Genomic DNA, 107,851 nt, shown 5'->3' on the forward strand with positions numbered 1-107,851 from the left:
GCGTCGACGACCAGGCGCATGTCGCCTCGTGCGTGGTGCCGGCGCTGACTTCGGTGGCGCTGCCGCACCGCGGGATCGGTGCTCGGGCCATGGAGATCCTGCTGCATCAGGTGCCGGGCGTCGCCGTCGAGGCGAAGGCCGCCGGGCCCCCGGCCCCCGGCGACGTCGGCGCCGCGGAGCTGATCAGCACGGAGCTGATGGTGCGGGACTCCACTGCCGCAGCTCCCACCAGGTGACGGTGGCCTCCTCCTCGGCCTCCAGCCGCCAGAGCTGTCCGCCGTGCGGTTCGACGCGGAGCGTGCAGGGGGCGTCGTCCGGTCGATAGATCTCCACGATGGAGTGGTCGATGACCAGCCGTTCAGCCCGTCCGGAGAAGGTGGTCTCGAGAGGCTCGCCGTGCTCGTCGAGCATGATCAGTCGGACGGATGCTCCGCCGGGCGTGTCAGCCTCGACGAGGGCATCGCATGCCGGGGGCAGCTCCATGGCCGGGGACGTGCCGGCGCCGATCCTGTGTCGGAGGGCCTCGCCGGCCCGCCAGCCCTCGCACTCCGGCGCCGGGGTGCTGATCAGCCGTCCGTCGCGGAGGAACAGTTCGCGCGGCCAGGTCAGCAGGCCGGCCCAGCCGGCGGCATCCGACGCCTCCTGCGAGCGCTCCTCCCGAGCCCAGCCGACCAGCAGGGCTCGGTCGTCGTGGACCAGAACCTGCGGTGCATAGAACGAGTCGCCGTCGTCGACGGCCGCCGTGCTGCGCACCGTCGGTCGTGGCATGGGGTCGTCGCTCGTGGGTTCAGCCACGTCGAGCAGCAGCGCCCGGGTGCTGTTGCGCACGGTGAGGCCGTCCTCGTCCGAGTGCCAGCGGCAGATGATCAGCGCCCAGCATCCGGCGTCCTCGAACGGCACCAGCTGCGGGCACTCCCAGATCTCGGCGTCGACGTCGGCGGGCGTCTCGGAGGAATCGAGCCATATCCCGCAGTAGGTCCAGTGCCAGAGGTCGGCGGCGTCGTAGAGCAGCACTGCGGCCCGGCCGTCGGCCAGGCCCGCGCCCTGCAGCGCCCAGCGGCGTCCTCCGATGGTCAGCAAGAAGGGGTCGCGGACAGCCGTGACTCGTTCGTCGTCGGGCATGTCGGCCGCGACGTGACGATCCGGCCCCCACCGGCGCAGGTCCGAGGATCCGCGGACCAGCGTCACGCGGGACGATCCGTCGAACTGCTGCACACCGCTGTAGACCGCCACGGGCTCCTCGCCGTCGAAGCCCATGACTCCCGACCAGCAGCCGGCGCGGTCCGGTCCCTCCTCGGGCGGGGCGAGGGCGACCGGTTCCTCCGTCCAGGCCACCAGGTCCGGGGAGGAGAGATGGCCCCAGTGGACATTCCGATGCTGCGCCGAGTCCGGGTTGTACTGGAAGAAGACGTGCCAGACGCCGTCGACGCGGCAGAGTCCGTTGGGATCATTCAGCCACCCCGAGGTCGGGCGGGGATGTGCGATGGGGAACGCCGGGTCCGTGGACGATCGGAGGGTCGCCGCGGGCGAGTCGTGGGCGGAGGAGGTGGTCATGGGGTCCTTTCAGGAAGTCGGAGCGGGGAATCGGGGCTGGGGACTATTTGCCGGCGCCGGCGGTGAGCCCCTCGCGGAGGTAGCGCTGGCCGAAGAGGAAGACGATCAGCGCCGGGATCATCGAGAGGATCACTCCGGCGAGCACCACGGAGATGCTGCCCGTGCCCAGGTTCCCCTGCAGCGAGACCAGCCCCAGCGGGAGGGTGAAGTTCTCCTGGGAGCTGGTCAGCACCAGCGGTCGGAAGAACTCGTTCCAGTGGTAGTTGAACGCCAGGATGCCGACGATCGCCATCCCCGGGGCGGCCAGCGGCAGGTAGACCGAGAAGAAGATCCGCCACGGCCCCGCGCCGTCCAGCGAGGCGGCCTCGGCATAGTCGCCGGGCAGGTTCAGGAAGTGCTGGCGCATCAGGAAGGTCCCGAAGGCGGTGGGCACCGCCGGGATGATCAGCGCCAGCAGAGTGTCCGCCAGGCCCATGCCGCGGATGAGCATGAACACCGGCACGATGGTGACCTGCACCGGGATCATCATCGTGGCCAGCACCAGGGCGAAGAGCAGCCCGGAGCCGCGGAAGGGCAGGCGGGCGAAGACGTAGCCGGCCATCGCGGCAGTGATCATCTGGCCGCCGGCGATCAGCGCGGTGACCAGCGCGGAGTTGGTCACCAGGCGGATGACGTCGATCTGTGCGAACACCTCCGTGTATGCCGTGAGGTCCGGGCTCAGCGGCAGGAAATGCGGCGGTAGGTCGAAGGACTCGGCCGGGGCCCGCAGCGAGGTGGAGAGCGTCCACATCACCGGCCCGAGCACCATCAGCGCCGCCAGGCCCATGAAGAGCAGCGCCGCGGCGCGCGACGGCGAGGGCAGGCGGAGCCGACGACGTCGGCGCGTCGGCGGGCGGCGGGCGGGGGAGGCCGGGGCGGACTCGGAGGCGGCGCGCGGGGCCGCCTGCTCGGAAGTGGACGGGAGAGTGGTCATGACAGGCTCCTCTCGATGGAGAGTCGGCGGGCGGGACGCCTCACTGGTAGAAGACGAAGCGGCGGGAGAGCCGGAACTGGATCCAGGTGATGAGCATGATCAGGGCCATCAGGACCAGACCTGCGGCCGAGGCGAGGCCGAACTCGAGACGCTGGAACGCGGCTTCGAAGACGACCATCACTGCCGAGCGGGTGGAGTCGCCCGGGCCTCCGCGAGTCAGCACGTAGGGCTGATCGAAGACCTGCAGGGCGGTGATCATCGCGGTGACCGAGGCGACCAGCAGCGAGGGCGAGATCAGCGGCAGGGTGACGTTCTTGAAGGCCTTCCAGCCGCGGGCGCCGTCGATCTCTGCGGCCTCGTAGAGTTCTTGGGGCACGGCGGCGATGCCGCCGAGCAGGATGAGGAAGGAGAATCCGAAGTTCTGCCAGACGAAGACGAAGATGACCACCGCGGCGGCTCCGGTCGAGGTGGTCAGCCAGGGCACCTGGGCGATGCCCACAGTGCCGAGCAGCCAGTTCACGACGCCGAACTGTTCGTTGAACATGTAGCGCATGAAGATCGAGACGCTGGCCGCGGAGAGCACCAGGGGGAAGAAGAACGTCGAACGGAAGAACAGTCGCAGCCAGACCGGCATGCGTGACTGCACCATCACCGCGAGGAACACCGCCAGGGCGAGCTGCAGCACCACGGCGACGACGACGAAGACGATGGTGTTCAGGAAAGCCGTGCGCACGGTGGCGTCGGCGCCCAGTGCGATGAAGTTGTCCAGCCCGGCGAACTCCGGGGCGGTGATCAGGTCCCACTCGAAGAACGCCAGCGCCAGTGATCCCACGATCGGCAGCAGGGTGAAGATGCCCATGCCCAGCACGGTCGGGGCCAGCAGCAGGATGATGACCCAGCGCTCGGAGCGGCGGCTCCTCCGCGCTCGGGTGTGTGACGGGGAGTCTTCGGCGGAGGGACGCGAGGCGGGGCGGGATGTGCTGCGGGTCGGTGCGGTGTCGATGCTCATGCTGCCTTCTCCATCGCTGCGGTGAGTTCACGATCGAGCCGCTCGAGGGCGGCGTCGAGCTGCGCCGGACCGCCGCCCATTCCGCTGGCGACGTTCCGGGCCAGGGCGTTCTCCACCTCCGCCTGCTGCGGCGGGGCGGGGATCGGGCCGGAGGTGGGGAACTGGTCGAGGGTGTCGTAGAAGACCTTCCAGTTGTGCGGTCCGGTCTCGCTGTAGAAGGCGTCGTCGACCATGGAACGGCGGGTCGGCGTCGTCGACGGCGTCGGGAAGGCCGTCTCCATGGCCTCCTTGCGGGCGGTGAAGGAGAGCCAGCGCCAGGCCTGCTCCTTGCGCGTCGACGAGCGGAGGATCGAATAGCCCGCCGTGCCGAACTGGTGGCGCTGTGTCCGCCACTGCGGGAAGTACTGCACGTCGAACGCGTCGGGGGACATGCCGGCTTCGTGCAGGCCCTGGGCCCAGTAGCCGCCGGCGGGAGTCGCGCCGATCCGCGAGGAGCCGAAGAGTCCGACCAGCGCATTCCCACCACCCTCCTCCGGACGGACGCTCAGGTCGTCGGCCACCCAGCCGCGGAGCCGCTCGAAGGTCTGGTGGACCCGGTCGGAGGAGACGTTGGAGCCGGTCCATCGGTAGCCGCCGCGGCGGGACGAGGTCTTCTCCGGCGTGTAGAAGGTGTCCCAGAGCCAGTCGCCGCCGTCGAACCGCTCCTCGGTGAGGATGCTGGTGTCATTGGCATAGAGCCAGGGCACGATGCCGCCGAAGAGCCGGTTGGTCCAGTAGTAGGGCACGAAGTTCGCGGCCGACTGCGCCTGCATGGTGCGCAGCATCTCCTCGAACTCGTCGACGCCCCAGTCCGGCGCGGGGAAGTCCAGGCCGGCCTGCTGCAGCGCGTTCCGATTGAGGTACATGTTCGCCGCGTTGAAGTCCAGCGGCAGCGCGTAGAGGCTGCCCTGGTACATGAAGGCCTCCACCAGCGCGGGGTGGACGTCCTGGAAGTAGTCGACCATCTGCGGAGCCTCGGAGGTGATCCACTCGTCGAGCGGCTCGGCGAGCCGCTCGGCGAAGAGCTGGGCGCCCTCGGTCGCGAGGTACACCACGTCCGGGGCGGTGCCCGAGGCGACCATCGTGAGGATCTTGGTGAAGAACCCGCCCCAGTCGGCGGACTGGATGGCCTCGAACTGCACGGGGATGTCCGGGTTCTCCGCCATGAAGGCGTCCGCGAGGTCCTGTCGCGCGGCGGCATCCTGGGTGGTCCCCTGGATGGCGACGCGCAGCACGTCCTCGCCGCGGCCGGGGATGTCGGAGCCGGTCAGCCGCGGCCAGGCCGCGACCGTGGCGCCCGCGGCGGCGAGCCCGCCGGTGCCGAGCAGAGTTCGACGAGTGATGGACCTGGTGGTCGAGGGGTGGGGCATGAATCCTCCTAACACGTGTGAGGAAACCTACTGTGAGCCGCCACACATGTCAACGAGGTGGTGAACGGCCGAGAGGTCGGCGGGAGCGCGAGGAGTGCGTCCCGGGCGGGCCCGGCTCGTGCGGGGCGTCCGGTGTGCGGACATCATCGGAATTCGTCCGTCGCGCGGCGCCTCCGGCGTTAGACTGTCTGCGGACTGCGGCACCACGCTGGGCATCATGCCCACCGGCGTGGATCCGGGAGCGGGCTCGGCGCGCGGCCTCGGCGAGGCGCGCGGGGGTCCGCGGCGTCGTGCCGCCGTCGCCCCCTGACCTTCCCAGCGAGGAGACCGCGTCGATGACTGCAGCTGAGCCCACCCTCAACGTCAACACCGCGCCCCTGTCCGACGTCGACCCGGAGATCGCCCAGGCGATAGACGCCGAGCTCGGCCGCCAGCGCGGGACCCTGGAGATGATCGCCTCCGAGAACTTCGTGCCGCGAGCGGTCCTCGAGGCCCAGGGATCGGTGCTGACCAACAAGTACGCCGAGGGATATCCGGGTCGCCGGTACTACGGCGGCTGCGAGTTCGTCGACGTCGCCGAGAACCTGGCCCTCGACCGGGTCAAAGAGCTCTTCGGCGCCGAGTACGCCAACGTCCAGCCGCACGCCGGCGCCCAGGCCAACGTCGCGGTGATGACCGCCTTCCTCAAGCCCGGCGACAAGCTGATGGGCCTCTCGCTGGCCCACGGCGGCCACCTGACCCACGGCATGAAGCTGAACTACTCGGGCAAGTTCCACGAGGTCGCCGCCTACGAGGTCGACGCGGAGACCGGCATGATCGACATGGAGAGGGTGCGCGAGCAGGCGCTGGCCGAGCGGCCCGACATGATCGTCGCCGGCTGGTCGGCCTACCCGCGGCAGCTCGACTTCGCCGCCTTCCGCGAGATCGCCGACGAGGTCGGAGCGATCCTCTGGGTGGACATGGCCCACTTCGCCGGACTCGTCGCCGCCGGCCTGCACCCGAACCCGGTGCCCTATGCCGACGTGGTGACCTCCACTGTGCACAAGACGCTGGCCGGGCCGCGCTCTGGGCTGATCCTGGCGAAGGAGGAGCACGCGAAGAAGCTCAACTCCGCGGTCTTCCCGGGTCAGCAGGGCGGGCCGCTGATGCACGCGATCGCCGCGAAGGCCATCGCCTTCAAGATCGCCGGCTCCGAGGCCTTCAAGCAGCGTCAGCGGCGCACCGTCGACGGCGCGAAGACCCTGGCCGAGCGCCTGACGTCCGACGACGTCACCGCCCACGGGGTCTCGGTGCTCACCGGCGGCACCGATGTGCACCTGGTGCTGGTCGACCTGCGCGACTCCTCGCTGGACGGCAAGCAGGCCGAAGACCTGCTCCATTCGATCGGCATCACCGTCAACCGCAACGCGGTCCCGAACGACCCGCGTCCGCCGATGGTCACCTCCGGGCTGCGCATCGGCACCCCGGCGCTGGCCTCCCGCGGCTTCGGCGACGCCGAGTTCCGCGAGGTCGCCGAGATCATCGCCGAAGTGCTCAAGACCGGCGCCGAGCACGCCGAGGACGGCGTCCCGGCCGCCGAGCTGTCGGCGCTCCGCACCCGCGTGGAGCAGCTGGCCGCCGACTTTCCGCTGTACGAGGGCCTGGAGGAGTGGTGATGGCCGAGCAGATCACACAGACGGCGCAGGTGCTGGACGGCCGCGCCACGGCGAAGGCGCTCAAGGAGGAGCTCACCGAGCGGGTCGCGGCGCTGAAGGAGCGCGGAGTCGTCCCCGGACTCGGCACGGTGCTGGTCGGGGCCGACCCGGCCTCGCAGACCTATGTGGCCGGCAAGCATCGCGACTGCGCCGAAGTGGGCATCCGCTCGATCCAGCGCGAGCTCGACGGCGACATCTCCGAGGAGGAGCTGCTCGCCGAGATCGCCGCGCTCAACGCCGACGACGCCTGCACCGGCTACATCGTCCAGCTGCCGCTGCCGGGTCACATCGACACCCAGCGCGTGCTGGAGGCCATGGACCCGGACAAGGACGCCGACGGCCTGCATCCGACGAATCTCGGGCGGCTGGTGGCCTCGGTGCGCGGCGAGCTGCAGTCCCCGCCGCCGTGCACTCCGCAGGGCTGCCTGGACCTGCTCGAGCGCCACGGCCTCGACCTCGACGGCAAGCACGTCGTCGTCGTCGGCCGCGGGGTGACCATCGGTCGGCCGATCGGGCTGCTGCTCACCCGTCGTGAGGTGAACGCGACTGTGACGCTGTGCCACACCGGCACCCGCGACGTCGAGACGCACCTGGCCCAGGCCGACGTCGTCGTCGCCGCGGCCGGGGTGAAGCACATGGTCGACCCGCAGGTGCTCAAGCCCGGCGTGATCGTCCTCGACGTCGGCGTGACCCGCGAGGAGGATCCCGAGACCGGCAAGGCGACGATCTTCGGCGACGTCGCCCCCGGCATCGAGGATGTGGCCTCCTGGTACTCGCCGAACCCCGGGGGCGTGGGTCCGATGACCCGCGCGGAGCTGCTGGCCAACGTGGTCGAGTCGGCCGAACGGCAGGCCGGCTGACGCGCTGAGCGCCCGAGGTCCGCGGACCCCGACGATGGGCCCGGTCGAGAGCCCGAGAGGTTCTCGACCGGGCCGACGTCTGTTCACCGGCGCCGTCTCAGGGCGACGGCGCCGACCAGGCCCCTCGGAGCCGACCGAGGGCCGCGTCCGGCGCTCCGAGGAATGCCGGGGATCGCCTTGACAGGCGCGGCGCGCCCGCGTGGAATGACTCGACCCATATATCGCATATCGCCCCGCGCGGCGCACGGAGGAGTCCCCCATGGCCATCAGCGATTTCCCGCGTCACCCGCTCACCTTCGGGCCCAGCCCGGTCCATCCGCTGGATCGCCTCAGTCGTCGCCTCGGCGGCGCCTCCGTGTGGGCCAAGCGCGAGGACGTCAACTCCGGCCTGGCCTTCGGCGGCAACAAGACCCGGAAGCTGGAGTACCTCGTGCCCGACATCCTCGAGTCCGGAGCCGACACCCTGGTCTCCATCGGCGGACACCAGTCCAACCACACGCGGCAGGTGGCGGCGGTCGCCGCCCATCTGGGCCTTCGGGCGCGTCTGGTGCAGGAGCGCTGGGTGGACTGGGACCAGCCAGGCGACGAGACTGCCGGCAACATCCTGCTCTCCCGGATGATGGGTGCCGACGTGCGGCTGGATCCCTCCGGCTTCGACATCGGCATCCGGTCCAGCTGGCAGGAGGCGATCCAGGAGGTCGAGGCCGAGGGCGGGACGCCGTACCCCATCCCGGCCGGCGCCTCGGAGCATCGTCTGGGCGGTCTGGGGTTCGCCCGCTGGGCCGAGGAGGTCGCCGTGCAGGAGGAGGAGCTCGGCGTCTTCTTCGACACCATCCTCGTCTGCACGGTCACGGGCTCCACCCATGCCGGGATGATCGCCGGGTTCGCCGCGCTGGAGGATGCCGGCGGCCGTCCGCGCCGGGTCATCGGCATCGACGCCTCGGCCACGCCGGAGAAGACCCGTGACCAGGTCGAGCGGATCGCCCGGCACACGGCGGAGCTCATCGGCGTGCGACGCACGCTGCGCGACGACGAGATCACTGTGCTCCCCGGCTGGGCCGGTCGGCGCTACGGAGTGCCGGTGGCCTCCACCGTCGAGGCGATGCGGACGACGGCCGAGCTGGAGGGCGTGATCCTGGATCCGGTCTATGAGGGGAAGTCGATGGCCGGACTCATCGACCTGGTCGCCGACGGAGAGATCCCCCGCGACTCGACGGTGCTGTACGCCCATCTGGGCGGTCAGCCGGCGCTGAACGCCTACACGGGGATCTTCGACGATCCTGCGCTGCTGGACTGAATCCCCAAGCGCTGCACCCGGTCCTCGGCGAGGTGCACCGGGCGACCGCGTCGCCGCTCACCGCAGGAAGAGCCGACGCATCCGCCACGTCGCCACGGACAGCCCGACGACGACCATCACCACGTAGTACCCGATGTGCACCAGAGTCATCGCATCGCCGGTGCGGAAGGCGATGTCGCGCATCAGCTCGACGCCGTGCCAGAGCGGCATCGCCTGCACCAGCGCCTGCACGCCGGCGGGGTAGACGTCGATGGGGAAGAGGGTGGCGGAGAAGAGGAACATCGGCATCAGCACCATCATCATCCAGTCCATCTGCTGGAACCGGGTGAAGAACGAGGTCACCGCCATGCCGACCGCGGCGAAGCCCAGCGCGATGAACAGCGCGGTGACCCACATCAGCACCGCCGAGACGCCGTCGACCAGCCCGGCGCCGACGAGCACCGCCAGGAACCCGACCGAGTAGATCGCCCCGCGGAAGAGGGCCAGACCGATCTCGCCGAGGGCGACGTCGACCGGTCCGAGCGAGGTGGCCATCATCGTGCGGAAGAGCTTGGTGATCTTCAGCTTGAAGAACACGTTCCAGGTGGAGTCGAAGATCGCCCCGTTCATCGCCGAGACGGCCAGCAGCGCCGGGGCGATGAACGCCGCATAGCTGATCGTGCCGTCCTGCCCGACGCCGGCCTGCTCCGCCTCGATGCCCGAGATCATCGGACTGATCCCCAGCCCGAAGGAGGTCAGGAAGAGGATCGGCTCCAGGAAGCCGGAGACGAACAGCACGCCGCGGTTGTTCCGGATCGCCGAGAGCCCGCGGGCGAAGACCGCCCGGATGTTGCCCGAATACCAGCCGGCGCCCGCCCCGGTGCGGAACTGGGCGACCGGCGCCGGCCCCGCCGGCCCGTCGTCGTCGCGCGGCTCGGCCACCCGGGCCTCGCGGCGGGCGTCGGCCCGGGCGCCGGGGGTGCGGCCCCGCCACTCGGCGAGGCCGAGCCGACGGGTGAAGACGTGCACCGTCGCCCACCAGGCCAGCAGCGTGACCACCACGAGATAGCCGAGATGCGCGGCGATCATCGCCGGCGAGGTCGGCTGGTCGAAGCTGAGCACCCGGCCGAGCTCGTTGGCGTGCCAGATCGGCGAGATCCAGCCGATCGCCTGCAGCGGGCCCGGCAGGTTCTCCAGCGGGTAGAACGTCCCGGAGAAGAGGAACAGCGGCATGATCACGAAGCGCTGGATCAGCGCGCCGTGGCCCTTCTCCTCGCGCAGCATGGAGATGTAGGCCATGATCGGCACGCCCAGCGCCAGGCCGCCCAGCGTCGCGGTGAGGATCTGCAGCCAGACCAGCGGCGACGACGTCGCGCCGACGAGCACCAGCACGCCGGTGAAGACGGCGGAATGGAAGAGGAAGCGCACGCAGACCGCGAGGATGTGGCCGGACGCGATCTGCCCCGGCGTCAGCGGAGCGGCCTGGGCCCCGTAGTAGAGCCGGCGCCAGGTGAAGCCCTCCAGCACCGGGAAGGCGAACTCGATGCCGGCGGTCATCGCCACAGTCGCGGCGAGCACGCCGGGGCCGATGTACATCAGGTACGACTCCGCGCCGAGCTCCGCGACCGCGGGGGCGTCGCCGACGAGCAGGCCCAGCCCCAGGCCCATGGCCAGGATGTACATCAGCGGCTCGGCGACGGAACTGGTGACGATGACCCCGGCGTAGGCGCGCATGCTGCGCAGCGTCCGCTCGGCCTGGTGCAGCGCGCCGAACCGGCGGGTGCGACGGGTCAGCCGGTCCTTGTCGGCGGTCGGAGAGTCAGGCGCGGCGACGCCGGCGGCCGGGGCGCCCTCGGGACTGGCGTCACTCAACGAGGCTCCTGCCGGTCAGCCGCAGGAAGACGTCCTCGAGCGAGGAGCGGCGCACCAGCGAGGTCATCGGGCGCAGTCCGGCGGTGTGGACGGCCTCCAGTGCGGACTCGGCGGCGTCGGCGTAGACCAGCAGCCGGTCGGGGAGGATCTCGACGTGGCTGTAGCCCAGCGGCTCGGCGCGCGGGGCGAGCAGCGTGTCCAGCTGCTCGGCGAGCTCGGCGTTGCGGTCCATCCCGAAGCGCAGCTCCAGCACCTCGCGGGTGGAGTGGGCGCGGATGAGCTCGGACGGGCTGCCCTCGGCCATGATGCGGCCCTGGTCGACGACGATGAGCCGGTCGCAGAGCTGCTCGGCCTCGTCCATGTGGTGGGTGGTCAGCACCAGCGTGGTGCCCCGCTCCTTCAATCGGAAGAGCCGGTCCCACAGGATGTGCCGTGCCTGCGGGTCGAGGCCGGTGGTCGGCTCGTCGAGCAGCAGGATCTCCGGATCGTTGACCAGGGCGCGCGCGATGGTCAGCCGGCGCTTCATCCCGCCGGAGAGATCCTCCACCCGGGATCCGGCCTTGGCGGTGAGCTGGGCGAACTCGAGCAGCTCGGCGGTCTTGGCGCGCAGCCAGCGCCGGGGCAGGCCGAAGTAGCGGCCGTACATGATGATGTTCTCGCGGACGCTGAGCTCCTCGTCCAGGTTGTCCTGCTGCGGGATCACGCCGAGTCGGGCGCGCACCGCCGGACCCTGCCGCTCGGGGTCCAGGCCGGCGACCCGCATCGTGCCGGAGGTGCGGGCGGCGACGGCGGCGATCATCCGCATCGCCGTCGACTTGCCGGCACCGTTCGGCCCCAGCAGTCCGAAGGACTCGCCGCGGGCGACGCGGAAGTCGATCCCGTCGACGGCGGTGAAGGTCCCGTACTGCTTGGTCAGCGCCGTCGCGACGATCGCCGCGTCCTCGGCAGCATCTGATCCGTCCGCGGGCCCGGCAGGGGCGGCCGCGGAGCGCGGATCGGCTGCGGACGCACCGGAGGTGCGGAGAGGGCGGGGCATGCCCGGCAGTCTACGGCGGCGACGGCGGCGTGACCAGGGTCATGCCACAGGATTCCGGGCGGCGAGCCGCCTGTTCGCGCCCGTCGTCGTGCGTCGGCGCCCCGGACTCGGGTCGGGGAGAGGTGTGCGGGAGAGATCATCCTCAGGGGCGATGGATCGGAGCGCCTCATCCGGCAGGATGAGGGATGGATCGTGCTCCGCGCTCGCGGAGCCCTCGGCACGTTCACGAAAGGACGCCCCACCATGTCCGTTCCAGTTCTCGAGACGGAGAACCTGGTGAAGGTCTACGGGCGCGGAGCAGCACGCTTCGACGCCCTGAAGGGCCTGACTTTCGAGATCCACGACGGCGAATCCGTCGCCGTGGTAGGGAAGTCAGGCTCGGGCAAGTCGACCCTCATGCACCTGCTCGCCCTGCTCGACCGTCCGACCTCCGGCGTCGTCGCGCTCGGCGGCGAGCCGGTCTCGGAGCTGAAGCCGCGGCGCGTCTCGCAGCTGCGCAACGCTTCCTTCGGATTCGTCTTCCAGCAGTTCTTCCTCAATGCCAACCAGACCGTGCTGGAGAATGTCACCCTGCCGCTGAAGATCACCGGCATGTCGCGCGGGGACCGCCACCGGCGGGGCATGGAGGTGCTCGAGCAGCTGGAGATCGCCGAGAAGGCCAAGAACAAGGCCAAAGACCTCTCCGGCGGCCAGAAGCAGCGCGTCTGCATCGCCCGCGCCCTGGTGAACCGCCCGTCGGTGATCTTCGCCGACGAGCCCACCGGCAACCTCGACTCGGCCACCAGCGAGGTCGTCGAGGACATCCTGTTCGACCTCCACCGCGACCACGGCATCACCCTGGTCGTCGTCACCCATGACGAGGATCTGGCCGCCCGCTGCGAGCGGCGGCTGAAGATGCAGGACGGCGAGATCGTCGCCGAGGAGCACGGCGTGCTCGCCGACCGGCATATCGACACCACCTTCGACCCGGACCAGCTCGGCGTCGATCCCGACGAGCCGCTCGGGCGGAGCCGCACGGCGGCCGCGCAGGATGCCGCGGACGCTGACACGGTGACGGACGAGGCGGTGGACGAGGAGCAGGACGAGGACGGCTCGCCCCTGCGCCGCGGCCGCCGTCGGGCCTCGCGTGCCCGGGACCGTGCGCGGGACACCTTCCGCGACCGCGTGCGCGGCCGGGCTCGCACCGAAGGGGCCGCCGTCGAAGACTCCGGGGACCCCGAGGGATCCGGGGCGCCGGACTCCGCGGAGACCGCCGGGGCCGGCGGCGCCGACGATGACCAGCCGGCCGACGAGGTGTCGCAGCCCCGACGCCGCGGCCGCGACACAGATGAGGAGGGAACGGCATGAGGGCCGTCGACGTCGCCGGGACCGCACTGTCCAACACCATGCGGTCCAAGATGCGCACCTTCCTGACGGTGATCGCCATCGTCATCGGTGCCTTCACGCTGACCCTGACCTCCGGCATCGGCGCCGGCATCAACCGCTACGTCGACGACATGGTCGCCGGCTTCGGCGAGACCGACGAGATGTACGTGATGCCCGGCGCCGACCAGCAGGCGATGGGCGAGGGCCAGGCCGGGCCCCAGGAGTACGACGCCGGCGAGGCCGGCGGGCCCTCCGGCAGCTACGGACAGTCCATGCTCAGCAAGGAGGACGTCGAGTCCATCTCCGAGCTCGACGGCGTCACCGCCGTCGACCCGATCGTCTTCGTCTCTCCGGAGTACCTCGAGATCTCCGACGGCACCCAGTACGCGCTGGACGGACTCGGCACGCCGGCCGACGCTCCCGCCATGGAGCTCGCCGCCGGCGAGACCCCTGACCCGGAGGCCGACGAGATCACCGTGCCGCGGTCCTGGCTGACCGCCTTCGACGAGGGCGCCGAGGACGCCGAGGAAGCCGACCCGCAGGCGGCGATCGGCGAGACCGTCGATGTCGGCGTGCGCGACATGGCCCAGGAGGTCCAGACCGTGGAGGTCACCGTCGTCGGCGTCTCCGAGGAGGACCTCGCCGGCATCGGCAGCTCGCCGATGCCCTCGCAGGCGCTGCACGAGGAGCTCCACGAGCTGCAGAGCTCCGGAGCCCAGGTCGAGCAGGAGGAGAGCTACGCCCAGGCCGTGGTCCAGGTCGAGGACCTCGCCGCCCAGGAGGACGAGCTGAAGTCCGAGCTCGCCGACGAGGGGCTGATGGGGATGACCCTGGACGACATGCTCGGCGTGGTCCGCGGCATCATCAACACTGTCACGTGGGTGCTCAGCGGCTTCGCGCTCATCGCGCTGTTGGCGGCCAGCTTCGGCATCGTCAACACGCTGCTGATGTCGGTGCAGGAGCGCACCCGCGAGATCGGCCTGATGAAGGCGCTCGGGATGAGCCGCGGGCGGGTCTTCGGCCTGTTCTCCATGGAGGCGGTGATGATCGGGGTGATGGGCTCGGTGATCGGCGTCGGCCTCGGCGCGGGCGTCGGGCTGGCGGCGAACGCCGCGCTGGTCAGCGGCCCGTTGAGCAATGTCGCCGGACTGACGCTCTTCGCCCTCGATCCGGTCTCGTTGATCGCCATCATCGCGCTGATCCTGGTCATCGCCTTCCTCGCCGGCACGCTGCCGGCGGCGCGGGCGGCGCAGAAGAACCCGATCGACGCGCTGCGCTACGAGTGAGCGCGCTGCGCGACGACGCCCGGGCCGAGGCGGTCCGGGCGTCGTCGTGCCTCGGCATGCTGTGCGGATCCCGACCCCGCCGGACGCGCCGACATCGAATCTGGTGATCAGCCTGGGTCGGACGGTAGATTCGAGACAGTACAATCTGGAGGAGGAACCATGACACAGCCACCTGAGGGAGGGCCGCAGCAGGGCCCGCGATTCGGCACCGACCCCTACGACCCGTCCGCCGTCGGCGGACCGATGGCCGAGCCGAGGAAGTTCAGCCGACTCAAGCAGCTGACGCTGCTCAGCCTGGCGATCTTCGTCGTGGGCACAGTCCTCTCGATGATCCCGATGTTCACCGGTCAGACCCGCGAGCAGACTGCGGAACAGTTCGACACGATGGGCATGCAGTATACCGACGCCGACCTCGACGGCGCCGTCGCCGGCAGCATCACCTTCACGGCAGCTGTCCTGGTGGTCGGGCTGATCGTGTATCTGCTGATCTACTTCGGTCTGGTCAAGACCAAGAACTGGGCCCGTGTGCTCGGCATCGTCTTCGCCATCCTCGGCACCCTCATGATGCTGTTCGTCGGAGCGTCCGGGCTGCTGGATCCGACCGGGCTGAACCTGCTGCTGATGCTGCTGGGGCTGATCGGGGCCGTGGTCGGCATCTTCTGGCTGGTCACCGCATTCAACGGGCACGTCAAGGCGTACCTGACGCAGAACGTGCAGAGCTGATCCGATAGCGGTCTGCCGGGGTGCGGCGTCCGCCCGACGCCCCGGAGCCACGACGACGGCCCGTCCACCGCACTGGTGGGCGGGCCGTCGTCGTTCCCGGGGCGAGGCGTCGTCGGGCCGAGCTCAGCGCCAGCCGAGCCCCGGGGCGACGTGGGTGATGATCGACTCCAGCAGATGAGCGTTGTAGTCGACGCCGAGCTGGTTCGGCACGGTGATCAGCAGCGTGTCGGCCTCGGCGATCGCCTCGTCGCGGGCGAGCTCCTCGATGAGCTGGTCGGGCTCGCCGATGTAGGACCGGCCGAAGATCGCCCGGGTGGTCTCGTCGAGCATCCCCACCTGATCCTGGGCGTCCCGCTGTCCCAGGAAGTAGGCCCGGTCGCGCCGATCGGTCAGCGCGATGATCGACCGTGAGACCGACACCCGCGGGGTGAAGCCATGGTCATGGGCGGCCCATTCCTCGCGGAAGCCGCGGATCTGCGCGGCCTGCTGGACGTGGAAGGGCTGGCCGGTCTCATCGTCCTTCAGCGTCGAGCTCATCAGGTTCATCCCCTGAGCGGCGGCCCAGCGGGCTGTGGCGTCGGAGCCGGCGCCCCACCAGATGCGCTCGCGCAGTCCGGGGGAGTGCGGCTCCACGCGCAGGAGCCCGGGAGGATTGGGGAACATCGGCCGCGGATTCGGCTCGGCGAAGCCTGTGCCCTCCAATAGACGCAGCGTCTCCACCGTGTGCCGGCGAGCCATGTCGGCGTCGGACTCGTCCTCCGCCGGGCGGAAGCCGAAGTGTCGCCAGCCGTCGACGACCTGCTCGGGCGAGCCGCGGGAGATGCCCAGCTGCAGCCGCCCGTCGCTGATCAGGTCCGCCGCGCCGGCGTCCTCGGCGAAGTAGGCGGGGTTCTCGTAGCGCATGTCGATCACGCCGGTGCCCAGTTCGATGCGCTCGGTGCGCGCGCCGGCGGCGGCCAGCAGCGGGAAGGGGGAGGCCAGCTGGCGGGCGAAGTGATGCACACGGTAGGCGGCCTGGTCGACGCCGAGCTCCTCGGCGGCGACGGCCAGCTCCACCGACTGCTGCAGCGCCTCCTTCGCCGACTGCGTGCCCGAGTGCGGCGATGGAGTCCAGTGGCCGAAGGAGAGGAATCCGAGAGTCTTCACGTCAGCGGCAACCCCGGTGCGGAGGAGGCTATTCCGCCGGGCGGGTCGGCGGGCCGGCAGGTCGTTCGGCGCCGATGGCGACGGCGGCGTGTTGCGGATCACGTTCCCCGCCCCTAAAATGAATCCTGATCATTAAAACGACCGACGATCAGGAGGCCCCCATGACGGAGCGGCTGAAGAACTTCATCGACGGCGCGTTCGTCGACGTGCCGGGCGGCGGCGAGGTCCCGGTGGTGCACCCGGCCACGGGCGAGCAGGTCGCGGTCTCGCCGGTCACGGAGTCCGCCGGCGTCGACGCCGCGTTCTCCGCGGCGGAGGCGGCGTTCGGCGGATGGTCGACGACGACGCCGGGGGAGCGGCAGCGCTGCCTGCTGCGCCTGGCCGACGCCGTCGAGGCGGACGCCGACCGGCTCGTCGAGGCCCAGCATCGCAACACCGGACAGCCCAAGGCGATCATCGCCGAGGAGGAGGTGGCCGCCGGGGCGGACCAGCTCCGTTTCTTCGCCGGGGCCGCCCGGCTGCTCGAGGGGCGCGGCGCCGGAGAGTATATGGAGGGATTCACCTCCTATGTGCGCCGGGAGCCGCTGGGCGTCATCGCCCAGGTCGCCCCGTGGAACTTCCCGCTGATGATGGCGGTGTGGAAGCTCGGCCCGGCTCTTGCCGCGGGCAACACCGTGGTGCTCAAGCCGGCGGAGACGACGCCGGAGTCCACGCTGGTGCTCGCCGAGCTGATCGCCGAGATCTTCCCGGCCGGGGTGGTGAACATCGTCCTGGGCGACGGATCCACCGGTGAGCTGATGAGCCGGCATCCGGCGGCGGCGATGGTGGCGCTGACCGGCTCGGTGCGGGCAGGACGTGCTGTGGGTGCCGCGGCGGGCGAGGAGCTGAAGCGGTCGCATCTGGAGCTGGGCGGCAAGGCCCCGGCGGTGGTCTTCGCCGATGCGGACCTGCCCGCCGCGGCGAAGCAGCTGGTGGAGTTCGGCACCTTCAACGCCGGACAGGACTGCACGGCGGTGACGCGTGTGCTGGTCGAGGAGTCGGCCCATGACGAGCTGGTCGAGCATCTGGTCGCCGCCGCCGAGGCGACGGCCACCGGTCGGGCGGACGAGTCGCAGAACGACTTCGGGCCGCTGAACAACGCGCGGCACTTCGCCGCGGTGCGCGATCGGGTGGCCGCCGTCCCGGCGCATGCGACAGTGCGCACCGGCGGTCGGCCCGTCGAGGGGTCGGAGGGCTTCTTCTACGAGCCGACGATCATCACCGGCGTGGCCCAGGACGACGCGCTGGTCCAGGAGGAGACCTTCGGGCCGGTGCTGACCGTGCAGTCGTTCTCCGATGAGCACGAGGCGCTGCGGCTGGCCAACGGCGTCGACTACGCGCTGGCCTCGAGCGTGTGGACCGCCGATCACTCCACGGCGATGCGCGTCTCGCGGGGGCTGGACTTCGGGGCGGTCTGGGTCAACACCCATCTGTTGCTGGTGGCCGAGATGCCCCACGGCGGGTTCAAGGCCTCCGGGCACGGCAAGGACCTCTCGGTCTATTCGCTGGAGGAGTACACCCGGGTCAAGCACGTGATGCACGCGCTGGACGGCTGAGGCCCGCGGACCGGTGCGTCAGCGGGAGGGATCTCCTCGCTCGATGCGGCGGCGCAGTCCGTCGATCAGCGCGTCCAGTGTGAGCTCGAAGGCGTGGTCGGCCACCTCGCGGGCGTCGGATCCGCGGGCGGCCGCGGCCGCGGCGAATCGCGGGGCCAGGTCCGCCCGGTGGCCCGGGTCGAAGATGTCCGCCGGGGCCGAGGCGTCGTAGGCGGCGCCGAAGACCAGCGCCTCGACGCCGACGATCAGGTCCACAGCCTCCGCCCCCGGCACGCCGGCGTCCTCCAGGGCGCCGGTGACGCGCTCGTACATCTGCAGCGACTGCGGAGCGTCGGCCACGGGGAGGACCGCCATGATCGGGATGAGCGCGGTGTGGCGGATGTAGCAGTCCCGGTAGGAGCGCGCCCAGACGCGCAGCGCCTCCGGCCAGTCCAGCGTGTCGAAGCCGGTGCAGTCGATCTGTTCGTTGAGCCGGTCCTGGATGAGCACCAGCACGTCGCGCTTGGAGCTGACGTGGTTGTAGAGCGCAGATGTGGACACGCCCAGCTCGCGCGCCAGACCGGCCATGGTCAGGGAGCGGTAGTCCCGGGTGCTGACGATCCGGATCGCTGCGGCGGTGATCGTCGAGCGGGAGAGCACCGGCGAGGACGGTCGGCCGCGGCCGCGCGTGCTGCCGCCCTCCTCGCCGGAGGGCGCGCTCGGGCTCGAGCTCCGGGCGGCGGCGTCCGACGTCGGGTTCTGCTCCGAGCTCACGTGGTCGTCCTCCGGGGTCTGGTGAAGATGTCAGGCGATGATCCGCCGGGGTGTCCGGCGAAGCCGGGCGGCGCCTCCACAGTCTAGAAGCAGCCGGTCCGTCCGCGGCGGGGTTGACAAGCATCGCGTCGTGCCGCTTAATGAATATAGTTCATTAATACGTGAAGGAGAACACAGTGTCAGCCACTCGAACCATCGGAAGCGTCGAGAGCCTGGAGCGCGACGTCGTCGTCGTGGGCGCGGGGCCCGCCGGGCTGCGGGCGGCGCGCGCCCTGGAGCAGGCCGGCCGCAGCGTCGCCGTGCTCGAGGCCCGGGACCGCGTGGGCGGCCGCACCTGGTCGGCGGAGATCGACGGCGCCTTCCTGGAGCTCGGCGGCCAGTGGGTCTCGCCCGACCAGACCGAGCTGCTCGGCCTGCTCGAGGAGCTGGGCCTGGAGACCTTCCCGCGGCACCGTGAGGGGGCCAGCGTCTACCTGGCCCCGGACGGCTCCCGGCATGAGTTCGCCGGCGCGATGTTCCCCGCCGGGGAGGCCGCCGTCGCGGAGATGGAGCGGATCATCGGGATCCTCGACGAGCTCGCCGCCGCGATGGACCCGGCGCGTCCCTGGGCCCATCCGCAGGCCCGCGCGCTGGACACGGTCACCTTCGCCGAGTGGCTGCGCGCGCAGACCGACGACGTCGCCGCCCGCGAGAACATCGCGATCTTCCTGGCCGGAGGCATGATCACCAAGCCTGAGCACGCCTTCTCCGCGCTGCAGGCTGTCCTCATGGCCGCCTCGGCAGGCTCCTTCAGCCACCTGGTCGACGAGGACTTCATCCTCGACCGCCGCGTGATCGGCGGCATGCAGGGCGTCTCGCAGGCCATGGCCGAGCAGCTCGAGCCCGGCACCGTGCACCTGGAGACCCCGGTGCGCGCCATCGCCCACGACGCCACCGGCGTGACCGTCTGGTCGGACCGGCTGACCGTCCGCGCCCACCAGGTCATCGTGGCGGTGCCGCCGACGCTCTATTCGCGGATCAGCTTCGAGCCGCCGCTGCCGCTGCTGCAGCAGCAGATGCACCAGCACCAGTCGATGGGCCTGGTCATCAAGGTCCACGCCGTCTACGACCGCCCCTTCTGGCGGGAGAAGGGCCTCTCCGGCACCGGGTTCGGCGCCGCGGAGATCTGCCAGGAGGTCTACGACAACACCAACTACGGCGATCCGCGCGGGACGCTGGTCGCGTTCATCTCCGACGAGCAGGCCGACGCGATGTTCGCCCTGCCCGCGGCCGAGCGGCGAGCGCAGATCCTCGAGTCGCTGGCCCGTCACCTGGGCGGAGAGGCCCGCGAGCCGCTGGTCTACTACGAATCGGACTTCGCCTCCGAGGAGTGGACCCGCGGCGCCTACGCGTCCAGCTTCGACGTGGGCGGCATCGTCCGCTACGGCGCGCACCAGCGCGAGCCCGTCGGACCCCTGCACTGGGCCTGCTCCGACCTGGCCGCCGAGGGCTTCCAGCACGTCGACGGCGCCCTGCGCCAGGGACGCCGCGCCGCCGACGACGTCCTCTCCCGGATCGCCGAGCCGGCCACCGCCTGACCCGACCCCGCACCAGCCCGGGACGCGACGCCGTCGCCGCCCCGCCGCCATACCGCCGTCACCCTGCCGAGAGGGAGAGCATGACCCACGACGCCAGCCCCCATCCTGCGCCGCCCGCAGGCTCGCAGCCCGACCCTCGGTCGGATGCTCCGCTGCGCCGGATCGCCGTCGGCTTCGGCGGCGACGAGCGCAGCCGCGACGCCGTGCGGCTCGGCGCCGCCCTCGCCCGCGCCGCCGGCGCCCGGCTGGACATCGTCCTCATCGTCACGCAGGACGACCCCTTCACGGCCGTCTACCCGCCGGTGGGCAGCATCTCCGGCATCGTCGCCGACCAGGGAGCCGCCTGGCTCCGCGAGGCCGAGGAGCTGGTCCCGGCCGACGTCGACGTCACCGCCCTCGTGCGCAGAGGCGCCTCAGTGGCCGAAGGGCTCATCGCCGCCGCCGAGGAGCGCGGCGCCGACCTGCTGGTCACCGGCTCCGGCGTCGGCGCCGGCCGCATCACCTCCCATCCGGCCGTGGAGGCGCTGGTGCACAGCTCGCCGATCCCGCTGGCCCTGGCCCCGGCCGGCTACACCGGCACCGACGGCGTCACCGACGTCTTCGCCGCCGTCTCCGGGACCTCGGGCCGCCACCAGGTCGTCGACGCGGCCACGGACTGGGCGGACCAGCTCGATGCCGAACTCGTGCACGTCACGCTGCGGGCGGGCGAGTCGGCCCCGCATCCCGACGCCGGCGCCGAGACGAGGGCCGACACCGAGACCGACGCCGCGGAGCAGACTCCGCGGGCCGTCGTCGCCGTCGGACGGACCCTCGCCCAGGCGGTGCGTCGCGTCGACTGGCCGCAGGGGGCGCTGCTGCTCATGGGCTCCTCCCGGCTGGCCGGACGACGGCGCCTCTTCCTGGGGACCGTCGCCGCCCGGATCCTGAGCCGGCTGCCGATCCCGATGATCGTCATGCCGCGGCACGAGCACGAGACCGACCACACCCTCGAGACCGATCACATCGCCCATGCTCCAGGGGACGCCGTCACGGCGCCCCCGGCGGGCACCGCCCGCTGAGGGAGGAGAAGGACCATGACCCAGCAGACCAGCACCGACCCCCGTTCCGGCCCCGGAGGGGCCGTCGACGGAACGGGCCGCGACACCGACCACAGCAAGGGGCTCAGCCGCGGCGCGATCGGCGCGCTCGGCGCCGTCGTCATCGGGGTGTCCACGATCGCCCCGGCCTACACGCTCTCCGGCGCCCTCGGCCCGACGGCCTCCGCCGTGGGCGAGCACCTGCCGGCGGTGCTCATCGTCGGCTTCATCCCGATGATGCTCGTCGCTCTCGGGTACCGCGAGCTCAACCGTGCCATGCCCGACTCCGGCACCACCTTCACCTGGGCCTCGAAGGCCTTCGGCCCCTGGATCGGCTGGATGGGCAGCTGGTGCCTGCTCGCGGCGACCATCCTGGTGCTCTCCAACCTCGCCGGCATCGCCGTGGACTTCTTCTACCTGGCGCTGAGTCAGCTCGCCGGCGTCGAGCAGATCGCCGAGCTGACGCGCAACGTGCCGGTGAACATCCTCACCTGCCTGGTCTTCATGGCGGCCGCCGCCTGGATCTCCTGCCGCGGCATGGAGGCGACCAAGACGGTGCAGTACGTGCTGGTCTCGTTCCAGGTGCTGGTGCTCGTCTGGTTCGCCGTCGCCGCCTTCGGGCACGTCGCCGACGGCACCGCCTTCGACGCCACGCGGCTGTCCTGGGAATGGTTCAACCCGCTCGGCGTCTCCTCCTTCTCGGCCTTCGCCGCCGGCATCTCGCTGTCGGTGTTCATCTACTGGGGCTGGGACGTGGTGCTGACGATGAACGAGGAGTCCCGCGGCACCACGACGACGCCGGGCAGGGCCGCAGTGCTGACGATCCTGGTCGTCGTCGGGCTCTACACGCTGGTCACCCTGGGCACGCTGGCCTACGCCGGCGTCTCGACCGGAGAGCACGGCCTCGGCAACCCGGAGATCCAGGGCAACGTCTTCGCCGCCCTCTCGGGACCCGTGATGGGCCCCTTTGCGATCCTCATCTCCCTGGCGGTGCTCTCGTCCTCGGCCTCCTCGCTGCAGTCGACGATGCTCTCCCCGGCGCGCACCATGCTGGCCATGGGCCACTACGGAGCGCTGAGCGAGAAGTACGCCCGGATCAGCCCGAAGCACCAGACCCCCGCCTACGCGACGATCGTCGCGGTGCTCATCGCCTCGGTCTTCTACGCGGTGATGCGCGTGGTCTCGGAGAACGTCCTCTGGGACACCATCACCACGCTGGGGATGATGGTCTGCTTCTACTACGGCGTCACGGCCCTGGCCTGCGTCTGGTATTTCCGTCACGAGGCGACCCGCTCGGTGCGGGAGTTCCTCTCCAAGCTCGCGGCCCCGCTGGTCGGCGGGGTCCTGCTGCTGATCTTCTTCTTCCAGACCGCCTGGGACTCGATGGACCCGGCCTACGGCTCGGGGTCGGAGATCGGGGGAGTCGGGCTGGTCTTCATCCTCGGCGTGCTGATCTTCGTGCTCGGCGTGGCCGCGATGCTCTACCAGCACCGGCGTCGTCCGGAGTTCTTCCGCCGCCGCTTCGAGACGTCCGAACACCTGACCGTCTGAGCGGCGCGGGCCGCGGCACACTGGTCATCGCCCGGCTCTGCTCGCGGCGCCGTCGCCCTCCCCGTCCTCGTCCCCGACCTCATCGCGGCACGCACCGTCCCGTGCCGACTGCAGGAGAGCCCCATGACCTCCACCGCCCCGTCCTCGCCCGCCCCGTCCTCGACGGCCGCCGTCACGGTCATGCCCCCGGAGTGGGCACCGCACGACCGCACCTGGATGGCGTTCCCACCGGCCAACGAGACCTTCGGCCCGCAGAGCTCGGAGTCCCTGGCCCGGGCACGGCGGGCCTGGACCCGCGTGGCGCGCACCATCGCCGCCGCCGAACCGGTGACTGTGGTGGCCGACCCCGCCGACGCCGACGTCGCCCGGCAGTCGCTGGGCGAGGTCGCCGAGATCCTGCCCGTCTGTCTCGACGACGCGTGGATGCGCGACATCGGACTGACCTTCGTGCACACCGCCGCCGGTGACGTGCTCGGCGTGGACTGGCTCTTCAACGGCTGGGGCGACCAGCCCTGGGCCCCGCACGAGCGGGATGCGCAGGTCGGCGCCGCGATGGCCGGGCCCGCCGGCGTCGAACGGATCGGCAGTCGGCTGGTCAATGAGGGCGGAGCCTTCCACGTGGACGGCCGCGGCACCGTGCTGCTCACTCGCACCGTGCAGTGCGACCCGGACCGCAATCCCGATCTGACCGCCGAACAGATCGAGCAGGAGATCCACGCACGACTGGGCACCCGCCACGCCGTCTGGTTCCCGCGCGGGCTGACTCGCGACTACGAGGAGTTCGGCACCCGCGGGCACGTCGACATGTTCGCCTGCTTCACGCCGTCCGGCGCGGTGCTGCTGCACCGCCAGGACGACCCGGCCCACCCCGACCACGAGGTCACCCGGCAGATGCGCGAGGTGCTGGAGGGCGCGGTCGACGCCGACGGCAGGCCGTTGCGGATCATCGACGTGCCGGCCCCGCGCACCCTCCGCGACGAGGGGGAGTTCGTCGACTGGACCTACATCAACCACTACGTCGCCGACGGGGTGGTGGTGCTCTGCAGCTACGACGACCCGCACGACGAGCAGGCCGCGGCGATCCTCGCCGAGGCCTATCCGGACCGTCGGGTGGAGCTGGTCGACGCCCGCGACATCCTGCGCTTCGGCGGCGGGATCCACTGCATCACCCAGCAGCAGCCGCGGGCGCGCGGCGCAGAACGCGCGGACGGCGCGGACGGCGCGGACAGCGAGGTGCGGGGATGAGTGCAGGATTCGACGTCGTCGAGGCGACGATCCCGCAGCTGCGCGCGGCGCTGGAGCACGGCGAGACCACCAGCGAGGAGCTGGTGCGCGCCCACCTGGCGCGCATCGAGTCCTATGACCGGTCGGGCCCGAGACTCAACGCCGTCCCGGTGCTCAATCCGGCGGTGCTGGCCGAGGCCCGCGCCTCGGACGCTCGACGCGCCGCCGGCGAGGCGCGCGGTCCGCTCGAGGGCATCCCGTACACGGCGAAGGACAGCTACCAGGCCGCCGGGCTGCCGGTCTCGGCGGGGTCGCCGGCATTCGCCGAGCTCATCGCGCAGCGGGACTCCTTCACCGTGGAACGGCTGCGCGCCTCCGGGGCGGTGCTGATCGGGCTGACCACCATGCCGCCGATGGCCAACGGCGGCATGCAGCGCGGGCTGCACGGCCGGGCCGAGAGCCCCTACTCGCAGGACTGGCTCACCTCGGCCTTCGCCTCCGGCTCCTCGAACGGATCCGGCACCGCGACGGCGGCGAGCTTCGCAGTCTTCGGCCTGGCCGAGGAGACCTGGTCCTCCGGGCGGGCCCCGGCCTCGCACAACGGGCTCTGCGCCTACACCCCGTCCTGGGGCATGATCTCCGTCCGCGGCAACTGGCCGCTGGTGCCGACGATGGACGTGGTGGTCCCGCACACCCGCACGATGACCGACATGCTCGAGCTGCTCGACGTCATCGTCGTCGACGACGCCGAGACCCGCGGCGACTTCTGGCGCGTCCAGCCGTGGATCGACCTGCCCCGGGCCAGCACCGTGCGTCCGTCGACGTTCACCGCGCTGCGCCCGAACTCCGCCGAGGAGGCTGTCGCCGTCCTGGACGGGCTGCGCATCGGGGCGCCGGGGATGTACCTGAACGCCGACCCTGAGGCCGGCACTTCCGCGCCCGATGCGCACGGGGTCACCGGCATCGGCGGCTCCACCGGCCGGCCGGTGACCACCCGCGCCAGCGTCCTCGAGCTCTGGGAGGCCGCCCGCCGGGACCTCGAAGGGCATGGCGCCGACGTGCGGCTGACCGACCTGCCGGTGGTGACCAACTACGAGGGCGACCGGCCGGGGGCGCCGACGATCGCCTCCCGCGGGCTGGTCTCCCGCGCGTACCTCGCCCGCGAGATCCGCGAACTCTCCGCCTGGGCCTGGGACGACTTCCTCGCCGCCAACGGCGACCCGCGGCTGCACCGGCTGGCCGACGTCGACGGTGCGCGGATCTCTCCGCATCCCGAGGGCGCGCTGCCGGACCGCTACGACGGATTCGACGACGACATCGCGGCCTATCCCCAGGTCCTGCGCGAGCACCCGGGCCTGCGGATGGAGGACATCCCGCACCTCGCCGAGGGGCTGCGCGGGCTGGTCCGGACGCGGGAGGCCGACCTCGAGCAGTGGATGGAGGACCAGGGTCTGGACGTGCTGGCCTTCCCGGCGATGGCCGACGTCGGCCCGGCGGACGCGGACCGGAACCCCGCCTCCGCCGAGCTCGCCTGGCGCAACGGCGTCTGGGTGGCCAACGGGAACCTCGTATGGCGTCATCTGGGCATCCCCACGGTGACGGTGCCGATGGGCACGATGGCCGACACCGGGATGCCGGTGGGGCTGACCTTCGCCGGCCGGGCCCACGACGACGTCGCCCTGCTGCGCGTCGCCGCCGCCTTCGAGGCGCTCGGATCCCGACGCACCGAGCCTCCCCGCACTCGGCGGGCGGGGTCGGGAGAGACTCCGGCGTAGCTCGGCGGCGAGCCGCTGACGTGGGGCTCGCGGCTCCGTACAATGGCCGTGGGCCGCGGGCGCGGCGCCGCGAGGCGCGAAGGTCCCGCAGCGCCCGAGGACCGTCCCGCCGAACCATCACCCTTGGCGTCGCATCCGGCGCCGCATGCGGCGTCACCCCGACGCCGGCGAGGAGAGACATGAGCGACCTGCCGCAGACCACTGCGGGCCTCGATGAGACCCGCCGCACCACTGTCATGCGCCGCTACGTGCTGGATCCGGCGCTCGTCGACGAGTTCGTCGACTTCCTGCGCACCGAGGTGTTCCCCGCCCGCGAGGAGCAGGGCTTCACCGTGGAGTCCGTCTGGCTGTCGGCGGAGCGGGATGTGCTGACCTGGTTCGTCAGCCGCTTCGGCACGTCGGAGGAGTTCGACGCCGCCGAGCGCGCCTGGGAGGAGTCCGAGGAGCGCGCCCGGATCTTCGCCGATCGGCCCAAGTACGTGCTGGAGAAGGACGTCCGGAACGTCACGCGGCTGCGCTGAGCCCGCCGGCGGCCTGGTGCCGGCGGGCGGCCACCACGGCGGCGGCCAGGGCGGCCAGGCTGAACAGCGCGATCGTCGAGGCCGCGGCCACCGCGCCGGCGTCGGCGTCCTGCGCGGCGCCGACGCCGAAGTACACCGCAGTGACCACGGCGATGCCCAGCGCGGTGAACAGCCGCTGGGCCGTCTGGGCGACGCCTCCGGCGGCGCCGGCGATCCGCACCGGCACCTGACGCATGGACAGCGTCTGGGCGCTGGGGATGATCATCGCCTGGCCGACGCCGTTGACGGCCAGCGGCAGCGCGATCATCCAGAGCCCGCCGTCGCCGCGGCCCAGCAGCCAGGCCGCGCCGGCCAGGGCCAGCATCGAGATCGCCGCGAGCGCCGTGCCGACGACCATCAGCCGCGGGCCGGCCCGATCCACCCGGCGCCCCACGGCCGAGGAGAGCAGCATGACCATCACCGCTCCGGGCAGCGTCACCAGCCCGGCGGTCAGCGCCGAATGCCCCAGGCTCTCCTGCACATGGACGGCGACCACCGCCCAGGTCGCCGGCATGCCGGCGAAGTACAGCGCCAGCACTGTGGTGTTCACCGTGTAGCCGGGCACGGCGAAGAGCGCCAGGTCGACCATCGGGGCCTCCGGGTCCCGGCGGCCCAGCCGGTGCTCCCAGCCGATCCACAGCCCCAGCAGCACCAGGCCGGCCAGCCCCAGCAGCATCCCGGCGGGGCTGCGGAACTGGATGAACGGCAGCATGACCAGCACGACGGCGGCCGCCAGCAGCAGCACTCCGATCGGGTCGAGGGCGCGCAGCCCGGACCGTCGCCCCGGTCCGGCAGTCCGCGCAGCCCGCACCGTCCGCGCGGCCGGCGCGGCCGGCGCGGTCGTCTCGGCCGTCGTCTGGGCGGCCGCCTCCGGCGTCGCGGAGCTGGACGGGGCCGCGGCGCCCCGCGGCAGCCAGAGCAGCGCCAGCACCAGGGCGACGCCGGTCAGCGGCGCATTGATCAGGAACGTCACGCGCCAGCCGACCTCGGTGGAGGCCGCGTCGATGATCAGCCCGCCGATCGTCGGTCCGGCGGCGACGCCGAGACCGATCACCGTGCCCATCAGTCCATAGGCCCGTCCGCGGGCGGCGCCGGTGAACAGTCGCTGGATCATCCCGATGATCTGCGGGACGAGCAGGCCGGCGCCCAGGCCCATCAGCAGCCGCGCGGCGTTGAGCACCAGCGCGTCGGGCGCGGCCGCGGCGAGGACCGAGGAGGCGCCGAACACGCCGGTGCCGAGCAGGAAGAACAGCCTTCGGCCCCACAGGTCGCCGGCGCGGCCGGCCGGCACCAGGATGACGCCGAAGGCCAGCGCGTAGCCGGAGAGCACCCACTGCAGCGCCGACGAGGTCGTCTGCAGCGACTGCTCGATCGCCGGCAGCGCGACGTTGACGATGCTGATGCTCATCAGTGAGGCGAAGAGCGGCGCCAGCAGGGTGAGCATCGTGCGCAGCGGGTGGGCGTCGGCCGTGCCGGAGGCGCCGGAGGCGCCGGTCGGAGACCCGGGCCCGGCGGCCGACGTCCCTCGGGCTGGAGAGGATGACGTCATGTCCAGGACAACCTCGCGTCCGCGGACGCCATTCCGGGCGGCCCGCCGTCGGCCTCGCCTCAGGGGCTGTGAGCCGCGGCGGAGCCGACTCCCGCCCGGTCGGTCGATTCGCCATCGATGCCGACGGGCGGGGATAATCGGGACCATGGGTTCGATCGATCGTGCCGCCGACGGCGGCGACCAGCACGGCTCCACCGGTTCCGGCGAGCAGAGCACCTCGCGGCCGCAGGACGCGGCCCGCAGCTTCGGACGGCGCTCCTCCGGGTTGACCTTCGCGGTGATGGTCACCGTGCTGCTGGTCGCGCTGGTCTTCGCGGCCAACCAGAACGACGTCATCGGCTGGATCATCGTGGTGATCTCCGGCGCCTGGCTGGTGCTGGCCGGCATCCTGGTGTTCTCCGTCCGGCGCGGCGCCCAGAAGGTCGGGCAGACCCTCGACTCCGCCCGGGCCGACGCCGCGGCCCGCCGCACGACCGAGGGCGGCGGCACTGCGATCATCGATGAGGACGCCCACCAGCGGAACATGAAGCTGGACCACTCCTTGAAGATCGTCCAGGTCCAGCGCCGAGTGGTCGCCCAGGAGCTCGCCAAGGGATCCGAGGCCGACCTGGAGATGGCCGAGCGGGCCCTGGACACCATCGAGACCACGGCGCACAACGGCCGGGACATGCTCGCCGACGTGCTCGGCGGCTCCGGCCCGTCCGGAGCCTCCTCCGCCGACTCCGGCGCGTCCGCGGAGGAGGACCGCGGAGCGTCCGGGAACGAGCGGCGGGGCCGGCGCCGCGGCGACGGCCCCGAGACCATCTCCGGCGACGTCGTCGAATGACGGCACGCCCGGACCGCCCGGTACGCTCTGCACACCCTGACGGCCCAGCCCGCACCTGCGACGAGAGGATCGACGTGACCGACCAGACCAGCGACTTCGGCGAGCACCCCCACCGCATCGTGGACCTCAAGGACGACGGCGTCACCCGCATCGCCTCGGTGAACGTCAACGGCATCCGCGCCGCGGCCCGCAAGGGCATGGGGGAGTGGCTCGCCGACCGGGAGATCGACGTGCTGGCCCTGCAGGAGGTCCGCGCGAACGAGCAGATCCTCACGAAGCTGGTGGCCGAGATGAGCGAGTCCACCGGCCAGCAATGGCACATCCATGAGGAGGAGGCCGCCGACAAGGGGCGCGCCGGGGTGGCGATCCTCTCGCGCAGCGAGCCCGCGGCGGTGCGCAGCGGCATCGGCGACGGCCACCCGCAGGACCAGGGCCGCTGGGTCGAGGCCGACTTCACCCTCGGCGACGGGTCGACGCTGACAGTGGCCAGCGTCTACGTCCACTCCGGCGAAGTCGGCACCGAGAAGCAGGAGCACAAGATGCGCTTCCTGCAGCACATGCGCGACACGCTGCCGGCCCTGGCCGAGGGCGCCGAGCACGTGCTGGTGGTGGGCGACATGAACGTCGGCCACACCGAGCTGGACATCAAGAACTGGAAGGGCAACCGGAAGAACTCCGGCTTCCTGCCCGAGGAGCGGGCCTTCTTCGACGCCTACTTCGGCGACGAGGTCGGCTACGTCGACGTCGCCCGGCGGCTGGCCGGCGAGGTCGAGGGGCCCTACACCTGGTGGTCGTACCGCGGGAAGGCCTTCGACAACGACACCGGATGGCGCATCGACTACCAGATGGCCACGCCGCGGCTGGCCGAGCGGGCCGAGAAGTCCGTGGTGGACCGGGCGCTGGACTACTCGCTGCGCTGGTCCGACCACGCCCCGCTCGTCGTCGACTACCGTCTGCCGTAGGCTGACTTCCGTTCTGTCCCGCCCAGTGAGGAGCCTGACATGGTGACCGCCTTCGTGATGATCCGGACCGATCCGCACCGCATCCCCGAGGCCGCCCAGGAGATCGCCGACATCGACGGCGTGCGCTCGGTGTACTCGGTCACCGGCGACTGGGACCTGGTGGCCATGGCGGAGATGCCCGACTTCGAGCAGCTGGCCACGCTGATCCCGGACCGCATCTCCAGAGTCGAGGCGATCCGCGACACCGAGACGATGCTGGCCTTCCGCACCTACTCGAACCAGGACCTCGAGGCCGGCTTCGCCCTCGGCCTGGACGAGTGAACGCCCGGGCCGACGGCGATCGTGCCCTTGATACTCTGACCGCACTGAGACTGATCCGGCCGCGGGCCGGACGCGATCCTTCCACGAGGAGACCATGACTGAGGGGACGACAGGCCCGAGCACCGAGCTGGTCGGCGTCGGCGAGGAGCACCGGGTGCTCTCCGGCATGCAGCCGTCGGCGGACTCGCTGCATCTGGGCAATTACGTCGGCGCGCTGCTGCACTGGGTGAAGGCCCAGGACCAGTACGACGCGTTCTTCTTCATCCCGGACCTGCACGGGATCACCGTCCCGCACGAGCCGGAGGAGCTGCGCACCCGCACGCGCAACACCGCCGCCCAGTACATCGCCGGCGGCATCGACGTCGAGCGCTCCACGCTGTTCGTCCAGTCCCACGTGCCCGAGCACGCCCAGCTGGCCTGGGTGCTGACCTGTATCACCGGCATGGGCGAGGCCTCGCGGATGACGCAGTTCAAGGACAAGTCGGCCAAGCAGGGCGCCGACCACGCCGGCGTCGGACTGCTGACCTACCCGATGCTGATGGCAGCCGACATCCTGCTCTACCAGCCAGACGGCGTGCCGGTCGGCGAGGACCAGAAGCAGCACGTGGAGCTGGCGCGGAACCTGGCCCAGCGGTTCAACCACCGCTTCGGCGAGACCTTCCGGGTGCCAGAGCCCTTCATCCCCGAGGTCGGGGCGCGGGTCTACGACCTGCAGCAGCCCACGGCGAAGATGTCGAAGTCGGCCGAATCGCCCAACGGGCTGCTGAACATCATGGACACCGACAAGAAGATCGCGAAGAAGATCAAGTCCGCCGTCACCGACGACGGTGCCGAGATCCGCTTCGACCCGGAGGCCAAGCCGGGGGTGTCGAACCTGCTGAGCATCTTCTCGGCGGTGACCGGCCGCAGCGTCGAGACCCTGGAGGCCGAGTACGCCGGGTCGATGTACGGGCATCTGAAGGTCGATCTGGCCGAGGCCGTCGTCGCCGCCGTCGGCCCGGTGCGCGACCGGGCGCTCGAGCTGCTCGACGACCCGGCCCAGCTCGACGCCCTGCTGGCGACCGGAGCGGCCAAGGCGCGGGCGACGGCGGCGCCGGTGCTCGCCGAGGTCTACCGTAAGGTCGGCTTCCTGCCGGCCTCCTCCTGAAGGGCCGACCGTGACGGGCCGGCGCGTGGGGGACTCGCCGCGATGACCCGCGCCCGCCGGCCCGAGGAGCCCGCCGAGCGCCCCAGCGGGGCCGCCGGGCGGATCCGGGCCGCGCTGCACCGGCTCGACCGCAGCCCGGAGATCGAGCCGATGATCCACCCGCTGGATCTGGCCGCGCTGCGTGAGCGGGAGCACCGGACCCGCGAGGCCCGCCGTCGGGCGCGTGACGAGGAGGCCGGCCCCGGCGCGCGGCTGGGCGCCTGGATCGCCTGGGCCTACGCCCGCGTCGACCTGACCCGCGGCATGCGGGTGGTCAACCTCTTCCTCTTCCGCTACGGCACGGTGATGGCGGCCGGCGCCGCCTACATGATGTTCTTCTCGGTCGCGGCGGCGGTGGTGGCCGGCTTCGCGGTGACCGGACTCGTCGTCGGCGGCGATGCCGAGATCCAGGAGCTCATCACCACTTCGGTCAACACGGTCCTGCCGGGCGTCGTCGACGTCGGCTCCGGCGGGCTGGCGACCCCCGAGCAGCTCTTCTCCACCCGTGGGCTGAGCTCCACGCTGATCATCTCGCTGATCGCGATGATCGTGACTTCGCTGAGCTGGGTGCACGGGCTGCGGTCCGGGATCCGCAGCATCTTCGACCGGCCGCTGATGGCCGAGAACGTGCTGTTCGTCAAGATCCGCGACCTGGGGATCATGCTCGTCCTGGGCACCATGCTGCTCGCCGCCGGGGCCATGGGCATCATCGCCTCGGGACTGCTGGAGGCGGTGATGGATCTGGTGGGGTGGGGCGACGACGGCGCCCAGCAGCTGCTGGCCCGGTGGCTGACCCTGGCCGCGGCCTTCGTGCTGGACGTGCTGGTCGCCGTGCTGCTGATGCGTGTGGCCTCACGGATCGTGATCCCGGTCTGGGCGCTGTGGCAGGCGGCGCTCATCGCCGGCGTCGGCGCCTCGCTGCTGCGCGTGCTCTCCGCGGAGCTGCTGGCCAGCACGACGGCCAACCCGATCCTGGTGCCCTTCACGACGGTGCTGGGGCTGTTCTTCTACTTCTTCCTGTTCTCCCTGGTGTATCTCCTCGCCGCCGCCTGGGGCGCCGTGGCCGCCGCGGAACGCGACCGCCGCCGCGAGGAGCCGACCGCGCGCGCCTGACACGTCGCGGGGCTGTGAGATGGCGTGGCGCCATAGCCCGACGACATCTGTGATCAGAGGGCCGGCCCGACCGGCCGGCACGCACGAGGGGCGGGGCCCCTCCGGCGTATGTGCCGGCGGGACCCCGCCCCTCGTCGTGCGGGCGCGCTGTGCCTCGAGAGCTCAGGCCGCGCGGGTCAGGATGGCCGTCTTGACCTCCTGGATGGCCTTGGTGACTTCGATGCCGCGCGGGCAGGCGTCGGTGCAGTTGAAAGTCGTGCGGCAGCGCCACACGCCCTCCTTGTCGTTGAGCACCTCCAGGCGCATGTCGCCGGCGTCGTCGCGCGAGTCGAAGATGAACCGGTGCGCGTTGACGATGGCGGCCGGACCGAAGTACTGCCCGTCGGTCCAGAAGACCGGGCAGGAGGAGGTGCAGGCCGCGCACAGGATGCACTTGGTGGTGTCGTCGAAGCGCTCGCGGTCCTCCGGGGACTGGTAGCGCTCGGCGGACGGCGCCGGGGAGTTGGCGATCATGAAGGGCATGATCTCGCGGTAGGACTGGAAGAACGGCTCCATGTCCACGATCAGGTCCTTCTCGACCGGCAGACCCTTGATCGGCTCCACAGTGATCGGCTGGGAGGTGTCCAGGTCCTTCAGCAGCGTCTTGCAGGCCAGCCGGTTGCGGCCGTTGATGCGCATGGCATCGGAGCCGCAGACGCCGTGGGCGCAGGACCGGCGGAAGGACAGCGAGCCGTCCAGCTCCCACTTGACCTTGTGCAGGGCGTCGAGCACGCGGTCGGTGCCCTGCATGGTGATGGTCCACTCGTCCCAGCGGGCCTCGTCGGAGAACTCCGGGATGTAGCGGCGGACCTTCAGCGTGATGTCGAAGGTCGTGATGCCGCCGCCGGTGGACTCGGGGAGGTCGACCGTGGAGGCGGGCTCGGCGGCTTCGGTGGTGGTGCTCATCAGTACTTACGCTCCATCGGCTCGTAACGGGTGAAGACGACCGGCTTGGTCTCGAAGCGGATGCCCTGGGTCCCCTCGGTGACCGCCTCGGGGTCCTTGTAGAGCATCGAGTGCAGCATGAAGTTCTCGTCGTCGCGGTCCGGGAAGTCCTCGCGGAAGTGTCCGCCGCGGGACTCCTCGCGGTGCAGGGCCGCGACGGTCATGACCTCGGCCAGGTCCAGGAGGAAGCCGAGCTCCACGGCTTCCAGCAGGTCCAGGTTGAAGCGCTTGCCCTTGTCCTGGATCTGGACCTTCGTGTACCGCTCGCGGAGGTTCTCGATGATGCCGAGGGCCTCCTTGATGGTCTTCTCGGAGCGGAACACCTGCATGTTGGCGTCCATGGTCTCCTGCAGCTCGGCGCGGATGGTGGCCACCCGCTCGCCGCCGTCGCCGTCGCGGACGGTCGAGAGCATGGCCTCGACGCCGCGGGTCGGGTCCTCCGGCAGCTCGACGAAGTCGGCCTCGGCGGCGTACTCGGCCGCGGCGATGCCGGCGCGCTTGCCGAAGACGTTGATGTCCAGCAGCGAGTTGGTGCCCAGACGGTTCGAGCCGTGGACCGAGACGCAGGCGACCTCGCCGGCGGCGAAGAGTCCCGGCACGGTGGTGTCGTTGTCCTGCAGGACTTCGGAGTCGATGGTCGTGGGCACGCCGCCCATCGCGTAGTGGCAGGTCGGGAAGACCGGCACCGGCTCGGTGTAGGGCTCGACGCCGAGGTAGGTGCGGGCGAACTCGGTGATGTCGGGCAGCTTGGCGTCGATGTGCTCCGGCTCGAGATGGGTGAGGTCCAGGAGCACGTAGTCCTTCTTGGGCCCGCAGCCGCGTCCCTCGCGGACCTCGTTGGCCATCGAGCGGGCGACGATGTCGCGCGGGGCCAGATCCTTGATGGTCGGGGCGTAGCGCTCCATGAACCGCTCGCCGTCGGCGTTGCGGAGGATGCCGCCCTCGCCGCGGGCGGCCTCCGAGAGCAGGATGCCCAGGCCGGCCAGGCCGGTGGGGTGGAACTGGACGAACTCCATGTCCTCCAGCGGCAGGCCGGCGCGGTAGGCCAGAGCCATGCCGTCGCCGGTCAGCGTGTGCGCGTTGGAGGTGGTCTTGAAGATCTTGCCCACGCCGCCGGTGGCGAAGACCACCGACTTGGCCTGGAAGACGTGGATCTCGCCGCTGGCGAGGTCGTAGGAGACGACGCCGGCGGTGCGCTTCTCCGTGCGGGTGGTCCCGTCGTCGTCGGTGACCTCCTCGTCCACGGTGAGCAGGTCGAGCACGTAGAACTCGTTGTGGAACTCCACATTGTGCTTCACGCAGTTCTGGTACAGCGTCTGCAGGATCATGTGACCGGTGCGGTCGGCGGCGTAGCAGGCCCGGCGCACGGCGGCCTTGCCGTGGTCGCGGGTGTGCCCGCCGAAGCGGCGCTGGTCGATCTTGCCCTCGGGGGTGCGGTTGAACGGCAGCCCCATCTTCTCCAGGTCGAGGACGGCGTCGATGGCCTCCTTGGCCATCACCTCCGCGGCGTCCTGGTCGACCAGGTAGTCACCGCCCTTGACGGTGTCGAAGGTGTGCCACTCCCAGTTGTCCTCCTCGACGTTCGCCAGGGCGGCGCACATGCCGCCCTGAGCGGCGCCGGTGTGCGACCGGGTGGGGTAGATCTTGGTCAGCACGGCGGTGTGGGCGCGCTGGCCGGATTCGATGGCTGCGCGCATGCCTGCGCCGCCGGCGCCGACGATCACGACGTCGTACTTGTGAACCTGCATCAGCTTGGGTGCTCTCTCTGTGAGGGTGTCGGAAGCATGAGGAGTCGGAACGGTCCCGTCCGACCGGCCGGAGCCGTCGTCGGACGGCCGACGACGGCTCCGGGTGCGAGCCGGGTCAGGACGGGCAGACCGCGCGGGGCAGCTGCTCGCCGGCGGCGTCGAGCATGCACGGCTCGAAGGTGAAGATCACCAGGGTGCCGAGCACGACGATGATCGCGGCGCCGAGGACGAGGATCGTCTTCAGCCACAGTCGCGTGGAGTCCTTCTCCGCGTAGTCGTTGATGATGGTGCGCATGCCGTTGGCGCCGTGCAGCATGGCCAGCCAGAGCATCACCAGGTCCCAGAACTGCCAGACCGGGTTGGCCCACTTGCCGGCCACGAACCCGAAGTCGATCTGCGCGATGCCGCCGCCGGACATCAGGTTCACCCACAGGTGCACGAAGATCAGCACCACCAGGGCGATGCCGGAGAAGCGCATGAAGACCCAGGCGGCCATCTCGAAGCTGCCCGAGGAGGTCTTGCTGCGCAGGTACTTGGGATCGATGCGGCCCGAGCGCGGGGCCTCGAGGCTCGTCGCGGGGAAGGCCGCGGGCGTGTTCGTCGTCGTCATCAGTGACCACCCTCCAGGAAGAGCATGACGTGGCGGGCGCTGAAGGCGACCATGGTCACCAGCCAGAGCGCCAGCACGCCCCAGAGCATCTGCTTGTGGTACCGGGTGCCCTTCTTCCAGAAGTCCACCAGGATGATCCGCAGGCCATTGAAGGCGTGGAAGACGATCGCACCGACCAGGCCGATCTCGCCGAGGATCATGACCGGGTTCTTGTACGCCCCGATGACGGCGTCGTAGGCCTCCGGAGAGACGCGCACGAGCGACGTGTCGAGCACGTGCACCAGGAGGAAGAAGAAGATCCCGACGCCCGTGATCCGATGGGCCACCCAGGACCACATGCCTTCACGGCCCCTGTAGAGGGTGCCTCTGGTTCGCGTCACGTCTGTGATACCTCCCTGCGTCGTCGCATGGCGTCCTGCCCGGCGGGTGCTGTCGGTGCGTGCAGATCGCAGCAGGCGGTGCGAGGCGCCTCGGCGCCGGTGCGAGTGCGATCTCGGGTTCCAGGGTACGGCACCGGGGCCTGTGACCGGGGTCCGCGATGCTCGCTGGAGGACACGCTGTCGTCGTCCCTCATCGTAGCTCCTCCGCGGGGACCCCGAGTGCAGATGTGTCGGCCCTCGTCGACTCCCCCTCGACTTCTACGTCATGTAGAAATTCGGGGCAGGCCCTGTGTGCGGCACTGCTCGTCCTCGCCCGCCCGTCGTGCCGGGGATCGCCGCGGCCCCGCCGTGCGCCGCCTGCTCCCGGGCGCCCGGCAACATGTCTACCCTGGGGGAGTGACTTCCGCAGACGAGACTCAGCAGCGCCCCGCCGGCGACCCGGCCGGCCCGGCGCTGGACCGGTTCTACACGGTCATCCCGGCGGGCGGGGTCGGCACCCGGCTGTGGCCGCTCTCCCGCGCCAGCGCGCCCAAGTTCCTCCACGACCTCACCGGATCGGGCACCACGCTGATCCGCAGCACCTACGAGCGGCTGGCGCCGCTGACCGGGGAGAAGGTGATGGTCGTCACCGGCGACCCGCATCGCGACGCCGTCTGCGCCCAGCTGCCCGAGCTCGACGAGGCCGATCTGGTGCTCGAGCCCTCGCCGAAGGACTCGGCGGCGGCGATCGGACTGGCCGCGGCGATCCTGCACCGCCGTGATCCGGAGATCATCATGGGGTCCTTCGCCGCCGACCAGGTCATCGCTCCCGTCGAGGCCTTCCAGTCGGCCGCGCGCGAGGCGGTGGTGACCGCCGCGACCGGACGGATCGTGACCATCGGCATCTCGCCGACCCACCCGTCGACGGGCTTCGGCTACATACGCCGCGGCCAGGCGCTCGGCGTCGAGGGTGCGCCGAGCGCCCACCAGGTCGTCGAGTTCGTCGAGAAGCCCGGCGAGGAGACCGCCCGGGAGTACCTGGACACCGGCGACTACCTGTGGAACGCCGGGATGTTCGTCGCGCCGGTGGGGCTGCTCCTGCAGCATCTGGCCGCCGCCCAGCCCGAGCTGCACGCCGGCGTGGTCGAGATCGCCGAGGCATGGGGCACCGAGCGGCAGCAGGAGGTCATGGAGCGGGTGTGGCCGGACCTGCCGAAGACCGCCATCGACTACGCGGTGGCCGAGCCGGCCGCCGACGCCGGCGACGTCGCCGTCATCCCGGGGCACTTCACCTGGGACGACGTCGGCGACTTCGCCGCCATCGCTCGGCTGAACCCCGCCAAGGAGCAGGACGCGATGACTGTGCTGGGCGAGAAGGCCCGGGTCTACTCGGACCAGTCCTCCGGCGTCGTGGTCTCCGACACCCGGCGGGTGGTGGCGCTGATCGGCGTCGAGGACATCGTCGTCGTCGACACGGAGGACGCGCTGCTGGTGACCACCACGGACCATGCCCAGTCGGTGAAGCAGGCCGTGGAGGCGCTGCGCGAGAAGGGGGACTCCGATGTCCTCTGATCCCTCCGCCGCCCCCGGGACCGACGACCGGCCGGCCGCGGCCGCGCGCGCCGGCCTCGTCGTCGACGGGCTGGCCGACCGGCTGGTCGCCATGCGCCGCGAGCTGCACGCCCACCCCGAGCTGTCCTGGCGCGAGGTCGAGACCACGGCGCGGCTGGCCCGCTGGCTGCGCGAGGCCGGCCTGGACCCGCAGCTGTTCCCCGACACCACCGGCGTCTTCGTCGACGTCGGCTCCGGCCCCGTCGCGGCGGCCTTCCGCGGCGACGTCGACGCGCTGCCGGTGACCGAGCTGACCGGCCACGACCACTCCTCGGTCGAGGACGGAGTCGCCCATGCCTGCGGTCACGACATCCACGCGACCGTGATGCTGGGGCTGGCGCTGAGCCTGGCCGAGCTCGACGCCGCGACGCCGGGAGGACTGGGCGGGACAGTGCGGATCATCTTCCAGCCGGCCGAGGAGACCATGCCCGGCGGGGCGCAGGAGACCATCCGGCTGGGTCTGCTCGATCCGGCGCCGCGGGTCTTCGCCCTGCACTGCGACCCGCGCATCGACGTCGGCACCATCGGCACGCGCATCGGCGCCATCACCTCGGCCACCGACATCGTCCACATCGACGTCACCGGCCGCGGCGGCCACACCTCGCGGCCGCATCTGACCCAGGACGTGGTCTCGGCGCTGGCCCACATCACCGCCACCGCGCCGAGCATCCTCTCCCGGCGCATCGACGTGCGCTCGGCGGTCTCGCTGGTCTGGGGCCAGATCCACGCCGGCAGCACCTACAACGCCATCCCCTCGACCGGGATGCTGGTGGGCACGATGCGCGTGCTGGACGCCGAGGCCTGGAAGGGCGCCGGGGATCTGCTGGCCGAGATCATCGAGCAGTGCGCCGCGCCCTTCGGCGTCGAAGTGGATCTGGAGCATGTGCGCGGGGTGCCGCCGGTGGACAACGCCGAGCGCGAGACCTCGATGATCGAGGACGCCGCCCGCCGGATGCTCGGCGAGGACGCCGTCGAGCTGGCCCCGCAGTCGATGGGAGGCGAGGACTTCGCCTGGATGACCCAGCGGCGCCCCGGGGCGATGTTCCGGCTGGGCACCCGGACTCCGGGCGGCGAGACCTTCGACCTGCACCGCGGGGACTACGCGCCCGACGAGCGGGCCGTCGCCGTAGGCACGCGGGTGATGGTCGGCACCGCGCTGCGGGCGCTGATCGAGCGCGGCTGAGCGCGGCGGAGGCGCGCTCCGGCGCGTCGCGTCCGCACCCGCCCGATCGCCGGGCGCGGCGACCGGGCGCGGGAGGCGCGCGGGGGACCTCGCGCCGTAGGATGTGCTCATGAGCAACGACGACGCCACCCCACTCTCCGGACGGGGCGCCCGTCCGGAGCCGACCGACGACACCGAGGTCACCGGCAGTCTGCGGCTGTACCCCGGCGGCGGCGCCGTCGACTGGGAGAAGCTGAACACCCGGGCCCGCATCGCGATGACCCGGGCCTACGCGCCCTACTCGGGCTACCCGGTCGGGGCGGCGGCGCTGCTGTCGGACGGGACGGTCATCTCCGGGTGCAATGTGGAGAACGCCTCCTACGGCGTCGGTCTCTGCGCGGAGTGCACGCTCGTCGGCCAGCTGCGCATGGAGGGCGGCGGCGAGATCGTGGCCTTCACCTGCGTCAACGGCGACGGCGGGCACATCACCCCCTGCGGGCGGTGCCGGCAGCTGCTGCACGAGTTCTCCGCCGACACGATGTACATGCTCACCGCCGAGGGTGTGACCACGCTGGCCGAGATGCTCCCGCAGGCCTTCGGCCCCCGCGACCTCGCCGAGCACTGAGCGCCGCGCGACGCCGCACGCGCGCCCGTCGCGTCCGGCGCCGGCGCGCCGGCGTCCGCACCCCTCCCGCAGCGATCTGCTCCCGCCGTCCCGCGCCTCCGCGGGGAAAGGACCCTGTCACCATGAGCCCCACAGAGACCTCGTCGCCCGCTCCCGATGCCTTCGACGTCGTCGAGCTGATCCGTGCCAAGCGCGACGGCGGCCGCCTGGAGCCGGCGCAGATCGACTGGATCATCGACGCCTACACCGCCGGCCGCGTCGCCGACGAGCAGATGTCGGCGATGGCGATGGCGATCCTGCTCCGCGGCATGGAGCGCGACGAGATCGCCCGGTGGACGCAGGCGATGATCGCCTCCGGCGAGCGGATGGACTTCTCCTCGCTGACCACCCCCGACGGCGCGCGCCGACGCACTGCCGACAAGCACTCCACCGGCGGCGTCGGCGACAAGATCACCCTGCCGCTGGCGCCTCTGGTGGCCAGCTTCGGCGTGCCGGTCCCGCAGCTCTCCGGCCGCGGGCTGGGCCACACCGGCGGCACGCTGGACAAGCTCGAGGCGATCCCCGGGTGGCGGGCCGCGCTGAGCACCGAGGAGATGCTCGCTCAGCTCGACGACGTCGGCGCGGTGATCTGCGCCGCCGGCGCCGGGCTGGCCCCGGCCGACAAGAAGCTCTACGCGCTGCGCGACGTCACCGGCACCGTCGAGGCGATGCCGCTGATCGCCAGCTCGATCATGTCCAAGAAGATCGCCGAGGGCACCGACGCCCTGGTCCTCGACGTCAAGGTCGGCGCCGGCGCGTTCATGAAGACCCGGGCCGAGGCCGAGGAGCTGGCCCGGACGATGGTCGCGCTGGGCACCGACGCCGGCGTGGCCACCACGGCGCTGCTGACCGACATGTCGGCTCCGCTGGGGCTGACCGCCGGCAACGGCGTCGAGGTCGAGGAGTCGGTGGAGGTGCTCGCCGGCGGCGGGCCCGACGACGTCGTCGAGCTGACTGTGGCCCTGGCCCGCGAGATGCTGGCCGCCGCCGGACGGCCCGACGCCGATCCCGCCGAGGCGCTGCGCGACGGCCGGGCGATGGACATCTGGCGCCGGATGATCGCCGCGCAGGGCGGCGACCCGGACGCGCCGCTGCCGCAGGCGCGGCACGAGCACACAGTGTGCGCGGCGGTGAGCGGGACGGTCGCGTCGATGGACGCGATGGGCGTGGGGCTGGCCGCCTGGCGCCTGGGCGCGGGCCGGGCGCGGAAGGAGGACCCGGTGCAGGCCGCCGCGGGCGTGCGGATGCATGCCAAACCCGGCGACGCCGTGACCGCCGGCCAGCCGCTGTTCACGCTGCTCACCGACGAAGAGCCCCGCCTCGAGCGCGCCGAGGAGGCGCTGGCCGACGCCGTCGAGATCTCCTCCCAGGAGGTCTCGCGGGGTGACCTCGTGCTGGGGCGGATCAGCGCCGAGGACGTCGACCCCGCCGCCGGCTGAGGGGCGTGATGGGGCCCGGGGAGCTGCTCGACACCGTCAACGAGGCCGTCCTCGACGCCGCCTCCGGCTGGTGGACCCTGCTGGGTCTGCTCTTCTTCTGCGTCGTCGACGGGTTCATCCCCGTCGTGCCCTCCGACTCGCTGGTCGTCGGGCTCGGCTCGCTGCTGGGCGAGCCCGGCACCCCGCCGTGGTTCGGCGTGGTGCTGGTCGCCGCCGGCGGAGCCCTGCTCGGCGACATCATCGCCCATCGGCTGGGACGGCTGATCGGCACCGAGCGCTTCGGCTGGATGCGCCGGCCGACGCCGCGACGGACGTTCACCTGGGCGCGGCACGAGCTCGACAAACGCGGCGTGCTGCTGATCTTCGTCGGACGATTCATCCCGGGCGGCCGGGTGGGCATCAACTTCGTCGCCGGCGCCACCGGCTACTCCTTCCGGCGCTTCGTCGTCATCGACGCCGGAGCCTCGCTGCTCTGGGCGGCCTACACCACCGCCATCGGACTGGTCGGCGGGCAGCTCTTCGACTCGGTGCTGATCTCGATGGTGGTCTCCATCGGCGGGGCGGTGGTGCTCGGCTGGATCTTCGACCGCGTCTTCCGCCGGTTCACCGCCTGGCTGGACCGCCGCGGCGTGCACCTGGACCCGGAGGGCTATCAGGATCTGGGCGAGCTCGAGGTCGAGGCCCCGGTGCACCTGCCGCACCGGCGGGCCCGCCCGCGGGGCCGGGCCGGCGGCGACGTCGAATGGGAGGCCGAGGTCGAGGCGGACGACGAATCTCCGGGTGACGCCGACCGCTGATTCCCACCGGACTGCTCATGACGCGTGCCGGGTGAGGGGAAGCGCCTCAGCCCTCCGCCGTCTGCGTCCGCCGACTGTAGGCGCGGGCCGCCCGGGCCCTGTCGCCGCAGCGGGTCGAGCACCACTGGCGGCGCCCGTGACGCACGAAGAAGCGAATGCAGGGCGGCGAGCCGCACGCGGCGAGTCGTTCCGCCTCGGGATCGGTGAGCAGATCGGCGGCGCTCGCCGCGAGAGCCGCCAGGGCATGGTCCACGACTTCCGTGGTCGGGTGCGGCGTCTCACGGTAGGGCCCCGTCTCGTCATCCCACTTCAGCAGCCGAGCTGTCGGCACCCGGGTCAGCGCGTCGTTGACTGCTGACAGGGCGCCAGGGTGGGCGGGGACTCCCGCGGTACGCGAGGCGAAGAGAGCTCTGATCTGTTCACGCAGCGCGCGCAGCTGCGCGGCGCACATCTCCTGCATCGCGAGATCCACCGGCGCGAGGTCATGGTCAGTGAGCCAGCGGTTGGTCTGCGACGGGGTCCCGAGGAGGTCCGTCGCATGCCCGCCCGGCAGGGCGACGACGCTGTTCGCCAGCGCCAGAGCAGCATGGCGTTCCTCACCGGGAGCGGGCGGGAGGGCATCCTCCGTCGTCGTGACCTCTTCCATATTCTTATGGTACCCATTGCATCGATCCGTGAGAATCACTAGGGTCTCATCACGGATAGTCCGAAATATAACCGTGAGGATCAGTGACCATGTCTTCTCCCGCCCCGTTCGCCGACCAGGTCTCCATCCGTCACTTCGGCGGTCCGACAGCTCTGTTCGAGTATGGAGGCCTTCAGTTCCTCACCGATCCGACCTTCGACGCTCCCGGCGAGTACCCCGCTCCGGAGGTCATGCTGACCAAGACGGCCCCCGCAGCCGGGAGCCCCGCCGACCTCGGCCGCGTCGATGCGGTGCTGCTCTCCCACGACGAGCACCCCGACAACCTCGACGACTCCGGCCGCGCCCTGCTCGCCGAGGTGCCGCTCACCCTGACCACGCCGGGCGGCGGACGACGACTGGGCGGCACTGCCCGAGGTCTGCGGGACTGGGAGTCGGTCGAGCTGGATCGTCCCGGGGGCGGGACGATCACAGTCACCGGCGTGCCGGCGATCCACGGCCCCGGCGACCGGGCCGAGATCGAGGCGATCTCCGGTGAGGTCGTCGGGTTCGTCCTGACCGGAGAGGGGCTGCCGACGGTCTACGTGAGCGGTGACAACGCGTCGCTCGACGTGCTCGAGCCGATCGCCGAGCAGTTCGCACCGATCGACACCGCCATCCTCTTCGCCGGGGCTCCTCGTTTCCCCGAGATCTTCGAGGGACGGCCGATCGTCCTGGACAGCGCTCAGGCGGCCGAGGCCACGAGGATCCTCCGCGCCCGGCACGTGGTGCCCGTCCATTTCGAAGGATGGGCACACTTCACCGAGGGGCGGGACGACCTCGTGGAGGCCTTCACCGCCGCCGGCCTGTCGGACCGGCTGCAGTGGGCCTGAGCCGGCGACCGCTCGCGGCTCCCGGGGCGTCCGAGCGGGTCGACGCCGGGCGTTCTGGAGCGGCACCTGGCCCGTCGGGTGCCACCGGCCTCGCCGGCGCACCGGACTCCGGCGTGCAACCGCGCATCCTGACTGTCCTGATCTGTTCCCAGATCCTCAGCGGCGTCGGTCTGGCCGCCGGCGTCACCGTGGCGTCTCTGCTCCTGCAGGACATGCTCGAGACCACGGCGCTGGCCGGGCTGGGCATCGCGCTGCTCACCGCCGGATCCGCCGGCGCGGCCCTGCTGGTCGGACGCGTCTCCCAGGCCCGCGGCCGACGTCCGGGGCTGGCGGGCGGGTACCTCGTCGGAGCGATCGGCGGCGGGGGAGTCGTCGCCGGGGCGACGATCGACAGCCTCATCCTCGTGCTCCTCGCCCTGGTGCTCTACGGCGCCGGTACGGCGGTGAATCTCCAGGCTCGCTATGCCGGCACCGATCTCGTCGCCCCGACCCACAGGGCCCGCGCCATCGCGTCGGTGCTGGTCGCCACCACTCTCGGCGGAGTCCTGGGCCCCAACCTGGCGGCTCCCGCGGGGGAGCTCGCCGCGTTCCTCGGACTGCCGCGCCTGACCGGCCTCTTCGTCCTCTCCAGCGCGGCCTTCGCCCTGGCGGCCATCGTCCTCCTCCTCTGGCTGCGTCCCGACCCGCTGCTGCTGGCCCGCTCACAGTCCGCCGCCCAGGACGCGGGTCGGAATGCTCCGGGAGCCGCAGGCCCGGCGGCCGAGCCCCGCTCGGCGCGCCGCGTCCCGAGCCTGAGGATGGGGGTGCTGACTCTGGTCCTCAGTCAGGGCGTCATGGTCGCCATCATGACGATGACGCCGGTCCACATGCATGCGCACGGACTCGGCGCTGCGGCCTCCGGTCTGGTGATCGCCGTCCACGTCGCGGCGATGTTCCTGCCCTCGCCGCTGACAGGGCTGCTGGTCGACCGCTGCGGTCCCCTCACGATCGTCGCGGCGGCCGCCGCGGCCCTCGCGGCCGCCGGCGTCCTGGCCGCGTTCGCCCCCGGCGACTCCGTGCCGGTGCTCACTCTCGCGCTCCTCCTGCTGGGGCTGGGGTGGAACGCCGGTCTCGTCAGCGGCACCGCCCTCGTGACGGAGGTCCTCCCGCCGGAGACGCGGGCAAAGACCCAGGGGCTCATCGACGTCGCGATCGCCGTGGCGGGGGCCGTCGGAGGGCTGGCCTCGGGCATGCTCGTCTCCGCGGCGGACTTCGCCGTCCTCTCGCTCGTCGGGGGAGTTCTGGCCATCATGCTCCTGCCCGCTGTGGTCCGGGGCGGCGCTCACTGACCGAAGGTGACCGACGGTGACCTGGGGCTGAGCGCGTGCGCCCTCGCCGACGCCTCAGGTGCGGCGGACCGTCTGCACCGTCCGCGGCGGGCGGCCGCCGTGCAGGAAGAGTCCGCGGCCCGGGGGCATGCGGCTCGCCCGCATGCCGTCGACCAGCGCGCCCTCGGCGCGATCGCCGTCCATCAGGAACGTCGCCCCGCCCGTCTCGCGGACGGCGGTGAGGAACGGGTCGTGCATCCCCCGCATGGCCCCGCGCACTCGCCGGGCGGCCAGGACGTTCAAGCCGATGTCCGGTCCCAGCGGGAGCAGCTCGGAGAAGGGATGCATCGGCGACCGGCCGCCGGCGGTGAGCACGTCGTAGTCGTCGACCAGCAGCACCACCCGAGGCCCCTCGACGCCGCCGTCCGCCGAGGCCGCGGCGCGATCCTCCGGGACGCGGGCGCGCAGCTCCCGGGCGACGCCGCCGGCCAGGCCTTCGGCCAGCTGCGGGCTCGTGGCCGTGCCGCCGAGGTAGGACTCGGGGATCACCCCCTCCAGTCCGCGTCGCGGATCGAAGACGGCGAAGACCAGCTCCTCGGGCGTGTGCTGCTCGATCAGCGACTGCGCCAGCGTGCCCAGCAGCGAGCTCTTGCCGGAGGACTCGTCGCCGAGCACCAGGAGGTTGGGCTCGGCGCCGAGGAGATCGAGGTGCTTCGGCGTGGAGGTGCGCTCGACCAGGCCGAAGGGCACCTGCCCGCGACGGGCCGGCGCGGGGAACTCGTCCAGGGGGAGCACCTGGGGCAGCACCTGCACGCGCCGGGCCACCGGCTCGGGCTCCTGTTCTCGGACCGTCGCCGCCGCGTCCTGCTGTCCCTGGTTCAGCGAGTCGATCTCGGCGGCGCCGTCGAGGCGCGGCAGCGCGAGCTGCCCGATGAGCCGATCGTGGTTCAGACCTCGGCCGGGACGGTCGGCGGGCACCTGCTCGGCGACGCGGCGTCCGTGCGCCGACTCCGCGGGCTCGCCGAGCCGCAGCTCCAGCCGGGTGCCGAAGAAGGACTGCTGGGCGATGCGCACCTCGTTCCAGCGCGTCGCGGCCGCGACGACGTGCACTCCGTAGCCGCCGCCGCGGGAGAGGACGTCGTGGACCTGTTCGGCGAGCTCGGCGTGCTCCTGCTGCAGCGAGCCCCAGCCGTCGAGCAGCAGCACCACGTCGGCGGCGTGGAGCTCGGGCAGCTCGCCGGCGGCGTGGCGCCGGCGCATCGTGGCCAGCGTGTCGATCTCATGCTCCTCGAAGAGGCGTTCCCGCTCGTCGAGGATGTCGCTGAGCTCCTCGATCGTGCGGCGGATCGTCTCCCGCGAGGTGCGCGCGGCCATCCCGGCGCTGTGAGGCAGGCCGCGCAGCGGCAGCAGCCCGGCCCCGCCGAGGTCGATGCCGTAGAGCGCCACCTCCCGCACGGAGTGGGTGGCCGCCAGCGAGAGCCCGATCGTCCGGAGCGCGGTCGAGGTCCCGGACGACGGCCCGCCCAGCACGGCCACGTGGCCGCCGGCGCGGGCCAGGTCCAGCGTCCACGGCCCCTGCCACTGGTTCGCCGGGTCGTCGAGCAGGCCGACGGGCACCTGCATCGGCCGCATCCGCGCCGCCCGGAGGTCGCCCTCGACAGTGCGGTCCAGCGACACCGCGTCGGGCAGCGGCGGCAGCCAGATCGGCGCGATCGGCCGCGGACGGTCCCGCATCGCCGCGACCAGCGTCGAGAGCACCGTCGGCGCCGTCGGGCTCGTGCCGCCGGGAGAATCCTCCGCGCCCGAGGAGGCGCCCGAATCCTCGGCGTCGACGGACCCTGACGACCCGCTCGCGTCCTCGGCCCCGCGGGCGCGCTCGGCCGCCGCCCGGGCCGCGGCGTCGTGCACCGCGTCCTGGGCGTAGAAGCTGTCGGCCAGCACCGGCAGCTCCTCCTCGGTCTCCACCTCCTCCTCAGCGTCCGTCTCGGCGCTCAGCGGCCCGGAGACGTAGCCGGCCTTGAACCGCGTGTAGGTCGTGGTGTCGACTTTGAGGTAGCCGTACCCGGGCTGGGGCGGCAGATGGAATGCGTCGGGCGTCTCCAGCACTGTGCGGGACTCGCCCTCGGAGAGCGTGCGCAGCCCGATCCGGTAGGAGAGATGGGTCTCCAGTCCGCGCAGCTTGCCGGTCTCGATGCGCTGGCTGGAGAGCAGCAGATGCACGCCGATCGACCGGCCGATCCGGCCGATGGACATGAACAGGTCGATGAAGTCCGGGCGGGCGGAGAGCAGCTCGCCGAACTCGTCGATGATCACGAAGAGATGGGGGAGCGCCTCCAGCTCCTCGCCGGCGGCCGCCCGCTCGACCCGGTGGGCGCGGTACTCGCCGATGCTGGCGAAGTCCCCGGCGTCCTTGAGCAGCTCCTGGCGGCGCAGCACCTCGCCCTCCAGGCTCGCATGGATGCGATCGATCAGCGTCGCGTCGTCGTTGAGGTTGGTGATCAGGCCCGAGACGTGGGGGAGCTCGGCGAAGGGCGCGAAGGTGGCGCCGCCCTTGTAGTCGACGAGCACCATCGACAGCTCCTCGGGCGGGTGGGTCACCGCCAGTCCGGTCACCAGCGTGCGCAGCAGCTCGGACTTGCCCGATCCGGTGGCCCCGACGCACAGCCCGTGGGGCCCCATGCCGTGCTGGGCGGATTCCTTGAGGTCCAGCCGCACCGGCTGGCCGCGGTCGTCGACGCCGATGGGGACGGCGAGGAAGTCCGGAGGCGTCCGCGGGCGCCAGAGCCGGTCGACGTCGTGCGCGTCGACGTCGCGGATGCCCAGATGCGCCGTGAAGCGTCGACGGTCGAGGTCCTCGTCGTGCTCCCGGGAGTCCGGGGAGAGGCGCAGCGGAGCGAGCATGCGGGCGACGCCGTCGGCGACCGCCTCCGGCACCGGGTTCAGCGCCCCGCGGGTGATCTCGGGGTCCAGCGGGTCGGCGGCGCAGTCCTCCAGGCGCAGGCCGTCGGGGGTCTGGACGATGCGCAGCGAGACCTCCTCGGGCTCCTGGTGCTGGGCCGCGACGAGATGCAGCGAGGTGATGGCCAGGTCTCCGGGCCGCAGCGTGGGATCCGGCAGCGAGGGCGCGGAGGCCGCGCCCTCGTGGGCGAGGTCGAGCATCAGCAGGCGCGGCTGGGCCACGGCGGGACGGGTGGAGAGCGTGGTGCGGCGGACCTCGGCGTGGCGCTGGTGTCGGGCACGGATCTCCTCGTCGAGCAGATCCCGCAGCGCGGCCGAGGACGGGGCGACGCGATTCAGCGGGCCCCGGGCGGTCGGGCGACGCTGGTCCAGCACATGGGGCAGCCGCGAGAACCAGCGCCAGTCCTCGCGCAGCGCCGGCGGCACCGCGGCGGCCAGCTGCAGGTCCTCGGGACTGTGCAGAGCCGCGGCGGAGAGCGTCAGCGCGCGCAGCACCTGCTGGCCGAACGACGCGTCGCCGATGATCGAGACGGTGTCGTGGCGGGCCAGGTCCACCAGCAGCGGCACGTCGGGTGCCGCGCGGAAGCGGCGCACCAGGGTGTCCAGCTCCTGGGAGAGATGCGGATCGGGGCGCTCGCCGGGGGATTCCTCGCCGCCCTCGAGAGCCAGCTGACGCACCGGAGCCGTGCCGGTGCCCAGGCGCACCCGCAGGAAGTCTTCATGGCCGCGCCGCCGCTCCCACAGTCGATGAGGATCCGAGACGACGTCCACCAGCGCCTCGGGCAGCGGGTCGCAGGCCCGGGCGGCGGTGCGGTGTGCGCGTTCGTCCTCCAGCAGCTGATGGCGACGTTCCTCGAGATAGTCGAGATAGCCGTCGCGCAGCGTCTTCCGCCGGCGACCGGCCCGTCCGCGCTGGGAGACGAGCATGACCACCGCCCCGACGACGGTGACGATCATCATCAGCGCGCCCACGGCGGCGAACGGCGAATCGCGGAAGAGCATCATCACCGTCATGGAGCCGGCCGCGCCGAGCATCGGGATCAGCCCGAGGAGCCCCGAGCCGCCGCTCGACTCCTCGCCGACCAGCGGGGGCCGGCGGATCGTGGTGGTCTCCGCCGGTCGCGCCGGGGCGGTGGAGCGCGCGGGGCGGTGGACCAGCCGTACGCCGGAGCCGGCGTCCTCGGAGCCGGCACCGCCGGGCCCGGTGGTCGCTCGGCCGCGCGACCGGGACGGCTCCGGCGAGGCGGCGCTCCGTACGACAGCGGACTCGGCGATGCTCATCGGACCTCCTGGGCGGCGGGCTGCGGGCCGGGGGAGGCGGCGAGCGACAGCGCCGCGGCGGCGAGCTCGACGAGCTGCAGGCGCCGCTGCTCGCCGATGTGCTCCAGGGAGATCGGGAGGCCGGGAGTCAGATGCCGATCATGATCGACCAGCAGAGGGGCCGTGCCGGAGGCCGCGCCGAGCACGTCGTAGGCGCCGCGCCGTTCGGTCGAGGTCGCCGGGCGGGTGGCGGAGACGACCGGCAGGATCGGCACGTGCGGAGCGTGACGGCGCACTCGGTGCAGATGCTCGGCAGTCCGCGCGGCACTCGACGGCGCCGCCCCGGAGACCAGGATCAGGCAGTGCATCTGTTCCAGGGAGGTCGTCGGCACCGGGATCGCCGCCGGAGGCAGCTCGAGCACCGAGACGCTGAACGCCCGGGCGAGCACGTGGTGGAGCAGCTCGGCCTCCTCGGCGGCCGGTGCCGGCGGGGCCGTCGGGTCGGGGTCCCGGTCGAGCAGATGCAGCGACGACCCTGCCCGTCCCAGGCTGTGGTGCAGGCCTGCCGCCGCCCGGTCGGGGCTGGCCGGGTCGGCCGCCAGCCGTCGCCAGGAGGAGGCGGGCACCTGCTCCGGCAGCCGGACCGCGACGCCCGACGGGGTCGGCCCCACGTCCACGACGGAGACGGCGTCGGCGCGCGCCGCGGCCAGGAGCAGTCCGACGGCGGCGGTCAGCGTGGACCGGCCGACGCCGCCGTCGACGCTGAGCACCCCCACGCGGCGGCCGGTTGTCACCGGCAGCCGGCATCCGCCGAGCGCCCGCTCGTAGGCCTCGGGGAACTCGTCGTCGCCGAGCAGCCGGCGCAGGCGGCGCAGCATCCGCCGGGGCGTCGGATCCCCGTGGCGGCCGCGCAGCGCGGCGACGTCCTCATCGGGAGCCGGCGCCGATCCGCGGCGTCCGGATGCGGCGTCCGGCGGGGCGGGGGAGAAGGACGGCGCGGCGTGCGGGGCCTGATCCACGGCCTGGGAGGGCCGCGGCGACGGGGCGGAGGGGACGGTCATCGAGCGCTCACTCCTGGAACGTGGTGGTCAGCTGGGCATACAGGCCGAAGAGGCCCAGCAGCAGCGGGATGAGGGTGATCGTGGCCAGCACCTCGGCGCGTCGCGCGGTCAGCCGCAGCCGCGCGCCGACGTGCTCGGGGCGACGGGCCAGGGTGAGCGCCAGCGGCAGCGCCGCGACCACGACCAGGACCGCCAGGACTCCGGCGCCGGCTCCGCGGTCGGCGAAGTGGTGGGCGAGCAGCGTCGCCGAGAGGGTGGCCGAGCCGAGCAGCGCCGCGCGTTCGAGGGACAGCGGCATGCTGCGGGCGCGCAGCGCGGTCAGCGCGGCGACGACGACGGCCAGCGCCGGGCCCCACGGCGAGGCTCCGGCGGCGAGCAGCCCGTGCACCGCCGCGGCGCCGGAGGTCGCGCAGAGCAGCACCCCGCCGGCGAGGCCGAGGTGCGCGGCGGTCCAGGAGCCGCGGACGTCGGAGACAGTGGTGCGCCGACCCGCGGAGACGCGGTCGTCGAGGGCGTCCAGCCCGGAGAGGGCCAGCGCCGCCCGCGGCGCGAGCCCCAGCATCACTGCGGTCGTCGCCCCGGCGACGCCGGCGGCGTGCCCGGCGGAGCCGGTGAGCAGCGCCGGGACCGCCCAGCCGGCGGCGAGCACCGCCGTGGTCGTCGCGCAGACCGCCAGCGCCGCCCAGTTCCGGCGCGAGATCTGCCAGGCGCACAGCGCGGCGGCGCCCCAGAGTCCGGGCAGCCATCCGTTCCACGGGTGCTCCGGCAGTCCCTGGACCAGTGCGAGGCCCAACGAGGCGGCGCCGGCGACGAGCAGCTCGGCGTCCCAGCCGATCCGTCGGCAGGGGACCGCGGCGAGGACGGCGAGCATCGCCGTGGCCGCGCCGAGCGACCACCAGGACGGGACGCCCGGGGCCAGCAGATCCGTGAGCACCGTGAGCGCCCCGACCAGCGCGACGGCGACGACGGCCGCGGAGCCCGCCCGGTCGAGGTCTACGGCCCATCGGCGATCGAGCTCCGGGCTCAGCGCCTCGGCCGTCTCGGTGACGTCGTAGACCAGCGGATGCGGCACGGCCTCGTCGAGCCGGTCCAGCGCCAGCAGGCTGCCGTCGCCGACGCCCGCCTCGGCGAGGCTCTGCTCGGCGTGCAGCGAGGGGCCGCCGACGGGGGTCAGCGTCGTCGTCCGCGGCGCGGAACCGCGATGATCGCCGCCGACGTGCCGGAGGATCTCCGGCATCAGGGTGCCGAGCGGCTGCCGGGCGGGCAGCAGCAGCTCCACGCTGCGCCGCTCGGCGGTGACGGTGACGCGGGCGTAGCCGGGGCTCATCGCGCGACCTCCGCGACGAACGGCGCCGCCGTCCCGACCCCGTGGTCCGGGGCGACCGGGGAGGCGGGCGCCGAACGGGCCGCCTCCCGGTCGGCGAAGAGGTCGGCGATGAACGAGTAGCCGACGCATCCGGCGCAGAGCAGCGCGGCGAGGACGAGACTTATCAGGATGGTCCGCACCCCGACGTCGTAGTGCCGGCGGGTGCGCTCCCGCCCGTGCAGCAGCGCTTTGAGCAGGCGATGTCGTCGGACCGAGACCGATTCGAGGATCTTCTCGTCGTGGTCGATCGTCACTGCGTCACCTGTCCTGCTCGTCCTGGGTGCTCGCCGACGGCGCGCCGTCGGCGAGCACTACCGGCGCGCCGGGCGGCGTCGTGAGGCGAGAACATGGCCGTCGCATCACCGGATGCTGTTCAACCCTCCGGCGGCCCCCGGAGGCGATGTCGAAGATTCCAGGTTCCGGCCGGCCTGTCCAACGGAGGGCCGCCGCTTGTGGAGAACGCGCGACCTCCGGACTGTCGGGGATCGGGGTTGTGGATGACTGTTTGACGCGGCCTCCCGAACCCGGTGAGCTGAGGGCCGTGCGGCACCGGAGGAGTCCGGGCCGTCGCAGCCGGCCCCGGACCGCCGCGGGCCGGAGGACGACATACCCAGAGACACCTCGCAGGATGGGAGCAGCCATGAAGTTCGACATGGGGAACGAGACCCTGGGGACGCTCGCTCAGCGGACCGAGCAGTCCGGCACGGAGCTGACCTCGCTGGTGCGCCAGCTGGCCGCGGCGGCGGATCCGCTCCAGGGCCGGTTCAACGGGCAGGGGCGCGCACAGTTCGACAGCTTCAAGAGCCGCGTCGACGAGATCTCCCACGAGCTCAACAGCGCGCTGACCGCGATCAACCGCGGCCAGGCCGAGATGGACGCGGCCACCCGGACCGGCGACCACGAGTCGGCGGCGAACGCGGAGCGTCGGCAGAGTGCGGCGAACTTCGACGCCGCACGCTTCGCCGGACGCTGAGCGCCGGGGCGCGGCCCGGCAGGACTGCAGGACCACTGGACCACGAGCCGCCCGGCGGGGCCGCGGCGGACGGAAGGAGACATCACGATGACGACGGACCGCATTTCCTACGACACCGACGCCTCCGGTCAGGTGCAGGGCGACATCGAGCAGATCGCCGCCCGGCTGGAGACGCTGATCAACGACCGGGACCAGCAGGTCGCCGCGGCGATGTCGGATTTCCAGATGGACGGAGCCGACGCGGAGTACCGCTCGGTGGAGCAACGGTGGCGCTCGGCCTCGGACGAGGTCAAGGGGATCATCCAGCTGGTCCGCACGACGCTGTCGGAGAACGACCAGACGGCGCAGTCGACCCAGCAGCGGACCCGCAGCGCGATCAGCGGCATCGGCTGAGTCGCCCTGCCCGTCCCGTTCACCCGCCCGACGGCCCGGACCACCACCGGCGGCGGCGTGGACTCCCGCCGCGTCGCCGCCGACCGATAGGCTGACACCATGACTGCGACTTCCGCTCCGGAGAGCACCGGCCCGTCCCAGGACCTGCACGAGACCATCCGCCCGCTCCCCAAAGTCAGCCTCCACGACCATCTCGACGGCGGGCTGCGCCCGTCGACGATGATCGAGCTCGCCGCCGAGGTCGATCATGAGCTGCCCGCAGACACTCCGGAGGCGCTCGCCGACTGGTTCGTCCGAGCCTCGACGTCGGGGTCCCTGGAGGCGTATCTGGCCGGCTTCGCGCACACCACCGCCGTGATGCAGACGGCCGAGTCACTGCGTCGCGTGGCCCGCGAGTACGTCGAGGATCTGGCCGCCGACGGTGTCGTCTACGGTGAGGTGCGCTGGGCCCCCGAGCAGCACCAGCAGCGGGGACTGTCCCTGGACGAGGCCGTCGAGGCCGTCCGGGCCGGACTCGACGAGGGGGTCGCCGCCGTCGAGGAGAAGGACGGCATCATCATCGTCGGACAGCTGATCTCGGCGATGCGGCAGAACGACCGCGGCGACGAGATCGCCGAGCTGGCGGTGCGGCACCGCGGCGCCGGCGTGGTCGGCTTCGACATCGCCGGACCGGAGGACGGCTTCTCCCCGGCCCGGCTCGCCGCCGCCTTCACCGAGCTGGCGACGCAGATGGTCCCGACGACGGTCCACGCCGGGGAGGCCGACGGCGTGGAATCGATCCGCGACGCCCTCGTCTCCGGACGGGCCCGCCGCCTGGGCCATGGCGTCCGCATCGCCGAGGACATCAGCGTCGTCGACGACTCGGCGGCCGCCGAGGAGGAGGGCGCCGCCGAGGACGAGCAGGTATTCCAGGTGGAGCTCGGCCCGGTCGCCCGCTGGGTCCGCGACCGCGAGGTCCACCTCGAGGTCTGCCCGACCTCCAACCTGCAGACCGGGGCGACGGCGGGATTCGGTCCGGAGCTGGCCGACCATCCCGTCGACATGCTCCACCAGCTGGGCTTCAACGTCGGCATCAACACCGACAACCGGCTGGTCTCGGGCGTCACGCTCACCGGGGAGCTGGCTCTGCTGGCCTCGACCTTCGGCTACGAGCTGGCCGAGCTGGCCGACTTCCAGATCAACGCGCTGGAGGCGTCTTTCCTGGGGCTGGACGAGCGCGAGGCGCTCTCGGCCATGATCCTCGAGGCCTGGCAGTGATCCGCGCCGCGTGACCCCGCAGCAGCCCTCCTCCGTCTCCGACCCCGAGGCCGACTCCGTGTCCGACGTGCCTGCCGCGGACGGCGATGCCCTCCTCCGTCTGCGGCAGGTCGTCGAGGCCCTGCGTCTCCACTGTCCCTGGACCCGTCGGCTGACCCACGAGAATCTCGTGGAGTATCTCGTCGAGGAGTCCTACGAGACCCTCGAGGAGATCGAGTCCGGTCGCGTCGACGAATCGCTGCGCCGAGAGCTCGGCGACGTCCTCTTCCAGATCGTGCTGCATGCCCGGCTGGCCGAGGAGCGCGGCTCCTTCGACCTGGACGGCGTCGCGGAGGCGATCACCGCCAAGCTGGTCCGGCGCAGTCCGCACGTCTTCACCCCGGAGGGTCGGCTGGCCGTCGACGAGCACGCCGATCTGGAGAGCATCCAGCAGGCCTGGGCGCGGATCAAGGCCGAGGAGAAGGCCGGCGAGTTCGCCGGGGCGCCGCCCCGAGGGGCCGTCGCGGACCGCGCCGACGCCTCCGAACCCGCCGAGTCCGCGGAACCGGAGGAGGCCGGGGAGGCCGCGGCGCTGGCCGCCGTCGTCGACTCCCTGCCGCCCCATCTTCCCGCCCTGGCCCGCGCCGCCAAGACGGTGGACCGGATCGCGCGCGACGGCGCCGCGCCGGCGGACGAGCCGGCGCAGCCGGACGCCTCCTCGCCGTTCGGCGCGGCTGACGAGGACGCCCTGGGTGAACTACTCTTCACTGTGGTGCACGAAGCCCGTCGTCGGGATCAGGACCCCGAACGCGCGCTGCGCCGCCATCTGACCTCGCTGGCGCAAGGGCGCGTCGGCCCCCGAATGTCACACCATCAGCAATAAGGAGCCGACAGACATGTCTCTCATCGCCAGTGTGTATGGTCGCGAGATCCTCGACTCGCGGGGCAACCCCACCGTGGAGGTGGACGTGCTGCTCGACGACGGCAGCTTCGGGCAGGCGGCGGTGCCCTCGGGCGCCTCCACCGGCCAGTTCGAGGCCGTCGAGCGCCGTGACGGCGACAAGGGCCGCTACCTCGGCAAGGGCGTCACCGGCGCGGTCACCGCGATCAACGACGTCATCGCCCCGGCCCTCGAGGGGCAGGACGCCACGGAACAGCGCCAGATCGACCAGGTGCTGCTCGACCTCGACGGCACCGACAACAAGAACAGCCTCGGCGCCAATGCGATCCTGGGCGTCTCGCTGGCCGTGGCCAAGGCCGCCTCGGACGCCTCCGACCTGCCGCTGTACAAGTACCTGGGCGGGCCGAACGCCCACCTGCTGCCGGTGCCGATGATGAACATCCTCAACGGCGGCTCCCACGCGGACTCCAACGTCGACATCCAGGAGTTCATGATCGCTCCGATCGGTGCGGCGACCTTCGCCGAGGCGCTGCGCTCCGGCGTGGAGGTCTACCACGCGCTGAAGGCGCTGCTGAAGGAGAAGGGCCTGGCCACCGGGCTCGGCGACGAAGGCGGCTTCGCGCCGAACCTGCCGTCGAACCGCGAGGCGCTGGACCTGATCACCGAGGCGATCACCCGCGCGGGCTACACCCCCGGCGAAGACGTCGCCCTGGCCCTGGACGTCGCCGCCAGCGAGTTCTTCTCCGACGGGGCCTACACCTTCGAGGGGGAGCAGAAGACCCCGGAGCAGATGAGCGCCTACTACGCCGAGCTCGTCGAGTCCTACCCGCTGGTCTCCATCGAGGACCCGCTGGACGAGGACGACTGGGACGGCTGGAAGACGCTGACCGAGCAGATCGGCTCGACGGTCCAGCTCGTCGGCGACGACCTCTTCGTGACCAACCGCGAGCGGCTGGCCAAGGGCATCGACAACGACACCGGCAATTCGCTGCTGGTGAAGGTCAACCAGATCGGCTCGCTGACCGAGACGCTGGACGCCGTCCAGCTGGCCCAGCGCAGCCGCTATACGACGATGATCTCCCACCGCTCCGGCGAGACCGAGGACACCACGATCTCCGACATCGCGGTGGCCACCAACTCCGGGCAGATCAAGACCGGCGCCCCGGCGCGCTCCGAGCGGGTGGCCAAGTACAACCAGCTGCTGCGCATCGAGGAGGAGCTCGGCGACGCCGCCGCCTACGCCGGCACCTCGGCGTTCCCGCGCTTCTCCCGCTGAGCCTGCGACGCTGAGCCTCCGACGCTGAGCGCCGGGCGCGCATCGACGCCCCGTCCTGCGGCCGGGTCCCTCGCGAGGGACCCGGCCGCAGGCGTCTCCGGTCTGCCGCCGGGACCGATCCTCCCGGTCAGCGCGTGTCCGGCGCGCCGCGGCCCCGGCGCCGCACTACTCTGAAGGTCCGACGTCGCCACCGGCGTCGCAGCAGGTCGTCGACAGACGGCGGCGCCGAGGTCCGCGCCGCCGGGGATGGGAGGTGCCTTGGCCGCACGTCAGGACCGCGCCGCTCGCCGCCTCGCCGAGCGCGAGCAGGTCTCCGGCGAGATCCGCATGCCCGCCCGCGCCGCGGCCCGCCGCGGCGGCCGGACCGGCTCGTCCCGCCCCGCCGCCTCCGCCCGCGCCGAGACGCCCGCCGGCGGCTCCGCCGACGGCACCGGCTCCGGCGGTCGCAGCCCGGTCAGCGCCCGCGCCCGGGTCCCCGAGCGGACGATCTCCGGACGGATGATCGTGCTGACCGTGGTCGCTCTGGTGGTGCTGTCCTTCCTGGTCCCCACCGTCCGCACCTATGTCCAGCAGCGTGGAGAACTCGGCGAGCTCGAGTCCGAGATCTCCGCCGCGCAGCAGGAGCAGGACGAGCTCCAGGACCAGATCGCCCGCTGGGACGACCCCGAGTACATCCGCCAGCAGGCCCGCGAGCGGGTGGACCTGGTGATGCCGGGGGAGAAGCGGTATCACGTGGTCGGGGACCTCGACGCTCAGGACGAAGGCGGGCCGACGCCCGCCGACGGCGAGGTCCGGCATGATCTGCCCTGGGCCGAGGCGCTCTGGGATTCGCTGGTCCGTTCCGCGGTGGATTAGTCTCGACGTCGACGGCCGGTGTGACCCGGCAGACATCCGTGGCCGCGACGCGTCGGCGGCCGCAGCCCCGGTTCGCCGGTCCCCGGCGCCGGCCGCCCGAGCCCGTCCCATCAGAACCCGGCGACGTCGCCGGCGCGCAGAGGAGACCTCAGATCACGATGACCCAGCACGAGGCGACGCCGTCGGCGCAGGACCTGGAGACGCTCAGCCGCCAGCTGCGCCGCCCGGTGCGCGACGTCGTCGAGATCCCCGCCCGCTGCCGCTGCGGGAATCCGCTGGTCGCCGCGACCGCTCCGCGGCTGTCGAACGGGATCCCCTTCCCGACGACGTACTACCTGACCCATCCGACCATCGTGCAGGCGGTCTCCCGGCTCGAGGCCGCCGGCGTGATGGCCGAGATGACCGAGCGGCTCGCCGACGACGCGCAGCTGGCCGCCGGCCACCGTGCCGCCCACGAGGACTACCTCGAGCGGCGTGAGCAGATCCGACGGCGGGCCGGGCTGGATCCGGTCTGGGAGATCGACGGCGTCAGCGCCGGCGGCATGCCCGGACGCGTGAAGTGCCTGCATGTCCTGGTCGGCCACGCCCTCGCCGTCGGCCCGGGCATCACCCCGCTGGGAGACGAGACCCTGGACCGCCTGGCGGAGGAATGGACCCCGCAGACGTGCACCTGCGCGAGCGCCTGGGACCACGACGCCGAGGTCCCGACCGAGGACCTCAGCCGCCACGTCCGGCGCCGGAGCTGAAGGAGCAGACATGCGAGTTGCCGCCATCGACTGCGGGACGAATTCGATCCGCCTGCTGATCGCCGACGTCGGACGCCGGCCCGAGGAGGAGCGGACGGAGCCTCATGATCCCTACGGGCATCGCCTCGGCTGCCCGGTGCGGACCTCTCCGCTGACCGACGTGGTGCGCCAGATGATCGTGGTGCGGCTCGGCGAGGACGTCGACTCCGCCGGCCGCTTCTCCGAGGCCGCCCTCGAGCGGACCTTCGCGGCGGTCGACCAGTACGCCGCGCTCATCCGCCGGCACGACGTCGAGGCCGTGCGCTTCGTGGCCACCTCGGCCACGCGGGACGCGGCGAACCGCGACGTCTTCATCCAGGGTGTGAAGGAGCGTATCGGGGTCGAGCCGGAGGTCATCCGCGGCAGCGAGGAGGCCGGGCTGTCCTTCGCCGGCGCGTCGTCGCTGCTGGATCCGGATCCGGCGCGGAAGGTCCTCGTCGTCGACCTCGGCGGCGGCTCCACGGAGTTCGTGCTGGGGACATCCTTGGGCATGACCCACTCGATCTCCACCGACATGGGCTGCGTGCGCTTCACCGAGCGGCATCTGCACAGCGATCCCCCGGAGGAGACCGAGACCTCGATGGCGAGCTTCGAGACGCTCTCCTTCCTGGAGGACGTCTCGCAGGTGATGCCCCTGGACGAGACCGACGTGGTCATCGGCGTGGCCGGCACGGTCACGACCGTCACCGCCCACGCCCTCGGGCTGGAGGACTACGACCCCGATCTCATCCACGGCGCGGAGATCGACCTGGACCGGTACCAGCAGTCCGTGGACCAGCTGCTCACCGCGTCCCGCGACGAGCGCGCCCACATGCCGTTCATGCATCCCGGACGTGTCGACGTCATCGGCGCCGGCGCGCTGATCTGGGGCACCATCCTCGACTACGTGAACACGGTGACCGAGGGGCGCGTGACCTCCGCGGTGGCCTCCGAGCATGACATCCTGGACGGCATCGCCCTCTCGCTGGCCGCCGGTCGCGAGCCGCAGATCGCCGGATGACCGGAGGACCGACGCAGACGATGAGCCTGATGTCCCCGCAGAGCCCGGAGCCGCCGCGCCGCCGCCGTCCCCGCCGCCGCCTGCTGCGGTCGACGGCGGTCGTCGGCGCCCTCGTCCCGCTGCTGCTGGCCCCGCAGGTCGGAGGCGTCCCCTCCGCCGAGGCCGACGCCTGGCGCGAGGCGCAGTACTGGCTGGACACCTACGGCATCGCCGAGGCCTGGAAGACGACCCAGGGCGACGGCGTGCGGATCGCGGTGATGGACACCGGCATCGACGCCGAGCATCCTGCGCTGCAGGGCGCGGTCGTCGACGGCACCGACGTCTCCGGCGGAGGAGACCCCGACGGCTCCCCGGTGGAGCAGATGACCGCCGAGCACGGCACGCTGGTCGGGTCGCTGGCCGCCGGCCGCGGCACCGAGCCCAGCGGCGACGACCCCGAGGACCTGCCCGAGCCCCACGACTTCGAGGACTTCTCCGAGCAGGACTGGAAGGAGTTCTGGGACGATCTGCGGAAGGAGATGAGCTCCTCCGGGGCGGCCGGATCCGGCGTGGTCCCCCGCGAGGCGCTGACCTCCGGCGCGGTGCGGGCCTCCGACCTGGTCTCCGGCGCGGCGATGTCGCCGAACTCGGCGCGCACCTCCGGCGTCGTCGGCGTCGCGCCGCAGGCGGATCTGCTGAGCATCTCCATGTCGCTGGAGATCCCCAGCTCCTACGACGTCCCGCTGGAGCAGCAGGTCGTCGACGGCGTGGACTGGGCGATCGAGCACGACGCCGACATCATCAACATGTCCTTCGGCCTGCCCAACCAGCAGGACTGGCCGAAATCCTGGGACCGGGCCTTCCAGCGGGCCGAGAAGAACGACGTGCTGGTCGTCGCCGCCGCGGGCAACCGGATCTCCGGGCAGTGGAGCGTGGGCGCACCGGCCTCGATCCCCGGCGTGGTCACCGTCGCCGGGGTCACCGAGGAGGAGGAGATCAGCCAGGACGCCTCGGCCCAGGGCATCGCAGTGGATCTCGCGGCACCTTCCGAACCGCTGGTCGGGGCGGTGCCCGAGGGCGGCTACGCGCAGTGGTCGGGCACCTCCGGGGCTTCGCCGATCGTCGCCGGGGCCGCGGCGCTGGTGATGGCCGCCCATCCGGACCTGCCGGTCGCCGAGGTCCGCCACCGCCTGCTGACCACCGCCGAGGACGCCGGCCCCGAGGGCGTCGACCCCGAGTTCGGCCGGGGGATCCTCGACGTCGCCGCCGCCGTGGGCCGCGACGACCTTCCGGACTACGACCCGGCGGACTACCAGTCGCTGGCCGACTGGGTGCGCATCCACCGGCGCGGGGAGTCCGACACCTCCCAGCACGTCGAGATCCCCGAGGACTCCGGGGTGACGCCGGGACCGGAGGGTGATCCTCGCGCCCGCCCGCAGCCGGAGGAGGACGAGACCGTCCAGGACTGGGCCGGCACGACCACCCTCGGCGTCGCGGCCCTGGTGGTGGTGCTGATCGGCGCCGGCGCGGCCGCCCATCTGGGTCGGCGGAGGCGTCGCGTCACAGGTCGCTGAGCCCCGACGTCGGACGGAGTAGACTGCTGATGTTGCACATCGCACTGTGGCGGTGGAGCACGGCGACGCCGCCGTGGTCCGCCGCCACAGGCCTGTGCGAGCAGTTCACGTTCACGTCAGCAACACGGCTAGGATGACTCCATGGCAACCTCGCAGAAGCTTTCAGACAAACCGCGCACGCTGATCGTCGGAGGCGGCTACGTCGGCCTGACCGTCGCGCAGCAGCTGCAGAAGAAGGTCAAGGAGGCCGGCGGGGTCGTGACTCTGGTCGACCCGCTGCCCTACATGACCTACCAGCCCTTCCTCCCGGAGGTCGTGGGCGGACATATCGAGGCTCGCCACGCCATCGTCTCGCTGCGCAAGCACCTGAAGGACACTGAGGTGGTCGTCGGCACGGTCACCGCCGTGGACCACGAAGGGCGCGGCGCAGTCGTCGAGCTGGACGACGGATCGGTCGTCGAGCTGCCGTACCAGGACATCGTCATGGCCGCCGGCGCGACGACCCGCACCTTCCCCATCGAGGGGCTGGGCGACCAGGGCGTGGGGCTGAAGACCATCGAGGAGGCCGTCTACGTGCGGAACCAGATCCTCGACAACCTCGAGGCGGCCTCGACGATGACCGACGAGGCGGCCAAGGCCCGCGCCCTGACCTTCACCGTGGTCGGCGGCGGCTTCGCCGGCATCGAGTGCATCGCGGAGATGGAGGACCTCATCCGGTCCGCAGTGGACGCCAATCCGCGGCTGAGCCAGTCGGACGTGCGCATCGTCCTCGTCGAGGCCATGGGCCGGATCATGCCCGAGGTCTCCGAGGAGCAGGCCGAGGGCGTCGTCGAGCACCTGCGTTCGCGCGGCATCGAAGTGCTGCTGAACACCTCGCTGGGCTCGGCGACCGAGGGCGAGCTGCAGCTGATCAACATGGCCGACAAGTCCGAGCTCGACCGCTTCGAGTGCGACGTGCTGGTGTGGACCGCCGGTGTGGCCGCCAACGAGGTCGGCAACTCCTCGGGCTTCCCCGTCGACGAGCGCGGCCGCGTGAAGGCCTCCGCGACGCTGCAGATCGTCGACGACGAGGGAGCGCCCATCGAGCACGCCTGGACCGCCGGCGACGTCGCCGCCGTGCCGGATCTCACCGGCGCCGGCCCGGGCGGTTTCTGCGTGCCGAACGCCCAGCACGCCCTGCGGCAGGCGAAGATGCTGGCCAAGAACCTGCTGGCCGCCCGTGCCGGCGAGGCGCCGACCGAGTACAAGCACGAGTCGCTGGGCGCCGTCGCCGGGCTGGGCCTCTACCAGGGCGTGGGCAACCCGATGGGCATGAAGCTGAAGGGCTTCCCGGCCTGGCTGGCCCACCGCGGCTACCACGGCCTGGCCATCCCCACGGTGGAGCGCACCGCCCGCGTGGCGAGCAACTGGATCAACGAACTGATCTTCGGCCGCGACATCACCCCGCTGCGTGACCTGGAGTCTCCGCGTCGCCAGTTCGAGAAGGCCGCCGCCCGGGCGAAGAAGAAGTGATTCTTCCTCCGGCCTCTGCCTGACCTGCTTCTCCGGTCGCCGGCGGGCGGGGTGGGCGATGAGGACCCCCGAGGACGACGGCGGGCCGCCGCGGCGGATCTACGATGGATCCGCACGGCGGCCCGCCGTGCGCGTCTCGGCCCCCATAGCCCAATCGGAAGAGGCAGCTGATTTAAAATCAGCACAGTCTGGGTTCGAATCCCAGTGGGGGCACCGGCCTGTCGCGGCGACCGGCTCAGCCGGGCTGATCGAGGTCGGCCTGCATCTCGGCGTGCATCGCCTCGGCGGCCTCCTGCGGCGTCTGCCGCTCGAAGAGCACCTCCTGGGAGTAGCGGTAGATGTGGTCCGGGAAGCCGGAGGCACCCTCCGGCGGGATCGGCGTGGGGTCGCCGACTTCGGCGTCGAGCTCGGCGGCGTAGTCGGCCAGGACCTGCTCCTGCTCGGTGAGCTCGTCGCGGATGGTCTCCAGCGCGCCCTCGGCGGCGGGCATGCCGCGGTCGGTCAGGTTGATCTCCGCCGACTCGTCCGAGGTGGCGAGGAAGGCGATGAAGTCGCGGACCTCCTCGGGATGCTCGGTGCTCGAGGAGCCCGAGTAGAACATCGAAGGCTTGAAGAACATCCGGTGGTCGCCGTCGCCGTCGGTGCTGGGCATGCGCAGCGGGGTGAAGCTCGAGTCGGCGTACTCGGAGAGGCCGCCGATCATCGTGTCCCACCAGGTGCCCATCACGGCCTCGCCGCGGCCGTTCATCGACTGCTCGGCGGATCCGGGCGGCTGCTCCTCGGCCGAGGCCGAGGGCGGCGGGTAGCCGCCCTCGGCGAGCAGGTCCAGCTGGAACTGGAAGTATTCGGCGGCGTCGGCGGGCTCGAAGCCCAGCTCGCCGGCGTCGGTGGTGATCTGCTTGCCGTGCTGGCGCAGCCAGGTCTGCAGCCCGGCGGACTCGAGCACCGGGCTGACGCCGTATTCGCCGGTGGCCTCGGCGAGTTCGGCGGCGTACCCGCTGAAGTCCTCCCAGGTCCAGGAGGTGTCGTCGGGCAGCTCGACGCCGGAGTCGGCGATCATCGAGTCGTTGGCCGCCAGCGTCATCACCGTCATCCCGTGCGGCATGGCCCAGACACCGTCGTCGGTGGCGCCGGCGTCGCGCACGCCTGCGGCCAGGCCGCTGAAGTCCATGGCGGAGAGGTCCAGCAGCGTGCCGTTCTCCGCGTACTCGCGGAGGTAGAGCGCATCCATCTGGATGACGTCGGGGGCCTCGCCGGCGGCGGTCTGGGTGGCCAGCCGGTCCCAGTAGCCCGACCAGTCGGAGTACTCCGGCTCGATCGTGACCCCGGGGTTCTCCTCCTCATAGATGTCGATGAGCTCCTGGGTGTTCTCGTGCCGGCCGTCGTGGCCCCACCAGTAGAAGCGCAGCGTGACGTCTCCGTCGCCGTCGGCGGCGGATCCGGCGCCGCAGCCGGAGAGCAGCAGGGCCCCGGCCGCCAGGACGGCCGCGGGGGCGAGGCGGCGGTGGAGAGAGCGGTGCATGGGGCAGGTCCTCCCGAGTGTTGTGATGTGTCTCACAGAGATACTGTGACCGATCACATTTCGCGCGTCAAGAGGGAAGACCGGCGACCGTGCCGACTCAGCGGCGCGGCGCGGGGCCGACCGACTCGCGCAGCAGCAGCGTGTTCATCTCCGGCATCACGGTGGGCGGGTCCTGCTCGCGGACCAGCGCGATGAGGCGCTCCATGGCGAAGCGTCCCTGGCCGGCCCGGTCGGCGGCGACGGTGGAGAGCGCCGGCACGGCGTAGCGGCTCACGCCCAGGTCGTCCCAGCCCACCACGCTCAGGTCCTCCGGGATGCGCCAGCCGCGCTCGTGGGCGGCGCGCATCACGCCGAAGGCGACGTAGTCGTTGGCCGCGACGACGGCGGTCACGCCGCTGTCCTCGGCCAGCTCCATGATCGCGGCGTGGCCGGTCTCGGGCGACCAGGCGCCGCCGACGACGCCGTGCGACTCGAGTCCGTCCGCGGCGATCGTCTCCTCGAAGATCTGCCGGCGGGCCGCCGCCGAGGCCCACTCCTGCGGCCCCTGCACGTGCAGGAAGCGGCGGTGTCCCATCGCGGCGAGCCGGCGCACGATCTCGGCGACGAGCGAGGCGTCGGCGAGCGGACCGATGCCGCGCAGCCGGTCGTCGTACTGGCCGAGCACGGCCAGCGCCGCCGTCGTCGCCGACCGCGGAGACTCCTCCAGGCCGGGCAGGCCGCTGAGCGACAGCACGCCTTCGACGCGCCCGGAGTCCATCAGCTCCCGGGCTCGGGCGGCCCGCTCCTGCGGCGAGCCCTCCACCACGGCGATCTCCATGAGGAAGCCCTCGCGATGGGCGACCTCGCCGGCCGCGGCCAGCATCGGGGTGGGCATCTGCTCGACGGGGGAGGGGAGCACCACGGAGAGCACGCCGGTCCTCCGGGTGCGCATCGACCGGGCGATGGTGTTCGGCCGGTAGTTGAGCTCCTCGATGGCCGCCTCGACCTGCTCGATCGTCTGCGGGCGGAAGGGGCCGAGTCCGCGCAGATAGCGCGAGACCGTCTGGTGGGACACGCCGGCGGCCCGGGCGACCTCATGGATGGTCGACCGGCGGCCGGAGGAGGCGTCGGATGTCACGGGGGCAGTGTCTCTCCGTGGCGCGGTCCGGGCCGGTCGGCGCGCCGACCGTCGAGCATATCGGCGCGCCGGGCGGATCCGTGCGGCGCGGGAGGACGGGTCGGAGGGCGCTCCCGTCGATGTGGCCGGGATGACAGAATTCTGTTGACAGTGCGTCCGGGGCCTCTCTAGTCTCGGAGGCGATCGGTCATGTGATCGGTCACACATGCTCGTCGAAGACTGCGGGCGGTCTCTCGACGCGGCACCCGACCATCGAGCACATCCACTGCGAGGAGCACGCATGTCAGCCGCATCCAGCACCGTCCGCGTCGGCGTCGTCGGCGCCGGCGGGATCGCCACCGGAGCGCACCTGCCCACACTGGCCTCCCACGGGGACCGCGTCGAGGTCGTCGGGCTCGCCGACGTCGACGCCGACCGGGTGACCCGGGTCGCCGACGAGTGGGGGATCCCCGGCCGCCACGGCGGCATCGACGAGCTGCTCGAGGCAGAGCGGCCGGATCTGCTGGTGCTGTGCACTCCGCCCTCGGCCCACCGCGAGGGAGTGATGAAGGGGCTGCGTGCCGGCGCCTGGGTCTGGTGCGAGAAGCCGCCGATGCTCACGCTGGCCGAGTACGACGAGGTCGCCGCGCTGGAGCGCGAGGGCGGCCCCTACGCCTCCTACGTCTTCCAGCACCGCTTCGGCTCCGGCGCCCAGCGGCTGAAGCGCCATGTGCGGGACGGCACGCTGGGACGACCGCTGGTCGCCCTGTGCAACACGCTCTGGTACCGCCCGCACTCCTACTACGACGTCGCCTGGCGCGGGAAGTGGGAGACCGAGGGCGGCGGCCCCGCGATGGGCCACGGCATCCACCAGATGGACCTGCTCTTCGAGGTCCTCGGCGACTGGACCGAGGTCTCGGCCACCGCCGCGGCGCTGGACCGCGACGTCGAGACCGAGGACGTCTCGGCGGCGACGGTCCGGCTGGCCTCCGGGGCGCTGGCGACAGTGGTCAACTCGGTGCTCTCCCCGCGCGAAGTCTCCTACCTGCGCTTCGACTTCCAGGACGCCACCGTCGAGGTCGAGCACCTCTACGGCTATGACAACAGTTCCTGGACCTGGACTCCGGCCCCGCATGTCGGCGAGGAGGTCCCCGCCGACTGGACGCCCGAGGAGGACGTGCCCTCGTCGCATCGCCGGCAGCTCGGCGAGCTGCTCGACGCGATGGCCGCCGGAGTGCGCCCGCGGGCCTCGGGCGACGACGGCCGGCGGGTGCTGGAGTTCATCGCCGCCCTGTACCAGTCCGCCGAGACCGGGCGTCCCGTCCGTCGTGCGGAGCTGACCCGCGCCGGCACCTACTACGCCGGCATGCACGACGCCGCCCATGACTACCGCGTCGCCGAGAACACCGCCGGCGCCGTCCCGACCCCCGCCGAGGAGCCCGCCCGATGAGCCAGACCTTCGACGTCACTCGCACCGACGAGGAGATCGCCGTCTCCGCCGCCGGCACCGAGATCCTGCGCTATGTGATCCGTCCCGACACTCCGGCCGAGGAGGCGCCCAAGCCGTACCTGTACCCGCTGCGCTTCCTCGACGGCGGCGACGCGGCGGTGCGCCGGCCGCACGACCACCGCTGGCACACCGGGCTGCAGTTCACCTGGTCGCATGTGGCCGACCAGAATTTCTGGGGCGGCCCGACGTTCCACGTCGAGGACGGGTATCAGATGCGCGGAAACCTGGGCACGATGCGCCACACCGGGTTCGCCGCCGAGCCGTCCTCCGGCGAGGAGGTGGTCTTCGACGAGACGCTCGAGTGGATCACCTCCCGCGACGAGCACTGGTTCGACGAGCACCGGGTGCAGCGGATCCACTCGCTCGACGCCGCCCGCGGCCTCTGGGCGATCGACCTGGAGACGGCTCTGACCAACGTATCCGGCGAGACGCTGCCGATGGGCAGCCCGACGACGGCGGGCCGGCCGAGCGCCGGCTACACCGGCTGGTTCTGGCGCGGTCCGCGCTCCTGGACCGGCTGCCAGGTGGTCAACTCCGCCGGCGCAGCGGGCGAGGAGAACACCATGGGCGCGATCGCCGACTGGGTCGCCTTCAGCTCCCCGCACGACGAGATCGACGGCGGCGGCACTGTCATGGCCTTCGCCGGCGCCTCGGAGGCCTCCGGTCCGGAGGGGCCGGTCGAGGTCCCGCCGATCCGGTGGTTCACCCGCACCGGGATCTTCACCGTCACCAGCCAGTCGCCGGCCTTCGACCAGGAGATCCATCTGCCGGACCGCGGCGTGCTGCGGCTGAGGCATCGGTTCGTCTTCGTCGCCGAGCAGCTCGAGCCCGCCGCGCGCGAGGAGATCGGGAAGGAGTTCGCGCTGCGATGAGCACCCCTGCGAGCAGAAGCACGCCGAGCGGCAGCACGCCGGTGCAGCGGGCGCTGCCGCGGTTCCCGGGCGGCACCTCGGTCAGCCGGCTCTGCGTCTACGACTGGGAGACCCCCGACGGGCTGCACGGCGGCTCGCCCCATCTGCACACCGTCTCCACTGAGGCCTATGTGGTCACCGGCGGCACCGGGGAGGTCCACACGCTCTCCGCGGAGGGCTTCGCCCGCGACCGGCTGGAGGCCGGCTCGCTGCTGTGGTTCACCCCCGGCACCGTCCACCGGCTGGTCAACCACGGGGATCTGCAGCTGAACGTGGTGATGTCCAACGCCGGACTCCCCGAGGCCGGCGACGCAGTGCTGACCTTCCCCGACGAGATCCTCGCGGATCCGCAGGCGTACGGTGAGGCCGTCGCGCTGCCCGAGGGTGACGAGCAGGAGCGCGCACGGGCCGCGCAGGCCCGGCGTGATCTGGCCATCGAGGGCTGCCGCGAGCACATCGCCGCCGTCGAACGCGACGGGCCGCAGGCGCTGGGGCGGCTGCACGCTCGCGCCGTCGAGCTGGTCCGCCCGCGCGTCGAGCGCTGGCGCGAGATCTGGGAGGCGACCGTCGAGGCCGAGACTGCGCGGACCCGGGAGCATCTGGAGGCGCTGCAGGCCGGCGACGGCTCGCATCTGGGCCGGGCCGCCGTCGTCCGCGGCGAACCTCGCCCCGGGCCGCGGCTCTTCGGGATGTGCGGGCGGCTGCAGACCTTCACCGGCGAGGAGCCGGCCGGCTGACGATCAGCGCACGCCGCGTGCGGTCAGCGCCTCGGCGGTCCGCTCGGCGTGGCGCAGCGTCATCACCAGCAGCGGCATGATCGTCGTCCAGGGGCCGCCGCGCGCGCCCCGGGCGCGCTGGGCCTGCCGGATCTCGGCGTGGAATCCCAGGATCGTCGGCACCGAGCGGATGGTCAGCGACAGCGCCAGCGAGACCCGTTCGGGGTCGACGCCGAGGCGTCGCAGCGGGTGCAGCGCCCGTTCGACGGCGTCCAGCACGGCCTCGGTGCTGGTGGTCAGCGTCAGCAGCCCGGCCAGCAGGATCAGCCCGGTCACCCGGGCGACGTTCAGCGCCGTCTCCGCTCCGGTGAGGAAGATCAGCTGCGGGACGGTCAGCAGCAGCACCAGCCAGCGCAGCCCCCAGAGCCGGCGCAGCAGCGCGACGGTCGGGGCGCCCGAGGCCAGATGCCCGACGACGGCCAGCGCCCAGGCGGCGGCGACGATCCACGGATCCTCGCGGCGCAGCGAGAGCGCCAGGGCCAGCGCCAGCAGCACGGCGAACTTCGCGGGCACCGGCATCCGATGCACCGGCGAGTCGCCGGGCCGGTGCAGCGGGATGAGCGGGGTGGAGGCCATCTCTGAGGGCTCAGCCCCGCCGGCGCCGGGCGTGCTCGAAGGGCGTCGGGTAGGCCCGGGCCAGCGTGTGGGTGAGCAGCACCGCCGCGACGGCCTTGGCGAGGTCGCCCGGCACGAACGCGGCCGAGGAGACTGCGGCCTGCGGCAGGCTCAGTCCCAGCTGCCAGGCCATCACCGGGATGCCGCAGGCGTGGATGACGGCGACGCCGCCGAGCACCGTGCCCGCCGCCGTGCGCCACAGCCGCAGCGGCCAGCCGGCCTGGACGATCGCCCCGACGACGAGCGCCCCGGGGATCCATCCCAGCGCATAGCCGGCGGTCGGCCCGGCGTAGACGGCCAGTCCGCCCGACCCCTGGCTCAGCAGCGGCAGGCCGGCGGCGACCAGCAGATGCAGCAGCACCATCGCGCCGGCGCCGCGCCAGGGTCCGAGCACCGCGCCGGCGAGCATGACGCCCAGCGTCTGCAGTGTGATGGGCACGCCGGCGATCACCGGCACCGCGAAGGGCTGGCCGAGGACCGCCACCAGCGCGGCGAAGACGGCCATCCGCGCGATCCCGCGCACCGAGCGGCTCACTCCGCCGTCGTCGCGGGCCGTGCCGGGGCGGAGTGCCTGCGGGGCGGGGGCGCCCGAGGCGGCGGGCGTCGTCGGAGTCTGCGGCGCGGTGGAGGGCATCGGAGTCCTTCTTCCGGTCGGCGGGGTCGGGCCGCCGGAGCGGTCGGGTTTGAACGGCGTTCAAATCCTACGGGCGCCGCGCCGCGGACACCAGCCGGCCTTGACGAGGCCGACGGCGCGGGATCCTCCGCCGCGCGCCCGCGCATGCGGCAGGGTCGACCGGTGGGCGGCGACGTGCATCACGCCGCCGCGGCGGTAGACTGGGGGCAGAGCATCGCCCGCGTCCGCGGGCGATCATCCTGAGGCAGACGAGCCCGATAGGAGTCCGGCCCGAACATGTCGAACCCGATCTTCAACACGCAGGCGTTCCCGCAGCAGTTCTCCGAGCGCGGCCGTCGCCGGTTCACGATGGACCAGCGGGGCCAGGTCACCGAACAGCCGCAGCAGGACGACCGCCCCTATGCGCAGCAGCACGGCATGCCCGGCCAGGGCGGCGTCGCCGCGCCGCAGGCGGCTCCGCAGGACCTGGAGCCGATGACCTACGACGACGTCATCCGCAAGACGCTGGTCAGCTTCCTGGTGGTGCTGCTCGGCGCCGGCGTCAGCGTCACCGTGGGCGCGACGTCGCCGGCGCTGCTGATGGTGCTGGTGGTCGTCGGCCTGCTCGGCGGCCTCGTGCTCGGCCTGGTGAACTCGTTCAAGAAGGAGCCGAACCCCGCGCTCATCCTGGCCTACAGCGCCTGCCAGGGGCTGCTGCTCGGCGGCATCTCGATGCTGCTGGAGATGCAGTTCCCCGGCATCGTGCTGCAGGCGGTGCTCGGCACGGTGATCGTCTTCGGCTCGGTGCTCGCGCTCTTCCGCTCCGGCAAGGTCCGGGCCACGCCGAAGCTGACCAAGATGTTCATGGTCGCCGGGATGGCGTACTTCGTCTTCAGCCTGGTCAACGTGGGGCTGATGATGTTCGGCGGCACCGACTCGATGTTCGGCCTGCGCGGGGAGATGCCGCTCCTGGGCCTCGCGCTCGGCGCGCTGGGCATCCTGCTGGCCACCTACTCGCTGGTGATGGACTTCACCAACATCCAGGAGGGCGTCGACGCCGGCGTCGCCAAGCGCTTCGGCTGGGCGGCGGCCTTCGGGCTGACCGTCAGCCTGGTCTGGCTGTACATCGAGCTGCTCCGCATCATCGCGATCGTCCGTTCCATGGCGGAGTGATCGTCCCGGCGGGCCTGGCCCGCCGCCGCACTCCGGGCTCGCTCGCCGCATATCGACCTGCGGGGGCGGGCCCGCAGTGCATGGCCCCGGAGGCCGGGCCCGGACCGGTCGGTCCGGGATCGCGCCTCGGCGCCGCACAGGAGAAGGAGGAGGCAGCTCGTGCCGTCCGGAGTGCCGGGCGTCGCCTGTGTCACTATGGAACGCATGACTCGAGATGACGATAGCTCGTTCTCCACGCCGGCCGCGCCGCCGGCGCCGCCTGAGGACGTCGACGTGTCCGACGAGAGCCGCATCCAGGAGGACATCCCCTGGGGCGTGCGCATCGCGGCGGCGTGGTCCTGGCGGGTGCTGCTCATCCTCGCCTTCACCGGCGTGCTCCTCTGGCTGCTCAGCTTCGTCAAGCTGCTGATCATCCCGCTGCTGATCGCCGCGCTGCTGGCCACGCTGCTGCGCCCGATCCATGACTTCCTCCGTCGGCTGAAGTTCCCGGCGCTGCTGGCCTCGATCTCGTCGATCCTGCTGCTGCTGGCCGTCGTCAACGGCCTGCTGTACCTGGTCGGTCAGGAGCTGGTCCAGGGCTTCGCGGAGATGACCGAGCAGGTCCGCACCGGCGTGCTGGAACTGGTACGCATGGCCGAGGACGCCGGCCAGCAGCTGGGCATCACCGTCTCCACCGAGGAGTTCGACCAGTGGCTGCAGCAGGCCCAGCAGTACCTGCAGGACAACTCCTCGACGCTGCTCGGCGGCGCGGTGAGCATCGGCTCCACCGCGGGCAACATCGTCGTCGGCCTCATCCTCGCGCTGTTCACGCTGATCTTCTTCCTCGCCGACGGCGAGCGGCTGTGGCGCTTCGGCGTGCAATTCGTCCCGAGCAAGTTCCGCCCGGCCGTCCACGGCGCCGGCCGCACCGGCTGGACGGCGCTGGGCTCCTACGTGCGCGTGCAGGTCTTCGTCGCCGCCGTCGACGCCGTGGGCATCGGCATCGGCGCCTGGATCCTGCATGTGCCGCTGGCCCTGCCGGTGGCGGTGCTGGTCTTCCTCGGCTCCTTCATCCCGGTGGTCGGCGCCGTGGTCACCGGGGCGATTGCGATCATCCTGGCCCTGGTGGCCAACGGACCGATCAATGCGCTGCTGATGCTCGGCGTCGTGCTGCTGGTCCAGCAGATCGAGTCCAACGTGCTGCAGCCGATCGTGATGGGCAAGGCGGTGCGGCTGCATCCGCTGGCGGTGGTGCTCGCGGTGACCGCCGGGACCACGCTGCTGGGCATCGTCGGCGCGCTCTTCGCCGTGCCGGTGCTGGCCTTCATCAACCGCGCCACCCGCTACCTCGTGCGCGAGGAGTGGCGCCACGACGACGTGGCCCTGGCGATGGAGCATGAACAGCGCCTCGAGGCGGCCCGGCGGGAGGCGCCGCCGGAGCTCGACGAGACCGCGGACGAGGAAGCCCTGGCCGGGCTGAAGCGCCGACTGAAGGAGACGGTGCCCGCGCTCGACCCCCAACGGCGCGCGGCCCGCGGGGAGTCCGGAGAGCCTGGAACCTCCGGGGACCCCGACGCAGTCCGTCGGCCGCGCCGCGCGGCGGCCGGGGATGCCGAGACCCGCCGCGCCGCCGACCGTTCCGGCGGCGCCGACGAGGACCGACGACACGCTGAGGATGAGGAATGATCCAGACTGAGAACGACTCCGCCATGACGCCGCCGGGCGAAGGGCTGAGCGTCACGCTCGACGACGTCCGCGCCGCCCGCGAGCTGCTCGACGGGGTCATCGTCCACACCCCGCTGGAGCACTCCCGGGCGCTGGGGCGGAGGATGAACGCCACCGTGCACCTGAAGTGCGAGAACCTGCAGCGCGCCGGCTCGTTCAAGGTGCGCGGGGCCTACGTGCGGATGTCCCGGCTGAGCGACGAGGAGAAGGCCCGCGGCGTCGTCGCCGCCTCCGCCGGCAACCACGCCCAGGGCGTGGCCCTGGCGGCGAAGAAGCTGGGCATCTCGGCGACGATCTACATGCCGCGCGGCGTGGCGCTGCCCAAGCTCGCCGCCACCCGCGACCACGGCGCCGACGTGGTGCTGCACGGCTCCAACGTCGACGAGGCGCTGGCCGAGGCGCAGCGCCGGTCCGAGGAGACCGGGGCGGTGTTCATCCACCCGTTCAACAGCACCGACGTCGTCGCCGGCCAGGGCACCATCGGCCTGGAGATCCTCGACGAGGAGCCCGAGGTCGACACGGTCATCATGGGCATCGGCGGCGGCGGCCTGCTGGCCGGCAACGCCGTGGCGCTGAAGCAGGAGGCCGCCCGGCGCGGCCGGCGCCTGCGGATCATCGGCGTGCAGGCGGAGAACGCCGCGGCCTACCCGCCGTCGCTGGCCGCCGACGCGCTGGTGCCGCTGAAGGGCGTGCGCACCATCGCCGACGGCATCGCCGTCGGCCAGCCCGGCGAGATCCCCTTCGAGATCATCAAGGAGCTGGTGGACGAGGTCGTCACCGTCAGCGAGGACGCCATCGCCGAGGCGCTGATCTTCCTGATGGAGCGCTCCAAGATGGTCGTCGAGCCGGCCGGGGCCGTCGGCGTGGCCGCGCTGATGGAGGGCAAGCTGGAGGCGCTGGGCATCGAGGCGGAGAACATCGTCGCGGTGCTCTCCGGCGGCAACATCGACCCGATGCTGATGCTCAAGGTCATCCAGCGGGGTCTCTCGGCGGCCGACCGCTTCCTCACGGTGAAGCTGATGCTCAAGGACCGTCCCGGCGAGCTGGCGATGATCTCGCGGATCGTCTCCGAGACCGACGCCAACGTCATCGGCGTCGACCACACGCGCATCGGCGGCGAGCTGTCCATGGGAGACGTCGCGCTGGTGATCAACATGGAGACCAAGGGGGCCGAGCACTCCTCCCTGGTGCTCAACAGCCTGCGTGCCGAGGGCTATGAGCCGATGGTGCTGAACTGATGGACGCGGTCACGGACGTCCTCGCCCTCGGCGCGGCGACGACGGCGGAGCAGGCGCCGTCGGAGACCTCGGCCGCCGGCGACATGCTGCTGATGGTGCTCACCGGCGTGATGTGGGCGCTGAGCCTCGCGGCGCTGGCCGGGGCCGCCTGGCTGATGGGCCGCTGGATGCAGAACCGCGAGGCACGGCGCAGAGCCCCCGCCGAGGGCGACGACGCCGGCACGACGGGCGGACGCCGGCCGGGCTCGCGGGCCGCCCGGCGCAGCGTCCGCCGCGGGAAGCGACGCCAGGACAACGCCAGCGACCTCGACGGCTGGGCCTGAGCCGGCCGGCCGCTTTCCCGGCCGGCGAGCCCCGACGCGCGTCGGGCGCGGCGGCAGGAGGCTCCGACGCGCTGCGGGCCCGGGCCCCCGTCCCTCGGGACGGAGCACCGGGCCCGCAGCGCGTCGTCGGCGTCGCCGGCGGCGTCGCTCCGACGATCGATCAGCCGGTGAACGGCTCCGAGGCCTTGATCTCCACCGGGATCTCCTTGCCGTTCGGGGCGGCGTAGCTGAGCGTGTCGCCGACCTCGGCGCCGTTGATCGCCTGCCCGATGGGGGAATCGGGCGAGTAGACGTCCATGCCCGAGTCTCCGGCGATCTCGCGATTGCCGAAGAGGAAGGTCATCTCGTTGCCTGCCACGGAGGCGGTCACCTTCATCCCGGGCACCACGGTGCCGTCGCCGGCCGGAGCCTCGCCGACGTAGGCCTTCTCCAGCAGCTGGGTCAGGTACTGGATGCGGGCCTCGGCCTTGCCCTGCTCGTCCTTGGCGGCGTGGTAGCCGCCGTTCTCCTTCAGATCACCCTCTTCGCGGGCGGCCTCGATCTTGTCGACGATCTCCTGCCGGCCGGGACCGCGGAGGTGGTTCAGCTCGGCCTGGAGCCGGTCGTAGGCCTCCTGGGTGAGCCACTGGGCGTTGGGGTCGGTCTCGTGGGTGTTCGTCGACACAGTCTTCTCCTCGGTTCGGGGAGGAACCCGTGCCGTTCTCCTCGGCCGGGGCCCGGGCCTCGCCGCGCGGGGCCGTGCCACAGCGAGCGGCACCGCTCCGCGGCGGCTCGGGAGCCCCGTCGGAACGATGCCGTCAGGTTCCTCGTCGTGCATGCAAAGACCCCGCCTGAGGATCAGCGGTCCCGGGCATCGGCCCGGGCCGTCCCCGGCGGGGTGGTGTTGCGTACACCGCCAGGATAGTGCGGATCCGGCCCGCGACTCAATGCTTCCGGGCATCTGCGACGCTCGTGTCGGGCCTGACGTCGGCTCAGCCGCGCGGACGGAACCAGCCGCGGGCGGGACCGTGGACCAGGGCGACGACGACCAGGGCCGCGGCGATCATCACCGTCGCCAGCGCCGCGGCCGCCCGCGGATCGGACTGCTGGAGCAGGTAGATCTGCACCGGCGCGGTGCGGGTGATGCCCGGGGCCGATCCGGCGAAGGCCAGTGTGGCGCCGAACTCGCCCAGACAGCGGGCGAAGACCAGCACCACTCCGGCGGTCAGGGCCGGGCGGATCAGCGGCAGCACCACCCACCACAGCGTCGCCAGCGGACCGGCGCCCATGGTGGCGGCGGCCTCCTCGTACTCGCGGGCGACGCCCTGGACGGCGGACTCGACCGAGAGCACCATGAACGGCAGCGCGACGAAGCTCTGCGCCAACACCACCGCCGCGGAGGTGAAGGTGATCTGCAGTCCCAGCAGCTCGAGCGTGCCGCCCAGGATCCCGGCACGGCCGAAAGCCGCCAGCAGGGCGACGCCGGCGACCACCGGCGGCAGCACCAGCGGCAGCAGCACCAGAGGACGCAGCCAGCGCAGCAGCGGGCTCCTCCCGCGCCCGAGCAGCAGACCCAGCGGGACGCCGAGCAGCAGACAGATCAGCGTCGAGACTCCGGCGGTCCAGAGGCTGAGCACCAGCGCGTCGCGCGCCCGGTCGCCGCCGAGCAGATCGGGGACGGCGAGCAGATCGGCCTGCAGCACCAGCGCGACGACCGGTCCGACCAGCAGCGCGGCGCCGAGCAGCGCGAGCACGCCCAGCGCCGGCGGCAGCACCGGTATCGCCGGGCGGGAGCGGAGGCGGGGTGACCGTGAGGCCATGCTCAGGAATCCGCGCCGTCGTCGGATTCGGCCGCCGGCGGCGGCAGGAAGCCGGCCTCCTCGAAGGCCGCGCGGCCGCCCCCCGAGGCCAGCTCGCCGAGGAGCTGCTCGGCGGCCTGCGGACGCGTCGGCGCGGCGGAGAGGCCGGCCCACATCTGATTGGTGCCCCCGTCGTGCTCCGGGACCTCCAGGGCCCGGACGTCCTCGCTGGCGGCCGCGGCGTCAGTGCGGTAGACGAGCCCGGCGTCGACCTCGCCGAGACTGACCTTCGACAGCACCGAGGCGACCGACGTCTCCTCGGTGTCGGCGTGCAGATCCAGCGCCAGCTCCTCGGAGAGCGTCTCGGCGAGCATGCCGCAGGGCACCTGCGGGGCGCAGATCGCCGTGGTCAGCTCCGCGGAGCGGTCGGCGAAGTCCGCGAAGCTCTCGATCTCCCCGGGGTTCTCGGCCGGCACGGCGAGCACGAGGCGGTTGGTCGCCACGGGCAGCGGGCCGTCCCCGACGTGCCCGCCGTCCTGCAATCGGGTCATGTGACGGCGCGAGGCGCTGACCACGACGTCGAAGGAGCGGCCGGACTCGATCTGCGAGACGAGCGTCGAGGTGCCGGCGTACTCCGGGGTCATGGCCGAGACGCCGTCGGCGACGTCCGGGTCGGCGGCCAGCCGCTCCAGCGCGGGCTCGGCGGAGGCGGCGGCCAGCACCACCGGCCCGTCGGCGTCGTCGGCGTCGTCTCCGGCCCCGGCCGCGCAGCCGGAGAGCGTCAGGGCGCCGGCGACGCTCAGCACCACGGCGAGCATCAGCGGCGCGGCCCGTCGCGGCGGAGCGTGGCTCCTCACGCCTCGACCGTCCAGCAGGACTCGACGAGGCCGGTCACCCCGCGGCGCTCGGTGCGCAGGTCGGCGGTGAAGCTCTGCGTCCGCTCGGAGACGTCGTCGCCGGTGTGCGGGCCGAGGGTGACAGTCGTGGCGCCGACCACTGCGTAGGAGTCGTCGAGGACCTGCACCAGGCAGCGCACGGTGGAGTCGAACTCCTTGGTGACCTCGAAGTCGACCGAGGCCTCGGAGTCGGAGGCGATGTCGTAGCCGACGTCCTTGGACTCCGGCAGGCTGCTCGGCCCCTCCACGGCGACCCAGATGCCCAGGCCCAGCGCGGCGACCAGCGCCAGGCTGATCAGCACGGTCCGCAGGCGGCGGGACGGGCCGCGGCGCACGGGGCCGTAGCGCTCGGCGAGGACGGCGGGATCGGCGGCTCGGCTCATCAGGCATAGTCTAGAGGGTCGGCGCAGGTGTCCGCCCGGCCGCGACGCCGTGCGGCGACGTCCCGCGGCGCGGCGGGCGCAGCCGGCGTCGTCCGCGTCACGCGGCGCGGCGGGATGAACTTCGCGCGCTGTGCTGTTGCACCGCGCGACGGGTCGCTCCGCCGAGACCCGCCGCGACGCCATCGACCGATTCGACACGACTTCGAGACCACGGAGAGAGCAGTGACCCCGACGCCAGACCAGCCGGCAGACCACGTGCCCACCATGACTCCGGTGACGCGCCTCGATCCCGACGCCGGACTGCACGCCGACGCCGAGGAGGCCGGTGCGGCCACCGTGCCGCCGTCGGAGGGCCTGCGGATGCTCGCCGTCCACGCCCACCCCGACGACGAGTCCTCCAAGGGCGCGGCGACGATGGCCGCCTACGCCGCCGCCGGCGCCCGCGTCATGGTCGCGACCGCCACCGGGGGCGAACGCGGCGACCTGCTCAACGAGGAGGTCGCCGAGGTCCCGCAGCTCCACCGCGACCTGCCCGGGCTGCGCCGGCAGGAGATGGCCCGGGCCGCCGCGGAGCTCGGCATCGAGCACGTCTGGCTCGGCTTCGAGGACTCCGGACTGCCCGAGGGCGACCCGATGCCGCCGCTGCCCGCCGGGTGCTTCGCCGACCTGCCGCTCGAGCAGGCCGCCCTGCCGCTGGTGCGTCTGGTGCGCCGGTTCCGGCCGCATGTGATCGTCGGCTACGACGAGTCCGGCGGCTACCCGCATCCGGACCACATCATGTCCCACCGGATCGCCAAGGAGGCCTTCGAGGCGGCCGGAGACCCGGACCGCTATCTCGGCGTCGGCGAGCCCTGGGCGCCGCAGAAGCTCTACTACGACAAGGCCTTCAATCCGGTGCGCTTCCGGGCGATCCACGAGGCGCTGGAGGAGGCGGGCATGGAGTCGCCCTTCGGCGACCGGCTGGCGCGCTTCGAGGACCCTGAGGCCATGCCGTGGCTGACCAAGCATGAGGTCACCACCCAGGTGCCGATCGGTCCGTTCATCGAGCACCGCGACCGGGCGCTGCTGGCCCATCGGACCCAGGTCGCCCCGGGCAGCTTCTTCTTCGCCACGCCGAACGACCTGCTGCGGCGGATCTGGCCCTATGACGACTACATCCTGGTCGAATCCCGCGTGGAGTCGCCGGCGCCGGAGGACGACCTCTTCGCCGGGCTGCGCTGAATGCTCCGCGCGGGAGGCGTAGACTTGGTGTCCCGGGCCGGCGCGCGCCGGCCGCTGACCGACGGCTGACCCAGAGGCGAGAGACCCGTGCTTCATCTACCCGCAGCGACCGCCCTCGCCCTCGGCGGAGGCGGCGAGTCGCCCGACCTGCGCCCCGGGCTGGAGGAGACGGACATCAGTCCCGGCCCGGAGGGCTTCTTCTTCACCGCGCTGGTCGCAGTGCTGCTGATCCTCGTCGTCCGGGACCTGGCCAAGCGCATGCGCCGGATGAAGTACCGCTCGACGGTCGAGGCCGAGCAGGAGGGGACCGAGGTCGAGTTCCCCGGCGAGGTGAATCCGGCCGAGATCGTGCCCAGTCGCATCGGCGCCGGCCAGCGGCGCGCCCGCGAGGCCGCGGCGGCCGACCGCTTCGGCGATCCGCAGGAGACCGGACGCGACGCCTCCGGCGCCCCGCGCGGAGCCGACGACCAGCCGACGGAGAGCCGCGACGCGGAGGACTGAGAGCGGACGCTCGGCTCATGCTCGGCGAGCATCCGGGGCCAGCCCCTAGACTGGCGGCATGGCCTCGCATGTGACCTCTGCAACATCCTCGGCGCGCGTGCTGTCCCACGGCGCCTGGCCCTCGGCGATCACCGCCGAGCAGCTCGCCGTCGGCGGGCATCGGCTCTCGGCGCCGAGCCTCGTCGGCGACCATCTCTGGTGGGTCGAAGGACGTGCCGACGAAGGCGGCCGCCAGACTCTGGTGCGCACTGCCGGCCCGGTCGCGGCCGAGGACGAGGCGTCCGACGTCGACGTCGTCACCGTGCTGCCGGCACCCTTCGACGCCCGCTCCCGCGTGCACGAGTACGGCGGGTCGGCCTGGGCGGCCGTGCCGGCCGAGCTGCTCGACGACGGCTCCGAGGCGCCGCTGGTGCTCTTCGTGAACTGCGCCGACCAGCGCATCCACCGCTTCCGCGAGGGCGAGGAGCCGGTGCCGCTCAGCCCCGTCGGACCCGACGTCGCCTCGGCCGGAGGCCCGTCGCTGCGCTGGGCGCAGCCCGTCGTCGTCCCCGGCCGGCAGACCCCCGCGGGCGTCGGCACGGAGGTCTGGTGGATCTGCGAGGACCACACCGCCGACCGCCGCGGCCCCGACGGCGCTCCGCACATCGAACGCTACGTCGCCGCCGTGCCGTTGGACGGCTCCGCCGCCGAGGATCGCTCCCGCGTGCGGCGGGTGACGCCGGCGTCGCGCTTCGTCGCCCATCCGCGCCTCGCTCCCGACGGCGAGCGACTGGCCTGGATCTCCTGGGAGCATCCGCAGATGCCCTGGGACGGCACGCAGCTGCACGTCGGCCGGCTGGTCGACGGCGTCGTGGGCGAGGAGGAGGTCATCGACGGCGACGAGCACACTTCGGTGCTGCAGCCGGAGTGGCGCGACGCCGACCGGCTGGTCCACCTCTCCGACCGCTCCGGCTGGTGGAACCCCTGGGGCTGGTCGGTGGGGACCGGGACGACCCAGCTGCTGCGCGAGGAGCGCGAGCATGCCGGCCCGCTCTGGCAGCTCGGCGAGCAATGGCTGACACTGCTCGACCCGGACACGGCCCTGATCCGGCACGGCACCGCCGTCGACCAGCTCGGGGTCCTCGATCTCTCCACCGGGGCGGTGGCCGAGCTGCAGGTGCCGCACACCGCCGTCGCCGGCGCCGTCGTCCGCGACGACGGGCTGGTGGCCTTCACCGGGGCCTCGCCGGAGCAGTTCCTCGGCGTGCAGGCCGGAAGGCTGGTCAACGACGGCTACGGCTGGCGGATCACCGGACTGCGCACGCTGCGCTCCTCGCGCCGCGACGCCCCCGATCCGGGCCTGCTGCCCGTCCCGGAGCCGATCACCGTGACCGCCGAGGACGGCCAGGAAGTCCACGCCGTGCTCTACCGGCCGCGGCACCAGGGCATCGTCGGGCCCGTGGGGGAGCTGCCGCCGTACATCGCCCAGGTCCACGGCGGCCCGACGGCACAGGCCGCCGTCGCTCTCTCGCCGGCGGTGGCCTACTGGACCTCCCGGGGCATCGGCGTCGTCGACATCAACTACGGCGGCTCCACCGGATTCGGCCGGGCCTACCGCGACCGGCTGAAGAGGCAGTGGGGCGTGGTCGACGTCGAGGACACCGTCACGGTGATGCGGCATCTGGTGGCCGAGGGGATCGCCGACGGGGACCGGCTGGCGATCGAGGGCGGCAGCGCCGGCGGGTGGACCACGCTGGCCTGCCTGACGCGCACCGAGGTCTTCGCCGCCGGGGTGTCGAGCTTCGGTGTGGCCGACGCCGTCGGGCTGGCCGAGGACACCCACGACTTCGAGTCGCGCTACCTGGACCAGATGATCGGGGCGTACCCGGAGGAGATCGCGGTCTACCGCGAGCGGGCGCCGTTGAGCCACGTGGACACGCTGAGCTGCCCGGTGCTGCTGCTCCAGGGCGAGGAAGACCGTATCGTGCCGCCCAGCCAGGCCGAGCGCTTCCGCGACGCGCTGGCGGCGAAGGGCATCCCGCATGCCTATCTGCTCTTCGCCGGCGAGCAGCACGGCTTCCGGAAGGCGGAGAACATCATCACCAGCTTCGAGGCGTCGCTGAGCTTCTACGGGCAGGTGCTGGGCTTCGACCCGCCGGAGGTGCCGCGGCTGACGCTCGCCCGGTGAGCCGGGGCGCTCCTCCTCCATCGAGCGGGGGATCTGCTACTGCTGAATCGCCGAATCGGCGGCACAGCGGTAGTGGATCCCCCGTTCGGTGCGGGGTTGTGGAGAACGTCAGCGCGACGACGAGCATCTGGTCCAGACTCGTGGCGTGATTCGTCGCCAGCCTCGCCGCCTCCCGCTGCCCGCCGCGCTGTCGGATCGGGCATTCACCCTCGACCAGGCGCGCCGGCATGGCGTCGATGCGCGACGGCTGACCTACGACGACGTCGTCTCCCTCGGCGCCGGGGTCCACGCGCCGGCCGCACTCGTCGCCTCGGTCCCGCCCGCCGACCGCGACCTGCTCGTGGCCCGCGCGCTGGCGGCCGAGGCGCCCGAGACCTGGCTCTCGCACACCACCGCGGCGCGGATGCGCGGACTCCACCTGCCGCCGCATCTGGAGCAGGATCACCGGATCCATCTCAGCCAGGCGCCGACGCCGGACACCCGCGTCGAGCGGGCCGGCGTCGTCGGGCACCGCAGCACAGTGCGCGGCCATGACGTCGTGACGCTCGACGGCGTGCGCGCCAGCTCGCCCGCGCGGACCTGGCTGGAGCTGGCGGCGAGCTGCTCCATCCGGCAGCTCGTGGTGCTCGGCGATCAGCTGGTGCGCCGACCCTACGCACGCTACGAGGGGCGGGCCGAGCCGTTCGCGACGAGGGACGACCTGTCCGAGGTGCTCGCGGGCACGCGCCGAGTGCGCGGGCGCCGTCGCGCCCTGGCGGGGCTGGACGAGGTGCGGTGCGGGGCGGACTCGCCGCCGGAGACCCTGCTGCGGCTGGCCCTGGTCGACGCCGGGCTCCCGGAGCCGGCGCTGCAGGTGCCGGCGGATCCGAGCGATCCGCTGTCGCCGCCGACGGATCTCGCCTATCCCGAGTGGAAGATCGCGATCCAGTACGACGGCGAGACGCATTACACCCCGGAGCGGCACCGTACTGACCAGCACCGGGACAACGTCTTCCGCGCCGCCGGGTGGGTGGTGCTCTGCTTCCACCGGGAGGATCTGCGCGCCGGCTTCCGCGGCGCCGTCGCGATGGTCCGGACGGCGCTGCGGCGGCAGGGTGCTCCCGTCTGAGGGTCCTCGACGCATCGAGCGGGGGATCCACTACTGCTGCATCGCCGAATCGGCGGCACAGCGGTAGTGGATCCCCCGCTCGATGGCAGGGAAGGGTGGGATGAGCGGGTCAGCGGGCGGCGGGAGCCTCCGCGGCGTCCACGGCGTCCCAGGAGCCCCCGGAGTCCGCAGTGTCCTCGGAAGAGTCCGCGGCGTCCGCGGAGCCCTCCTCGGCCTCGTCGTCGAAGGGCAGGCCGGTGCGGCGGGACGAGTAGAGCCCGTGGTCGAGGATGCCCTCCCGCTTGGCCACGATGGTCGGAACCAGCGCCTGACCGGCGACGTTGAGCGCAGTGCGGCCCATGTCGACGATCGGCTCGACGGCCAGCAGCAGGCCCACGCCCTCCAGCGGCAGGCCCAGCGTGGACAGCGTCAGTGTGAGCATCACCGTCGCCCCGGTGGTGCCGGCGGTGGCGGCGGAGCCGATCACCGAGACGAAGACGACCAGCACGTACTGGGTGATGCTCATGTCCAGGCCGAAGAACTGGGCGACGAAGAGGGCGGCGATCGCCGGGTACAGGGCGGCGCAGCCGTCCATCTTGGTGACCGCGCCCAGCGGGACGGCGAAGGAGGCGTAGGAGCGCGGCACGCCGAGGTTGCGCTCGGTGACCCGCTGGGTCAGCGGCATCGTGCCCACTGAGGAGCGCGAGACGAAGCCGAGCTGCACCGCCGGCCACACGCCGGTGAAGTACTGCTTGGCCGCCAGCCCGTTGCTGCGCACCAGGATCGGGTAGACCACCAGGAACACCAGCGCCAGGCCGACGTACATGCACAGCACGAAGACCCCCAGCGAGGAGAGCGCGTCCCAGCCGTATGTGGCGACGGCGCGGGCGATCAGCGCCAGCGTGCCGATCGGGGCCAGGCGGATGATCCACCACAGCACCTTCTGGATGATCGCGAGCATCGCGGAGGTGACGTCCAGGAAGGGCTCGGCCTTCGGACCGATCATCATCGCCGCGATGCCGATGGCGATGGAGATGACCAGGATCTGCAGCACGTTGAATGTCAGGTCGGTCTCCACCGCGCCGGAGGAGGCGGGGGAGGACTCGGCGGTCAGGCCCATGAAGTTCGCCGGCACGATCGAGTCCAGGAAGCCCAGCCAGGATCCCTGGCTCGACGGTGCCGCGGCGGCGTCGGCCTCGACGCCGGTGTGCTGGCCGGGCCGGCCGATGGTGCCGATCGCCAGGCCCAGCAGCACCGCGATGAACGCGGTGATCGCGAACCAGAGCAGCGTCTGGCCGGCCAGCCGGGCGGCGTTGGTGACCTGGCGCAGCTGGGCGATGGAGGTGACAACGGCGGTGAACACCAGCGGCACCACTGCGGCGGTCAGCAGCGAGACGTAGACGCCGCCGACCTCGCTGACAGTGGTGGTCAGCCAGTTCGGGTCATCCTGGTCGCCGCCCATCGACCGGGCGATGAACCCGACGCCCAGGCCCACGACCAGGGCGGCGAGGATCTGGTTGCCGAAGGAGGTCATCCATCGCGGCAATCGGCGGGTGCGGGTCTTCTCGGCGGTCTCCGCAGTGGCGGACATTCTTCGGCTCCGTTCGACGTCGTGGTCACAGGCGGTGCGGCGGGCTCGGCGCGATGCGGCGCCGTCGATCTCCCGCCGCGGCACGGAGACGCCAACGGGGCCGGGATCGGCGCTATTCCGCGGATGAACGCAGGTTACGGGGCGGTGATGCATGCCACGGAATGAAGATCGTGCATCCTCTGCAAGGCAGTGTGCAGTGAATCACAATCGCCGGGGTCGGGGGTGCGCCGAGAGTGGAATGCGACCTGATCCGCCCGTCCCGGGGCGGACCGACTGAGGAGGAGCCCTCTGCCATGACATCGTCATCCGCCAGAATCCCCGCCAGCACGCTCGCCGACGGTGTCGACGGCGTCGACGGCCCGACTCCCGGGGCGCGGCCGAGCACCGCACCGGGGGCCGCGTCGGGCCCGGGAGCCACGGCTCTTGTCGTCGGAGCCGGGTCGGCCGGCTGCGTGGTCGCCCGCCGCCTCGTCGACGCCGGCGTCGCGGTGACCCTGCTGGAGGCAGGCGGGGAGGATCACAACCCGGCGATCCATGACCTCTCCCGAATGGGAGAGCTCTGGCACGGTCCCGAGGACTGGGACTACTACACCGTCGGCATGGAGGGCACCGCCGGTCAGCCGATGCATCTTCCGCGCGGGAAGGTCCTCGGCGGATCGCATGCGCTGAACGCCACGATCTGGGTCCGCGGCGCGCCGAGCGACTTCGACGGCTGGGCCGTCGACTGCGGGCCGGACTGGTCCTGGGAGCAGGTGCTGCCGATCTACCGGGCGCTCGAGGACTCCTCCTCCGGCGCCGACGAGCTGCGGGGCACCGGCGGTCCGCTGGTCGTCGACGGAGACTATCCGCTCGAGCCGATCCACCGGGCGATCGTCGAGGCCGCCGTGGAGTCCGGCGTCCCGTACAACTCCGACTACAACGGCGAGACGCTCGACGGGGTGTCCCAGCAGCAGGTCACCATCCGCGACGGCGAGCGGGCCAACACCTGGAAGGCGCACCTGCAACCGGTGCGCGATCGGCTCCGCATCCTCACCGGGGCCCATGTCCACTCGGTGATCGTCGAGGACGGAGCCGCCGTCGGCGTGCGCCTGGGGAAGAACGGCGAGGAGCGCGAGCTGCGCGCCGACCAGGTGGTCCTCTGCGCCGGGGCGCTGGACTCGCCGCAGATCCTGCTCCGCTCCGGCCTGGGCCCGGCCGAGGAGCTGCGCGAGGCCGGCGTCGACGTCGTGCGCGACATGCCGGGCGTGGGCAAGAACCTGCACGACCACCTGCTCGCGCCGGTGATCGGGGTCTCGACCTCCCGGGAGGTCGACCCGCCGAGGCCCGGAGTCTCGGTGACCCAGACCCACCTGTTCGCCCGCAGCCGGCCCGACCTCACCGTCCCCGACACCCAGCCGATCTTCTTCGCGGTGCCGATGTACTCGCCGGGCATGGAGGAGGTCGAGGGCACGGCCTTCACGCTGCATTCCGGTCTCGTCGCGCCGCGCAGCCGCGGGGAGATCACGCTCTCCGGCCCCGGGCTGGAGGACCCGGCGCGCATCGACCTGGCCGCGCTCTCCGACCCGGCTGACGTCGAGGCGCTGCTCTTCTCGCTGCGGCAGTGCCGGGACATCCTCGCCCAGCCCGCCCTCGCCGAGGGGTGGGGCGCGACCGAGGTCCACCCCGGCCCCGAGGTCACCGAGGAGGGCGAGCTGATCGACTACATCCGTCGGTGCGCGGTGACCTATCACCACCAGGTCGGGACCTGCCGGATGGGCGTCGACGACGGCGCCGTGGTCGACCCTCGACTGCGGGTGCGCGGGCTGGACGGCCTCCGCGTGGTCGACGCCTCGATCATGCCGACGATCACCACCGGCAACACCAATGCGCCGACGATCATGATCGGCGAGCAGGGCGCCCGGTTCATCCGGGAGGACCTCGGGCTGGGCCGGACGGCGGTCCGTTCCGGCCCGGCGGACCGGAGAGCAGGCGTCGCCCCGACCGGATGAGCGGCGGATCGGGCCCGGGGACCCGTCGACGGCGGCGCGTCGGTGGACGAGACTGGAGGCATGGGACATCGCCTCGCCGAGAGCTCGTCACGCTATCTGCGCCAGCACGCCGACAATCCGGTCGACTGGCATCCATGGGGCGAGGAGGCCTTCGCCGAGGCCCGACGCCGCGACGTGCCGGTCTTCGTCTCGATCGGCTACTCCGCCTGCCACTGGTGCCATGTCATGGCCGCCGAGTCCTTCTCCGACGAGCAGACCGCGGCGACGCTGAACGCCGGCTTCGTCGCGATCAAAGTCGACCGCGAGGAGCACCCCGACGTCGACGACGCCTACATGGCCGCCACCCAGGCGCTCACCGGGCAGGGCGGCTGGCCGATGAGCGTCTTCACCGATCCCACCGGACGTGTCTTCCACGCCGGAACCTACTTCCCGCCCCGGCGTCGCGGACAGGTCCCGTCCTTCGCCGAGGTCCTCGACGCCGTGCAGGCCGCCTGGACGCGGCGGCGCGACGAGGTCGAGGCCTCGGCGGCGCAGATCGCCGCCGCGCTCGGCGACCAGCGACGCCGCCAGGCCCAGCTGGTGACTGCGCCCGCGGAGGAGCTGGGCGCGCCGCATCCGGATCACGACGGCGTGCCGGGCCCGGACATCCTCGCGCAGGCCGATGACGCCGTCGCGGGGGCGATCCAGGCGCTGCTCGCCGAGGAGGACACCGTCCACGGCGGATTCTCCCCGGCGCCGAAGTTCCCGCCGTCGCCGCTGCTGGGCCTGCTGCTGGAGGAGGCTGCCCGGAACCCCGAGTCTCCGGCGGGTCCGCCGGCGATCCGGGTGATGGAGGCGATGGGGCGGTCCGCCCTGCACGATCAGATCGAGGGCGGATTCGCCCGCTACGCCACGGATCGCGCCTGGGCGCTGCCGCACTTCGAGAAGATGCTCGCCGACAATGCCCAGCTGCTGGGCCACTATGCGCGGCTGAGCGTGCACCCGGCCGCGAGCCGGGCGACGCGCGCCGAGGCCGAGCGGGTCGGGCGCGGCGTCGTCGACTGGCTGCACCGCCGGATGCTGTTGGAGTCCGGACTGCTGGCGTCCTCGCTCGACGCCGACACCGTCGACGCCTCCGGCCGCCACCAGGAGGGCGGGACCTACCTGATGAGCGACCGCGATCTGCGCGCCGCCGCCCGCGCGGCGGGGCTCGGCGAGGACGATGCGGAGCGGCTGATCGCGCTGAACCGCGGCGTCCCCGCCGACGAGTCCGGGGCGGCGGCGCACATCGCCGAGGACACGCCGCGCACTCTGCACTTCGACGCTCCGCCGGTCGGCGAGGAGCGCCGCGTGTGGGAGGCGGTGCTTCCGGTGCTGCGGCGTCGTCGTGCGGCCCGCGCCCAGCCGGCGCGCGACGAGAAGGCCGTCGCGGCGTGGAACGCGATGGCGGTGCGCTCGCTGGCCGAGGCCGCCGTCTGCTGGGCCGACGACGGGCTGCTGGAGCGTGCCGGACGGCTCGGGGAGCGGCTCTGGGACGTCCACGTCGACGACGCCGCGGGTGACGATGCCGCCGGTGACGATGCCGCAGGCGATGACGTCGTGGACGGGGGAGGCGCCGGCCCGGTGGTCCGGCGCGTCTCCCACGCCGGTCGGGCCGATGCGGCGCTGGGCACGCTGACCGATCATGCCCAGGTGATCAGCGCCTGCTTCACGCTCGCCTCCGTCGGAGCCGGAGCCGGAGCCGGAGCCGAGGACGCGCAGCGCTGGCTGGACCGCGGCCGTCGACTGCTGGCCACGCTGCGGACGCGCTTCGTCGTCGAGGACGAGGAGGACCGGCCGGCCCTGGTGGAGAGCGCCGACGGCGGCGCGATGCTCACCGCCGCCCTGCAGGGCCCGGCGCTGGCCACGCCCTTCGACGGCCCCGAGCCCGGCGGCGTCGCCGCGGCCGCCGACGCGCTGCAGCTGGCCGAGGCGCTGGTGGCGACCGCCGACGGCGACGGGCTGCCCGACGCGGACGCCCTGCGCGCCGTCGACATCCTCCACCACGCGCCGACTGCCGCCCCGCGGGCGCCGATGGTCGTCGGCGCCAGTCTGCAGGTGCTGCGGCGCGTCGCCGTCGGGTCGCCGGCGTTCCGGGTCCTCTCCGCGACTGAGGAGGACCTGGCCGCCGTGCGCCGGGCGGCGGTGCTGCACGGTCTCGTCGTCGAGCCGCCCGCCGCGGAGGCCGTCGGGCCCGGGCGCCCGCTGCGGCTGAGCGTCTGCCTCAACGCCGTCGAGGCCATGGTCTGCCTGCCGCCGGAGACCTCGATCGCCGCGGCGCTGGCGCGGCTGGGGGAGCAGCCGGTCGCCTGAGCCGGCGCCGTGGATCGCGCCGGCGCCGTGCACTGGCCGGCTCAGCGCACCGAACCGGGGCGGAGCGTCAGCCCAGCACGGAGAGCATGATCGCCACGGAGTGGCAGATGAAGCCGACCAGCGTGCAGGCGTGGAAGAGCTCGTGGAAGCCGAACCAGCGCGGGGAGAGCACCGGCCGCTTGAGACCGTAGAAGACCGCTCCGGTGATGTAGGCGGCCCCGCCGACGCAGATCAGCACCGCGGAGGCGACGTCGGCGGCGAAGAAGTCGCCGAGGAAGACGACGGCGGCGAGCCCGAGCAGCACGTAGACCGGCACGTAGAGCCAGCGCGGGGCGCCGGTCCACAGCAGGCGGAAGGCCACGCCGCCGAGGGCGCCGACCCAGACGCCGGTGAGCAGGATCGCATCCTTCGGCTCCGGCAGCAGCGCCAGCGTCAGCGGCGTGTAGGTGCCGGCGATGATCAGCATGATGTTGGTGTGGTCGAGCCGCTTCAGCAGCATCCGCGTGCGCGGACGCCAGTGTCCCAGGTGGTACGTCGCCGAGACGGTGAAGAGCAGCAGACCGGTCACTGCGTAGACCGCCGAGGCGAGCTTCAGCCCGGGCGGGGCGAGCACGACCAGCACGACGCCGGCGGCCAGCGCCAGCGGCACCATGGCGGCGTGCAGCCAGCCGCGCATCACCGGCTTGGGCGGCGGCGCGGGCGCGGTCGGAGAGGAGGCGGACGGCGCGGCCGACGGCGTTCGACGGGAGTCGCTCCGCAGGGTCATGGCCCCAGTCTACGCGGCAGAAGTGACCGGCAGGTAACACTGTTGGTGCGCGATACGGTGGTGTTCGCGCCGGCGCTCCGCCGCCGGCGACGACGATGAGCGAGGAGGCGTCATGAGGCTGCGGGACCTGCCCTATGCGGTGTATGAGCGACGGCTGCGCCGCGCCCTGCCGGCCGACCGGCTGCCCCGGCACATCGGCGTCGTCGTCGACGGCAACCGCCGCTGGGCCCGCCAGGCCGGTGCGCACACCGCCGACGGGCACCTCGCCGGGGCCGACACGATCGTCGAGTTCATCGGCTGGTGCGCCGAGCTGGGCGTCCCGACGGTGACGCTCTATATGCTCTCCACCGACAACATGAGCCGGCACTCCGACGAGCTGGACCAGCTGATGGAGATCATCGGCGACACGCTCGAGCGGCTGGCCGAGTCGCGCCCGGGCGGGCGTCCGGTGCGCGTCCACCCGGTCGGCGCCCCAGAGCTGCTGCCCGAGCCGCTGGCGGCCCGGCTGCGCGAGATCGCCGAGATCGCCGACGACGAGCCGCCCTCGGTGCACGTCAACGTCGCCGTCGGCTACGGCGGGCGCCAGGAGATCGTCGACGCGGTCAAGGCGCTGCTGCGCGACGCCGAGGATCAGGGCCGCAGTCCCGGCGCCGTGGCCGAGGAGCTGACGCCGGGGGCGATCGCGGACCGGCTCTACACCCGCGGCCAGCCGGATCCGGACTTGATCATCCGCACTTCCGGCGAGCAGCGGCTCTCCGGATTCCTGATGTGGCAGTCGGCCTACTCGGAGTTCTACTTCTGCGAGGCGCTCTGGCCGGACTTTCGTCGGGTGGACTTCGTCCGCGCGCTGCGCGACTTCGCCCAGCGCCAGCGGCGCTACGGGGGCTGAGCCGCCGCAGCGCCGCTGGCCTGGGGCGTCATGCGCCGTCGGGCTCGTGGTCACCGACGGGGCGGGGCAGAGTTCACCGAGCCGTCATCTCGCCGTCCGTGTTGGTGACCTCCGCCGCCGCGGGCCGGTCTAGTCTGGTCAGTGTCAGGAACCTGACCGGAGAGGCCCGACACATGCCGAACGGCAGATGGGGTCGGTCCGGCCCCTGCGGGCCGAACCGCACACACCGTCCGATCGTCGAAGCGGGAGCGGCATCCGCCCCGCGTCCTTCCGGGCACGGCCAGCGACGGCCGCGGCCCGCAGGGCGTCGAGGCCGCCGCTCCCCGGTCTGGAGAAATCGTGTCCTCCCTGAACTCCTCCGTCCCGACCACCCCTGAGCACGCCGCCGCCCCGCGGGACTCCCTCGCCGGCGCGGTCGCACAGAAGACCTATGTGCTCGACACCTCCGTGCTGCTCTCGGACCCGCGGGCGATGCTGCGCTTCGCCGAGCACGAGGTGATCGTCCCCCTCGTCGTCATCTCCGAGCTGGAGGGCAAGCGGCACGATGCCGAGCTGGGCTACTACGCTCGCACCGCCCTGCGGCTGCTCGACGAGATGCGCGTCGCCCACGGGGCGCTGAACCAGCCGATCCCGCTCAACGACGAGGGCGGGAGCCTGATCGTCGAGCTCAACCACATCTCGCTGGAGGTGCTGCCGCACGGCTTCCGCGGCTCGGACAACGACTCGCGCATCCTCGCAGTGGCCAAGAGCTTCGCCGACGAGGGCCGCGAGGTCACCGTGGTCTCGAAGGACCTGCCGATGCGCGTGAAGGCTTCGGCCATGGGTCTCGACGCCGACGAGTACCGCAACGAGTGGGTCGCCGACACCGGCTGGACCGGGCTGGCCGAGGTCACCGCCACCGACGAACAGCTCTCCAGCCTCTACGACGGCGAGCTGATCGACCTCGACGACGCCGAGGACCTGCCCACCAACACCGGGCTGGTGATCTCCTCGGGCTCCGGCTCGGCGCTGGGCCGGGTCCGTATCGACGGCGCCTCGCAGAAGCACGTGCAGCTGGTCCGCGGCGACCGCGAGGTCTTCGGCGTCCACGGCCGCTCGGCCGAGCAGCGGCTGGCCATCGACATGCTCACCGATCGCGAGGTCGGCATCGTCTCGATGGGCGGGCGCGCCGGCACCGGCAAGTCCGCGCTGGCGCTCTGCGCCGGCCTCGAAGCGGTGCTCGAGCGGCGCGAGCACAAGCGGATCGTGGTCTTCCGGCCGCTCTACGCGGTCGGCGGCCAGGATCTGGGCTACCTGCCGGGCACCGAGACGGAGAAGATGAACCCCTGGGGGCAGGCGGTCTACGACACCCTGGGCGCGCTGGTCAGCGAGAACGTCCTCGACGAGGTCGCCCACCGCGGGCTGCTGGAGGTCATGCCGCTGACCCACATCCGCGGCCGCAGTCTGCACGACGCCTGGGTGATCGTCGACGAGGCCCAGTCGCTGGAGAAGAACGTGCTGCTGACGGTGATGTCGCGGATGGGGCACAACTCCAAGATCGTGCTCACCCACGACGTCGCCCAGCGCGACAACCTGCGCGTGGGCCGGCACGACGGCGTCGCCGCCGTGGTCGAGACGCTGAAGGACAACCCGCTCTTCGGGCATGTGACGCTGAACCGCTCCGAGCGCTCGCGGATCGCCGCGCTGGTCACCGAGCTGCTCGACCAGGGCTGAGCGCGCCGCCCCCGAGGGCGCGCGACCACGCTGATCAGGCCCGGGCCGCTCGTGCGGCCCGGGCCGTCCGCGTCATGAGGAAGGCGACGACGACGCCGGCGATCGCGCCGGAGAGGTGGGCGGTCCAGGAGACGCCCGTCCCGGCGGTGAACGGCAGCATGCCGAACAGCATCGAGACCCCGTGGACGAGCAGCACGAGCACGGCGACCAGCACGGCGACGATCCGTCGGGTCAGGAGGCCGTAGGCGATGAGGAAGGCGCCGAAGCCGTAGGTCACCCCGGATGCCCCGATGTGATGGCCGGCGCAGTCCAGCGAGCCGGGGGCCTGACAGACCCACGGAGTGCCGATGACCCACAGGACCGCTCCGGAGAGCAGCCAGATCAGCAGCAGGATCAGCGGGAAGCGGCGGTCGAGCAGGGCGATCAGACCGCCGAGCAGCAGCCAGGCGGCGGTGTTGCCGATCAGGTGGGCGAATCCGCCGTGCACCAGCGGCATCGTGACGATGCCGATCAATCCGGAGAGCTCGCGCGCCTCGAGGCTGAGCGACAGCGTCAGCCAGTTGCCGGTGACCAGGCGGACCAGCAGCAGAACCCACATCACCGCCACCGGGAGAAGCACCGGCAGCGCGCTGCGCAGCAGGTGCGAGCGCGCGTCGCGGGCCAGCGCGCCCCAGGAATCGTCGCCGTCGCCTTCCGGTGTCCTGGCGGGGGTGTCCCTCATGATGCCTCGCTCTCGTGAGTCCATTCCATCCTACGGGCGGATGCAGGACGCGGCCCTCCACAGGGTCGCGTCCGTCGTTCCCGATCGCGCGGCGATCCGCCTACGCTGGATCCCGTGATCCCCCGTATCGGCGAACTCCTCACCTCCGGCTCGGCGCTCGATCTGATCGCCGGCGTGCTGCTGCTGGGCGGCGGCGCGGCCTTCGCCCTCTGCGCGGTCGCGCTGAGCTTCGTGGACCTCGCCGAGCACCGGCTGCCCAACCGCATCCTCTACCCGTGGGGGCTGACGGCGCTGGGGGTGCTGGTCGCGGTCACGCTGCTCACCGGCGCCCTGGACGGGCTGCTGCGCGCCCTGGCGGCGGCGCTGATCTGGGGCGGGGCCTTCCTGCTGATCCGGCTGGCCCATCCGCCGTCGATCGGGATGGGGGATGTGAAGCTCGTGGCGGTGCTGGCCCTCTACACCGGGTTCCTCGGCTGGACGACGGTGCTGGCCGCCGTCGTGCTGGCCTTCCTGCTCGGCGGGCTGGTCGCCGCCGGGCTGCTGATCACCCGGCGGGCGGGCCGGCGCAGCCGCATCCCCTTCGGCCCGTTCCTGATCCTCGGCGCGGCCATCGCGCTGATCATCAGCTGATCCGCGGGCCGCCGGCGCGCTCGCCGCATGTGCGGATCCGGTGAGCTCCGCGCCGCCCCGTGGTCATGAGGAGTTCATCCGGCTCGGCGGCGGAGGGCCGCGCAACACGACACCCCGGGGCGCCAGCCCTGGGATGATGTTCTGAAAGTCTTCTCATCCAACTCATGCCCCTTCGGAGGAGCCTGTGCCCACTCCCGACTTCATCCGCGACCTGCGCCGTCATGTCGGCACTGCGGAGCTCTGGATCCCCGCCGTCCGCGCGGTGGTGGTCCGGCGCCGCGCGGACGGACGCGTGCTGCCCTCGCCGGAGGTGCTGCTGGTGAAGCGCAGCGACGACGGCGCCTGGACGGTGACCGCAGGGATCCTCGAGCCGGGGGAGGACCCGGCGGACGGGGCCATCCGGGAGGTCCAGGAGGAGACGGCGCTGACGGCCTGCCCGGTGCGCGTGGCCGGGGTCTTCGCCCACGGTCCCGTCGAGTATGCCAACGGGGATCGCTGCCGCTATCTGGACACGGTGTTCGAGATGGAGACGCTCGACGGCGAGCCGCGGGTCAACGACGACGAGTCGGTCGACGTCGGCTGGTTCCCGGTCACCGCGCTGCCGGAGTCGCTCGCCGAGGACCAGCGCATGGTCATCGGCTGGGCGCTCGACGCCGGCGCGCCGGCGCAGTTCACCGAGCCCGGCACCTCACACGCGGAGGCGGCGGGGGAGCCGGCCGCGCAGCACGACTGACCCGGCGCCCGCGGCCCGCCGGCCTCACCCGCAGGCGCCGCGGGCCGGCCCGCACGACGGCGGACCGGCCCGCGGCGCGAGGCGAGGGGGCGACTCAGCCCGGCTGCGTCATCGACATGACGTCCAGGGCCTCGTCGAGCTGCTCCTCGGTCAGCTCGCCGCGCTCCAGGTAGCCGAGCTCGACGACCGCCTCGCGCACGGTGACCTTGTTCTTCACCGCGTGCTTGGCGATCTCGGCGGCGGCCTCGTAGCCGACGTGCTTGTTCAGCGGAGTGACCACCGACGGCGAGGCGCCGGCCAGGAAGCTGGTGCGCTCGGTGTTCGCCGTGATCCCGGAGATCATCTTGTCGGCCATCACGTAGCCGGTGTTCGTCAGCAGCCGGATCGACTCCAGCAGGTTCGCCGCCATCACCGGGATGCCGACGTTGAGCTCGAAGGCGCCGTTGGTCGCCGACAGCGACACCGTGGTGTCGTTGCCGATGACCTGGGCGCAGACCTGGATGGCCGACTCGCAGATCACCGGGTTGACCTTGCCGGGCATGATCGACGAGCCCGGCTGCAGATCCGGCAGCGCGATCTCGCCCAGGCCGGTGTTCGGGCCCGAGCCCATCCAGCGCAGGTCGTTGTTGATCTTCATCAGCGAGTAGGCGATGGTGCGCAGCTGGCCGGAGGCCTCGACCAGTCCGTCCCGGTTGGCCTGCGCCTCGAAGTGGTCGCGCGCCTCGGTCAGCGGCAGGCCGCTCTCCTCGGCGAGCGCCCGGATCGCCGTCTCGGCGAAGCCGGCCGGAGTGTTGATGCCAGTGCCGACGGCGGTGCCGCCCAGCGGGACCTCGGCGACGCGCGGCAGCGCGGCCTCGAGGCGCTCGATGCCGTAGCGGACCTGGGCGGCGTAGCCGGAGAACTCCTGGCCCAGAGTGACCGGGGTGGCGTCCATCAGGTGGGTGCGGCCGGACTTCACGACCTCGGAGAACTCGCTCGCCTTGGCCTCCAGCGCCTCGGCCAGATGCGTCAGCGCGGGCTTGAGGTCGTTGAGCAGCGCTGACGTGGTCGCCACGTGCACCGATGTGGGGAAGACGTCGTTGGAGGACTGCGAGGCGTTGACGTGGTCGTTGGGGTGGACTTCCTCGTCCGCCCCCTGTTCGGCCAGCACGCGGTTGGCCAGCGTGGCCAGCACCTCGTTGGTGTTCATGTTCGACGACGTGCCGGAGCCGGTCTGGAAGACGTCGACGGGGAAGTGCTCGTCCAGCTCGCCGGAGGCCACGCGGTCGGCGGCGCCGGCGATGGCCTCGGCGCGCGCGGCGTCGAGCACGCCCAGCTGACGGTTCGCCTGCGCGGCGGCCTTCTTCACCCGTGCCAGCGCCTCGATGTGGGCCCGCTCCAGCGTGCGCCCGGAGATCGGGAAGTTCTGCACGGCCCGCTGGGTCTGGGCCCGGTACAGCGCATGGGCGGGCACCTTCACCTCGCCCATGGTGTCGTGCTCGATGCGGTATTCGGTCTCAGCAGCTGAGTTCTCAGTCATGCGGCCATTCTATGAGCCCGGCCGTCGCGGCGGACGGTGTTGCGCCGTCGGGTCGGCGCCGGAGCGCTGCGGCCGAGCCCAGGCGCCGGTCGGGCTCAGGCGTCCCCGGCGGCCTCGGCCCGGCGCACGATCTGCTCGGCGTGCCGGACGAGCGGCATGTCCACCATCGCGCCGCGGAAGCGGAACGCCCCGCCGTGGCGGGGGGCCTCGTCCAGCAGCGCGCGGGCATGCTCCAGATCCTCGGCGGAGGGGGCGTAGGCCCGCCGGACCACCGGCACCTGGGCGGGATGGATGCAGGCCTTGGCGGCCCAGCCGCTGCCGACGGCGTCGGCGGCCTCGGCGGCCAGGCCCTCGGCGTCGTCGATGTCGGCGTAGATCGCATCGATCCCGGCCGCCCCGTGGGTGGCCGCGGCCAGCAGCACCTGGGTGCGGGCCTGCCGCGCCACATCGCGGTACAGCCCGTCGGGACGGCGGGAGGAGCTGCCGCCGATGGAGGCGATGAGATCCTCGGCGCCCCACATCAGGGCGACCACCTGCGGATGGGAGGCGATCTGCTCGGCCCGGGAGACCCCGGCGGCGGTCTCGCACAGCGCGATGATCCCCGCCGCGGGGAAGACCGCGGCGGCCGCGGCGACGTCGTCGACGGACTCGGCCTTGGCCAGCATCACCAGGGCCGCGCCGGCGCCGGCGAGATGCTCGACGTCGGCGTCGAAGGCCTCGGTGCCGGCCGGATTGACGCGCACCACCGTCCGACGGCGCAGCGCCTCGGCCTCCGGTGCGGCCAGCGCCTCCAGGTGTCCACGCAGGTGCCGCCGGGCGGCGGGCTTGTCGTCGGCGGCCACCGCGTCCTCGAGGTCGATGATGACGGCGTCGGCGCGCTCGGCGGCCTTCGCGTAGCGCTCAGGCCGGTCGGCGGGGCAGAACAGCAGCGTCGGTCCCACATCGAACTGGGCAGAGCCGGAGAGATGGCTGCTCATGCCTCGCCTCCCGTCGCGCTGGTCCGGTGCGCCTCCTCCGAGGCCCACAGCATCACCGAACGGACGCACTCGGCCACCACGGCCCCGTCCTGGTTGCGGCCCCGGTGGCGGATCCTCGCGATCCCCTGGCGGGGCCGCGAGGAGGAGAGACGCGTGTCCAGGATCTCGGACTCGGAGTAGAGCGTGTCTCCTGGCACCAGCGGGCGGGGGAACTGCACCTCCTCGAAGCCCAGGTTGGCCACGATCGTGCCCTGGGACAGCTGCGCCACCGAGGCTCCGACGATCGTCGCCAGCGTGAACATGGAGTTCACCAGCGGGCGGCCGAAGGGCTGCTGGGCCGACCAGTGCGCGTCCAGATGGAGCGACTGGGTGTTCATCGTCAGCGTGGTGAACAGCACGTTGTCCGCCTCGGTGACGGTGCGGCCCGGCGCGTGCCGGTAGACCGCGCCCACCGTCAGCTCGTCGAGGTAGAGGCCGCGCTGCTGGATGATCCGGCGGTCCTCGCCGGCGTCCTCGTCGGTCATGGGGTCCATCTCCTTCCTCGTCGGAGGGGCGGCGGTCAGTCCAGGCCGAGGCTGCGCGCGATGAGCATCAGCTGCACCTCGGTGGTGCCCTCGCCGACCTCGAGGATCTTCGAGTCCCGGTAATGGCGGGAGACGACGAACTCGTTGATGAAGCCGTAGCCGCCGAAGACCTGGGTGGCGTCGCGGGAGTTGTCCATCGCGGCCTCCCCGGCGACCACCTTGGCGATCGCCGCCTCGGTCTTGAAAGGCTCTCCGGCGAGCATCTTCGCCGCGGCGTCGTAGTAGGCCAGGCGGGCGGTGTGGGCGCGGGCCTGCATGCGCGCGATCTTGAACGAGATCGCCTGGTTCTTCCCGATCGGGGCGCCGAAGGCCTCCCGCTCCTTCGCGTAGCGGAGGGACTCGTCCACGCAGCCCTGCGCCGCCCCGACGGCCAGGGCCGCGATCGCGATGCGCCCCTCGTCGAGGATGCCCAGGAAGTTGGCGTAGCCGCGCCCGCGCTCGCCGAGGAGGTTCTCCTCGGGGACCCGCACGCCGTTCAGCGTCAGCGGGTGGGTGTCGGAGGCGTTCCAGCCGACCTTGTCGTAGGCCGGCTCGGCGGTGAATCCCGCGGTGTCGGTCGGCACCAGGATGGTGGAGATCTCCTTCTTCACCGAGCCGTCCTCGCGGCGGGACTCGCCGGTCACCGCCGTGACGGTCACCAGGGAGGAGAGGTCGGTGCCGGAGTTGGTGATGAACTCCTTGGTCCCGTCGATCACCCACTGCCCGTCCTCGAGGACGGCCTTGGTGCGGGTCCCTCCGGCGTCGGACCCCGCCTCGGCCTCGGTGAGGCCGAATCCGGCCAGGTTCTGCCCGCTGGTGAGGCGGGGCAGCCAGGTCGCCTTCTGCTCCTCGGTGCCGTAGCGATGGATCGGCATCGCGCCGAGGGAGACGCCGGCCTCCAGGGTGATCGCCACCGACTGGTCGACCTTGGCCAGCTCCTCCAGGGCCAGGCACAGGACGAAGTAGTCCCCGCCCTGTCCGCCGTGCTCCTCCGGGAAGGGCAGGCCGAAGAGGCCCATCTCGCCCATCTGGGCGACCACGTCGTAGGGGAAGGAATGCTCTCGGTCATGCGTGGCCGAGACGGGCGCCACCACCTCCCGGGTGAAGTCCCGCACCGCCTCGACGAGGGCCTGCTGCTCCTCCGTGAGCTCGTAGTCCACTGCTCATGCCTCCTTCTGCTCGTCTGCGGCGGCGTCCGCCGTCACAGTGGCCAGCACCTGGCCGAGTGAGACCCGGTCCCCGGGGGAGACGGCGATCGTCGCCGTGCCCTCGAGCGGGGCCGTCAGGCGGTGCTCCATCTTCATCGCCTCGATCGTGACCAGCGGATCGCCGGCCTCCACCCGGGCGCCGCTGCTCGCCTCGACGGCGACGACGGTGCCCGGCAGCGGGGCGACGACCTCCGGGGCGGCGACGGCGTGCCGGGTCTCCCGCTGTGCGAGGAGCTGCAGGGTCCGGGCCTGGCGGTCCAGGACGGTGATCATCCCGGTGAAGCGCGCGGACCAGACCCAGACGTCGACGCCCTCCCGGCGGCGCGCCCCCTCGACGAGGGTCATCGGGCGCGTGACGCCGTTCCGGGTGAACAGCTGCGTCCCGGCGCTGCGGCGGGGCCCGCCCGGCGCCGTGGCCCGCAGCTCGGCCGGCTCGTCCCGCGGCACGACCACGGTGAGCTGCTCGCCGTCGGGGGCCCGGTGGGTCGCCGTCCAGGTGACGCCCGATCGCTCGCCGAGCCGCCACCCGTCCCGGCGCCACCCGTGGTCGGGCCGTCCGGGGGCGGGGGCCTCCCGCGCGTCGGCGACGAACTGCGCGGCGGCGACGAAGACGTCCTCGTCGGGGCGGGGAAAGGTCATCTCCGGCAGCCGGCGCTCGATCATGGTGGTGTCCAGGCGTCCGGCGCGGACGTCGTCGTCGGCGGCCAGCTGCTGCAGGTAGGAGACGTTGGTCTCCACGCCCAGCACCACGGTCTCGCCCAGCGCGCGGTGCAGCCGGGCGAAGGCCTGCTCACGGTCCGCCCCGGTCGTGATGATTTTGGCGAGCATCGGGTCGTAGTCGACGCCGACGACGTGGCCCGCGCGGAGTCCGGAGTCCACGCGGACGCCCTCGCCGACGGGCTCGGTCAGATGCACCACGGTGCCGGTGCTGGGCAGGAATCCGGACTCCGGGACCTCCGCGTAGACGCGGGCCTCCACGGAATGTCCGTCGAGGGCCACGTCCTCCTGGCGGATCGCCAGGGGCTCGCCGGCGGCGAGTCGGATCTGCTGCTCGACCAGGTCCACCCCGGTCACCTGCTCGGTGACCGGATGCTCCACCTGCAGGCGGGTGTTCATCTCCATGAAATGGAACCGGTCCGGCTGCTCGTCGGAGACGAGGAACTCCACCGTCCCGGCGCCGAGGTAGTCGACGCTGCGCGCGGTGTCGCAGGCCGCCTGACCGATCCGCTCCCGCGTCTGTTCGTCGAGCAGGGGAGAGGGAGCCTCCTCGATGACCTTCTGGTGCCGCCGCTGCAGCGAGCATTCGCGTTCGCCGAGGTGCACCACGCCGCCGTGAGAGTCGGCGAGGATCTGGACCTCGACGTGGCGGGGCGAGCGGATGAGCTGCTCGATGAACAGCGTGTCGTCGCCGAAGGAGGCCTGCGCGACGCGTCGCGCCGTCACCAGTGTCTCGGCGAGTTCCTCGGGGCGCTCGACGACGTGCATCCCCTTGCCGCCGCCTCCGGCGGAGGGCTTGATCAGGACCGGGAAGGTCATCCCCTCGGCGGCCTCGATCAGCCGCCGGTCGTCCATTCCGGGCTCGGAGATCCCCTCGACCAGCGGCACGCCGGCGGCGGCCACGTGGTTCTTGGACCGGATCTTGTCGCCCATGATCTCCAGGGCGTCGACGCCTGGGCCGATGAAGGTGATCCCGGCCTGCTGGCATGCCCGGGCGAACTCGAGGTTCTCGGAGAGGAAGCCGTAGCCCGGGTGGACGGCGTCGGCGCCGGCGGTCCGCGCGGCGTCGACGACCGCTCCGATGTCCAGATAGGACTCGGCGGCCGCGGGCGGACCGATGCACACCGCCCGGTCGGCCAGGTGCACGTGCGCCGCGTCGGCGTCGGCCTCGGAGTGGACCGCGACCGAGCTGATGCCGAGGCGCCGCAGCGTGGTGATCACCCGCACGGCGATCTCGCCGCGGTTGGCCACCAGCACTGTGCCGAAGAGTCGGGTCGAGCGTCGGGTCGAGGGAGTCGTCATCCTGATCTCCTACATCCTGAACAGGCCGAAGCCGGGGTCGGGCAGCGGGGTCCGGGAGCACGTCTCCAGGGCCATGGCGAGCACGCGGCGGGTGTCGGCGGGGTCGATGATGCCGTCGTCCCAGAGCCGCGCCGTCGAGTACCAGGGTCTGCCCTGGTCCTCGTACTTCTGCCGGACGGGTTCCTTGTACTGCTCCTCCTCGTCCGCGCTCCACTCCTCGCCGGCGGCCTCGAGCTGGTCGCGCTTCACCGTCGCCAGGACCGCGGCGGCCTGCTCGCCGCCCATCACCGAGGTCCTGGCGTTGGGCCACAGGAACAGGAAGCGCGGGGAGTAGGCCCGGCCGCACATCGAATAATTGCCGGCGCCGAAGGAGCCGCCGATCACCACGGTGATCTTCGGGACCCGCGTGGTCGCGACGGCGGTGACCATCTTGGCGCCGTTCTTCGCGATGCCGCCGGCCTCGTAGTCCCGGCCCACCATGAACCCGGAGATGTTCTGCAGGAACAGCAGCGGGATGCCGCGCTGGTCGCACAGCTCGATGAAATGGGCCCCCTTCAGGGATGACTCGGAGAACAGGATCCCGTTGTTGGCGACGATGCCCACGGGGTGGCCGTCGATGTGCGCGAACCCGGTGACCAGCGTGGTGCCGTAGTCGCGCTTGAACTCGTGGAAGGCGCTGTCGTCGACGAGCCGGGCGATGACCTCGTGGACGTCGTAGGGCTGGTTCACGTCGCGCGGGATGATCCCGTCGAGCTCCTCCGCCGGCAGCCGCGGCGGCCGGGCCTCGGAGGCGACGCTCCACGCCGGAGCCTCCGGCGCGGGCAGCGTGGAGACGATGTCGCGGACGATCTGCAGCGCGTGGTCGTCGTCCTCGGCGATGTGGTCGGCCACGCCGGAGCGGGAGGTGTGGACCTCCGCGCCGCCCAGCTCCTCGCCGGTGACCTCCTCGCCGGTGGCCGCCTTCACCAGCGGCGGCCCGCCCAGGAAGATCGTGCCCTGGTCCCGCACGATCACGGACTCGTCGCTCATCGCCGGGACGTAGGCTCCGCCCGCTGTGCACGAGCCGAGCACCGCGGCGATCTGCGGGATGCCCTGCGCGGAGAGCTGCGACTGGTTGTAGAAGATCCGCCCGAAGTGCTCCCGATCCGGGAAGACCTCGTCCTGCATCGGCAGGAAGGCGCCGCCGGAGTCGACCAGGCAGACGCAGGGCAGGCCGTTCTCCCCGGCGATCTCCTGCGCGCGGAGGTGCTTCTTCACCGTCATCGGGAAGTACGTGCCGCCCTTCACCGTGGAGTCGTTGCACACGACCATCACCTGCCGGCCGTGGACCAGCCCGATGCCGGTGATGATGCCGGCGCCGGGGGAGGCGTCGTCATACATGCCGTGGGCCGCCAGGGCCCCGACCTCGAGGAACGGGCTGCCGTCGTCGAGCAGCCGGTCGACGCGCTCCCGGGGGAGCAGCCGGCCCCGCTCGCGATGCCGGCGGCGCGTCTTCTCCGGTCCGCCCAGCGCCGTGCGGTGCAGCAGCTCCGTCAGCTCGCGGCGCAGCTGACGGTTCCTCCTCGCGTTGGCGGCGAACTCCTCGGAGAGGGTGTCCACTGCACTGGGGAGTGTCTCCACGTCGTCCTCCCTGGATCCGGGTCGAGGGATCGCAGTCGTGCTCTGCGGACGTCCCCCGCGGGGCCGGCCTTGTCGGCCCGTCGTCGAGCGGCTAGATTTGAGTTAACGATGAATAACTGAAATTCAAGATAGTGGTGGTGATCACGCTTGTCCAGTGCTGAAGTCCGCGACGGCGACACGAGAATCATGACGCGGCGGCAGGCGGAGAAGGAGCAGCGTCGGCACGACCTCCTCGAGGCGGCCGGACGGCTGTTCGGCCTGCACGGCTTCGCCTCGGTGGCGCTCGACGACATCGGCAGCGAGGTCGGCGTCACCGGCCAGGCCATCTACCGGCACTTCCGGGGCAAGCAGGACATGCTCGGCCAGCTGCTGCTGGGGGTCAGCGCGGAGCTGCTCGACGGCGCCCGCGGGATCCGGGCGCAGGAGGCCGACGTCGCCTCGCGGCTGGACCGTCTCGTCGCGTTCCAGGTGGCCTTCGCGCTGCGCAGTCCTGAGGTCATCCGGGTCCAGGACCAGGAGATGCAGCGCCTCGCCGACGCGGACCGGCGTCGGATCCGGCGCATGCAGCGCGAGTACATCGAGCTCTGGGCCGCGGCGATCGGGCAGCTGCATCCGGGTGCCGGCTCCGAGGAGCTCCGCACCCGCGTCCATGCCGTGTTCGGCCTGATCAACTCCACCGCCCACTCCATGAAGCATCACTACGGAAGCGTCCCCTCCCCGACGGCGATCGACGACAGCGCTCGCGCGCTGACCGCGATGGCCCGGGCGGCGATCGACTGTCGCATCGACCGGTGAGGGCCCGGGTGTTGTGAGTCGCCTCACATCCTGGTAGCTTCGAGTTTGTCGGCATTAACTGAAAGCGACGGATCCGGGAGCCCAGATGATCGCGACACCATGCGAGGCGAGTGCGCGGGGGCCGCTGACGACGGCGTACGACTGCGGCCCGACCGACGTTCCGCTGATCGAGGGCACGATCGGCGAGAGTCTGGCGGCCGCGGCCGCCCGGTTCCCCGACGGCGAGGCGCTGGTGGACGTCCCGACCGGCCGGCGGTGGACCTGGCGGCAGCTGCGGGCGGACGTGCGCCGACTGGCCACCGGCCTCCACCGGGCCGGCCTCGCCGCGGGCGAGCGCATCGGCATCTGGGGGCCCAACACCTGGGAATGGACTCTCACGCAGTTCGCCACGGCCGAGATCGGGGCCGTGCTGGTCACCATCAATCCCTCCTACCGCCAGCACGAGCTCGACTACGTGCTCGAGCAGGCCGGGCTCACCGCCGCGGTCGCCTCGGGGGAGTCCGGCGGGCAGGACTATCCGGGGATGCTCGCGGCCGCGGAGGCCGAGCGCGGCCCGCTGGACCTGACGGTCATCATGGGCACCGGCGCGTGGGAGAGCCTGTTCGCGGCAGAGGCCGACGACGAGGCCCTGGACCGGATCGCCGCCGGGCTCGCCGCCGAGGACCCCATCAACATCCAGTACACCTCGGGCACCACGGGCTTCCCCAAGGGCGCGACGCTGACCCACCGCAACATCCTGAACAACGGGTTCTTCGTCGGCGAGGTCTGCCGCTACACCGAGCTTGACCGCATCTGCATCCCGGTGCCCTTCTACCACTGTTTCGGCATGGTCATGGGCAATCTCGCCGCCGTCACGCACGGATCGACGATGATCATCCCGTCGGCGGCCTTCGACCCGGAGGCCACGCTGTCGACGGTCCAGGCCGAGCGCTGCACCAGCCTCTACGGCGTGCCGACGATGTTCATCGCCGAGCTGAGCCTCGAGACCCTCGGGGCGTTCGACCTCACCAGCCTCCGGACCGGGATCATGGCCGGTTCTCCGTGCCCGGAGGAGGTCATGCGCCGCGTCATCGACGAGATGAACATGGAGGAGGTCACCATCTGCTACGGCATGACCGAGACCTCCCCGGTATCGCTGCAGACGCGCGTGGACGACGAGCTGCGCCGTCGGGTCGGCACGGTCGGCCGCGTCGGCCCCCATGTGGAGGTCAAGGTCGCCGACCCGGTCACCGGAGAGACCCTGGGCGTGGACGCCGACGGCGAGCTGTGCACCCGCGGCTACCTGGTCATGCGGGGCTACTGGAACGACCCGGAGAAGACCGCCGAGGCGGTCGACCACGACGGGTGGATGCGCACCGGGGACATGGGCAGGATGGATGCCGACGGGTACGTGCAGATCACCGGGCGCATGAAGGACCTGGTGATCCGCGGCGGCGAGAACATCTATCCCCGGGAGATCGAGGAGTTCCTCTATACCCATCCCGACATCATCGATGCCCAGGTCATCGGCGTGCCCGACGACCGATACGGCGAGGAGCTCATGGCCTGGATCCGGCTGCGCCGGGACGCCGAGCCCGTCGCCGCCCAGCAGCTGAAGGCGCACTGCGACGGTCAGCTGGCCAAATACAAGATCCCCCGATACGTGGTCATCGTCGACGAGTTCCCCACCACGATCACCGGGAAGGTCCGCAAGGTGCGGATGCGCGAGCGGGCGCTGGACCTGCTCGCCACGCCCGGCGCCGTCGACGACGTCCGCACGGACCGCTGACGATCGCACCCCGCGAGACGCCCGTTCGCCCGGGCGCAGGAAGGTGGAGACATGGCTGAACGATACGGCACGGCGGCCGAGGCGCTGCAGGACGTGCTCGCCGACGGAATGACGCTGGCCGTCGGCGGCTTCGGGCTCTGCGGGATCCCCGCGGATCTCATCGACGCGGTGCGGGACTCCGGCGTCCGGGACCTGACGATCGCCTCCAACAACATGGGCGTCGACGGCGAGGGCCTCGGCCGGCTGCTGGAGAACGGCCAGGTGAGGCGCATCATGGCCTCCTACGTGGGCGAGAATCGGCGCTTCGCCGAGATGTATCTGGCCGACGAGGTGGAGGTGGAGTTCACCCCGCAGGGGACCCTGGCCGAGCGGCTCCGCGCCGGCGGCGCCGGGATCCCCGGATTCTTCACGCGCACCGGCGTCGGCACCCGGGTCGCCGAGGGCAAACAGCACCAGGAGTTCGACGGCGAGACGTTCATCCTCGAGCGCGGCATCGTCGCCGACGTCTCCCTGGTGCACGCCCGGACGGCCGACGCCGGCGGCAACCTCGTCTACAACCTGACGGCGGGGAACCTGAACCCGCTCGTGGCCACATGCGGGCGGGTCACCGTCGTGGAGGCCGAGGAGATCGTCGAACCGGGCGAGATCCGTCCGGATGCTGTGATGACCCCGTCGGTGTTCGTGCAGCGTCTGGTGCAGGCCACCGACCGCGAGAAGCTGATCGAGAAGCGCACGACCCGTCCGCGGCCCGAGCCGGCCGATGCGTGACGAGGACTTCACGGCCGGCGAGGCGCCGGACGCGAGACCCCGAGCTGGGAGGACCTGATGAGCTGGACGCGCGACGAGATGGCCGCGATCGCGGCCGGCGAGCTGCACGACGGAGACTACGTCAACCTGGGCATCGGCATCCCGACGCTGGTGGCCAACCACCTGCCCGAGGGCGTCCGGATCACCCTGCAGTCGGAGAACGGCATCCTGGGGACCGGGCCATATCCCTATGAGGGCGAGGAGGATCCCGACCTCATCAACGCCGGCAAGCAGACCGTCACGCTGCTGCCGGGGGCGGCGGTGTTCGACTCCGCGCTGAGCTTCTCCATGATCCGCGGGGGACACGTCCAGGCGGCGATCCTCGGGGCGATGGAGGTGACCGCCGCCGGCGATCTGGCGAACTGGATGATCCCCGGCAAGCTCGTCAAGGGCATGGGCGGGGCGATGGACCTCGTCGCGGGGGCTCGGCGGGTGATCGTGGTGATGGACCACACCTCCAAGACGGGCGCTCCGAAGATCGTCGAGGAGTGCTCCCTGCCACTGACCGGCGTCGGCGTCGTGAACCGGATCATCACCGATCTGGCGGTGCTCGACGTGGTCGACGGCGCCGGCGACGACGGCGGCCGGGGGCTCGTCCTGCGCCGTCTGGCCCCGGGCGTCTCCGTCGAGGAGGTCGTCGAGAAGACCGGGCCGCGCGTCACTGCGGCGTTGGACGAGGCCGAGGCCTGAGGGCGGCCCCGGACGAAGGAGGAGACCAATGACCGAGACCGTCATCGTCGCCGGCGCGCGCACGCCGATGGGGAGCCTGCTGGGCACGCTGTCGTCCCTGCCGGCCGCGGCCCTGGGCGCGACGGCGATCCGCGGCGCCCTGGACCGTGCCGGCCTCGCCGCTGAGGCGGTGGACCACGTGATCATGGGGCAGGTCATCCAGGCCGGCGCCGGGCAGAATCCGGCCCGCACGGCCGCCTCGCGCGCCGGGGTGCCGGCGTCGGTGCCGGCGATCACCGTCAACAAGGTGTGCCTGTCGGGGCTGAACGCCGTGGTGGAGGCGGACCGGATGATCCGGGCCGGAGACGCCGAGGTCGTCGTCGCCGGCGGCATGGAGTCGATGTCGAACGCGCCGCATCTGCTGCCGGGCTCGCGCACCGGGACCAAGTACGGCGACGCGCGGCTGGTGGACTCGATGGCCCACGATGCGCTGCACGACCAGGCCACCGACCAGTCGATGGGCGCGCTGACCGAGTCCTGCAACACCGGCGAGGTCGAGGTCTCCCGCGAGGACCAGGATCGCGCGGCGGCCGCCTCGCACCAGCGGGCCGCCGCCGCCCGGGACCGGGGAGCCTTCGCCGAGGAGATCGTGCCGGTGGAGGTCCCCCGGCGTCGCGGAGAGCCGGTCGTCGTCGACGCCGACGAGGGCATCCGGGAGCAGACCACCGCCGAGACGCTGTCGGCGCTGCGTCCGGCGTTCTCCCGGGACGGCACGATCACGGCCGGGACCTCGTCGCAGATCTCCGACGGCGCCGCGGCGCTGGTGGTGATGGCGAAGGAGAGGGCCCGGGACCTGGGTCTGGAGCCGATCGCCGAGATCGGCGCCCACGGGATGGTCGCCGGCCCCGACTCCTCCCTGCAGCTGCAGCCGGCCCGCGCCGTCGCCGCGGCCTGCGCCCGCCAGGGCGTCGAGCCGACGGCGCTGGACCTGTTGGAGATCAACGAAGCCTTCGCCGCGGTCAGCGTGGCCTCGGCGCGCCGTCTGGGGATCGACGCGTCGCGGCTCAACGTCGACGGCGGAGCGATCGCGCTGGGCCATCCGGTCGGGATGTCCGGGGCCCGGCTGGTGCTGCACCTGGCTCTGGTGCTCCGGCGCCGCGGCGGCGGGATCGGAGCCGCCGGGCTCTGCGGCGGCGGAGGACAGGGCGACGCCCTGGTGCTCCGCGTCTGAGCAGCGGTGAGCCGTCTGCTCAGTCCTCGACGTCGCCGATGGAGGAGACGACGTCGGCGCGGCCCTCGGCCAGCCGGTAGGTCACCCCGACCACTGCGGTCCGGCGGGCCTCGACGGCCTCGTGCAGCGACCGCGAATGCTCGGTGAGCCGGGCGGCGGTCTGGGCGATGTGCTCCTCGACGGTGCCGTCGACGTCTGTGATGCCCTTCCGGCGAGCGGAGAGCACCGAGGGGGTGATCCGCTCCACCAGGCTGCGCACGAAGCCGTTCGGTGTCGTCGCCGCCTCCGTGGAGTCGATGGCGGCGGTGACCGCGCCGCAGGAGTCGTGGCCGAGCACCACGATCAGCGGCACGTCGAGCACGTCGACGCTGTACTCCAGCGAGCCCAGCACCGCGTCGTCGATGACCTGGCCGGCGGTGCGCACCACGAAGATGTCGCCGAGGCCGACGTCGAAGATGATCTCCGCGGCCAGCCGCGAGTCCGAGCAGCCGAAGACGACCGCCTTCGGGCTCTGGCCTCCGGTCAGCTCCTCGCGCCGCGCGGCGTCCTGGTTCGGGTGGCGGGCCTCGCCGGTGATGAAGCGGGCATTGCCCTGCGCCAGCTCCTGCCAGGCCGCGGCGGGGGTGTTCGTGGCGGTCTCGGTCATCGCTCTCCTCGTGGTGAGTTCCTCAGGGTCGTCGTGGGGGGTCGTCGGAGTCGTCAGGGGGCGGAGGGGGAGCCGTCGGCGGCGGGCCCCTCGCCCAGGCCGGCGAGGATCGCCCGCAGCGCGGCGTCGAACTCGGCGTCGTCGGCGTCGCCGCTGATGACCACTGTGGTGCCGTCGACGGTGTTCTCCGCGGCGTCCAGCACGAAGTGCTCGCGGTCGGCGTCCTCGTCCCGTCGGATGGTCAGCTCCATGCCCTCGAGAGTGGTCGTGCCAGCCTCCGGGGCCTGGTCGACCTCCTGGGCGATCCAGGTGGGGTTCGCCGCGTCGGTCTGGGCGAACCCGACGAAGTCCGTCTCGGAGGTGGTGTAGCCGGCCTCCCAGTGGGGCACCTCCTCGCCGCCCTTCCACCGGGCGTAGTTCGCCGTCCAGTCGTCGGGGACCTGCGGGACCACCGGAGCGAAGCCGGCGACGTCGGCGACCGGGCCGGCGGCCGCCTCGACGTCCTCGTCCGGAGTGAACGGCTCGGGGTCGGGGGAGGGGTTCATCAGCATCAGCACGGCCACGGCCCCGACGGTCACCAGCACCGACAGCAGGATGCCGACCATCGGCTGGGAGAGTCGCCGGGACTGCGCCGGGGTCAGCTGGGGCGTGACGGGCTGCTCGTCGCGCGCGTCCTCGTCCGCGGCCTCGGTCCCCGCGTCGGCGTCCCGGCCGGCGTCCTGGTGGCCGTTCTGGTGGCCGTCCCGGCCGGTGGGCGCCGGCTCGCTCGTCTCGTCGTGTTCGCGCTCGTTCACCCGGCCCATTGTTCCAGAGTCTGCGCGGCGGTCCCCGACGCGGGCGGCGGGGCCTGCTCCCGCGTAGGATCGGACGGGTGGATCGCACCTCCGACGACGCCGGCGACGTCGCCCGCCCGACCCCCGACGCCGCGGCTCCGGCCGGGCCCCGATGGGGCGTCTGGGCGCGCAACGTGCTGCTGGTGCTCCTGCTGCTGGCGATGCTCTGGCTCGCGGTGAACGTCCGCCTGCCCTCGGTGGACGAGCTCCAGCGCCGGCTGGAGGGCCTCGGCGGGGTGGCCTGGATCGCCTTCGCCGGGCTCTATGCGCTCGTGGCGATGACGCCGATCCCGGTGACGATCATGGCGATCACCGGCGGCCTGCTCTTCGGCGTGATCGAGGGCTCGCTGCTGTCCGTGGTCGGAGTGCTGCTGGGCAGCTGGGGCGCCTACTGGCTCGCCCGGGCGCTCGGGCGGAGCACTGTCCGCCGACTGCTGGGGGTCCACGCCGCCACGGTCGAGCGCCACCTCGAGGATGCCGGATTCGCCGGGCTCTGCGTGCTGCGGCTGATGCCGGGAGTGCCCTACTGGCCGGTGAACTACGGTGCCGGCGCCTTCGGCGTGCCGCAGCGGACGTTCCTCGTCACCGGCCTGATCTCCACGCTGCCGGGGCAGGTCTCGCTGGTCTCGGTGGTCGCCGTATCATTAAAAACGAGCGTCGTCCTCGGGGTGTGGGTGGTGTGCACCTGGGCGCTGGTGATCGGGATGACCGTCTGGGCGTGGCG

Annotated in this window: 95 protein-coding genes, 1 tRNA gene and 1 pseudogene; 60 read left to right on the forward strand and 37 right to left on the reverse strand. The window is 72.2% G+C overall.

What is annotated here, in order from left to right; all coding sequences use genetic code 11:
• Nucleotides 1-236, forward strand: a pseudogene (locus GCL72_RS09665) (hypothetical protein); the annotation flags it as partial.
• Here the strand turns inward: GCL72_RS09665 and GCL72_RS01980 are convergent.
• The 4 genes from GCL72_RS01980 to GCL72_RS01995 all read right to left on the reverse strand — a co-directional run bounded on the left by GCL72_RS01980 (nt 184) and on the right by GCL72_RS01995 (nt 4,945).
• Entirely contained in the window at nt 184-1,554 is a 1,371-nt protein-coding gene (locus tag GCL72_RS01980) for a glycoside hydrolase family 32 protein (protein ID WP_153143043.1), read from the reverse strand. The pseudogene GCL72_RS09665 and the gene GCL72_RS01980 overlap by 53 nt on opposite strands.
• A gap of 43 nt (nt 1,555-1,597) precedes the next feature.
• Nucleotides 1,598-2,380, reverse strand: coding sequence for a carbohydrate ABC transporter permease (locus tag GCL72_RS01985; protein WP_246160973.1), 783 nt, complete (start codon nt 2,378-2,380; stop codon nt 1,598-1,600).
• Nucleotides 2,381-2,567: 187 nt separating this feature from the next.
• Nucleotides 2,568-3,536: a carbohydrate ABC transporter permease gene (locus GCL72_RS01990; protein WP_153143045.1), complete on the reverse strand. Its 969-nt coding sequence runs from the start codon at nt 3,534-3,536 to the stop codon at nt 2,568-2,570.
• On the reverse strand, nt 3,533-4,945 hold the full coding sequence (locus GCL72_RS01995; protein ID WP_153143046.1) for an extracellular solute-binding protein: 1,413 nt from the start codon (nt 4,943-4,945) through the stop codon (nt 3,533-3,535). The genes GCL72_RS01990 and GCL72_RS01995 overlap by 4 nt, the downstream gene beginning before the upstream one ends.
• Before the next feature lie 335 nt (nt 4,946-5,280).
• Here GCL72_RS01995 and glyA point away from each other — a divergent pair, with 335 nt between their 5' ends.
• The 3 genes from glyA (at nt 5,281) to GCL72_RS02010 (ending at nt 8,796) form a co-directional block, all read left to right on the forward strand.
• Complete coding sequence (glyA, locus tag GCL72_RS02000; protein ID WP_153143047.1) at nt 5,281-6,600, forward strand: serine hydroxymethyltransferase; 1,320 nt, start codon at nt 5,281-5,283, stop codon at nt 6,598-6,600.
• A gap of 11 nt (nt 6,601-6,611) precedes the next feature.
• A complete protein-coding gene (locus tag GCL72_RS02005) occupies nt 6,612-7,499 on the forward strand; it encodes a bifunctional methylenetetrahydrofolate dehydrogenase/methenyltetrahydrofolate cyclohydrolase (protein ID WP_153143126.1) in 888 nt (295 codons plus the stop codon).
• Nucleotides 7,500-7,758: 259 nt separating this feature from the next.
• A complete protein-coding gene (locus tag GCL72_RS02010) occupies nt 7,759-8,796 on the forward strand; it encodes a 1-aminocyclopropane-1-carboxylate deaminase (RefSeq protein WP_153143048.1) in 1,038 nt (345 codons plus the stop codon).
• A gap of 57 nt (nt 8,797-8,853) precedes the next feature.
• Here the strand turns inward: GCL72_RS02010 and GCL72_RS02015 are convergent, their stop codons facing one another.
• A complete protein-coding gene (locus GCL72_RS02015; protein ID WP_153143049.1) occupies nt 8,854-10,647 on the reverse strand; it encodes an ABC transporter permease in 1,794 nt (597 codons plus the stop codon).
• Nucleotides 10,640-11,683 (reverse strand): ABC transporter ATP-binding protein, encoded by a 1,044-nt coding sequence (locus GCL72_RS02020; RefSeq protein WP_246160966.1) that lies wholly within the window; start codon nt 11,681-11,683, stop codon nt 10,640-10,642. The genes GCL72_RS02015 and GCL72_RS02020 overlap by 8 nt, the downstream gene beginning before the upstream one ends.
• A gap of 243 nt (nt 11,684-11,926) precedes the next feature.
• Between GCL72_RS02020 and GCL72_RS09745 the strand changes: the two genes are divergently transcribed.
• The 3 genes from GCL72_RS09745 (at nt 11,927) to GCL72_RS02035 (ending at nt 15,057) form a co-directional block, all read left to right on the forward strand.
• Complete coding sequence (locus GCL72_RS09745) at nt 11,927-13,030, forward strand: ABC transporter ATP-binding protein (protein ID WP_211364942.1); 1,104 nt, start codon at nt 11,927-11,929, stop codon at nt 13,028-13,030.
• On the forward strand, nt 13,027-14,334 hold the full coding sequence (locus GCL72_RS02030; protein ID WP_153143050.1) for an ABC transporter permease: 1,308 nt from the start codon (nt 13,027-13,029) through the stop codon (nt 14,332-14,334). Before GCL72_RS09745 ends, GCL72_RS02030 begins: the two co-directional genes overlap by 4 nt.
• 159 nt (nt 14,335-14,493) lie before the next feature.
• Nucleotides 14,494-15,057: a hypothetical protein gene (locus GCL72_RS02035; RefSeq protein WP_153143051.1), complete on the forward strand. Its 564-nt coding sequence runs from the start codon at nt 14,494-14,496 to the stop codon at nt 15,055-15,057.
• A gap of 123 nt (nt 15,058-15,180) precedes the next feature.
• Here GCL72_RS02035 and GCL72_RS02040 read toward each other — a convergent pair whose 3' ends face one another.
• Nucleotides 15,181-16,203, reverse strand: a complete 1,023-nt coding sequence (locus GCL72_RS02040) for an LLM class flavin-dependent oxidoreductase (protein ID WP_153143052.1) — start codon at nt 16,201-16,203, stop codon at nt 15,181-15,183.
• Nucleotides 16,204-16,364: 161 nt separating this feature from the next.
• Between GCL72_RS02040 and GCL72_RS02045 the strand changes: the two genes are divergently transcribed.
• Nucleotides 16,365-17,798 carry an aminobutyraldehyde dehydrogenase gene (locus GCL72_RS02045; RefSeq protein ID WP_153143053.1) on the forward strand — a complete coding sequence of 478 codons (1,434 nt, stop codon included), beginning with the start codon at nt 16,365-16,367 and terminating at the stop codon, nt 17,796-17,798.
• A gap of 18 nt (nt 17,799-17,816) precedes the next feature.
• Here GCL72_RS02045 and GCL72_RS02050 read toward each other — a convergent pair whose 3' ends face one another.
• Complete coding sequence (locus tag GCL72_RS02050) at nt 17,817-18,551, reverse strand: TetR/AcrR family transcriptional regulator (protein ID WP_153143054.1); 735 nt, start codon at nt 18,549-18,551, stop codon at nt 17,817-17,819.
• A gap of 176 nt (nt 18,552-18,727) precedes the next feature.
• Here GCL72_RS02050 and GCL72_RS02055 point away from each other — a divergent pair, with 176 nt between their 5' ends.
• The 6 genes from GCL72_RS02055 (at nt 18,728) to GCL72_RS02080 (ending at nt 26,275) form a co-directional block, all read left to right on the forward strand.
• Nucleotides 18,728-20,128 carry a flavin monoamine oxidase family protein gene (locus GCL72_RS02055; RefSeq protein ID WP_153143055.1) on the forward strand — a complete coding sequence of 467 codons (1,401 nt, stop codon included), beginning with the start codon at nt 18,728-18,730 and terminating at the stop codon, nt 20,126-20,128.
• A gap of 80 nt (nt 20,129-20,208) precedes the next feature.
• Complete coding sequence (locus GCL72_RS02060; protein WP_153143056.1) at nt 20,209-21,186, forward strand: universal stress protein; 978 nt, start codon at nt 20,209-20,211, stop codon at nt 21,184-21,186.
• Between the two features lie 15 nt (nt 21,187-21,201).
• On the forward strand, nt 21,202-22,755 hold the full coding sequence (locus tag GCL72_RS02065; RefSeq protein ID WP_153143057.1) for an APC family permease: 1,554 nt from the start codon (nt 21,202-21,204) through the stop codon (nt 22,753-22,755).
• A gap of 123 nt (nt 22,756-22,878) precedes the next feature.
• Complete coding sequence (locus tag GCL72_RS02070; RefSeq protein WP_153143058.1) at nt 22,879-24,000, forward strand: agmatine deiminase family protein; 1,122 nt, start codon at nt 22,879-22,881, stop codon at nt 23,998-24,000.
• Nucleotides 23,997-25,754 (forward strand): amidase, encoded by a 1,758-nt coding sequence (locus tag GCL72_RS02075; RefSeq protein ID WP_153143059.1) that lies wholly within the window; start codon nt 23,997-23,999, stop codon nt 25,752-25,754. Before GCL72_RS02070 ends, GCL72_RS02075 begins: the two co-directional genes overlap by 4 nt.
• Before the next feature lie 179 nt (nt 25,755-25,933).
• A complete protein-coding gene (locus GCL72_RS02080) occupies nt 25,934-26,275 on the forward strand; it encodes a hypothetical protein (protein ID WP_153143060.1) in 342 nt (113 codons plus the stop codon).
• Here GCL72_RS02080 and GCL72_RS02085 read toward each other — a convergent pair.
• The gene (locus GCL72_RS02085) at nt 26,259-27,863 is read right to left on the reverse strand and encodes an MFS transporter (RefSeq protein ID WP_170289528.1); all 1,605 of its coding nucleotides are present in this window, start codon (nt 27,861-27,863) and stop codon (nt 26,259-26,261) included. The genes GCL72_RS02080 and GCL72_RS02085 overlap by 17 nt on opposite strands.
• Before the next feature lie 145 nt (nt 27,864-28,008).
• Here GCL72_RS02085 and GCL72_RS02090 point away from each other — a divergent pair, with 145 nt between their 5' ends.
• From GCL72_RS02090 to GCL72_RS02110, 5 genes are all read left to right on the forward strand, one after another.
• The gene (locus GCL72_RS02090; RefSeq protein ID WP_246160967.1) at nt 28,009-28,689 is read left to right on the forward strand and encodes a hypothetical protein; all 681 of its coding nucleotides are present in this window, start codon (nt 28,009-28,011) and stop codon (nt 28,687-28,689) included.
• A gap of 74 nt (nt 28,690-28,763) precedes the next feature.
• Nucleotides 28,764-29,651 (forward strand): exodeoxyribonuclease III, encoded by an 888-nt coding sequence (locus GCL72_RS02095; protein ID WP_425486756.1) that lies wholly within the window; start codon nt 28,764-28,766, stop codon nt 29,649-29,651.
• Nucleotides 29,652-29,690: 39 nt separating this feature from the next.
• Nucleotides 29,691-29,972, forward strand: coding sequence for an Lrp/AsnC family transcriptional regulator (locus GCL72_RS02100; RefSeq protein WP_153143063.1), 282 nt, complete (start codon nt 29,691-29,693; stop codon nt 29,970-29,972).
• Nucleotides 29,973-30,066: 94 nt separating this feature from the next.
• Nucleotides 30,067-31,119: a tryptophan--tRNA ligase gene (gene trpS / locus GCL72_RS02105; RefSeq protein ID WP_153143064.1), complete on the forward strand. Its 1,053-nt coding sequence runs from the start codon at nt 30,067-30,069 to the stop codon at nt 31,117-31,119.
• 42 nt (nt 31,120-31,161) lie between these two features.
• Nucleotides 31,162-32,271, forward strand: coding sequence for a YhjD/YihY/BrkB family envelope integrity protein (locus tag GCL72_RS02110; RefSeq protein WP_153143065.1), 1,110 nt, complete (start codon nt 31,162-31,164; stop codon nt 32,269-32,271).
• A gap of 162 nt (nt 32,272-32,433) precedes the next feature.
• Here the strand turns inward: GCL72_RS02110 and GCL72_RS02115 are convergent, their stop codons facing one another.
• The 4 genes from GCL72_RS02115 to sdhC all read right to left on the reverse strand — a co-directional run bounded on the left by GCL72_RS02115 (nt 32,434) and on the right by sdhC (nt 35,993).
• Nucleotides 32,434-33,216: a succinate dehydrogenase iron-sulfur subunit gene (locus GCL72_RS02115; RefSeq protein WP_153143066.1), complete on the reverse strand. Its 783-nt coding sequence runs from the start codon at nt 33,214-33,216 to the stop codon at nt 32,434-32,436.
• Nucleotides 33,216-35,003, reverse strand: coding sequence for a succinate dehydrogenase flavoprotein subunit (gene sdhA / locus GCL72_RS02120; RefSeq protein ID WP_153143067.1), 1,788 nt, complete (start codon nt 35,001-35,003; stop codon nt 33,216-33,218). Before sdhA ends, GCL72_RS02115 begins: the two co-directional genes overlap by 1 nt.
• A 115-nt stretch (nt 35,004-35,118) precedes the next feature.
• Nucleotides 35,119-35,613, reverse strand: a complete 495-nt coding sequence (locus GCL72_RS02125; protein ID WP_153143068.1) for a succinate dehydrogenase hydrophobic membrane anchor subunit — start codon at nt 35,611-35,613, stop codon at nt 35,119-35,121.
• Complete coding sequence (gene sdhC / locus GCL72_RS02130; RefSeq protein ID WP_083830307.1) at nt 35,613-35,993, reverse strand: succinate dehydrogenase, cytochrome b556 subunit; 381 nt, start codon at nt 35,991-35,993, stop codon at nt 35,613-35,615. The genes GCL72_RS02125 and sdhC overlap by 1 nt, the downstream gene beginning before the upstream one ends.
• Before the next feature lie 396 nt (nt 35,994-36,389).
• Here sdhC and GCL72_RS02135 point away from each other — a divergent pair, with 396 nt between their 5' ends.
• The 5 genes from GCL72_RS02135 (at nt 36,390) to GCL72_RS02155 (ending at nt 41,645) form a co-directional block, all read left to right on the forward strand.
• A complete protein-coding gene (locus GCL72_RS02135) occupies nt 36,390-37,544 on the forward strand; it encodes a mannose-1-phosphate guanylyltransferase (RefSeq protein WP_153143069.1) in 1,155 nt (384 codons plus the stop codon).
• A complete protein-coding gene (locus GCL72_RS02140; protein ID WP_153143070.1) occupies nt 37,534-38,766 on the forward strand; it encodes an amidohydrolase in 1,233 nt (410 codons plus the stop codon). The genes GCL72_RS02135 and GCL72_RS02140 overlap by 11 nt, the downstream gene beginning before the upstream one ends.
• Nucleotides 38,767-38,875: 109 nt before the next feature.
• Complete coding sequence (locus GCL72_RS02145; RefSeq protein WP_153143071.1) at nt 38,876-39,370, forward strand: cytidine deaminase; 495 nt, start codon at nt 38,876-38,878, stop codon at nt 39,368-39,370.
• 122 nt (nt 39,371-39,492) lie between these two features.
• Entirely contained in the window at nt 39,493-40,848 is a 1,356-nt protein-coding gene (locus GCL72_RS02150) for a thymidine phosphorylase (RefSeq protein WP_153143072.1), read from the forward strand.
• An 8-nt stretch (nt 40,849-40,856) separates the two neighbouring features.
• Nucleotides 40,857-41,645, forward strand: coding sequence for a DedA family protein (locus tag GCL72_RS02155; protein WP_153143073.1), 789 nt, complete (start codon nt 40,857-40,859; stop codon nt 41,643-41,645).
• Between the two features lie 46 nt (nt 41,646-41,691).
• Here GCL72_RS02155 and GCL72_RS02160 read toward each other — a convergent pair whose 3' ends face one another.
• Nucleotides 41,692-42,291 carry a CGNR zinc finger domain-containing protein gene (locus tag GCL72_RS02160; protein ID WP_153143074.1) on the reverse strand — a complete coding sequence of 200 codons (600 nt, stop codon included), beginning with the start codon at nt 42,289-42,291 and terminating at the stop codon, nt 41,692-41,694.
• 89 nt (nt 42,292-42,380) lie between these two features.
• Here GCL72_RS02160 and GCL72_RS02165 point away from each other — a divergent pair, with 89 nt between their 5' ends.
• Entirely contained in the window at nt 42,381-43,160 is a 780-nt protein-coding gene (locus GCL72_RS02165) for an MBL fold metallo-hydrolase (RefSeq protein WP_153143075.1), read from the forward strand.
• Between the two features lie 113 nt (nt 43,161-43,273).
• On the forward strand, nt 43,274-44,488 hold the full coding sequence (locus tag GCL72_RS02170) for an MFS transporter (RefSeq protein ID WP_246160968.1): 1,215 nt from the start codon (nt 43,274-43,276) through the stop codon (nt 44,486-44,488).
• A 54-nt stretch (nt 44,489-44,542) separates the two neighbouring features.
• On the opposite strand, the gene eccCa is transcribed toward GCL72_RS02170, so the two are convergent.
• From eccCa to GCL72_RS02190, 4 genes are read right to left on the reverse strand one after another with little or no spacing between them, the layout of a single operon-like run.
• Entirely contained in the window at nt 44,543-48,706 is a 4,164-nt protein-coding gene (gene eccCa / locus GCL72_RS02175) for a type VII secretion protein EccCa (RefSeq protein ID WP_246160969.1), read from the reverse strand.
• A complete protein-coding gene (locus GCL72_RS02180; RefSeq protein WP_153143077.1) occupies nt 48,703-49,746 on the reverse strand; it encodes a CpaE/TadZ family protein in 1,044 nt (347 codons plus the stop codon). The genes eccCa and GCL72_RS02180 overlap by 4 nt, the downstream gene beginning before the upstream one ends.
• Nucleotides 49,747-49,753: 7 nt before the next feature.
• Nucleotides 49,754-51,073, reverse strand: a complete 1,320-nt coding sequence (eccD, locus tag GCL72_RS02185; RefSeq protein ID WP_153143078.1) for a type VII secretion integral membrane protein EccD — start codon at nt 51,071-51,073, stop codon at nt 49,754-49,756.
• Entirely contained in the window at nt 51,070-51,366 is a 297-nt protein-coding gene (locus tag GCL72_RS02190) for a thioredoxin domain-containing protein (protein ID WP_153143079.1), read from the reverse strand. The genes eccD and GCL72_RS02190 overlap by 4 nt, the downstream gene beginning before the upstream one ends.
• 386 nt (nt 51,367-51,752) lie before the next feature.
• On the opposite strand from GCL72_RS02190, the gene GCL72_RS02195 reads away from it, so the two are divergent.
• The 11 genes from GCL72_RS02195 (at nt 51,753) to GCL72_RS02245 (ending at nt 61,809) form a co-directional block, all read left to right on the forward strand.
• Entirely contained in the window at nt 51,753-52,085 is a 333-nt protein-coding gene (locus GCL72_RS02195; protein ID WP_153143080.1) for a hypothetical protein, read from the forward strand.
• Nucleotides 52,086-52,172: 87 nt separating this feature from the next.
• Complete coding sequence (locus GCL72_RS02200) at nt 52,173-52,478, forward strand: pore-forming ESAT-6 family protein (RefSeq protein ID WP_153143081.1); 306 nt, start codon at nt 52,173-52,175, stop codon at nt 52,476-52,478.
• 99 nt (nt 52,479-52,577) lie between these two features.
• Nucleotides 52,578-53,735 (forward strand): adenosine deaminase, encoded by a 1,158-nt coding sequence (locus tag GCL72_RS02205; protein WP_153143082.1) that lies wholly within the window; start codon nt 52,578-52,580, stop codon nt 53,733-53,735.
• A gap of 10 nt (nt 53,736-53,745) precedes the next feature.
• A complete protein-coding gene (locus GCL72_RS02210) occupies nt 53,746-54,597 on the forward strand; it encodes a MazG nucleotide pyrophosphohydrolase domain-containing protein (protein ID WP_246160970.1) in 852 nt (283 codons plus the stop codon).
• 13 nt (nt 54,598-54,610) lie between these two features.
• A complete protein-coding gene (eno, locus tag GCL72_RS02215) occupies nt 54,611-55,891 on the forward strand; it encodes a phosphopyruvate hydratase (RefSeq protein ID WP_153143083.1) in 1,281 nt (426 codons plus the stop codon).
• A 258-nt stretch (nt 55,892-56,149) separates the two neighbouring features.
• Complete coding sequence (locus GCL72_RS09825; RefSeq protein WP_246160971.1) at nt 56,150-56,746, forward strand: FtsB family cell division protein; 597 nt, start codon at nt 56,150-56,152, stop codon at nt 56,744-56,746.
• 158 nt (nt 56,747-56,904) lie between these two features.
• On the forward strand, nt 56,905-57,492 hold the full coding sequence (locus tag GCL72_RS02225) for a DUF501 domain-containing protein (RefSeq protein ID WP_153143084.1): 588 nt from the start codon (nt 56,905-56,907) through the stop codon (nt 57,490-57,492).
• Between the two features lie 10 nt (nt 57,493-57,502).
• Nucleotides 57,503-58,531: a Ppx/GppA phosphatase family protein gene (locus tag GCL72_RS02230; RefSeq protein WP_153143085.1), complete on the forward strand. Its 1,029-nt coding sequence runs from the start codon at nt 57,503-57,505 to the stop codon at nt 58,529-58,531.
• Between the two features lie 20 nt (nt 58,532-58,551).
• Entirely contained in the window at nt 58,552-60,084 is a 1,533-nt protein-coding gene (locus tag GCL72_RS09670) for a S8 family peptidase (RefSeq protein ID WP_170289529.1), read from the forward strand.
• A 141-nt stretch (nt 60,085-60,225) separates the two neighbouring features.
• Entirely contained in the window at nt 60,226-61,596 is a 1,371-nt protein-coding gene (locus GCL72_RS02240; protein WP_153143086.1) for an NAD(P)/FAD-dependent oxidoreductase, read from the forward strand.
• A 139-nt stretch (nt 61,597-61,735) separates the two neighbouring features.
• Nucleotides 61,736-61,809, forward strand: a tRNA-Leu gene (locus GCL72_RS02245).
• Between the two features lie 22 nt (nt 61,810-61,831).
• Here the strand turns inward: GCL72_RS02245 and GCL72_RS02250 are convergent.
• Both GCL72_RS02250 and GCL72_RS02255 read right to left on the reverse strand, forming a co-directional pair.
• Nucleotides 61,832-63,118: an ABC transporter substrate-binding protein gene (locus GCL72_RS02250; protein ID WP_153143087.1), complete on the reverse strand. Its 1,287-nt coding sequence runs from the start codon at nt 63,116-63,118 to the stop codon at nt 61,832-61,834.
• Nucleotides 63,119-63,215: 97 nt separating this feature from the next.
• Nucleotides 63,216-64,235, reverse strand: coding sequence for a LacI family DNA-binding transcriptional regulator (locus GCL72_RS02255; RefSeq protein WP_153143088.1), 1,020 nt, complete (start codon nt 64,233-64,235; stop codon nt 63,216-63,218).
• A gap of 280 nt (nt 64,236-64,515) precedes the next feature.
• Here GCL72_RS02255 and GCL72_RS02260 point away from each other — a divergent pair, with 280 nt between their 5' ends.
• Genes GCL72_RS02260 through GCL72_RS02270 form a run of 3 tightly spaced genes read left to right on the forward strand, consistent with a single transcriptional unit; the run spans nt 64,516 to nt 67,372 of the window.
• Nucleotides 64,516-65,664 carry a Gfo/Idh/MocA family protein gene (locus tag GCL72_RS02260; RefSeq protein WP_153143089.1) on the forward strand — a complete coding sequence of 383 codons (1,149 nt, stop codon included), beginning with the start codon at nt 64,516-64,518 and terminating at the stop codon, nt 65,662-65,664.
• Nucleotides 65,661-66,596, forward strand: coding sequence for a DUF6807 domain-containing protein (locus tag GCL72_RS02265; RefSeq protein ID WP_153143090.1), 936 nt, complete (start codon nt 65,661-65,663; stop codon nt 66,594-66,596). Before GCL72_RS02260 ends, GCL72_RS02265 begins: the two co-directional genes overlap by 4 nt.
• A complete protein-coding gene (locus GCL72_RS02270; protein WP_153143091.1) occupies nt 66,593-67,372 on the forward strand; it encodes a cupin domain-containing protein in 780 nt (259 codons plus the stop codon). The genes GCL72_RS02265 and GCL72_RS02270 overlap by 4 nt, the downstream gene beginning before the upstream one ends.
• A gap of 3 nt (nt 67,373-67,375) precedes the next feature.
• On the opposite strand, the gene GCL72_RS02275 is transcribed toward GCL72_RS02270, so the two are convergent.
• Together GCL72_RS02275 and GCL72_RS02280 are read right to left on the reverse strand one after the other, a co-directional pair.
• The gene (locus tag GCL72_RS02275) at nt 67,376-67,987 is read right to left on the reverse strand and encodes an energy-coupling factor transporter transmembrane component T (protein ID WP_153143092.1); all 612 of its coding nucleotides are present in this window, start codon (nt 67,985-67,987) and stop codon (nt 67,376-67,378) included.
• 10 nt (nt 67,988-67,997) lie between these two features.
• Complete coding sequence (locus GCL72_RS02280) at nt 67,998-68,660, reverse strand: biotin transporter BioY (RefSeq protein ID WP_153143093.1); 663 nt, start codon at nt 68,658-68,660, stop codon at nt 67,998-68,000.
• 276 nt (nt 68,661-68,936) lie between these two features.
• Between GCL72_RS02280 and GCL72_RS02285 the strand changes: the two genes are divergently transcribed.
• From GCL72_RS02285 to GCL72_RS02300, 4 genes are all read left to right on the forward strand, one after another.
• Complete coding sequence (locus GCL72_RS02285) at nt 68,937-69,812, forward strand: Bax inhibitor-1/YccA family protein (RefSeq protein WP_153143094.1); 876 nt, start codon at nt 68,937-68,939, stop codon at nt 69,810-69,812.
• A gap of 204 nt (nt 69,813-70,016) precedes the next feature.
• The gene (locus GCL72_RS02290) at nt 70,017-71,477 is read left to right on the forward strand and encodes an AI-2E family transporter (protein WP_153143095.1); all 1,461 of its coding nucleotides are present in this window, start codon (nt 70,017-70,019) and stop codon (nt 71,475-71,477) included.
• Complete coding sequence (gene ilvA / locus GCL72_RS02295; protein ID WP_211364943.1) at nt 71,474-72,754, forward strand: threonine ammonia-lyase; 1,281 nt, start codon at nt 71,474-71,476, stop codon at nt 72,752-72,754. The genes GCL72_RS02290 and ilvA overlap by 4 nt, the downstream gene beginning before the upstream one ends.
• The gene (locus GCL72_RS02300; RefSeq protein ID WP_153143096.1) at nt 72,754-73,077 is read left to right on the forward strand and encodes a hypothetical protein; all 324 of its coding nucleotides are present in this window, start codon (nt 72,754-72,756) and stop codon (nt 73,075-73,077) included. The genes ilvA and GCL72_RS02300 overlap by 1 nt, the downstream gene beginning before the upstream one ends.
• 160 nt (nt 73,078-73,237) lie before the next feature.
• On the opposite strand, the gene greA is transcribed toward GCL72_RS02300, so the two are convergent.
• The 4 genes from greA to GCL72_RS02320 all read right to left on the reverse strand — a co-directional run bounded on the left by greA (nt 73,238) and on the right by GCL72_RS02320 (nt 76,134).
• Nucleotides 73,238-73,741, reverse strand: coding sequence for a transcription elongation factor GreA (gene greA / locus GCL72_RS02305; RefSeq protein ID WP_153143097.1), 504 nt, complete (start codon nt 73,739-73,741; stop codon nt 73,238-73,240).
• A 307-nt stretch (nt 73,742-74,048) separates the two neighbouring features.
• Nucleotides 74,049-74,876, reverse strand: a complete 828-nt coding sequence (locus tag GCL72_RS02310; protein ID WP_153143098.1) for an ABC transporter permease — start codon at nt 74,874-74,876, stop codon at nt 74,049-74,051.
• A gap of 2 nt (nt 74,877-74,878) precedes the next feature.
• Nucleotides 74,879-75,712, reverse strand: coding sequence for a substrate-binding domain-containing protein (locus tag GCL72_RS02315; protein ID WP_153143099.1), 834 nt, complete (start codon nt 75,710-75,712; stop codon nt 74,879-74,881).
• Nucleotides 75,709-76,134 carry a DUF4307 domain-containing protein gene (locus tag GCL72_RS02320; RefSeq protein ID WP_170289530.1) on the reverse strand — a complete coding sequence of 142 codons (426 nt, stop codon included), beginning with the start codon at nt 76,132-76,134 and terminating at the stop codon, nt 75,709-75,711. The genes GCL72_RS02315 and GCL72_RS02320 overlap by 4 nt, the downstream gene beginning before the upstream one ends.
• 360 nt (nt 76,135-76,494) lie before the next feature.
• Between GCL72_RS02320 and mca the strand changes: the two genes are divergently transcribed.
• The 4 genes from mca (at nt 76,495) to GCL72_RS02340 (ending at nt 81,131) form a co-directional block, all read left to right on the forward strand.
• Nucleotides 76,495-77,355 (forward strand): mycothiol conjugate amidase Mca, encoded by an 861-nt coding sequence (gene mca, locus GCL72_RS02325; protein WP_153143133.1) that lies wholly within the window; start codon nt 76,495-76,497, stop codon nt 77,353-77,355.
• Between the two features lie 87 nt (nt 77,356-77,442).
• Nucleotides 77,443-77,856 (forward strand): hypothetical protein, encoded by a 414-nt coding sequence (locus GCL72_RS02330; protein ID WP_153143101.1) that lies wholly within the window; start codon nt 77,443-77,445, stop codon nt 77,854-77,856.
• Nucleotides 77,857-77,914: 58 nt separating this feature from the next.
• Nucleotides 77,915-80,023: a prolyl oligopeptidase family serine peptidase gene (locus tag GCL72_RS02335; protein WP_153143102.1), complete on the forward strand. Its 2,109-nt coding sequence runs from the start codon at nt 77,915-77,917 to the stop codon at nt 80,021-80,023.
• Nucleotides 80,024-80,168: 145 nt separating this feature from the next.
• Nucleotides 80,169-81,131 carry an endonuclease domain-containing protein gene (locus GCL72_RS02340; protein WP_153143103.1) on the forward strand — a complete coding sequence of 321 codons (963 nt, stop codon included), beginning with the start codon at nt 80,169-80,171 and terminating at the stop codon, nt 81,129-81,131.
• Nucleotides 81,132-81,240: 109 nt separating this feature from the next.
• On the opposite strand, the gene GCL72_RS02345 is transcribed toward GCL72_RS02340, so the two are convergent.
• Nucleotides 81,241-82,701: a dicarboxylate/amino acid:cation symporter gene (locus GCL72_RS02345; protein WP_153143104.1), complete on the reverse strand. Its 1,461-nt coding sequence runs from the start codon at nt 82,699-82,701 to the stop codon at nt 81,241-81,243.
• 293 nt (nt 82,702-82,994) lie between these two features.
• On the opposite strand from GCL72_RS02345, the gene GCL72_RS02350 reads away from it, so the two are divergent.
• Complete coding sequence (locus GCL72_RS02350; RefSeq protein ID WP_153143105.1) at nt 82,995-84,689, forward strand: GMC family oxidoreductase; 1,695 nt, start codon at nt 82,995-82,997, stop codon at nt 84,687-84,689.
• A 60-nt stretch (nt 84,690-84,749) separates the two neighbouring features.
• On the forward strand, nt 84,750-87,020 hold the full coding sequence (locus tag GCL72_RS02355; RefSeq protein WP_153143106.1) for a thioredoxin domain-containing protein: 2,271 nt from the start codon (nt 84,750-84,752) through the stop codon (nt 87,018-87,020).
• Nucleotides 87,021-87,087: 67 nt separating this feature from the next.
• Here the strand turns inward: GCL72_RS02355 and trhA are convergent, their stop codons facing one another.
• A complete protein-coding gene (gene trhA / locus GCL72_RS02360) occupies nt 87,088-87,786 on the reverse strand; it encodes a PAQR family membrane homeostasis protein TrhA (protein WP_153143107.1) in 699 nt (232 codons plus the stop codon).
• Nucleotides 87,787-87,898: 112 nt separating this feature from the next.
• On the opposite strand from trhA, the gene uppS reads away from it, so the two are divergent.
• Nucleotides 87,899-88,675 carry a polyprenyl diphosphate synthase gene (gene uppS, locus GCL72_RS02365; protein ID WP_153143108.1) on the forward strand — a complete coding sequence of 259 codons (777 nt, stop codon included), beginning with the start codon at nt 87,899-87,901 and terminating at the stop codon, nt 88,673-88,675.
• Between the two features lie 339 nt (nt 88,676-89,014).
• Complete coding sequence (gene phoH2 / locus GCL72_RS02370; protein WP_153143109.1) at nt 89,015-90,388, forward strand: RNA 5'-3' helicase PhoH2; 1,374 nt, start codon at nt 89,015-89,017, stop codon at nt 90,386-90,388.
• 34 nt (nt 90,389-90,422) lie between these two features.
• On the opposite strand, the gene GCL72_RS02375 is transcribed toward phoH2, so the two are convergent.
• Nucleotides 90,423-91,109 carry a rhomboid family intramembrane serine protease gene (locus GCL72_RS02375; RefSeq protein ID WP_153143110.1) on the reverse strand — a complete coding sequence of 229 codons (687 nt, stop codon included), beginning with the start codon at nt 91,107-91,109 and terminating at the stop codon, nt 90,423-90,425.
• Nucleotides 91,110-91,223: 114 nt separating this feature from the next.
• On the opposite strand from GCL72_RS02375, the gene GCL72_RS02380 reads away from it, so the two are divergent.
• Together GCL72_RS02380 and GCL72_RS02385 are read left to right on the forward strand one after the other, a co-directional pair.
• Nucleotides 91,224-91,739: a prepilin peptidase gene (locus GCL72_RS02380; RefSeq protein WP_170289531.1), complete on the forward strand. Its 516-nt coding sequence runs from the start codon at nt 91,224-91,226 to the stop codon at nt 91,737-91,739.
• A gap of 184 nt (nt 91,740-91,923) precedes the next feature.
• On the forward strand, nt 91,924-92,472 hold the full coding sequence (locus GCL72_RS02385) for an NUDIX hydrolase (protein WP_153143112.1): 549 nt from the start codon (nt 91,924-91,926) through the stop codon (nt 92,470-92,472).
• A 94-nt stretch (nt 92,473-92,566) separates the two neighbouring features.
• Here the strand turns inward: GCL72_RS02385 and GCL72_RS02390 are convergent, their stop codons facing one another.
• The 6 genes from GCL72_RS02390 to GCL72_RS02415 form a co-directional block, all read right to left on the reverse strand.
• Entirely contained in the window at nt 92,567-93,991 is a 1,425-nt protein-coding gene (locus GCL72_RS02390; protein WP_153143113.1) for a class II fumarate hydratase, read from the reverse strand.
• 95 nt (nt 93,992-94,086) lie between these two features.
• Complete coding sequence (locus GCL72_RS02395; protein WP_153143114.1) at nt 94,087-94,968, reverse strand: HpcH/HpaI aldolase/citrate lyase family protein; 882 nt, start codon at nt 94,966-94,968, stop codon at nt 94,087-94,089.
• The gene (locus GCL72_RS02400) at nt 94,965-95,492 is read right to left on the reverse strand and encodes a MaoC family dehydratase (RefSeq protein WP_153143115.1); all 528 of its coding nucleotides are present in this window, start codon (nt 95,490-95,492) and stop codon (nt 94,965-94,967) included. The genes GCL72_RS02395 and GCL72_RS02400 overlap by 4 nt, the downstream gene beginning before the upstream one ends.
• A 35-nt stretch (nt 95,493-95,527) precedes the next feature.
• A complete protein-coding gene (locus GCL72_RS02405) occupies nt 95,528-96,691 on the reverse strand; it encodes an acyl-CoA dehydrogenase family protein (protein WP_153143116.1) in 1,164 nt (387 codons plus the stop codon).
• A gap of 3 nt (nt 96,692-96,694) precedes the next feature.
• Nucleotides 96,695-98,758: an acetyl/propionyl/methylcrotonyl-CoA carboxylase subunit alpha gene (locus GCL72_RS02410; protein ID WP_153143117.1), complete on the reverse strand. Its 2,064-nt coding sequence runs from the start codon at nt 98,756-98,758 to the stop codon at nt 96,695-96,697.
• Between the two features lie 9 nt (nt 98,759-98,767).
• Entirely contained in the window at nt 98,768-100,378 is a 1,611-nt protein-coding gene (locus tag GCL72_RS02415; RefSeq protein ID WP_153143118.1) for a carboxyl transferase domain-containing protein, read from the reverse strand.
• Between the two features lie 186 nt (nt 100,379-100,564).
• Between GCL72_RS02415 and GCL72_RS02420 the strand changes: the two genes are divergently transcribed.
• From GCL72_RS02420 to GCL72_RS02440, 5 genes are all read left to right on the forward strand, one after another.
• Nucleotides 100,565-101,173: a TetR/AcrR family transcriptional regulator gene (locus GCL72_RS02420; RefSeq protein WP_153143119.1), complete on the forward strand. Its 609-nt coding sequence runs from the start codon at nt 100,565-100,567 to the stop codon at nt 101,171-101,173.
• Nucleotides 101,174-101,258: 85 nt separating this feature from the next.
• Complete coding sequence (locus tag GCL72_RS02425; RefSeq protein ID WP_153143120.1) at nt 101,259-102,941, forward strand: AMP-binding protein; 1,683 nt, start codon at nt 101,259-101,261, stop codon at nt 102,939-102,941.
• Nucleotides 102,942-102,992: 51 nt separating this feature from the next.
• Nucleotides 102,993-103,709, forward strand: a complete 717-nt coding sequence (locus GCL72_RS02430) for a CoA transferase subunit A (RefSeq protein ID WP_153143121.1) — start codon at nt 102,993-102,995, stop codon at nt 103,707-103,709.
• Between the two features lie 57 nt (nt 103,710-103,766).
• Nucleotides 103,767-104,438 carry a CoA transferase subunit B gene (locus GCL72_RS02435; RefSeq protein ID WP_153143122.1) on the forward strand — a complete coding sequence of 224 codons (672 nt, stop codon included), beginning with the start codon at nt 103,767-103,769 and terminating at the stop codon, nt 104,436-104,438.
• 28 nt (nt 104,439-104,466) lie between these two features.
• Nucleotides 104,467-105,648, forward strand: coding sequence for an acetyl-CoA C-acyltransferase (locus GCL72_RS02440; RefSeq protein ID WP_153143123.1), 1,182 nt, complete (start codon nt 104,467-104,469; stop codon nt 105,646-105,648).
• 19 nt (nt 105,649-105,667) lie between these two features.
• Here GCL72_RS02440 and GCL72_RS02445 read toward each other — a convergent pair whose 3' ends face one another.
• Nucleotides 105,668-106,294: a carbonic anhydrase gene (locus tag GCL72_RS02445; protein ID WP_153143124.1), complete on the reverse strand. Its 627-nt coding sequence runs from the start codon at nt 106,292-106,294 to the stop codon at nt 105,668-105,670.
• A 53-nt stretch (nt 106,295-106,347) separates the two neighbouring features.
• Nucleotides 106,348-107,088, reverse strand: a complete 741-nt coding sequence (locus tag GCL72_RS02450) for a DUF4245 domain-containing protein (protein WP_170289532.1) — start codon at nt 107,086-107,088, stop codon at nt 106,348-106,350.
• 77 nt (nt 107,089-107,165) lie between these two features.
• Here GCL72_RS02450 and GCL72_RS02455 point away from each other — a divergent pair.
• A partial coding sequence (locus GCL72_RS02455; RefSeq protein WP_246160972.1) for a TVP38/TMEM64 family protein occupies nt 107,166-107,851 on the forward strand: 686 nt, incomplete at its 3' end.

This window comes from Nesterenkonia halophila (assembly GCF_009467795.1).
GTDB classification, from domain to species: domain Bacteria; phylum Actinomycetota; class Actinomycetes; order Actinomycetales; family Micrococcaceae; genus Nesterenkonia; species Nesterenkonia halobia.

Coding starts and splice junctions, on each gene's coding strand:
- GCL72_RS01980 (WP_153143043.1), bottom strand. CDS start 1,554: ATGACCACCTCCTCCGCCCACGACTCGCCCGCGGCGACCCTCCGATCG.
- GCL72_RS01985 (WP_246160973.1), bottom strand. CDS start 2,380: ATGGGCCTGGCGGCGCTGATGGTGCTCGGGCCGGTGATGTGGACGCTC.
- GCL72_RS01990 (WP_153143045.1), bottom strand. CDS start 3,536: ATGAGCATCGACACCGCACCGACCCGCAGCACATCCCGCCCCGCCTCG.
- GCL72_RS01995 (WP_153143046.1), bottom strand. CDS start 4,945: ATGCCCCACCCCTCGACCACCAGGTCCATCACTCGTCGAACTCTGCTC.
- glyA (WP_153143047.1), top strand. CDS start 5,281: ATGACTGCAGCTGAGCCCACCCTCAACGTCAACACCGCGCCCCTGTCC.
- GCL72_RS02010 (WP_153143048.1), top strand. CDS start 7,759: ATGGCCATCAGCGATTTCCCGCGTCACCCGCTCACCTTCGGGCCCAGC.
- GCL72_RS02020 (WP_246160966.1), bottom strand. CDS start 11,683: ATGCCCCGCCCTCTCCGCACCTCCGGTGCGTCCGCAGCCGATCCGCGC.
- GCL72_RS09745 (WP_211364942.1), top strand. CDS start 11,927: ATGTCCGTTCCAGTTCTCGAGACGGAGAACCTGGTGAAGGTCTACGGG.
- GCL72_RS02030 (WP_153143050.1), top strand. CDS start 13,027: ATGAGGGCCGTCGACGTCGCCGGGACCGCACTGTCCAACACCATGCGG.
- GCL72_RS02035 (WP_153143051.1), top strand. CDS start 14,494: ATGACACAGCCACCTGAGGGAGGGCCGCAGCAGGGCCCGCGATTCGGC.
- GCL72_RS02045 (WP_153143053.1), top strand. CDS start 16,365: ATGACGGAGCGGCTGAAGAACTTCATCGACGGCGCGTTCGTCGACGTG.
- GCL72_RS02060 (WP_153143056.1), top strand. CDS start 20,209: ATGACCCACGACGCCAGCCCCCATCCTGCGCCGCCCGCAGGCTCGCAG.
- GCL72_RS02065 (WP_153143057.1), top strand. CDS start 21,202: ATGACCCAGCAGACCAGCACCGACCCCCGTTCCGGCCCCGGAGGGGCC.
- GCL72_RS02070 (WP_153143058.1), top strand. CDS start 22,879: ATGACCTCCACCGCCCCGTCCTCGCCCGCCCCGTCCTCGACGGCCGCC.
- GCL72_RS02075 (WP_153143059.1), top strand. CDS start 23,997: ATGAGTGCAGGATTCGACGTCGTCGAGGCGACGATCCCGCAGCTGCGC.
- GCL72_RS02080 (WP_153143060.1), top strand. CDS start 25,934: ATGAGCGACCTGCCGCAGACCACTGCGGGCCTCGATGAGACCCGCCGC.
- GCL72_RS02085 (WP_170289528.1), bottom strand. CDS start 27,863: ATGACGTCATCCTCTCCAGCCCGAGGGACGTCGGCCGCCGGGCCCGGG.
- GCL72_RS02090 (WP_246160967.1), top strand. CDS start 28,009: ATGGGTTCGATCGATCGTGCCGCCGACGGCGGCGACCAGCACGGCTCC.
- GCL72_RS02100 (WP_153143063.1), top strand. CDS start 29,691: ATGGTGACCGCCTTCGTGATGATCCGGACCGATCCGCACCGCATCCCC.
- trpS (WP_153143064.1), top strand. CDS start 30,067: ATGACTGAGGGGACGACAGGCCCGAGCACCGAGCTGGTCGGCGTCGGC.
- GCL72_RS02110 (WP_153143065.1), top strand. CDS start 31,162: ATGACCCGCGCCCGCCGGCCCGAGGAGCCCGCCGAGCGCCCCAGCGGG.
- GCL72_RS02115 (WP_153143066.1), bottom strand. CDS start 33,216: ATGAGCACCACCACCGAAGCCGCCGAGCCCGCCTCCACGGTCGACCTC.
- sdhA (WP_153143067.1), bottom strand. CDS start 35,003: ATGCAGGTTCACAAGTACGACGTCGTGATCGTCGGCGCCGGCGGCGCA.
- GCL72_RS02125 (WP_153143068.1), bottom strand. CDS start 35,613: ATGACGACGACGAACACGCCCGCGGCCTTCCCCGCGACGAGCCTCGAG.
- GCL72_RS02140 (WP_153143070.1), top strand. CDS start 37,534: ATGTCCTCTGATCCCTCCGCCGCCCCCGGGACCGACGACCGGCCGGCC.
- GCL72_RS02145 (WP_153143071.1), top strand. CDS start 38,876: ATGAGCAACGACGACGCCACCCCACTCTCCGGACGGGGCGCCCGTCCG.
- GCL72_RS02150 (WP_153143072.1), top strand. CDS start 39,493: ATGAGCCCCACAGAGACCTCGTCGCCCGCTCCCGATGCCTTCGACGTC.
- GCL72_RS02155 (WP_153143073.1), top strand. CDS start 40,857: ATGGGGCCCGGGGAGCTGCTCGACACCGTCAACGAGGCCGTCCTCGAC.
- GCL72_RS02160 (WP_153143074.1), bottom strand. CDS start 42,291: ATGGAAGAGGTCACGACGACGGAGGATGCCCTCCCGCCCGCTCCCGGT.
- GCL72_RS02165 (WP_153143075.1), top strand. CDS start 42,381: ATGTCTTCTCCCGCCCCGTTCGCCGACCAGGTCTCCATCCGTCACTTC.
- eccCa (WP_246160969.1), bottom strand. CDS start 48,706: ATGAGCATCGCCGAGTCCGCTGTCGTACGGAGCGCCGCCTCGCCGGAG.
- GCL72_RS02180 (WP_153143077.1), bottom strand. CDS start 49,746: ATGACCGTCCCCTCCGCCCCGTCGCCGCGGCCCTCCCAGGCCGTGGAT.
- eccD (WP_153143078.1), bottom strand. CDS start 51,073: ATGAGCCCCGGCTACGCCCGCGTCACCGTCACCGCCGAGCGGCGCAGC.
- GCL72_RS02195 (WP_153143080.1), top strand. CDS start 51,753: ATGAAGTTCGACATGGGGAACGAGACCCTGGGGACGCTCGCTCAGCGG.
- GCL72_RS02200 (WP_153143081.1), top strand. CDS start 52,173: ATGACGACGGACCGCATTTCCTACGACACCGACGCCTCCGGTCAGGTG.
- GCL72_RS02205 (WP_153143082.1), top strand. CDS start 52,578: ATGACTGCGACTTCCGCTCCGGAGAGCACCGGCCCGTCCCAGGACCTG.
- eno (WP_153143083.1), top strand. CDS start 54,611: ATGTCTCTCATCGCCAGTGTGTATGGTCGCGAGATCCTCGACTCGCGG.
- GCL72_RS02225 (WP_153143084.1), top strand. CDS start 56,905: ATGACCCAGCACGAGGCGACGCCGTCGGCGCAGGACCTGGAGACGCTC.
- GCL72_RS02230 (WP_153143085.1), top strand. CDS start 57,503: ATGCGAGTTGCCGCCATCGACTGCGGGACGAATTCGATCCGCCTGCTG.
- GCL72_RS09670 (WP_170289529.1), top strand. CDS start 58,552: ATGAGCCTGATGTCCCCGCAGAGCCCGGAGCCGCCGCGCCGCCGCCGT.
- GCL72_RS02240 (WP_153143086.1), top strand. CDS start 60,226: ATGGCAACCTCGCAGAAGCTTTCAGACAAACCGCGCACGCTGATCGTC.
- GCL72_RS02250 (WP_153143087.1), bottom strand. CDS start 63,118: ATGCACCGCTCTCTCCACCGCCGCCTCGCCCCCGCGGCCGTCCTGGCG.
- GCL72_RS02260 (WP_153143089.1), top strand. CDS start 64,516: ATGTCAGCCGCATCCAGCACCGTCCGCGTCGGCGTCGTCGGCGCCGGC.
- GCL72_RS02265 (WP_153143090.1), top strand. CDS start 65,661: ATGAGCCAGACCTTCGACGTCACTCGCACCGACGAGGAGATCGCCGTC.
- GCL72_RS02270 (WP_153143091.1), top strand. CDS start 66,593: ATGAGCACCCCTGCGAGCAGAAGCACGCCGAGCGGCAGCACGCCGGTG.
- GCL72_RS02275 (WP_153143092.1), bottom strand. CDS start 67,987: ATGGCCTCCACCCCGCTCATCCCGCTGCACCGGCCCGGCGACTCGCCG.
- GCL72_RS02280 (WP_153143093.1), bottom strand. CDS start 68,660: ATGCCCTCCACCGCGCCGCAGACTCCGACGACGCCCGCCGCCTCGGGC.
- GCL72_RS02285 (WP_153143094.1), top strand. CDS start 68,937: ATGTCGAACCCGATCTTCAACACGCAGGCGTTCCCGCAGCAGTTCTCC.
- GCL72_RS02290 (WP_153143095.1), top strand. CDS start 70,017: ATGACTCGAGATGACGATAGCTCGTTCTCCACGCCGGCCGCGCCGCCG.
- ilvA (WP_211364943.1), top strand. CDS start 71,474: ATGATCCAGACTGAGAACGACTCCGCCATGACGCCGCCGGGCGAAGGG.
- GCL72_RS02300 (WP_153143096.1), top strand. CDS start 72,754: ATGGACGCGGTCACGGACGTCCTCGCCCTCGGCGCGGCGACGACGGCG.
- GCL72_RS02310 (WP_153143098.1), bottom strand. CDS start 74,876: ATGGCCTCACGGTCACCCCGCCTCCGCTCCCGCCCGGCGATACCGGTG.
- GCL72_RS02320 (WP_170289530.1), bottom strand. CDS start 76,134: ATGAGCCGAGCCGCCGATCCCGCCGTCCTCGCCGAGCGCTACGGCCCC.
- mca (WP_153143133.1), top strand. CDS start 76,495: ATGCTCGCCGTCCACGCCCACCCCGACGACGAGTCCTCCAAGGGCGCG.
- GCL72_RS02335 (WP_153143102.1), top strand. CDS start 77,915: ATGGCCTCGCATGTGACCTCTGCAACATCCTCGGCGCGCGTGCTGTCC.
- GCL72_RS02345 (WP_153143104.1), bottom strand. CDS start 82,701: ATGTCCGCCACTGCGGAGACCGCCGAGAAGACCCGCACCCGCCGATTG.
- GCL72_RS02350 (WP_153143105.1), top strand. CDS start 82,995: ATGACATCGTCATCCGCCAGAATCCCCGCCAGCACGCTCGCCGACGGT.
- GCL72_RS02355 (WP_153143106.1), top strand. CDS start 84,750: ATGGGACATCGCCTCGCCGAGAGCTCGTCACGCTATCTGCGCCAGCAC.
- trhA (WP_153143107.1), bottom strand. CDS start 87,786: ATGACCCTGCGGAGCGACTCCCGTCGAACGCCGTCGGCCGCGCCGTCC.
- uppS (WP_153143108.1), top strand. CDS start 87,899: ATGAGGCTGCGGGACCTGCCCTATGCGGTGTATGAGCGACGGCTGCGC.
- GCL72_RS02375 (WP_153143110.1), bottom strand. CDS start 91,109: ATGAGGGACACCCCCGCCAGGACACCGGAAGGCGACGGCGACGATTCC.
- GCL72_RS02390 (WP_153143113.1), bottom strand. CDS start 93,991: ATGACTGAGAACTCAGCTGCTGAGACCGAATACCGCATCGAGCACGAC.
- GCL72_RS02395 (WP_153143114.1), bottom strand. CDS start 94,968: ATGAGCAGCCATCTCTCCGGCTCTGCCCAGTTCGATGTGGGACCGACG.
- GCL72_RS02400 (WP_153143115.1), bottom strand. CDS start 95,492: ATGACCGACGAGGACGCCGGCGAGGACCGCCGGATCATCCAGCAGCGC.
- GCL72_RS02410 (WP_153143117.1), bottom strand. CDS start 98,758: ATGACGACTCCCTCGACCCGACGCTCGACCCGACTCTTCGGCACAGTG.
- GCL72_RS02420 (WP_153143119.1), top strand. CDS start 100,565: ATGACGCGGCGGCAGGCGGAGAAGGAGCAGCGTCGGCACGACCTCCTC.
- GCL72_RS02425 (WP_153143120.1), top strand. CDS start 101,259: ATGATCGCGACACCATGCGAGGCGAGTGCGCGGGGGCCGCTGACGACG.
- GCL72_RS02430 (WP_153143121.1), top strand. CDS start 102,993: ATGGCTGAACGATACGGCACGGCGGCCGAGGCGCTGCAGGACGTGCTC.
- GCL72_RS02435 (WP_153143122.1), top strand. CDS start 103,767: ATGAGCTGGACGCGCGACGAGATGGCCGCGATCGCGGCCGGCGAGCTG.
- GCL72_RS02440 (WP_153143123.1), top strand. CDS start 104,467: ATGACCGAGACCGTCATCGTCGCCGGCGCGCGCACGCCGATGGGGAGC.
- GCL72_RS02445 (WP_153143124.1), bottom strand. CDS start 106,294: ATGACCGAGACCGCCACGAACACCCCCGCCGCGGCCTGGCAGGAGCTG.